Consider the following 115343-nt stretch of genomic DNA (forward strand, 5'->3'; position numbering starts at 1 on the left):
ATAAGATAACTGCTACTCATGATTTGCTCCTGCCTTATACCGTTCTACCCACAAACCTCGTAGCAATATCATTAGCATGCAGATGGTAATCGCGACTAATAGTAACCAGTCGCTGGTAAATAAAGAGGCGACGATTAAGCCAATGATAGCGATGCCAATTGGGAAATAGCGTTTGATACTTTGAAACTGCTCATAAGCCAATATTGCAAACAAACAGACCAAAGCAAAATCTAAATTTGGTACTAAGTCACTGAGCGTACTACCGATGATTACGCCAACCGTGCTCGCAATGACCCACCAGCTTTGGTTAAACAAGCTGATAGGGAGTATCAGTGCTCGTCGTGACTCGTTAGGCAAGCTGGTCATGACTGAAAAAGTCTCATCAGTCAGGGCAAACAGACAATACGTTTTGGCCAGTTTGTTTTTTGGTAAGTATTGCAACAGCGGCATACCATAAAATACGTGACGCAAATTAATCGCGGCAATATTGGTTGCGATATTGCCAATTGGTAAGCCCGCACTCAGCATCGGCAGACAAGCATATTGCGCCGCGCCAGCATATAACACGATACTGAGCATAATCGTGGCCCATATAGGGATGCCAGCGACTTGAGCCAGTACACCAAAGGCAATACCAGCAGGTAAATAGCCCATCGCTACGGGTAGGCTTCTTTTAAAGCCCTCAGCCCAGCGATAGCTAAATGCTGGCTCAGTGGCTATTTCATTTGAATGAATTGTCACAGGACATCCTATGTTTTTGCGATATTTTATAAAGATATGGGTTTAATGAGGAAACGCTCTAATAATGATAAAAAATGATGCTTTTGGTTATAGTCTTTGATAGCTACCTGATTGATGACCGCGATATAAAAAACCGCCCAAAATGATGAGCCTTAATAGCAATAGACACCAGACACTGAGCCAAATACCCGTCATATCCCATTGCTGATACAGCAGCCAGCTCAGCGGGAAGAATATAGCGGCCAGTATCAGCGCCGCATTTCGAATCACGCTGCCAGCCGTCAGACCAAAAAACACACCATCTAGCCAATACGCGCCAACGCCGACAATAGGTAACAGCACTGCATAAAGATGATACTCATAAGCGAGGGTAAAGACCGGTTCGATATTGGTCATAAATGCTAGGTAAGTTGGCATTGCAAGCCACCAGATGAGGCTCAACATGATGGCAAGGCCGTAACTGACGACGCCAGTACGCCTTACAATCGTACGAAAGCGCGGCCAATCACGTCGTCCTGCTGCCTGACCACTTAAGGTTTCAGCAGACACAGCAACACCATCAAGGGCAAAGGCAGAGATGCTTAATACTTGCAGTAAAATCGCATTGGCGGCCAATATGACATCGCCACTTTGTGCCGCAAGTCGAGTGATCCAAGCAAAGCTCACGGTCAGTATAAGCGTACGAACAAAGATATCTTTATTTAAAGAGAATAGCCTAAGCATCTTATCTTTCGTAAAATACTGTCGATCGGCTTTGAACAATGCTGTCCAAGATATTCCTAAATGCTGACGGCTTAGCCATAGTGCCAGTAGTACACCTGCCCAAAAGGCAAGGGTTGTACCCAGTGCTACGCCTGCCAAATCCATTTGCAGACCAAAGACAAAAAATAGGGTCAAGACGATATTGAGTACAGCGATAAAGCCCTGTTGATAGAGCATATAACGCGTCTTGCCTTGTCCGGCAAACCAGCCAATAAACGCAAAGTTCATTAGCTCAGCGATCACACCCCAGAAGCGCACATCTAGATAGGTCTTTGCCGCAGTACCACTGTCGGGATTGGCTGACAATGCTTGCAGGCCAATGTCAATTAGCCAAGGCTTTGCTAGTAGTAGCACTGTCCCAATGGTAAATGCCAATAATAAGGCGCGTTGTAAAATAGACAGTAAAGGCGTGGGCGCTGATGTACCGTCAGTATTACCAGCTAGCTGTCCTAGTGCCTGTGCGGCCAGTCCAGATGAGGCATACTGCAAGAAGTTAAAGCTAACCAGTAATAATGACAGCAATTGTATGGCCAAACCCATGCCAGCCAGTTTGGCCGTCTCATTCATATTGCCCACAATCGCTGTATCAATGACGCTTTGTAATGGCATGGCCAAATTGGCCAATAATACAGGCAGCGCAATCGCAACAATACGCTTATAGCTTGTATTAATCGGCGGCATTGCATTAGACGTTGACGTGTTAGCTGACATTGGGGGCTCGTTGATACGTAGGCGATAAAGAGGATAGTCTGTTTTTTGAGTGTAGGTAAAGCCGAGCTGCAACCCATCGAACATATGAGACAAAATAGCTATAAAGACAAAAGCACCTAGACTCACTATGCATGAGTCAGGTGCCTTTATTCAAACATCATTACTATAGTCAATCTGCTATAAAAGAGTTACCGCGTTAACCTCATTTGAAGTATCACATATACATCTGCGTTCGGTTGCCTCGTACCTCTTTTAAACTGAATCAATTATACTTGCTAAATAAATATTCTAAGCATCGTAATGCGCTATATCAGTGCATTATCTAACCCGTTAGATGTTATCTTGCTCAAACATTTTTGGGTCATTAAAGGTAACGATTTCTTCTTCGAACTCTGGTTTTACTTTGACAATAAAGTCATCGCGCGACAGACCCATACGTAATGGAATCGAGCTTGCGATATAAGTCGATGAGTAAGTACCTGCGAGTAAACCGATAAATAGTGCCACTGAGAACCAGTACAGTCCATCACCGCCTAAGAATAGCATGGCCAACACAACCAATAATACGGTTGAGATAGTCATAATGGTACGGCGTAGGGTTTCGGTCAACGACAAATCAATCGTCTGTTCTGGTGTAATACCACGAACACGGCGAAAGTTTTCGCGGATACGGTCATAAACAACAATGGTATCATTGATAGAATAACCAACCAGTGCCAAAATAGCGGCCAAGACGGTTAAGTCGAAAGGGAAGCCAAATAAGGCAAAGATACCAATGGTCACGATAGCATCATGAAAGAGCGACAATACGGCGCCAAGGGACAATTTGAACTGGAAACGCAGGGCAACATAGCCAAGCATACAGACCAATGCCAATACCAGCGACATGACAGAGTTTAGATAAACTTCGTTACCAACCTGACTACCAATGATGTTGACGTTACTGATCGCAGCAGTGTTACTTGGTAAGGCAAGTGCCTGAGTCAGGCTAGTGCTGAGGCCATCGACATTGTCTGACTGCGGTGGCAGACGTACCAACAGCTCTTCTCGTGTTCCTAAATACTGTACTACTGCATCATCGAATCCATTGTCAGCAAGTGCTTGTACCACAGCCACTTGTTCGACAGGCTGCTCATAGCGCACATCTGCAGACACACCACCCATAAAATCAAGACCTAAGTTCAAGCCGTTTACGGCGATCGCAATGATACTAGCAACGACCATAAAGAGAGATAGCAAAGCCATCGGCTTCTCTATCTTCATAAACGGAATAATACGCTTATCGCCAAGGGCTTTGATACCGCCCTCAGCAATGGCTGCAGCATCATCGGTAGCATCACTTGACACTATCTCAGGATTCACCGCAGTCGATAATGCTTGGCTGTCTTTGTTAGCTTGGTCTTTACCACCGCGACGACTGCTGCTTTTAGCAGAGCTTGCGGTCGTTGGGTTGTTGGTCTTGGTATTGCTACCTTTACCATCACGGCGTGGTTTATTGCGGCGACGTGTGCTTGTACTTGCCGTGTCACTGTTTGAGCCACCTGAGCCATTTCGATCTGGGGTGTTTTGCTGTTCTAAAGGCTTATTTTTATCGATTGCCATAGTGTTCTCCTAACCGATGCTCAGACGTTTGATGGATTTACGCTTACCATAAGCAATTTGTATCAGTGCACGTGTTACCAAAATAGCGGTAAACAATGAGCTGACAATACCAATAGCTAGCGTGATCGCAAAGCCTTTAATCGGACCTGTACCAATCGCAAATAAGATAAATGCGACCAATAGGGTTGTAATGTTGGCATCGAAAATACTACTAAATGCTCGATCAAAACCTGCCACGATGGCGGACTTTGGCCGTACACCATTTGCAATCTCTTCCCGTATTCGCTCAAAGATTAGAACGTTGGCATCAACTGCCATACCGATGGTCAATACAATACCAGCAATACCTGGCAAAGTAAGTGATGAACCCAAAATCGACATAATAGAGATGATGATGATCACGTTAACCGCTAGGGCGATATTGGCAATGACACCAAACAGGCGATAGAAGATAATCATAAACGCAAAGACTAAAAGATACCCAACCTGTGTAGAGAATAGGCCTTTATCGATATTTTCTTGGCCTAGTGATGGGCCAATGGTACGCTCTTCTACAAAGTACATCGGTGCAGCAAGGGCGCCTGAACGCAGTAGTAGCGCAAGCTCAGCGGCTTCAGCACTGCTATCAAGACCCGTAATACGGAATGATGATCCCAGTACCGCTTGGATATTAGCTCGGTTGATCACTTTTGTCTCAGCATAGGGCGTACGTACTTCGGTCGTCTCGCCAGTTGCTGCATCTTCTTCATAAGTGATTCTTTGCTTGTTTTCGATGAACAGTACAGCCATCTGTTTGCCAACCGCAGTACGAGTGGCGTTTTGCATGAGCTTACCACCAGCACTGTCTAGCGTAATGCTGACCTCTGGCATGCCGCTCTCATCAACGCCGGTCTGTGCATTGGTGACTTTATCACCTGTGACGATTGCTTGGCGCTCTAGTAAGACTGGTGCACCATCAAGCGTTTCAAATGGGAATGCTTCAGTACCTGCAGGAGGTATGCCGCCTGTATAGCTATCGGCGTCTTCTGCCACCATACGAAACTCAAGGTTTGCAGTACGGCCAAGGACTCGTTTGGCTTCAGCAGTATCTTGTACACCAGGCAGCTCGACCACAATACGGCTAGCGCCTTGCGACTGTACGAGCGCTTCAGTGACACCCAGCTCTGCGATACGATTGCGTAGGGTAGTCAAGTTTTGATTGACCGCGTAGCTGTTGATTTCATCAATGGTTGCATCGTTGTACGCTAAAACCAGAGCAGGACCTTGATCATCAATAGATGATTGCAAATTAAAGGTAGCACTCATCGTACCTTGCAAAATATTTTGTGCACGGTTACGAGTATCAGTATCCGCAAAATGCAATACCACACCTTGATTTTCGGTCTTGATACCTTTGATTGCTACTCGTTCGGCGCGTAGCTCACGTCGCATATCACGACTGGCACTGGTCAAACGTTGTTCGAGCGCCTTGTCCATATCGACTTCGAGTACAAAACGGACACCGCCGCGCAAATCGAGACCCAGTTTCATCGGTCTTGCACCGATATCACGTAGCCATTGCGGGGTGGTCTGTGCTAAGTTGAGTGCGACCACATAGTCCTCACCCAAATTTTTACGTAGCACTTCTTGCGCTTTTAGCTGATCGACTGGATTGTCAAGACGTACTAGAGCACTGTTGCCCTCAAATGTCCCATCATGATTGTCTAGACCTGCCTCTTTGAGCAGATCCTGAGATTGGGTCAGGATGCTTTCAGACAACTGCGTACCTGCTGCAGCACTGGTAATCTGTACGGCAGGTTCGTCAGGATAGAGGTTAGGGGCAGCATATAGACCGGCAATGATGAGCACGGCGGCAATCAGTAAGTATTTCCAAGCGGGATATTGCATAATCACTTCTTTAAGTTGATAAACGACTGGCGAATAGGCCACAAGTTAGCAGATGGGAAGTTAGCGATAGCAACGGTCGAGTGCCAGTTTAGCAGTCGTTATCATGCACCATTGCGATCATCCGCGATGATAGTAGGTAGAGCAGTAAAGCAAATAATACAGATGTCTCTTTATAGAGTCACCAAAAATATTATCAACACACCTAACAAAAATAGCATATTCAATAGTGTGGTAGCTCGACGTCATTGCTTTAATAGCGAAAAATGACCGTAAGCAATATACGGTCATTTTTTAATCGTGACACTCTTTAGTGATACGACCATCAAATCATTACCTATCAAAAACCAGTAATAATTATACGCTTTCGATTGTGCCAGCAGGCAATACTGAGATAACAGACGCACGTTGTACTTTTACATCAGTATTGTTGTTTAGGCTCACAACCGCATAGTCGCCTTCGATGTCTTTAATACGACCCATCAAGCCACCAGCAAAAATAATCTCGCTGCCAACTTTCAAAGCATTAACCATCGCACGATGCTCTTTGGTACGCTTAGATTGCGGGCGAATAACCAAAAAGTAAAAAATCGCAAAAAAGGCAACAGGCAGTAAAATCTGACCGAATAATGAGGCTGCACCAGCAGTTTCGGCAGCATGAGCTGCTTGAATGAATAAGAACATAATATCTCTCAGTAAGTCATGGATAATAATAAAATTAGACGCATAGTAACAAAAAATCCCAGACTTGGTAACTGTTAATCATAGGCCGAGCGTGTTTTTCTTGATGGAGTGATGCACTATTGGGCAAGACTATCTATCAGCTAACGGTCGTCATCATCCTATTTTAAGGATACATCATTCTTATAAAATGGATGGTAGAGTGAAAAAATACGTGCTGTCAGTCTCAGATTACGTTATACGAATACCCTATCAGCGCCATAACCAACTGTCATATACATTTTAATACGGCGGAACGGGTTTATAAAAATAAGGCACACTAAAAGATAAAGACTTAAAAACAGTGACTTATTGTGAAAAGGCATCATCAATGCTACTATCAAATGGCAATAATTGCCTATACTTAGTAAGCAGTCTGCAAAGGCTTGGTATCGCTTTGCGGTACTACTAAATTGGCTTTGAATAACTATTAATGACAGCGAGTAAATACTGTATATGGTATTGCTATCATTAGGGTTTGATTATTATACTATTTCCCTCTTATCTTTTTAGGTTACCTAACTTGTCCACCTCTTTTATGTTTGTACCTCGTTTACGTCGTCCACGCGCTCATAGTAACGACGCGTCTGCTAAACCTCCTCCGACACCGCGCTATTTAGAGCGTCTTAATTATGCTAAGCCAATGGCTGGATTATCAGCGCTGATAGTGATGCTGCTATTGCCATATCCAGCATTGGCCGCTGAAGCATTGGCTGATCCAAGTGCAAGTAGCATTTTACTGCTTATCTTTTTTGTATTGATAGCCATTGGTATCTCATTTATTTGTTCGTTGGCAGAAGCTGCATTACTTAGCATGACACCGTCTTATATTGCTGATATCCAAGAAACCAATCCCAAAAAAGCCAGTATGCTTAAACGATTGAAGGTCGATAATATCGATCAGTCGTTAGCCGCGATTTTAACGTTGAATACGGTGGCGCATACACTAGGATCTATCGGTGCTGGTGCACAGGCGACAATTGTATTTGGTAGTGCATGGTTTGGACTTTTTTCTGCGATTATGACGCTGGCTATTTTGTTTTTATCAGAAATCATGCCAAAAACGCTCGGAACCATATACTGGCGCCAACTAGGTGGCATGGTCGCCTATTTTGTGCGAGGTATTATTTTACTGCTATATCCATTGATTTGGGTATCAGAAAAGTTAACTAAGTTGTTAGTACGCGGCAAAGAGCCACAGGCCTTTAGTCGTCGCGAGTTTGCAGCATTGGCGAGTATCGGTGAAGAGTCAGGGCAAATCGATCCATTAGAGTCACGTATCATTCGTAATTTATTGGCATTTGGCGCCATAAAAGTCGAAGACATCATGACACCGCGTTCAGTGATATTGGCGTTCGAAGAAAACAAAACCGTTGCTGAGTTATTGGTTGATCGTCCAAAACTGACGTTTTCTCGATTGCCAATTTATGATGGCGATTTGGACAATATTACAGGATTTGTTTTAAAGACAGATATGCTACTGGCCAAAGTCAACCATGCCATGCACAAGCCTTTGACACAGTTCAAACGGGACATTACCTTTGTATTCTCTAAGATGAAGCTGTTTGACTTGTTGGAGCTTATGCTAAAAAACCGCATTCATATTGCAGTGACTGTAGGGGAGTATGGCGAAGTCAAAGGCTTAGTCACTTTAGAAGATGTGTTCGAGACGTTATTAGGTCTAGAGATTGTCGATGAGATAGATCGCGTCGAAGACATGCAGGCACTGGCAAGGCAAATGATGGACAGAAGAGTTGAGCGTTTGGGTATGAAGCTCAGTGATGATGAGCTGCCCGAAGATGCTGACACTAAGACAGAACGATTCAAGTAAGGCGATAAAAGCTAAAGTGGCATCAAACTTATCGATGGTTAATACTGACTGTAGTGAACATATGCTACTGTTTAATTAATGATATAGTGATTAATCGAGCATAAAATGGATTGGATTCTGTCGTGTTGATGTTCGCAATAATCACACAGGGTGTCACATGGCTGTGAGAATTGGATGATAGGCTCAGCCTATTATATGAATACCTTTATTTTGATAAACAATTAGGGTGTGCTCTGATTTTTATTCTTATTATTAAATCAGGACAGGCTCTAAACTTAACGCGACAAGTCACACAATGATATAAAGTCGTTCACTGTTTATATATGACAGTGACGAAAATAGCATCGCTAAGGATCATTATGAAACGATTATGGGAAAATAGACTATTAGCTCTATTGATAAAAGGCGCCAGCATCACTGCCATAATAGCAGTGGCCAGCACCGTTAGTATCAGTGCACAAGCGGCCGACATGACCGAAGCTTTGGTGAAAAATTATGCAGCTGCGATGAAGTCATCAGCGAATAGCCAAAATGTCAATCAAGTATCGCGCTTGGTGTCAGATGATGCGCTTATTTCGCTGTCTCGAAAGGGCAAGTCTACTAGCTTGGATAAAGACGCCTACTTAAAGTTGCTTCAAAACAGCTGGAATGATACGTCTAACTACCGCTATGATATTTCTGTGGACAATATTGTTATTACCGGTTCACAGGCAAAGGCCAGTGTCACGACAAATGAGAGCTGGGTCAAAAACGGTCAGCAAGTCTCATTTGTGACGACCTCTCGAGTAACACTCACCTTGTCTACGGGTAATGCGGTTCTGTTACGAGCTGTGTCACAAGTAGCTATAAATTAGCGATAGCTTATCATCAGTGAGTACATTGACACGATTTAATTATCTTAAGATGGCTAATACTGATGTTAGCGTGGCTCAATTTTGCAAATTGTAGTCAGAGGTTCTATCAGTATGTTGATATTGATATCCCTGTCTCTCTGATTTATTGGCATTATCTTTTAGGTTAGGCTAGTTTTTGTTTCACATTGCATACTATACTAGCTGTCAGTTTTATCTTATCAACTTTCGTCGTTAGGAAACTTTCCATATCATGTCTACTGTGCTATCACACTCTCGTTCATTTATTGCGTTGCCATTGACGCTTGCGGTCTCAACTTTGCTTATTAGTGCGTGTAGTAATACGTCAACGGTAAAAAATACTGGTGCGAAGACGAGCTCAGCTGTCGTTACCAAACCTTCCGCTGCGCCAGCCACTAGCACGGATTATTCTACTGCGTATTTGGATGCAGAAAGTTTGGACGAATTGGCAGATTTGCTAGAAGCCAGTGATATGGCAATGGTGGAGGGCAACCAGCTCGCCATCCAGCAGTACGGTGACTTATGGAATCGTTTACGTGCTGGCTATCGTATGAATGGCGGGCAGCCAGTCTATAATCAGCGTATTGAAGGTCAAAAGAGCTGGTTCACCAGTAGACAGGACTATTTGAATCGCCTGACTGCGCGTGCCAGTCGTTATATATACCATACGGTACGAGAGGCAGAGCGCCGTAATATTCCAACGGAGCTGGCGTTGTTGCCAGTGATTGAGAGCTCGTACGATCCAAGTGGCACGAGTAGTGCAGCCGCCGCAGGCTTGTGGCAGTTTATTCCAAGTACGGGACGTATCTATGGTCTGAACCAAAGCAGTACCTATGATGGTCGCCGTGATGTTATCGAGTCAACACGTGCCGCTTATGATTTTTTAACAGCATTACACAATCAGTTTGGAAGCTGGGAGCTGGCGCTAGCCGCTTATAATGCTGGTCCTGGACGTGTGCAAAAAGCCATCGATGCCAATGCAGCACGTGGCTTGCCGACAGATTATTGGTCATTGCAATTGCCTACTGAAACGATGAACTATGTGCCGCGTTTCTTGGCAGTGGCTGAGATCGTGGCCAAGCCAGAACAGTATGGTGTGTACTTGCCAGCCATCGCCAACCGTCAGCATTTCCGTAGTGTGCCGGTCAACTACGGCGTCAGCTTATCTGAAGTGTCTCAGCTCACAGGAGTGGAGTATGATGAGCTTCAAAGACTCAATACTGCTCTTACCTCAGGCCGTATCGACTCATCAGGCCCGCAGCGTGTCATCATTCCTAACGATGTCAGTGTCAATACCGATGCCAAACTGAGCTTACTAAGAGGCAATGGCACAGGTAATGTATTGGCAGCTAGTAATACAAGCACCCCAGCCACAACGACCCCAAGCTACAACAATAAGCCATATACCTCGTCGTCACTCCCGTCTAACAGTAGTGCATTGGCTGATTATGCGGCCAGTGCAAGCGTACCTCAGCAGACGACCAGCTATATCTCGCCGTCAGTCACATCAACCAGCAGTTCATCATATGGCAATACGACAACGCGTACTGAGCCACCATTAAGCGCTGCAGAGACCAAAAAGATCAATGCTGAGTTCAAGAGTAGTAACAGTCTGCCGACTACTTCCGCTCAGATTACTCAGAACAACACCATTGTTCAAGAGCCGCCACTGAGCAAAGAAGAGCGCGACTTTATTGCCAATCAAATTCGTACCAGTACGTCTGAGACCAATGTCATCAATGCAGATGGTAATATCAACTTGTCAGCCGTGCAGACACAGCAGTCAATCTTAGAAGCCAGTGGTGCTGAGAAAAAACTCAGCTTTGCAAAAACCTCAGTCAGTAAACCAAAACCACAGGGCGCGCGTACGACTTATACGGTCAATCGTGGTGACACGCTATCAAACATCGCCAGTCGTGCAGGTGTGAATTGGCGCGATATTGCAGAATGGAACCAAATAGATGCCAGTGCAAATCTGCTATCAGGCAGCACCCTGTATCTGTATAACGCCAAAAACATTGAGCCGTTAAGTACGGCTAGTAACACCGCGGCCACGCAGCCTGAGAGCTATGTGGTACAAGGTGGTGATACGCTTATCGGTACTGCCAATCGCTTTGGCTTATCGGTCACACAGCTTGCTACTTACAATAACCTAAGCAGTCGTGCTGACTTGCTGAGAGGTCAGAAGCTATGGCTAGTACCAGGTAAAGTGACTGCGCCAGCGACGACCCCTGCCGCACCTGCTACTAAGCCAAAAAAATCATCGACTGCCACTAAAAACTATAAAGTGAAAGCAGGGGATGGACTGATCGCGCTTGCCCGTCAGTTCGGCGTGTCGACGGATACGTTAGCCAGTCTTAATAACATGAGTACCACAGGCTCGTTATATGTGGGTCAAACCCTTAAAGTGCCTGCGACTGCAGACTTTTCTGCGCCAAGCAATAGCACAAGCAGCAGTTCTAGTAGTAGCTCAAGCTCAGTGGCAACCACCAATTATAAAGTCCAATCAGGTGATACCCTGATTGGTATTGCGAATAGTGTGGGTGTTAGCGCCGCCGAATTGGCTGCTGTAAACAGTAACTTTGATGCTAAAGCTCGCTTGCAACGTGGACAGACGATCAAAGTGCCTGCTTCTAAAGAACTGGTCGATCGTCAGTTGAATGATAAGGCAGTCAGCTATAAAGTCCAATCAGGCGATACGCTCACTGGTGTGGCCAAACGTTACAATATCGGATTAAGTGATTTGGCATCAGCAAATAACTTGAATACCAATTCCAATCTAATACTGGGCCGTACCATTACCATTCCTGCTAACGGTAGCGCTACAAGTGCCGCTAGTAATCAGAGCAATGGCTCTACTAGTAGTAAAACCAGCAGCACAGCCAGTAGTGGTACAGCGAGCAGTGGTACTAAGCTTGGCAACACTGAGAGTTATAAAGTCAAATCTGGCGATGGTTTGATTGCGCTGGCTCGTCAATTTGGGGTCTCTGTAGAGGACTTGGCTGCGACCAATGACTTAGCGACCAATGCGCAACTACAGCGTGGACAGACGCTTAAAGTACCAAAAGCAACGGTAAGTTATACAGTCGGTTCAGGTGATAGCTTGATTGGTCTCGCACGTAAATATGGCGTATCGACGCAAGAGTTGGCTGACATGAATGATATCGCTGCTAATACTATGCTGCAACGTGGTCAGCGTCTGACTGTCCCTAACCGCTAATAAGAAGTGAATTACTGGAATAATATCTAACTAGATATCGTTCTAATGTTTTAATACATGGTTTTAAACGTGTTTAATAAAATCGTACCACACAAAAAAGCTGCTCTTATTAAGAGCAGCTTTTTTGTGTTTAACACTTAAGTTCTCAAAAATCTAATAATAGCTGTAAATTAGACAGTCTGGGTTTTAATCGTCTCAAGATAGCTTCTGATATTACTCACATAATGCATCGCTTGTCCATAACGACTATTAGACGCTCTGTTATCAGCGAGATAGGCATAGATATTTGCCCAGCTTTTATCATCGATGCCTTGGGCGCGTAATTTGCGCTGGATGCTTTTGACCGCATTTGGGCCCATATTATAACCAGCAAGTGCAAACCAAATACGATCAGTTTTGGGTACATCAGCAAAATCTGCTTTCATCTGCTCTAGATAACGTGCACCGCCACCGATGCTTTGATACGGATCGACACGGTCTGAGACGCCCATGGCTTTGGCGGTATTGTTAGTCAACATCATGAGGCCACGTACACCAGTTGGAGACACAGCGTCTGCATCAAGATGAGATTCTTGGTAGCCCATAGCAACCAATAGCTCCCAATCATGATTATAATTTCGAGCTTGCTCTTCAAAGGATGACTGATAGTCTGGCAGTTTTTCTGTCAGTGTTTTTTGAAAGTGATCCTGACTGTAGGCATCTTTCAGCAAGTTTTGATTGTAGAACGCGGCCAGCTTTTGTGTGTTTTGCAATTTAATGCTATCACATAAGAAGTAACTGGCTTTTTTTGATAGTGGGTCACTTGACGAGCTAAACGTCCAGCTAACCTTTGGATGCAGGCCATTTTTGGTCAGGCTGGCATCATAGCCGCAGCTGACGTTGACAGAAGACAGGTTTAACTGGCTTTTTAGCTTGGTGCTGGCAGTGGTCAATGCCATGTCAGCATTGCCTGATCTCAGTGCTTTTAGCGCCGCTTCTTCACTGGCATAGGCTTTTAGATTGATATCGACACCGAGCTCGTCGGCATAAGTACGCACTAAATCAAAGCCAAACCCATGCTGGAAACCATCGGTCGCAAAGTAAGTGCTATCGCCAGGCACTGCAGCGATGGTCAAGGTATTCTCCAGCATGACGTTGTCATAGGCTGGTATTGAAGTATTTACAGTTGTCAGACTCTCGGCAGGTAAAGAGAGTAGGGCAATACTAGATATTTGTGCCAGCTTCTTGGTTCTGGCAAAACGAGCAGACGCAATAGGGGTAACGGATGAAACGATGTTACTTTTGGTGTTCAGTAGGCGTTTAGATGGACGCAGTAAATAAGAAATACGGCGTTTGGCCCCTTGCGCAGATACTTTTACACGATAAGTAATACGCTGCATGGATGTCTCCTGATTTTAGCCATCCTTCTTACCGCAAAACGCATACAAATATATGCCAATCATAGGACATATAGTGATATTGCATTTCAGATAAAACGACACTTCTTAATAGGATAAGTGCCATTTTATCTTGTTTAATAATAGGGCCACTAGGGTACTCTCTAAGGGTTAGCTCTAAGAGTTAGTGGTATGTTTAGTCTATTAGCCAATCATAAGTGAAGCATGCGAATGTCAAAAGCGATGGCTTAAAGCATCCTTTAGGACAGCGTCCTAAAAAATACACACACGACAACATGAAGGATATGGATCGGATGATTCCCTCATCGATGACTCAATATGGCAAGTAGAAAAACACCTATATATCAAACATAGGTAAGGTCATGAGTAAGTTATTGAGACAAAAACATAGCATAAAGCACTGGTATCAGATCCGCCATTCAGACAGATATAATCAAGTGCTGTCACTGTGCTAACATTGATAAAAAGCAATATTTTGTATCACTGATAATAAAAAACTCAGTATCAACATTCTTTGTCCAGCAATGAGGTCGAGTATCATAATCACAATTGGTAGATAACAAATTCGTTTATCAATTGAGCGATACGAGATCATCATTGCGCCTCTAAAATACACAGCGCTCTGTCTGCAATATATAGCGTACAGACATAGTATTAAGATAGCAGACGCTCAAAATTTATCGTTTATTTAGCAGGATAAAGGTTTAAGTATCTACCAACAGTATTTTAAAGACATAACCGGAAGCTATAATAATGGGAAGTTTCATGACAAAACATTCATTCTTACAACTATCAATATGAGGTTACCTTTTGTATTATTCAAGTATAGTTAAGAAAAAATCGATAAAACTTAACAATAGAGATACGAATAGTGAATTGTTTGACCGTTTCATACATGATAGTACAACATAGATTATAAGACTCTAAATAAGAGCCAAGTCAGATTTCACTCATTATAAATTTATGCCAATCGTTGCTACTGGCTTGTTCAGTCCTCCTACCGCAGTGTGCTTCCTTTAAAACCGATGCTGTAAAACCGAGACAGCTCGACTGTTTTACACCGGATTATGAATATCAATAAATGTCACAGGCAGCCCAAATTCACTGGCAACTATCTCTCCTAACGCTTGAATACCGCCACGCTCGGTTGCGTGATGGCCGCAGGCAAAATAATCAATACCAAGCTCACGTGCGATATGGGTAGTGCGCTCAGATATCTCCCCAGAGATAAACGCATCACAGCCCATGATGGCCGCCTGTTCAATCATATCTTGCGCGCCGCCCGTACAGATGCCAACACGTGTTATCAATCTATCGCTTGTTTTAGTACGATCATCCTCATGATACTCAGCTGAGATATGAAGTGGCGTGCGCCCTAGTGCTTGGCTAATTTTTGCTATCAGTGCATCGGCGCTTTGCGGTGTGCAAGTGGCAATATTGCCAACGGGATGTGACTCATTAGGATAGAGCGCACCAGTGACGGTCATATCTAGCATACTAGCGAGTGTTGCATTGTTGCCAACAACAGGATGCGCATCCAGCGGTAAGTGATAGCCAATCATTGAGATACCCTGTTGCATCAATTTGCGGATACGCTGACCTTTCATACCAGTCAGCGGGGCAGGCTCACCTTTCCAAAAATACCCATGATGTACCATAATTACATCGGCATTGTGAGCGATGGCGGCATCAATCAATGCCTCACAAGCTGTCACCCCTGTCACGATACGTTGGATAGGTCGTCCACCATCGACTTGTAGGCCATTTGGTGCATAGTCTTTAAAGGCACTGGCTGATAAGTAATCATCACAAAATTGCGTCAATGCTTGCGCGCTGATGCTTTTGTTCGAAGATGCAGATGTCGTAGGGTTCTCATTCATTAGATTTCCTTATTATTATGGGAGGTCAGCACAGTCACTTAAGAGAAAAAATAACCAATCGCTCTTTAAGGCATATTTTTATAGCAGTTATTTTAACATGCTGCTGTAAAAGAGTAGACAAGATGGATAACTGAAATGGTACACGATACGTTACTATTTCACGGCATTGCGGTTATAATTTATACATGTGAGTCTGCCTAGCGGGTCATTAATCGCTAACCAAGCAATAATATCTGAGAAATTGTAGGCATCTCACTCTGTTTTCCACTGTCCGCTTGCATTAAATTTATAGAGGTTTTATATGTCGTCATCCCAGAACACCAATAACAAGGCGTCTTTATTAAAATGGTTGCCATGGGTCTTACTGCTATTAGTATTGGCAGCGCTTATCTGGTTGTTCACGAGTATGAAGTCGACATCGGAGGCCACATGGGAGCCGCCGAGAACCTCAGCAGCTGATCAGCAAGCGTCAGAGCCGGTGGCAGATACGCCAGCACCCATCTCTTCTTATCATAATGCGGTGGCACGGGCATCGCAGTCTGTGGTCAATATCTATACCACTCAGACTATGGCAGAGCATCCCTACATGGATGATCCTGTACTGCGCCGGTTTTTTGAAAATCATAGCGGACCTGCACAAGATCAAGATTCAACCAACTTAGGCTCTGGTGTCATCGTCTCAGAAGATGGTTATATCGTGACCAATGCCCACGTGATCGAAAAAGCAGCTGAGATTACCGTCGCATTTAACGATGGCCGCAAAAGCCGCGCTAAAGTCATCGGTACTGACCTTGATAGCGATCTGGCCGTCATCAAGGTTGATATGACAGGACTGACGCCACTTGGCTTCCGCGAAAATCCGATTCGTGTTGGAGACTTGGCGCTAGCGATTGGTAACCCATTTGGTGTCGGTCAGACAGTGACCCAAGGTATTATCTCAGCGACAGGTCGTACGGGACTTGGTGTTAATAAATTTGAAGACTTTATTCAAACAGATGCTGCGATCAACCCCGGTAACTCAGGCGGCGCACTGGTGGATGCTCGTGGTGAATTGGTCGGTATCAATACCGTTATCTTCTCGCGCTCTGGTGGTTCGATGGGTATTGGCTTTGCCATTCCTACGGCTATCGTAGAGCAAGTCATGAACGCCTTGATCAAAGATGGCCGTGTCAGTCGAGGCTGGCTAGGTATCGAGATTCAGTCGCAGCTACGTGATCCTACTCAGCTTGAGACCTCAACAGGCGTAGAAGTGCTAAACGTTATCGATCAAAGCCCTGCGGCCAAAAGTGGTTTACGCGTTGGTGATATTATTTTGACCATCGATGATGTCGAGATGACAGATGCCAACACCTTGATTCAATATGTCGCTCGTAGGGCACCAGATACCACGCTTAATGCTCAAATACTGCGCAAAGGTAAGAATGCGCAAGTCAGCATTTTACTTGAGGAGCGTCCGGCCCAAGAGCCGATTGCGCAACCAGTGGTGTTGCAAGATGACAACATGGGTGGCATGGAAGATGGCGGTATGGAGCAGCCAAACATTCACGGTGCTGAAGAGACGCCCATGATGTCAAAGGCAGAGCGTGACCGTATGCGTGAGGAGCTGATGAAGCTGTTTGAACAAGAAACCGCAACGCAATAATCTGTATAACCCTGTGCTGGTTCATAACGTATTTATAAGACAGCACATTCAGTTAACTTATAGCATAAAAAAGCGCGCCCCTTTACATAAAGGGGCGCGCTTTTTATTGAGGCTGGTTTATCGGGCACTTAGAATTTTTTAATCATAAACCCGCTACTACTTAGCGATTGGCTCATGATTGATATAAACGACCCCTCGCACACGGCAACAGCAAGGCAAGATTTCATCTTCGTCAATCATCGCAAGTGGCTCAAACGGATAATCAATGGTGTGTGAGCTGGCAATGCGCTTGACTCGGCAACTGCCGCAGTAACCCTCGCGGCATTGATAATTGATCTCATGTCCGGTGCGCAGTAGTCCATCGAGCAGACTCTCATCGTCATGCAAGTAAAATTGCTGCTTACTGGTCATTACCCACGTCATAATTCATCCTATTTGGATTTGGCTATCCTGCTGCTATATCCTACCGCCATCGAAACGTAAAACACTATTAATGCCTAAAGTACTATTAAAACGTAAAACTATTACAACTCAAAGTCATCAAAGTCGCTGTCTGACAAATCAGAATCAATCTGACCGACCAAGTAAGAGCTGATTTCGGTCTCTTGTGGCGCGACTTGCACGTTATCAGATGACAACCACGTGTTGATCCACGGAATCGGGTTTGATTTTGATTTTGGGAATACTGATGGCAAGCCCACCGCTTCCATACGCAAGTTGGTGATAAATTCGATATATTGGCACAGAATGTCTTTATTTAGACCAATCATTGAACCATCTTTGAACAGATAACCTGCCCATTCTTTTTCTTGCTCGGCAGCCTTGCGGAAGATTTCAACGCTTTCATCGAAACACTCTGCGGCAATCTCGACCATCTCAGGATCGTCACGACCATTGCGCATGAGATTCAGCATATGCTGCGTACCCGTCAGATGTAATGCTTCGTCACGAGCGATTAGCTTGATGATTTTGGCATTACCTTCCATCAGCTTACGCTCGGCAAAGGCAAACGAGCAGGCAAACGAAACATAGAAACGAATGGCTTCTAAGACGTTGACCGCCATGATGCACAGATACATCTGCTTTTTGAGAGATTTTAGGTCAACAGTGACTTGTGTGCCATTGATGTTGTGCGTACCTGCACCGTACAAGCTATATAGCTGCGAGTTGCGATACAGCTCATCATAGTACTGGGCGATATCAGAGGCACGGCCTAAGATATGCTCGTTTTGCATAATGTCATCAAAGATAATATTTGGATCATTGACGATGTTACGAATGATATGGGTATAGCTGCGCGAGTGAATGGTCTCAGAGAACGACCATGTCTCAATCCACGTCTCTAACTCAGGGATAGACACAAGTGGCAGTAGTACCACGTTTGGGCTACGACCTTGGATAGAGTCGAGTAGGGTTTGGTACTTGAGATTGCTCAAAAATATGTGCTGCTCATGCGAGGACAGGTTGCTAAAGTCGATGCGGTCTTTTGACACGTCGACTTCTTCTGGACGCCAAAAGAACGACAGCTGCTTTTCTATCAATTGCTCAAAGATTGGGTGCTTTTGTTGGTCATAGCGCGCCACGTTGACGGGCTGACCAAAGAACATCGGCTCTGTTAGCGCATTGTTTGGCGTTTGAGAAAAAATCGAGTAGGTCATGAGACTGCCTTTATAATGGATATGGTTATTATTTAAATAGGGATAATATTGCTTTAACAGTGTTTGCAAAACGGTGTGATGGATTTTGCTATAAGTTCTCTAGTGATATCTGTGACGATGCTTGTCCATCGTTCATATAGGCTTTGAATATCTCACTCAGCTCACTATCGTCCAGCCCCTCTAGCTCATCGACGGCGCTCTGGCGCAGCGTGTCCAAATCCATGTCGAGTGCTTGCTTCGATGAGGGCTTAGGGGTTTGCTTAGCCGATAGCTTTTGTGTGTCTTTTTTTGGCTGTCTTTTCAGTGGTTTTTTGACTGATGTTACGGTGTCTGTCCTAGCATTGGCATTTGCGTCCAATTGCTCACGGACATCTGCCATGTCGACTTCCACTTGTACGATATGCGAGCCACCATCGTTTAGGTCTGAAAATACGTTTGGGATAAACAAACCACCGTCTTTGATGATTGCGGTATATTGCACATGACCTCCGTCTTTTTTATTGTTTGTGTGTTTCTATATTTCTTTGATAGCGCTGGACGCTTCCTATAATGACTGTCTCAATATCTTAGCTTCATCATGGCTGGCGCGTCGCTAGATTGTCATATACTTTGTTGTTTTCTCTTTTGCCGACTGCCAATACATAAACCACCACTACATCATCTTTTACGGTATACACCAGACGATACCCTACAGTGCGTAATTTAATTTTATAGGTATCTGTATGTCCCGATAGTTTTGACGCAGGCACATGAGGATTGGACAATCGCTGCTGTAATTTTTTCTTAAACTGCTGCTGAGTATTTGGTGCTATCTTTTTCCACTCTTTTAATGCCAAAGGATGAAACTCAAGATTATAAGTCATCCAAAGTTACCTTTATCGGTATCTGCCCATCATTCAACCGTGCGCTAACGGTTTGGCTCAATACCATATCATCCATGGCTTCCATCATGCGCTCAAAGACGTCTGTTGAAACTAAGTAAGCCACGGGTTTATTGTGGTTTAAAATAGCGATGGACTCACCGTCTGACTGTTTGATCAGTGCCGATGGGTTGGCTTTTAGTTCTGAGATACTGGCTGTCTGTGTGGCAAATATTGGTTGCATGACTCATTCTCCGCTAATATTACGCTCTAAATATAGGGCTAATTTTAGCACGAAAATTAGGTCTTGTTTGTTAATCTCTTCACATGTAATTTGTAGGGTGCGCCTCGCGCACCTTACAACTACAATTCTTTTATATAAGCAGACTCTTGACCAGTCCAGCCACACTTTACACAAACACCATCTGTAAAATGATGGCTACAATTTGAATAGCCATAAATTTTGTGAGCGCAATTTGGGCATAAACCCGCCATCTTTGAGCTATCTATAAAGTATGATGATTCGCACTCATCACAGGTGCTTTTTGCTTTATTCATAATTTGATTCAAAGCCTAATATTTTGACGTAGTAGGCGTAGGGTAAGCCTCGCGCACCTTTATACACAATTTCTATATCATCGGTACGCTGGGCGCACCTTACAACTAATATCTATCTAATCGTTAGGTGTTGCAGGCTCCATCCAACTTAAGCTTGTTAGCTCTTAAAGCAACAATTTAAAAACCTTTTTAATTTTCTATGCCTTTTACTACTTATCAAAGGCGTAAATTGTTTCATATTATCTGATTCAAATAACTTGAAACCTTCTAAAATAATACTATAAGCTTCACGAATACTATCTTGTAAACTTTCAATATCCTTGATCATTTTATTGAGATCTTTAAAGGTCGTATTACTTTCATCAAACTTATTTAAGCTTTCAAGAATTACATCGTTGCTTTGAAGAATAGCCTTAATTTTAACTCTATCAATAAGATAGCTTAGACCCTTCAAATTACCTAAACCCTCAGCAACATAAAAAGGACTTTGAACATTTTTTCCTGTTCTAACCTCTTCAAGTTCAATCTCAGTTTTTGTAGCTCTACGCTGTATTGCAATAATGGAACTCTTACTATGCTTCATTTGTCCTAACTTGTCATATAGCCCATCAAGACCTTCAGATTTTATAGTTCTATAAAGGCTTTCAATCTTTTTCCAATCAGCTTCTATTTCATTTAACTTTCTATAGTTTTCAGAAATATTCAATTTAGCTAATTTTATATTCTCGATTTTGTTTGAGTAATCAATCTCTTTACTAAGTTTGTTACTCAAGGACGTAAAGTTTTCTCCAAAATACTTCTTGCCACAGTCATTTCCTAAATTAGTCAACCTACCAGATTCAGTTTCAACAATACATCCGATATTATGAGGTGTGCGACAATTTGATAAACCGCATCTACCCTTGTTTGGAAGTTCATATTTATTAATAACTTGCTTTAATTTTTCCTTCTTAGGATCTAATGAGTCAGTATATCCACTCATTTTATAAATATCATCCCAAGTAGTAATTCTCAAAAAATGCTTTTTACTAACTGAAATATTCAAATTCTTATCCCTCTTAGCAACTTATACTTAATAGTGCCAAGGTGTCGAAACACCCTAACACTAAACCATGGAGGTCAGACTAAACACCTATGCTATTTTTCTAGCACTAGCGTGTTCAATGTTTAAGTTTATGTATCTGTTAAGTCCATCTCCCATCCTAGCTAGCTCTATCATTTTGTTAACATGATTAGAACCAGTTATAGAATAGTTATACAGATACATACCACCTTTCTTAAAACACACAATTATGAAATCGTCACCGACCTCATATGTGCTTATACCAGAGTTACCATCGATATCACGATATTTTTCCATGCTCATTACTCCTGAGCTGAAATATTTGTGACTATCACTTCACGGTTTCTTTGGACAAGGGGTAAGTTTTAAATTAGAATAGCAGCCTGTATGTGGAGTACTACTTTATTTTCTTACCACTTGTGGAAGTCAATAGTCTTAACTCCCTGATATTAAATACGCCAATATTTAATATCTCCAATGGCAAAGATGAGAAATCGTCTTTGCCATTTTTATTGCCTGATACTTGTAGTACCAAACAAATTTTAAAACCTTTCAACTATATATTAGTGGTAGATGACGAGCTTAACCCAAAAGCCAAACACGCTATCCACCAGAAATTCTATTTAAAGAATATCTCTTGTAAACCTAGATCTTACATGCACCGCCAGCACAATCATCTTCCATATCCGCTTGGGCGTCGTTCGCACCATCACGAGTGTTATGGTAGTACAACGTCTTCACACCCATTTTATAAGCGTTTAGCAAGTCTTTTAGCAATATCTTCATCGGTACACGGCCACCTGCATAACGAACTGGGTCGTAGTTGGTATTGGCAGAGATGCTTTGATCGACGAACTTCTGCATGACAGCGACCAGCTTTAGGTAACCGTCATTGTTTGGCATTTGCCATAGTAGCTCGTACTGATCTTTTAGCGTCGTAATCTCAGGCACGACTTGCTTTAAGATACCGTCCTTTGACGCTTTGATAGAGACCAGACCGCGTGGTGGCTCGATACCGTTGGTCGCGTTGGCGATCTGACTAGAGGTCTCAGACGGCATTAAGGCGGTTAGGGTAGAGTTGCGTAGACCGTGCTCAGTGATCTCGCCACGTAGCGTTTCCCAATCGAGATGTAGCGGCTCTTGGCAGATTTTATCCAAGTCAGCTTTGTACGTATCAATCGGCAAGATACCTTGTGAATATGTAGTCTCGTTGAACGCAGGGCAAGCGCCTTGCTCTTTTGCCAATTTGTTTGACGCTTTCAAGAGATAGAATTGCAATGCTTCAAACGTTTGATGCGTGAGACCCAATGCTGAGTCATCTGAATAGCGTACGCCATTCTTGGCAAGGTAATAAGCATAGTTAATCACGCCCACACCGAGCGTACGACGACGCATGCTGCCGTTTTGAGCCGCTTTGACTGGATAGTCTTGATAGTCGAGTAGGGCATCAAGCGCACGGACGATTAGCTCAGCTGGCTCTTCGATATCGCTGACGTTTTCAACTTTACCCAAGTTGACCGCTGATAGCGTACAAAGGGCGATTTCGCCTTCTTCGTCATTGATGTTATCAAGTGGCTTGGTCGGTAGGGCGATTTCCATACATAGGTTTGACTGGCGAATCGGCGCAACCGTTGCATCAAATGGGCTATGCGTGTTGCAATGATCGACGTTTTGGATATAGATACGACCCGTACTGGCGCGCTCTTGCATCATTAGGCTGAACAAGTCTGCTGCTGGAATTTGGCGGCTACGAATAGCAGGATCATTTTCGTATTTGGTATATAGCTCTTCGAATTTGTCTTGATCTTCAAAGAACGCATCATAGAGGCCTGGCGTGTCACCTGGTGAGAATAGCGAGATGTCTTGGCCTTTGATGAGGCGCGTGTACATCGTTTTGTTTAACTGTACGCCGTAATCCATATGACGAACACGGTTGTCTTCGACGCCGCGATTGTTTTTGAGTACCAGTAATGACTCAACTTCTAAATGCCATAGTGGGTAAAATAGAGTCGCAGCACCGCCACGGACGCCACCTTGTGAGCAGCATTTAACAGCCGTTTGGAATAATTTATAGAATGGGATACAGCCAGTGTGCTGTGCTTCACCGCCACGGATAGGGCTACCAAGGGCACGGATACGACCTGCGTTGATGCCGATACCAGCGCGCTGTGACACATAGCGTACGATGGCGCTGGTGGTCGCGTTGATAGAGTCTAGGCTATCACCACATTCGATCAATACGCACGAGCTAAACTGACGCGATGGCGTACGTACACCAGACATGATAGGCGTTGGTAGTGAGATTTTGAACTGTGAGGTCGCATCATAGAAGCGCTTCACATAGTTCATACGCTCTGACTTTTCGTAACGGCTGAACAAGCACATACCAACCAGCATGTATAAGAACTGCGGGCTTTCAAATACAGTCTTGCTCACACGATCTTGGACGAGGTATTTGCCTGCCATTTGCTCAACAGCGGCATAGGCAAGATTCATATCGCGCCAGTGATCAAGGTATTCTTCTAACTCATCAAATTCAGCACGGCTATAGTCAGCTAGGATATGCTCATCATATTTGCCAGCATCAGTCAGGGTTTTGACATGATCATACAGATGCGGCGGTGTGAATTTGTTATAAGCAATCTTACGTAAATGGAAGATAGCCAAGCGCGCGGCTAGATATTGATAATCAGGCGTGGTCTCAGAGATAAGGTCAGCAGCAGACTTGATGATGGTCTCGTGGATATCGCGAGTTTTGATACCTTCATAGAACTGGATGTGCGATTTTAGCTCAACTTGTGACACAGACACATTGTCCAAGCCGTGAGCGGCCCATTCGATTACCTTATGAATTTTATCTAAATCAATAAGTTCTAATCGTCCGTCACGTTTGGTCACTTTGATTTTGTCGATATGTGTCATGCTGGCCTCTATTTTTGGTTGCTTATATTATTCGTAGAGCAGTAAAGCCCGCTCAACGTTTTTTATCGTACTGCTTATCTAAACACGCTATCCAAACATGGTAACTACTGGCATTAGCTGCTCTTTTTTTAGGCAAAAAATACCCGATACTCGTAGTGACGGTTAAAATCACTGAGTACTACATATAGCGTGTTTATTAATTGGTAGGCACAATATAGCGGGAAAATTTTGAAAATACTATATTGATTTTAGAATAAAACTATGTTGCTACAAGGTTGTAGACGGTCCAAATTTTGGCAAAGGACGATGGGATAAGGGTTAGACGCAAATGCGCTCATTATAAATTTTTTGTAAAAATATCGTGACGGTTTAATTTTTATTTAATCGGTTATTGTCGACTGATAATAGTGATCGTACTGGCAATAATGCGGGCGCAGATTGTACACCAAACCACAAAAAATCGCCACCCATATGAGTGACGATTTAGACGGAAAAGGGGTTGTTTTTTTCTAAACACCCATTACCGGTTTATACAACCATGCGAACGGTTTTGGCATTGTCCAGTGACGCATAAAGTGTATTCACTTGATCGGCGTCTGTGAGGTATAAATTGACGCGTGCTGAATGGAAGCGACCCGTTTTAGACGGTTTGACTTCTATAGACGCCAAATCAAAATCAGGGAACTGACTACCGAGGATTAGCTTCACTTCATTAAGTAAGCCCTCGTGCTCGCCTTCATGACCAATGATGCTCAATGGATAGTTCATTGGAAAATCCCAAAGATCTGGATTTTGGATGTCCGTTCTTTTACCTTTTAAGACGCCTTCATTGGGTGTCATGTCCGTCATTTCGATTTCTTTTCTGGACGTTTGGGTGCTGTTTTGATTATTGCTGTCTTTTGGATCATCACTCATGATGTGTTCCTCGCTTTTATAGATAAATAAAAAAATTAATAAATAAGCAATCGTTGGTTAGATATTCAATCAGTAAAACATGCACTTGAATAATGCCAAAATCATAACGCAAAAATCTGAGACAGGCTCAGTATGGTCGTAAGTGGCATTTAAATCAGTCAAGCCATAGTCGATTCAATTTAAAAGTAGTACAAGGTAACCGAGTATAAATGTAACTGTGAAACTTCAAGCGAGGTTAACGCTGTCATACTTTTAGAGTGGAATGGCTATATTAAGTAGAGAATATATGCACTGTTTATAGTGGTCTATGGGTGATTATTCAAGTTAAGTCTGTATTTAGTCCGTCCTGTCGCACTACTGTATCTTGATTACATCATGGCTGCATGTCCAAAAGCCACATAAACCATTACGGTAAATAGCCATTAAGAGGTGCGATATCAGGTGGAATATCTGTCTCTCCTAGCGCCTCTCGTAGATTGATCTCGATAGTGCGTGACAGTGCGGTCAGTGGCAACTGATTCGCCGCCAAGCCAAAAGGCTCTTCTAGCTCTTCGCTAAGCGCATCCAATCCAAAAAAGGTATAAGCAATCACGGCACAAATCAGTGGAGTCGCCCAACCGAGCGATGCCACCAAGCCAAAAGGTAGCATAATGCAATACAGATATGTCGTGCGATGTACCAGTAGCATATAAGCAAATGGCAGTGGTGTGTTATGAATACGCTCGCAGGCTGCCAATACGATCGTCATAGAGGTCAAGCGCTCGTCCATATTTTGTATGACTTGTTCTGATAGCAGTCCTTGCCGCCGAATGTCGCCGAGATGCTTGCCCATAAGGCGCATGATATAGTCAGGTACGTTTTTCGCTTGGTGCATACGGTCATGGTGTATGGGTGCGATAAAAGGCTCAATATCCTCCCAAGGTGACGTACCACGTAGCCTATGGCGCACAGCATGTGCAAAAGCAATGGTGAGATATACCATCGTTCGCTGAGTATCACGCCCAGTCGCAGTGTCATCCTCTACAAAAGACAGCACTTGGCGCGTTAGGCTACGAGAATCATAGACCAATTGACCCCAAATCCCTCGAGCCTCCCACCAGCGCTGATAGCTGGCGTTATTCCGAAATCCAAGAAACAACGATAAAGCAATCCCAAGCAAGGTAAAAGTCGCCATGCCATAATAAGGAAAAGAGTCAGGAACCCAGTGCTGAATAATCGTGATCAAGGTGCTCAGCAGGGTAATCATCAAAATTTGCGGATAGATTTTTGGAATGATTGAGCCGCGCAGGGTAAAAAATATTTTGAGCGGGTTTGGTGTTTGCCGGACAATCATGGGTTTTCCTAGCGCTAAAGTATAGTCAAAGAAGTCTAAAACAGCTACAAGGCAGCCGACCGCAGATTGTACATATAGTACCTCTAGGAAGGGTAACACCGTAGCGGTTTAGTAGTTCGCTGACTATATGTCAATACACAACGAGATGTAGGGTGTGATTCTAATATAAAATCGAGATATGTAAAGATTGTTTTTTCGCTAGCAAAAGCAGAGTCTATAATTAAGTACAAAAAAGGGGAGTTATGATAAAAAATATCTCAAGTAACGAAGTTATTGAATTGATAGCCAAGTATCGGATAGCGTCGACACCTGCGAATAAGCTGCTTGACGATTTAGAATATCAAACTGGGGCAATAGAAAAAGATGTTTTTGACATGATATATTACGAATTAATCGGATGCTCAAATGGCTTTTTATTAGAGCTTTATTTAACATTAACTGGGGAAAAAGTCGAAGTTATTGGATACGTTCAGCCGTTATACGCCTGTCCTTGTTGCGGTTTTAAGACGCTATCAGAAATTTATAATGTTGAAAGAGGAACTGGCTACGATATCTGTCGCTATTGTCAGTGGGAAGACGATGGTACTACTGAAGTTAGCAAACATAGCAGCGTCAATCGAGGTAGTATTAGTGACTATAGACGGCGTGTTTTAGAAAATCGAAATTTATTCCATAAAGATAAATGGTTAAGGTAGGCTATGAATTGGCTGTGTTAAAAACTAATATTTACGTAATAGTATAAGTCTAAATTAACCGAATACCAGATCATAGCTATTAACTTTTAAACTACCATCAAGGATCATTCCTAAATTTTCTTATACAATCTCTTCTTTACGTAGCGTCAACACTTCATAACCATCATTGGTCACCGCAATAGTGTGTTCCCATTGAGCAGAGAGTTTTTTGTCTGCAGTCACTACCGTCCAGCCGTCTCTTTTCGTTTTTACTTTGGCCTTACCTTGGTTAATCATTGGCTCGATGGTAAAGGTCATGCCTGCTTCTAACACCAAGCCTGCACCTGCGCGACCATAATGTAACACTTCAGGCTGCTCATGCATCTCACGGCCGATGCCATGCCCGCAGTACTCGCGAACGACAGAATAGCCCTGCTGCTCGGCGTGACTTTGAATAGCGTGTCCGACATCACCAAGCGTGGCGCCTGCCTTGACCGTGCGGATGCCTGCCCACATGGCCTCATAAGTGGTATCAACAAGTCGTTTCGCTAAAGGCATAACGTCGCCAATCATATACATTTTACTGGAGTCGGCAATAAAGCCGTCTTTTTCTAACGTGATGTCTACGTTGATGATATCGCCCGATTTTAGCATTTGCGTGGGTGAGGGCGCACCATGACACACCACTTGGTTTACCGATGTGTTGAGTACGTATTGGTAGCCGTATTGTCCTTTGCTAGCAGGTCGTGATTCGAGCACATCAATGATATAGCGCTCTGCCAAGTCATTGATAGTCATGGTGGAGATACCCGCGATAATACGTGTATCTAGGTAAGCGAAGACCGATGCCAAAAGTCTACCAGACTCGCGCATGATGGCTATTTCTTCAAGTGTTTTTAACGTGATATCAGCCATCAACGAGATTCCTTATATTGACATCGGCTTGTTTCAACTGTTCGCTAATGATATCGGTGTAAGATAGGTGTGGATTGGCTTCAGCCAACATACCTATCTTTATCCAGTATTCTGCTTGTGCGTTAATTGAGCGCACCATGACGGTACTGGCTTTACGAATTTCTTCATGTAGCGTGTCATCTATTTTTACGATACCCATTTTTATCCAGTATATGAAGTGTATACGAATCATATATGTTTTATAGTGTTGTTTCAAGTCTGATGAGCAGCATTATGCTCCAAGGCTCATCTGTGTCATCGACCGTACAAAATCACAGGCACAAAAAAGCCGAGATAAACTCGGCTTTTTTATTGGTACTTAACTTACTTTGATATTAGTCATTTTCAAGGAAAGAACGTAGATGCTCAGAGCGTGATGGATGACGCAATTTACGTAGGGCTTTTGCCTCAATCTGACGAATACGCTCACGGGTCACATCGAACTGCTTACCGACTTCTTCTAGCGTATGATCCGTCGGCATATCGATACCGAAACGCATTTTTAGGACACGTGCTTCACGCTCAGTCAGGTTGCCGAGTACATCACGAGTGGCTTCTTGTAGACCAGCAGCCGTCGCATCATCGACAGGGCTTGAGATCGTACCATCTTCGATGAAATCTCCTAGGTGTGAATCTTCATCATCACCGATAGGGGTTTCCATAGAGATAGGCTCTTTGGCAATCTTAAGCACTTTACGGACTTTGACTTCGTCCATCTCTAGGCGTTCGCCTAATTCCTCAGGCGTTGGCTCGCGGCCCATCTCTTGTAGCAACTGACGTGAGACACGGTTGATCTTGTTGATCGTCTCAATCATATGTACAGGGATACGGATGGTACGTGCTTGGTCAGCGATAGAGCGGGTAATCGCCTGACGAATCCACCAAGTGGCATAGGTCGAGAATTTATAACCACGGCGATATTCAAACTTATCAACCGCTTTCATCAGACCAATGTTACCTTCTTGAATCAGATCCAAGAACTGTAGGCCACGGTTGGTGTATTTTTTCGCAATAGAGATAACCAGACGTAAGTTAGCCTCAACCATCTCTTTCTTAGCACGGCGAGCTTTTGCTTCACCGATGGCCATACGACGTGCCACGTCTTTCATGTCGTGGATTTTCATGTCGAGCTGCTGCTCATAATCACGGATGCGACGCTGAAGTAAAATAACGTCATCAGTAACTTTCTCTAACGTGCCAGCAAAAGCAGGCTTGCCTTTGATACGCTCAATCAACCAATCAACATTGGTTTCATTGCTAGGGAAGGTTTTACGGAACTCTTCGCGCGGCATACGGCCACGGCGAATGACCAAACGCATGATTTGGCGCTCTTGCTTACGCACGTCATCATAGACGTCATGCATGATGGCCATGACTTGGTCTGATAAGCGATTGTTTAGCTTTAGCATCATAAAACGTTCAGCGAGTAAGGCATAAGCAGTATCCGCTTGTACACTACCACGGCCATAGTCGATCAAAGCTTGTTTGGCTTTGATAAACAGGTTCTCAATCTCTTCTAGACGCAGACGCACTTCTTCTGGATCAAGACCGCTGGTTTCTTCTTCGGCCTCTTCATCATCGTTTTCGTCGTCTTCGTCATCATCATCCAATGCAGCAGCTTTGGCTTTTTGCTTGATGACAGGTGGGTTTTCTTTTTCTTCTTTAATGCGCTCACGCTCTTCTTTCGCTGCTTCTTTTGCTTCTTGGGCCGCGATTTTGTCCGCTTCGGTTTCAGGATCTAAGAAACCTGTGATGACATCAGACAGCTTTTTTTCGCCATCTTGTACTTTTTGGTATTCGTCCAAGACGAACTGTACTGTACCCGGCCAGTAAGACATGGCATGCTGTACGTCACGAATACCTTCTTCGATACGCTTGGCAATGGCAATCTCGCCCTCACGGGTCAGTAGATCAACCGTACCCATCTCACGCATATACATACGGACAGGGTCAGTGGTGCGGCCAGGCTCAGTCTCAACAGAGGCGAGTACTGCCGCTGCCTCGTCGGCTGCCATGTCATCATCACTTGAATCATCGTTCATCAAGATGTCATCGGCATCTGGCGCTGATTCAAAGATTTTGATACCGACATCGGTCAGCATTTGCACAATATCTTCGATCTGATCGCTTTCGGTAATAGAGTCGGGCAGCTGGTCATTCACCTCAGCATAGGTTAAATACCCTTGCTCTTTGCCCATTTGGATTAAGGTGGCCAGTTGAGATGTGGACTTAGAAACTGACTTATCGTTCATAAATACTCGCTTACTTGCATCGGACATTTTTATATCGTGACTCGCTATCGCTGGCTGGGTGCGTTGATCTTATCAATCGATTGATCAAAATATGGCGTAGAGGTCGTCAGTAATATCAAAAATGAGTGGATATGAATAAAGGCTCAAAACACTACAATTACAATGCTGAAAAACAGCTAAAAATTAAAAAAACCATAAAAATAATACGTCAAATTTGTGCTTAACGATGCATGCTCACAATCATTCACCAAGCAGTGCTGTCAATATACAGCGACACAGTTTAACACAGACCACAGTCGTCAAGCACGAGGCAGTCCTATCTACCGACCATTTTTTACTGATTATTTTCTATCAGTGGAATGTTTGACATTCTTGTTAGTACGATAGGCTTTGATAATGCTCGTGCTACTGGGCATAATCACTAGTAGTGGGGGCAATCGCCATACTTTTAAAGGGTCACTACTTTATTGTTACTTATAACACCAAAAACTAAGACTGAACAGTGACCATCTGCGATGAGCGTTCGGCATGTTGTGCGCGTAGCCAGTTACTTAAATGTTGCGCTTGCATACGCACGATTGCCTGTTTGATATGGTCAGGGTTTTTTATCAACTCTTGCATCTTCTTTTTTACATTACGTTCGAGTAGAGAGCTGACCAATTCTTCTATTAAATCATCAAGGCTTAAGACATTTCTTGCCGTCAATGCTCTATAGAATCCACCCCAACTATTACTTAAGGTCGCTTGGCTCGTTGGATTAAGGTTTGATAATACAAAATGTGCGGCTGCATTGGCATCTGTTGGCAGATGTTTTATGCACCGTTTAATAGTAGTGACTACGTCCAATAGTGCAACATCATGCAAATCTTCCCATGCAACGGCTCGCAATGCATCGCTTGCGGCTTTTTTCTGGATATGAGCAGGCAGTTTTAAGCTGGTAAGCCCTGATTGTCGCCAAATATATTCAATGGGGTCTTCAAGTAGTGCGCGTGGTTGAAACAAAAAGCATAGCTGTAACTGCTGGCTGATGGTCATGTCACCATCAAAATCTAGCAACGCGTCTTTGGCTTCGACGTTTTGGCTGCGTTTGCCGCCAAGCTTTTGATACACATCATTGTTCAGCAAATAGCGAAAGCTACTGCCTTTGGGTAGAGCAGCGGTCAATGAGCGTACTTGCGACATGAGCTTGGCTTTACCCTCAGCCAAACTCAGGTCATAACGCTCACTTAAGTATGCAAAAATATACTGTGACAATGGCATGGCATTGGTGATTTGCTCACGCATGGCATCGCTGCCCTGACTCTTAATAAAAGTGTCAGGGTCATGGTTATTAGGCAAGGTCAAAAACCGCAGCTCTTTGTCATCGGCCAGCACGGGTAGCGCCACTTCTAGCGTACGCCAAGCGGCTTTTTGTCCGGCGCTATCACCATCGAAACTCAACGTGAGCGTCGGATTCAGTGTCAATAGTCGCGAGATTTGGCTCTCATTGATGGCGGTGCCCATCGAGGCAATGGCCCCATAGATGCCCGCTTGATAAAGCGCGATGACATCCATATAGCCTTCGACCACTAGCCAGTCGTTGGCACGCTGCTGGCGGGATTCATAGTAGCCATAGAGCACATGCTGCTTATGAAAAACGGGCGAGTCGGACGAGTTGATATATTTGGGCTTTACCTCGTCATCAAGCACGCGACCACCAAAACCAATCGTACGGCCTTGATTGTCTCGAATCGGAAAAATAACCCGATCTCGTAATAGGTCATAATCGCGTCCAGACTCTGACTGCCGCACCAGACCTAATGCCTTTAGGCCTTCGATATCTTGAGGAAACTGGTGCTCAAGATGCTGCCACCCGAATGGCGCATAGCCAAGGCCAAAGGTATCAAAGATGTCTTCTGTGATACCACGCGATAAAAAGTACTGCATGGCATGAGGATGGGTCGTCAAACTGTGCTGATAAAACTGCTGAATTTGCTCTAGCAGCTCGTATAGGTTGCCATCTGTATCTGCGCTGCTGTCCATGCCTTGTAGACTGGTGCTCTCATTGCCATCCGTTATCCACGTTGGAGGGTAACTCGTATCGCTTTGATACTCTGCATCATAACCATCAGTGGGATAAGAGGCGGAGTCGTAAGCATCTAGTGGTGGATAGTCGTCATAGCTATTGCTGCTGTCATCATAGTGTGGTTGACTGTCGTAGTTATCAGTATAGCCATTAATACTCTGATCGGTGCTTTGATCGGAGCTGTGATCAGTGTTGTGATGAGGAACTTGACTATCTGATGCTGTGCCAGCGCTCGGCTCTCGACGGTTTTGGGTAGGCGGTTTAACACTGATAGCGGGTTTGGCTGTTGGTGGCGGTGCAATAGGTTTAGGCGCACTGCGCTGATAGCTGACGTTTTGACGTTCTTCTTTTGGCACCTCAATGCCAGTTTGGTTCGATAGCTCATTGACCGCTTCTATAAAAGTCAGACTTTCATAATCACGCAGAAAACTGATGGCATTGCCGCCCACACTGCAGCCGAAGCAGTGGTAGATGTTTTTTTGTGGATTGACATAAAAAGAGGGCGATTTTTCACCATGAAAAGGACAGCAGCCCTTAAACTCGCTCCCTGCTCTTTTGAGCGTCGTATGTTTGCCAATGATGCTGACAAGATCAGCTTGGCTATTGAGTTGTTCAAGGATATGGTTAGGAATGCTCATACAAAAAACAGTTTACCATAGGTCGATTATAGTGTGGCAGCATTAACGCGTACCGCTAGAAAAATAAGGCCAACGTAGCGTTGGCCTTATTTTTGATATCTATAGACGGTATTAGCGGACATGCAGTCGCTTAAATGGATCAGTTGTTATCGATATCAATAGCGTTTTCGATAGGCAATGTGGTACGGCGCGTTGGATTGGTATTTTGTGGATCGACGTTGGCTTCTCGTGCAGTAGAACCAGTACTTGACTGACTATCGATACGTTCAGCGGATGCTTCAGGCAACCCTAGACCGACATTGAGACCTGTGTTATTACGTGCAGGCGATGTATTGGCTACTGATGCGTTGGCAGTAGCGCTAGGCAATCTCAATTGATTGGCATTACGAATCAGCTGTGTCTTGGTCGCGCCATTATACTCACCTGTCGCAACAGATGTGTCTTCCATACCTGAGCGACCAAGCTTACCAAAGGTCAGTTTGTTGAGCCAAGTGCGATCACGTTTGGTGCTAAGCTTCACGCTGCCATTGCTGGTTAGCATTTTTGGATAGTTGATTTGCAACAAGGTCTTATATTCATTCGCCAAATCTGTCAGGCCAAGTTTTTCGTTGCTATAGGCTAGGACAGCGATGGCATCTGGAATAGACTCACTCAGTGGGTAATACTGAAACACCCATTTGGCACGGTTCACAGCAGCGACATACGCTTCACGCTCGATGTACCAGTTGGCGGCACTCATCTCGCTCTCAGCGAACTGATTATAGATAAAGGTCATGCGCTGAGCCGCATCTGGTGTATAAGGGCTGTTTGGATATTTGTTTACCAGCTCTTGGAAATTGGCAAAGGCAATACGCAAGTAAGCAGTATCACGCTCTGCTTGGTTTAATTTAAATATTTTTAGGCCCTCAGATGAACCTTCCATATTGGCCACACCGCGCACATAGTAGGCGTAGCTGACTTGTGGGTTAGATGGGTACAGACGAATAAACTGTTCAGCACTTGCTGCTGCAGCTTCGTACTTGTCGATCTGATACTGTGCATACATCATATCAAGCAATGCTTGCTCAGCGTATTGTCCAGTCGGATAAAAGGTACGCAGATTGGTCAACTCTTCCACACTTTGGATATAGCGACCTTTGTCAATCTGAGTAATCGCATCTGTATAGTAAGCCTGCTCTGACTTTTCTGCAGTTTCTACTGCCTCAACGTCTTTAGCGCCTGTCAGGTTTTTAAAAGTCTGACAACCCACCAGATTGACACTAAGCGCCAGTAACGTGATTGAGGACAGTTTGATAAACGTATTGCCAACAGCTTGCATACTTCTTCTCCGACACAAGAGGCATAATAGCAGCAGCGCTATCATGCTATATAAAAGGTTAATGGTAAAAATGATATCATGACACCAGCCATGAGCGTGTTATTAAGCATGCTAATAAAGCGATCTTTTAATCAATACAGCTTTTATTGAATGCAGTTCTTGTTATAACGCATGTGACGGACACCTCTGTGTCTGATACATGAGTGTTATATAAATTATATAAATAGAGCTTATATAAAAGCTTGCAACACATCGTATGCAATCGTCATCAAAGGGTTTAGATGATTTATATTGTCGATAAATAACAACAATAGTAAAATATAACGCCGCGATGCTGCAATATAAATATAGTGCCATAGCATACAGCAAAACATGGCTATACTTTATAGAATAACAGTGACGCCGTCTATTTTTTCACCATCTATTCTCTATCTACGTTGTTTCGATGGCTAGATTCATTTGATAGGTGTTGATTGTGTAGGCAGTTTAACATGAGCATTTCGCGTGAGCGATATAGAATGTCATCAGCATGGACAAATATACAGTAAATTACAGCAATGTCATGTTCTAGAGAGTTAACCTGCACCGCTTAGCAAGGTAGGCGATAGCCTAAATCTGGTAGATAGCGAACAGCTTCTATAGGGCTTGGACGCGGGGCATGGTACACTATAGCGGCAAGGCCTCTGCCTTTTTGCTTTTCATTGCCTATCGCTACTGGCAATCTCTCAAAAAATAGCCAGCCGATTTTATACTGTTATCTCTACCGTCATTTCACCAACCGTGTCGTGACTTTATAAGATATAGTCTATAAGACATAGATTTGCCATAGATACATTTGTTATAAATAATAATGCCATGACTATTAACTTATCACTGAATCAATCGCGAGATACTGATTCATCAGCACAAGAGCCACCAATGCCAAATAACGTTTTAAATGATAATGAATTACCTGATAACCAGACAATGACTGATGAGCAACTGCACGATGATGTGCAGGATAATGATGACATGCTCGATGAAGACAGTCATGGTATTGACGATGGCGACATTGATGATGACAATATTGACGGTGATGACGATGAACCCTCGGTAGCTGGTCAAGCCGTGCCGGTGATTGTGGATATGACGCACATTGTCACAGAAGATCAGTCTGGTCTGCGCATTGATAAGGTTGCTTCACTGGCGTTTGCAGATTTTTCCCGAGTACAGCTACAAGGCTGGATCACGGACGGTAGCTTGCTCTATAACGGCAGTGTGCAAAAGCCCAAAGTCCGTGTGAAAGCAGAGGATGTATTACAGCTATCGACGACCTTGCAGCAGCATAGCGAAGATCAACCAGAGAATATAGACATCGATGTGGTCTATGAAGATGATGAAGTACTGGTCATCAACAAGCCTGTTGGTATGGTTGTGCACCCTGGCGCTGGTAATCAGACAGGTACTTTGGTCAATGCCTTGCTTTACCATTATCCGCAGCAGCATCATTTGCCGCGTGCAGGTTTGGTACACCGTATTGACAAAGACACCTCTGGATTACTACTTATTGGTAAAACCAAACCTGCACAAATGGCATTGATGGAGCAGCTAAAAGACAAATCTGTTTACCGTCATTATAAATGTGTGGTGGCAGGTGACAAAGCAAGCCTAATGCGCCATCGCCGCATCGATGCACCGATCGGCCGACATCGTACTCAGCGTACCAAAATGACAGTCATGACAGCAGGGCGCGAGGCGGTCACGCATCTATTGAATGTCACCCCGCTCAATGGCAACTACTGTCTACTCGATGTAGGGTTAGAGACGGGTCGTACACATCAGATTCGTGTGCATCTGAGTCATATTACTTATCCATTGGTGGGTGACCGTGTCTATGGTGGTCGTCGTCAATTGCGTGCAGGACTGACAGAGGCGCAGCGTCAAGCGATTAATAATTTTCCGCGTCAGGCATTGCATGCTTATACCTTGGGTTTTGTGCATCCAATGACCGGAGAAGATGTCGAGGTGACCACGCCGCTACCTGAAGACATGGAGCAGTTGATAGCCGTGCTCAGTGACGGCTATGATGACGAATAAATAAATACTGCTGATAAAGTCGTACTGTTTTGAGGGTAAACATGTGCTAAGTAAAAATATGTTAAGCGACAGTGCGCTAAGTGATAATGTGCTACGTGACAGTATATGAGCGACAGTGCGCTAAAAGGGTAAATCAGCCATGACAAACATGACAAATCGCGTTCCTATGAACATGCTGGCACAATTTGATGAGGTGGCGATTTTTCAAACGGCTGCCTTTGCCCATAATGATGTCGACGAACCTGCTGCCCAAAACCAACGTATAGGGCAGAAAGGTCAAGCAAACTACGGTGAGCTAAATCTGGGCCTCCATGTCCATGATAATGCCACAAAAGTGCTAGACAATCGTATGCGTCTGTTGACGGCTATCAATGAGCAGCTGGCAGATGATCTCACTGATCAGCGTCACGGCATCAATAGCTTGCACTGGGTCAGTCAAGTGCATGGTAAAGAGATTTATAATGCCGATGCGACAGCGCTGAATATGGCACCCATGGCAGCGGATGCGATAGTCAGTCAACAAAGTGGTCGCGGACTAGCGATAATGACGGCAGACTGCGTGCCGATCGTCTTATATCAGCCAACCAGTGGCAAAATCGCAGCGATTCATGCAGGCTGGCAAGGGCTGGCTTGCGGGGTCATTCAAGAGACCATCAAGCGATTCACTGAGTCAGGAGCGATACAGGCTTGGATTGGCGTTTGTATTAGTCAGGAAAATTATGAAGTGAATACAGACGTTCGCGATAAGTTGTTGGCTGGGTGTATAACGAACCAAACGTTGTCAGACAAACATATTGATGATTTTGTGGCGCTATTTTCTACACCATCTTACAATGACAAAATCAAGTTAGATTTACCGAAGCTTGCGGCCATGCAATTAGAAGCTGCTAGTGCTATGGTTATGAAGGATTTGCCTGTTGCCTGTAGCTATGCAGATACTCACTATTACTCGTATCGCCGCCAGACTCATATGCAGCAACCTGCAACGGGTCGGATGGCGCTGGTTATCGTACGTCGCTGAAAAATTTCTCATGACTATTAATAAAAAACCTTTCACAATAAAAAAACAGCAGAATAATCTGCTGTTTTTTTATTTGAGTGCTAAATCTGCATTAACATGAGGTCTGTATTAACAAATCGAGTCGCTAGATTTTGGTACTGATAAGCCAAATAAAGGACGTAAATACAGTGCCAAGAAAGTTCCTGCCATTGCTAGTATGCCCCAGATATAGCCATGTAAGCTAAAAGAAGCTATGCCACCAAAGTAAGCGCCGATATTACAGCCGAACGCTAGACGGGCGCCATATCCCATCATCAATCCACCGATAACCGATGCTGCAAAGTTACCTGCAGTAATCTTAGTGAATTTGAACAAGCCACCAGCAGCAGAGGCGATAAATGCGCCAATGATGATACCGATATTCAATACAGTGGTCGAATCTGCAAATATAGAAGCCTCAAGCGCTGCTGCATTAGTCCCTTGCCAGTAGCCCCAGCTGGCCACATCCATGCCAAAGCCGCTCGCAATTTTAGAGCCCCATAATGTAAATGCCGACGTAATGCCCCATGGTTGACCACGTGTGAGCAATGTCAGACCGTTGAGTAAAGCTAAGACGATTGCGGCAGCAAATAGCGGCCAAGAACCACGAAAGATTCGTTTCCAACCAGACTCAGAAGGGACTGGCGCCATCTTAGGTGCGTTTCTCTTTTTTTCAATAACCAATGTTACCCATGCGATAATACCAAATATCGCAAGCGACAGTAGCCATGCACCTGTATAACCAAGACCTGTAGAAGTTGCTAAAGAGAAAGGCGCATAAGCGGGCATCTCTTCTGTCCAGAATGGCAAGTGATAGGCACCAATCGTAGCGCCTACTATGAAGAAGATAAAGGTGATGAACATGACAGAGCGTCCACCGCCTATCGCATAGAGCGTACCAGAGGCGCAGCCGCCACCAAGTTGCATGCCGATGCCAAATACAAACGCGCCGACGACCAAACTGACCCCTAGTGGTGCGACATAACCTGCAACAGGACCACCAAACAGCGTCGTGCCATAAGCAAGGATTGGCGCAAATAACGTGACAGCAACTGCCAACATCAACATGTGCGAGCGCATCGCCTGACCGTTACCCACTGCCATCATACGTCTAAAAGCAGACGTAAAGCCAAAGCGGGCATGGAAAAGGGTATAGCCTAATAATAGACCAATGCCAAGCAAGAGTGATTGAGAGATATGCTGAGTGGCTAGTAGGTATGCAAGCACTATTAATCCTACGATGCCACCACCCATAATCAAAGGTTTCTGAGGCGCATTTAAAACGAGATCATCTCTAATGATAGGATTTTTTGTATCGTTTACAGGTTGGACGAGAGTAGTCAAGGTAATAGCTTCCTTATCCGACGATGTTATCAGATATCATTTTTATAAGAATTTATGTTGGTATGTTTGCGCAGGTTTGCAGAATTGAAAACGGTGTTTTGGTTAATTCTATTCATTTGGTTGAAGAGTAAGAAGGGTGATATCTTAATCCTATTGCCATTAATGTAAACCTACAAATATTAGAAAAATTAGAATTAGTATATGAAAATATGGAATAAAAGAGCTGCTATTCATATTATCGATATTGATAACTACTTATATAATTGATAGTTATAGATATATAGGTCATTAGAGTCTTGTTTACACTGCTTTATCAGCTAGTATGGCCTGCTTTTTTATGCAATATGGATTAAGAGTCTCTGGAATCTCATTAGCCAGACTTTAACAAATAGCTTAAAAAGAAACGGACGTCTGATACAATAGGCTTGAATTTAATAAAGTTCATCGCATATAAACCAACGCGTATGTTTATTCGTTTGTATGCTGTGGCCCCTCGTGAGTCATCAAACCTGTTATAGATTTATTATCCAACCAATTATCCATTATTAGAGTATGTATGAATACACCTGCTAAATCACCAGACACATCCACCTTTACTGATAACGTGCCTAATGTATCAATTGCGGTCATTTTTCATAGCAATTATGGTCATACAAAACGTGTCGCTGAAGCGATCGTACAAGGCGCGCATCAGCAATTGCCAGAGGCGCAAGCTAAGGCAGTCGATGTTTATGATGTTGATTGGGACTATTTGGATCAGGCGGATTTGCTGGTATTTGGTAGTGCGGTATATATGGGTAGCGTGACTGCTGAATTTAAGACCTTTATGGATGAAACATCTAAGCGCTGGTACCATCGTAAATGGGAAGGCAAGTGGGCAGCTGCGTTTGCTAACTCAGGGGGATTGAGTGGTGATAAGCTTGCCGTACTACAACAGATTTCTCTCTATGCCATGCAACACGGTATGAACTGGATAGGTCTGCCGCTCATGCCAACAGGTCATGAACCCCATGATTTGAACCGCTTATCAAGCTTTTTGGGATTGATGACCCAATCACTCGATGGCCCGCCTGAAGAGACGCCAGGGGTAGGAGATATCGATACTGCCATTTGGTTCGGTGATCATCTGGCGAAGACGATTATCAAGCATCAGCCAGCGGACACTAAACGCTAAAAACAGCTAAAGCTCACAGGTTAATAAAACAGGAAAGCAGACATCGTCGATGTCTGCTTTTTTTGTGCCGCTTTTATTGAGCGACAAGTTTTGCAGGAGCGGAGGTGACTGGTATAGGATTGTCAACGAACTGAAAGGATTGGCAACCTGCCAGCATCATCATCGTTGCTAGTAGATAGCCAAAGGCTAATGACTTCATAGTAGTCTCTCAAAAGCGATTTTAAAAACATTATATATGTGCTCGTGCTAGTAGACGATAGGCCTTTGCTATTATATATAAATTTTTCATTGATAAACTATATATGAGAGTGGATATGCGATTGGGTTTTCAAAAAGTTGCATATACCTTTTTACTATTGATAAATTTGATTCAAATTTATTGAACGTATATGTCATGATAAAAGATGAGAGATATTCATCATGTCTGTGTCTTTACTATCACTATCGAGGTTTGTTGAATTTTCTACTATTAGCGAGGTTTTGACCAAGTGTCCATTATTTATTGATATCGGCATGCACTTTAGTGGGTTGTATTGTAAATGAGAATAGTGATAATATGTTGAAAGCTGACCAAATAGTCAAGTATTATCTGGTAGTGGTTTTCTAACAAAAACATCTGACGATTATTGCTATTGGTAACCCATTTATCTTATATAAAGAAGTGCGCTGCTTTATGTTCTCTTGCATACTGAGAGTGTGGGAGAGAATAAAACCACAAACACTTTAGAGCGTGAAAAATACGTGAACGGTTACAGCATGATGTCAATCACATACTTATATCCAGTCTCTAAGCCGTCAAAGTCCTTAAGCGTAATGCTTATCTTCATTATTTTATTTTAGCCGAGTCTTGCTATGATTAGTTTTTACTTAAATGGGAAACGCCACGAGCTAACCCAGCTTAACCCTAATACGACGGTGCTTGAGTATCTACGATTGCATGAAGGCCAAACGGATACCAAGGAAGGCTGCGGCAGTGGTGATTGCGGAGCCTGTACTGTGATGGTTCAGCGATTGCCTAATGCTAGCCAGCAAGTGCTTAATGATGGAAATGGCGACGAAAAAAATGTGACGCCACCGTTCTATACGATTAACTCTTGCATTACGTTAGTGTCGCTCATGGATGGTCATCATCTTATGACGGCCTCTTACTTGGCTGACAATCCAGAACATCATCCAGAACGTGCTTTGTTGCATCCAGCACAGCAAGCGATGGTTGAATGTCACGGATCACAGTGCGGTTTTTGTACGCCTGGGTTTGTGATGTCGCTTGCTTGCGTTTACGAAAACAATCGTACGCAGACAAGTCAAGAAGCAGCAAGTCAAAGCGATGCCAAGCAGCTGAGCTATGATGAAGTGGTTGCATCAATATCTGGCAACCTATGCCGCTGTACAGGGTACAGGCCAATTATCGAAGCTGGTCTACTGATGAGCGATATCGGTCAGCAGAGAGATGAAGATCAGTCAGCGGTGAAAGATCTGACGATCAGTCTAGCTACAGATGCGATGGGTAGTATAAAGGGATCAGCAGTCTCTAAACATGTGCCAGCTGAATTAAAGAATGAAGATCTGAAAGCGATTGCACCTGCACTTAATGATGCTGGGCGACAGTTATATATGCCCAAGTCACTAGATGAGCTTAATCAAGTATTAGCGGCTAATCCAAAAGCAACCATTTGGGCAGGCGGTACGGACTTGGGATTGAGTGTAACCCAGCATTTGGTTGATCACGAGGTCATTATCCAGCTTTCAGGTGTTGAGGCACTAAAGTCATGGTCACTACTTGACGCAAAGCCTGACTCAAGCAATAAAGACTTGAATAACGAGCAAGCTCCTAGCCAATCACTAGTACTAGGTGCTGGCATGAGCTATCAGCAGATGTTGCCTGTATTAGAGCAGTATTTCCCAAGTTTCGCACAAGTATTTGAGCGTATTGCCTCTCCGCAAATCCGTAATATGGGCACCATCGGCGGCAATATAGCCAACGCGTCGCCGATTGGTGACTTGCCACCGATTTTATTGGCATTAGATGCGTCTATTCATCTGCGTCATTGCGCGTCTCATTTTGAAAAGTCAGGTAATGATTCAGATAATAGCGACGCTATTTATACGGATGAGATCATACCTCTATCAGAATTTTTCTTAGATTATAAAAAGACCAAACTGCAAGCAGGCAGTTACGTAGTCGCTATCCATATTCCTCTGATGCATGATAATCAGCGCTTATTTATTCACAAAATTAGCAAACGCTACGAAGATGATATTTCAGCGTGTCTATTAGCGGCGCGAATCGATGTATCAGCAGATGGCATGACGATAGAGAATGCAAAGCTTGGACTTGGCGGCATGGCTGCCATACCATTGTTAGCCACAACCTGTCAGCAAGCGCTCATTGGGCAAGCGGCTGAAGTTGCGAGTTTTGAGCAGGCAGCACAAGTCTTGTCTGCAGACGTTACACCTATGACTGATGTCAGAGCCAGCCGTGAATATCGCTCACATGTGGTACAGCGTCTACTGGTGAAATGCGGTAAGCAATTGGTAGCAGGTAGACAGACCGAGACCGCTTAATTAGCAGAGTTGTAGACTGCTAATACGGCCTAATGGCTACATTTGCCAAAAATAAAAAGAGCATTAATCAAAGCGTACTAATAAAAGAGATCCGCCATGAGCCATCATTCGTCCTTATTTGACAGTTATAGTATCCGCCGCGTGCGTCCGCCAAAAAGTAAAATTGGTACCTCGGCTAAGCATGATAGTGCGATCAGCCATGTCATGGGGACGGCGACTTATGTGGATGATATTGCAAAACCACAAGGTACATTGCATTTGGCTGTCGGCAAAAGCAGCTACGCTCACGCACGTGTATTAAGTATGGATTTGAGTGCTGTCAGAGAGGCGGATGGGGTGGTAGATGTTTTAAGTTTTAAAGATTTACCAGCGCAGACAGATATCGGTGCGGTGTTCGATGGTGAGCCACTGATGGTGGACGACATCACAGAGTATGTGGGTCAGACGCTATTTGTGGTGGTGGCGACCAGTCATCGCGCTGCCAAAAAAGCGGCTACCAAGGCAGTGGTTGAATATGAGCCATTGCCAGCGGTGCTTAGTATTGATAAGGCGTTAGAGCAAGAGTTCTTTGTACGTCCGAGTCATTTTATGAAGCGTGGTGACGCTGCGACTGCGCTTGAAAACTCACCAATTCGCATTGAAGGTCATATTCATATGCGCGGGCAAGAGCACTTTTATCTCGAAGGCCAAGTGTCTTATGTGGTGCCTTGTGATGATGGCGGGTTAGAGGTGTACACGTCGTCGCAGCATCCAAGTGAGGTGCAGCAGCTCGTCGCCGAAGTGACAGACTTGCCATTTCATGCGGTAAACACAGTCGTGCGCCGTATGGGTGGGGGCTTTGGGGGTAAAGAAACGCAAGCTGCTGCATGGGCATGTCTGTGCGGTATCATCGCCAAACGCCATAATGTCCCTGTCAGTATGCGTCTAGATCGTCAGGATGACATGGTAGTAACTGGTAAGCGCCATGAGTTTGCCAATCGTTACGAAGTCGGTTTAGACGAGTCTGGTCGTATATTGGGCGTAGACATGCAATTGGCTGGTTTGTGTGGTTATGCGCCAGACTTGTCTGATGCCATCGTTGATAGAGCGATGTTCCATTGTGATAATGCCTATTATTATCCAGCTGCTCATGTGGCAGGTCATCGCTGCAAAACGCATACTGTATCCAATACTGCCTATCGAGGGTTTGGTGGTCCGCAAGGCCTGATGACTGCTGAATATATGATGGATCATATTGCGTATACCTTGGGGCAAGACCCGCTAAAAGTGCGCTTGGCAAACTTGTATCAAGATGGTCAAAGCACTCATTACGGTCAGACCATTGAGCATTTCGATTTGGCGACAATCATGACCAAGTTGGCAGATGATTGCGATTATGACAACCGCCGTCAACAAATCCTAGAAGCCAATCAAAAAGCTACCGCTGAAGGCAGTGATAAACGTTTGGGTCTTGCTTTAACGCCAGTAAAATTCGGTATTTCATTTACAGTGCAGACGCTCAATCAGGCGGGTGCATTGGTACATATTTACACTGATGGCAGTATCCACCTCAATCACGGCGGTACGGAAATGGGGCAGGGTTTATATATTAAAATTGCCCAAATTGTTGCCAATGAATTTGATGTTGATTTAGATACGGTCAAAGTATCAGCGACACGTACGGATAAAGTGCCTAACACTTCACCAACCGCTGCGTCATCAGGGACAGATATCAATGGTAAGGCAGCACAAAATGCTTGCTTGAGTATCAAAGCGCGCATACTTGAGTTCGCTGCTGAGCATTTCGACGTAGCACAAGAAGACATACGCTTTGAAAAAAATCATGTCTATATCAGTGATAAAGAAACGCTGACTTTTGCTGAGATGATTCAACTGTCGTACCAGAATCGTATCAGCTTGTCGTCTACTGGCTACTATAAAACGCCTAAGATATTTTATGATCGCTCTAAAGCATGGGGACGTCCGTTCTTTTACTTTGCATTAGGTGCTGCCTGTGCTGAGGTGGAGATTGATACGTTGACAGGTGAGTACAAAGTACTGCGCTGTGATGTATTACATGACGCGGGACAATCGATCAACCCTGCAATTGATATTGGCCAGATTGAAGGTGGTTTTATGCAAGGTATGGGTTGGCTCACGGCAGAAGAGCTGATCTGGAATGATAAAGGAAAGCTCGCATCTGATAGTCCTGCCAATTATAAAATCCCAACTGCGCATGACTTGCCTAAGCAGTGGAATGTCAAATTGTACGATCGCAAAAATGAAGAACAGACTATTTATAACTCTAAAGCAGTGGGCGAGCCGCCGTTTATGCTGGCAGCCAGTGTTTGGTGCGCCCTCAATAATGCGGTCGCGAGCCTAGGTGAGTATAAAAAGAATCCAGAGTTGACCATGCCTGCGACGCCAGAAGCGGTATTAAAAGCAGTCATGCGTATGCAAGGTACGCCGTGGGATCTAACAACTAAAGCAGATACAGATACGGTTGATAGTTTAGTCAAAGGCGCAGAAAAGAACAGCGACCTTTACAACGAAAAAGCAATGCCGCAAGACGTACGTCATGCCAAAGACATCGATCCATTGGAGGTGGCAGGTAAAAAAACCGATGATCAGCCTAATGCGATAGAGCATCCAAATGTAGCAGGGGCAAGAGGTCCTGCGCACAGTGAATGAGTCGTTAGCACCGCCAGTCGTTTGGTATGAAGGTCTAGCGCGATATCAGCAGCGCGGCATCGCTCACGTGTTGGCGACGGTCGTAGCCGTGAATGGATCTGCGCCTCGAGCGCTACAGGCAAAGATGATCGTCACGCAAGACAGTATCGTGGATACGCTGGGCGGCGGCGGTCTAGAGCACGACGTTATCAATACGGCAAGGGAGCTATTGAATGGTGAAATAGCAACCACAGTATCAAAAGAAGGCAAACCAAAAGTTTCTGAAACTGACAGTGAAAGCACGTCAGAATACTCATCCTCTAAAGCAGTGCTCCGTGATGCTGTCTATACCAAGCATTATCCATTGGGTGCAAAGTTGGCGCAGTGTTGCGGCGGTAGCGTCACTGTTATGTTCGAATGCTTTAACGTAACGCCGCCGATGTCAGTATTAGTGTTTGGTGCAGGGCATGTAGCATCAGCATTAATGACGATCCTTGCAGAGCTACCTTGTCAAGTAGATTGGGTAGACAGTCGCCCAGAGATGTTTGAGCGTTATTTAGTTGATAAATCTAATACTAATCAATCCAAACTTTATAACTTACCAGCGCATATCCGTCCGCATATCGATGATGAGCCTGTAGATTTTGTGCGCCCATTTATCGAGCAGGGCGGTCAGCGTTTTATCCTGATTATGACTCATGATCATAGTGTTGATTTTGAGTTGGTACGAGCAGCATTAGATACTATTTCTGACATTAGCTCATCTGACAATGAATGCTCAGATATCTCAGCACCTTACATAGGCTGCATTAGCTCAGCAACTAAGGCTAAGCGTTTTAGAGATCGTTTGATTCAGCGTGGCTACAGTGAGCAATTAGTAAATCAACTGGTTATGCCAATTGGATTGCACTTTGGTGGGAAAGAGCCAATGGCGGTGGCGGTCTCTATCGTGGCACAACTGTTGCAGCAGTATCATCAGGCCATTTCTTGAATGGCTCACTCCATGTAACTTTGTCACTTTTCATTAAATCATCAAATCGCTCAGTACTATCAAGCCATGTGAGACCCTCAAATGACCCTACATATTTATCAAGCTCATTTATTACATTATATTAGCGAAGATGACCTTGCTAAGCGTACGGCTTCTGAATCATCCGATACTAGAGCCCCTGACTTTCTAGTAAACTTGACCGTTGATAAAGATACAACGTTGCTACCAGTGATTGAAGATGTACAGGTTTATCCTGAATATATTGCCGACGGCGCACTTGTTATTGACGATGAGACTGGACTGGTTATCAATTATGGCAGTCGAGAGGCTATGTTAGCAGATTATCTGCTGACCACTATTGATGAGAGTCGAGAACCCGTACAGATTCATGACCATCGACACAAACTCATCATGCCAGGTTTTATTGACACCCACGTGCACTATCCGCAGATAGATATGATAGCCGCTTATGGTGAGCAATTGCTCGACTGGCTTAACAATTATACTTTCGTCACTGAGGCCAACTTCAGCGATCCAAAAGTAGCACATGACACTGCGCAGTTCTTTTTAAATCAGCTGCTGGCCAATGGTACGACGAGCGCCATGGTTTTCTCTACCAGCCATCCATTATCTGCAGAAGCATTCTTTACGGAAAGTCACCAGCTGAATACTCGCATGATCACAGGTAATGTGCTGATGGATCAAAATGCGCCCGATAATTTGTGTGTGCCTACTGAGCAGGGCATCCGTGATACGCAAAATATCATTGATAACTGGCATGAGCGCGGCCGCCAACATGTGGCTATTACGCCAAGATTTGCGATTACTTCAACACCCAAGCAGTTGCGCATGGCGGGCGAGCTGTATGCCAGTTACGAGAGTGTTTATCTGCAGACGCATCTTGCAGAGAATCATGATGAGATTGCATTTGTAAAACAACTGTATCCCAATCATAAAGGCTATCTCGATGTCTATGACGATATGGGTCTACTCGGTCGACGCACCACCTTGGCACATGGTATTCATCTTGAAACATCGGAATATGAGCGTCTGCGCGCGACTGGTACGCAAATATCACACTGTCCGACGTCCAATTTATTTTTGGGTAGTGGATTGTTCGATTTACCCAAGACGCTAAGTTATACCGGTGTCAGTATCGCCACTGACGTTGGGGCAGGGACGAGTCTATCTATGCTGACAACTCTGTCAGAAGCATATAAAATCCAACAACTACAAAGCAATCAGCTATCTGCTCACCAAGGGCTATACCAAATTACGTTGGGTAATGCCCAGTCGCTATTATTGGACAATAAAATCGGTAACTTTATGCCAAATAAAGAAGCGGATTTTGTGGTCATTGATATGAATGCAACGGCATTGCTTGAGCGGCGTATGGCACAGACCAAAACACTTGAAGAGCAGCTGTTTGTGCTGATGATGCTGGGTGATGATAGAGTGATTGAGGAGACCGTAATCGCAGGCGTGAGTCGATATCGCAGCCGCAGCGTTGCTTCATAGGATTGAGATACAAGCATATCAGTGCTGTACCTCAATCAATAACGCGTTAGATTTCTTTCAGATATAAAAAATAAACCCTTATTCCTACGATATAGGAACAAGGGTTTTTTACTGCCAATAGAGTTTCTATTGGATATTAAAAATGGAATTTTACCAATGCACTAGGGGCGCTTTGATTTACGCCATCAACACCGTATTTATTTTTCCAATAGCTATACTCCATACCGACCTCTAAGCGATTATCAATACCGAGTACGTCTTGTATATTGTACTTAATTTGAGGGTTGATATGGATATTGTCTTCAATGTCATCGTTATTGAATGAATAATCGATAAAGCCATCCACGACAAAATTATTGCGCTCCCAACCATAGGTTAAGGTGATTTGTTGATCATCGTCCGTATTGTCATTAAAGGCATGATATAGCGTCGCGGAAGCAAACGTCGTTCCTGGAATAGGGACATTTAAATCTGCACCAATACCAACCAGATAGTTATCTTGGTCAAAGCCAGTACTGTTTGAACCAAATTCATAGGTGGCGGCTAAATTAACCTGCTTGATAAAACTGTCATCGAAAGTGGCTATCTTGAATGTGGGAGACAGCTCGCCATAAGTTTCTCTAAATCTATTATTTTCAATATCGTCGGCACCTTGATTTCGATCGACAAAGAAAAACACGCCACCCCAGTCGTGTGCAGAGACATGTTCTAATGTAACAGTCGTCAGCTCTCCATCTTCTACGAGGTCATAATCACCGCCGTAAAGTACGGAGACACTGGTATCGGTAAAAAAGGTCTTCGCCTGAATGCTAGACATACTTCCTAAAGCCGCGATAGCAACGGCCGCCATAGACAGTGGTCTCATAAAAGACGGTTTTTGGTTGGATGGGTTAGTATGACTAGGGAGGCTTGTGAGTAAATTAGAATGCAAAATATGACTCCTTCATATAAAATTGATTGTTGGTTATCCTAAAACTGCATCATCGATCATTTATAGCAATGGGATTTTATCTTTTACCAAAAATCAGGATTGCTGGTTGGTAAACATACTCTTAATGCGTGTTTTTCTGAATAATGGTTGGTTAATAGTATTTGAGTGCCCACTACTAAAGAGTATTCAAGAACCATGCCACAAACCAGTTATGCTGCTATCAACGTCAAAGCTTATTGGGTTTTAGGGATGATTTCTTGGATTTTAGGGCAGTTATCTATTGATTTTGGTACAAAGTAAGCAAAATAGCCTTTGATACTTCTCAAATGCGAAAGCCAACTTTCGTATATGTAAATGGATATAGAGAACAACGCTTTTTCAAGCGTCAGAGGTTCTATAGAGGCACCAAAATAGGTATCTGTATGCCCCAAATTGGGTCGTCTGACTGGTTTTGATCAATTGATAGGCATATTATTTAGAAACCAAATGGATATAAAAAAGCCAGCTAATAGAGGTTAGCTGGCTTTAAGTTCGTACATATTTGATGTCACTATTTTCTAACTGGTTAGCTTTGTTCGCTTTCTAACTCGATACGCACATGCCAGTCAGTGATATCGATCTCATGGCAGTTATTACCCTCGCCATTGATACGATCAATAACTAAGAAATCACTGTCACGCCCAAGAGCGAGTAGAGGGTGATGCCAGACATTGGCATCGTACTGTACGCCTTGGTGAGACTTAGCATAAAACACGGCCAGATCGTCAGCAGACTGCGGCGGTACACCAGCTTTGGCCACGACAACAATATAATCTTGCCCCTCCATAGATACAAATGCCTGTGTTCCAAGCGGATGGTATTCCATGACCGAGAGTGCAATCGGATTCTCACGTTTCTTGGCCCGAAAGATACTCATACCAACTGAGCCACCGTCAAGCTTGCTTTCGGCGAGTGCATGATGGCGAACCGCATAGCCATTATTGATCTCATAAGTATTGTCAGCGGTTTGCTGATCAATACTATAGCGCTCGATGACCGAGCCATAGGGGGCAAAGTTTGCCTTGGTCAAAGGCTTGGCTGTTAGAGCAACTCCCATTACTTTGCCTCTTTACTATCAATATCAGTACCAGTGTCAACCTCAGCAATTTTGCCATATACACGCACGCGGCTGATGCCGCCGTCTGGGAAGATATTGACCCGAATATGAGTGATGGGTTGGTCAATTTGGAGCTGTTCTTTACCAAAATGATGAATGTCATCAGCATTGGTTTTTTGCGGCTCAAGCAGAGTTTCCCAGAACATACTTTGAGTCACTAAAGTTTGCTCTGGCGTATTTGGTGAGTAGACGGCTTGAATCGAGACTTTATCAGGATAATTACCCTTAAAGTGAGCAGTATCTATCTCGATGGAATCAACGATACCTGATTGACCTAGCGCGATAATGCACCAGTCATTGCCTGGCTCACGGCGACGACGAGTCTCCCAACCATCGCCCATGTTAGGCGCTTTAGTCGGTAGCAGTAAATTACTAGCAGCACCAAAGTGTGCGTCGTTACTGGCAATGGCGCGACCACCGTTTAACGCGCCCGCCAAGTCAAGCGTTTCACCTTGGGTATTAAGGCTGGCATCAAGTTGAATATTACCATAGACACGTAGTCGGGCAACGCCACCATCTGGATAAATATTCAAACGAATATGGGTCACGGTTTGCCCATGATCAATCTCGACAAGCTCATGATTGTGACCTTGCAATGGGGTCATACCTACTAGCGCCTGCCAGTTTTTACCGTCCCAGTCTTCTTTGCTTAGACTGGTAAGTTCAGTTTCATCTTGCTGCATTAGCTCTGGCGCGTACAAGGCATCGACACTAGCGGAAGAGGGGAAGTTACCCGTGAAGTGACTGGTATCAATATCGAGACCAGCTATTTTGGTTGGGCGGGCGAGTTGAATCACTAAATAATCGTAACCCAAATGGCGTTTACGACGTGTTTCCCAACCGTCCATCCACTTACCGTGGTCATCGAACTTACCAACTACAAAGATAGGTGCATCAGGATTTAGAATACGGCTTTTATCCGCAAAAAAATCATCGGTGGCGAATAGCGATTTTGCGCCCAAACGACTGTCGGCGACGTTTGATTTTTTGGTAAATGCTGGCAGGGTATCAGGTAGATTGTTTGCGGAGATAATTTGTCCAACTTCTGAAGTATTTTGACTCACAATGATTCCTTTTTTAATAATGGTGTGTGTTGATAGTGTGGGTACTATCTTATTTATTAATCTATGCCAATTCGTACGCGCTTAGCTAAGTAGAACGAGTGCTATGACGATAGCCTAAGCTTACATCCAGTTAGCAGTGTTGTCTGACGTAGCAGGATGGTTTTCGTACCAGTGTTTAGCGATATCATCACGGCGGCATATCCATACGTCGGGCTTATTGGTGATATATTGCAAAAACTGCTTTAGCGCTTTGATACGTCCTGCACGCCCAATAATGCGGCAATGCAAGCCAATGGTCAGCATTTTAGGGGTATGTGCGCCTTCTTCGTATAAGGTGTCAAAGCTGTCTTTAAGATACTGATAAAATGGTTCAGCATGGGTGAATCCCGGGCTAGAAGAAAAACGCATATCGTTGGTCTCTAGGCTATAAGGTATGACCAAATGCGGCTTGCGCGTGATCAGATTGCCGTCTTGGACTTTTACATTGAGCCAATATGGTAACTCATCACCGTACGAGTCAGAGTCATAGGTATAACCGCCTTGTTCAGCGACCAGTTCACGAGTATTTGGACTATCGCGTCCTGTATACCAGCCGAGAGGCTGTCCGCCTAGCATACGTTTAAATATCTGGGTGGCACAGCGAATGTGCTCACGTTCCGTCTCACGGTACATATCCTGATAAGTGATCCAGCGTAGACCATGACTGGCAATCTCATGACCATCTCTTAATACACGCTCGATAATATGTGGTGTTTTTTCGGCGGCGGCAGCACAGGTAAACGTGGTGATTGGCACGCCATACTCTTTAAAGACATCCAGCACACGCCACACGCCGACACGGCTCCCGTATTCAAATGCAGACTCGATCGACTGATGCCGGTTGTTAAATGAGGGGGTGCCTAAGATATCTGATAAAAAGCGCTCTGATTGTCCATCGCCATGCATGACGCTGTTTTCTGCCCCTTCTTCGATATTTAGCACAAACTGTACTGCGATTTTTGCGCCACCTGGCCAGTTTGCTTTTGGTGGATTATCACCGTAGCCTTTTAGGTCACGAGGATAGGTGCTCATATCAAAGTCGCTGGTAATTTTTCGAGTCATCATTCATGTTCCTATAAAGTAGTGCTGTCGGCTGATCAGTTAAAGCGACGATGCGTATGCCACGAGCTGCTGACGCTCTGCATCCGTCAATTGAGTAATATTACCAAGCGGCATATAGCCAGTTTGTACCGCAGTGACGATTTTCGCTTTATGTATTTTTAGGTCTTCTGGTGTCTGCAAAATGATACCAGCTGGCGGTGCGACAAAGCCTTGTTGCGTTGGCTGCACCGCATGACAGGTGCTACAGCGCGTATGTACGACATCCATCATCGTGTCATCTGCTGACGCGCTCACTGGTACGGCTTCAGCAGTGGCAGTATCATTACTCACACTGTTATTAGAATTGGTATTAGCATTAGTCACGGTATCAGAGGTGCTTGTATCAGTAGTCGCATTTGTAGTTGGCGGCGTGCTATCAGTCGTTGTAGGCACTACTGCGGCAGTAGCAGGCATTGCAGTTGCTGGCTCAATCGGCTCAGGTCGCATCCAGATAATCAACAATACGGTTAATATGGCTGGGATGACCAAGTAGCGTGGTTTTTTATGACCCAAATGCTTTTGGTTAAAGTAATGACGGGCAGTTGCGGTGATGATACCGACGAAGACCAATACCAACCAGCCTTGCTCATGAGCATACATCATTGGGTAGTGGTTGCTGATCATGGTAAAGATGAGTGGTAGGGTAAAATAGTTATTCATCAGTGAGCGGTTCTTAGCTTGTAATGCCAATTCAGCCACTTCTTTACCGGGCTTTTCGCCGCGCCGCACACAGTCAACGAGTGCGCGCTGAGCCGGCATAATACCGAAGAATACGTTACCTACCATCACCGTGCCCAAGATAGCACCGATATGAATAAACGAGGCGCGATCACTAAACAGCTGATAAGAACCCCAGCTCGCGATGACCAGTAAGATAAAGATCAGCGTACTAAAGATAAACGCGTTTTTACCCAAATGACTGCGCACGATAACTTCATAAATGAAGTAACTACCAAACAAGAAAAGCAAGCTGGTGGCGATGGCACCGATACTAGTAAAAGGTACTTTGCTTGGGTCGATCAGGTAGGCAGTTGCATTGGCATAATAGACGATAGACATCATCGCCGCACCCGTCAGCCAAGTAGTATAAGCTTCCCACTTAAACCAATGTAGCGTCTTTGGCATCTCTTCTGGTTCGAGTTTGTATTTGGCAATCTCATAAAACCCGCCGCCATGGACGGCCCAAAGATCACCTGAGATACCTTTGTCTGTTTTCCACTGGGGCGGTTTGCGTAGGCTCAGATCTAGCCACACAAAATAAAACGATGCACCAATCCATGCGACTCCAGCGATAACATGGAACCAGCGGAAAAACAAACTTAACCATTCAAGAAGATAGGCGCCCATGCGGTAAATGTCCTTTAATATACGATGTCTTAATAGAATCTCTTGGTAATGTCTTTTAATGAGGTGTACTGATAAGCTGTGCTGATAACAGGCAACGATTTTTGCTGAGTGTCATTCAAGTACTCGATATACTCATGACGTCAGCACACTTATATTTGTATTTTCATGATAAAAATGCGCACCAAAAATACAGCCTGTTACGAGCCTATGAGCCGCGATAAGTACTATAACCATGCGCACTAAGCAGGAGTGGTACGTGATAATGACTGGCATCGTTTACCACAAAGTCGATGACCACTTGCGGATAAAACGCTGTCAGCTGCTGAGCATCAAAATAAGACTGAGTATCAAAGGTCACGGTATAGCGCCCGATATCTAGCTGACGTTCAATGCTATCGATGGCTATATCAAATTGCCAAGCATCTGGTGTGACACGGCCATCACCATTGGTTGTACCGCGCGCCAATAGTATGGTGACACCATTGTCTTGTACACGGTGCAAGGTAACGGCGATATCTGAGGCAGGCTTACCAAGATGAGTGTCTAAGATATGTGACGATAAGGTGGCAGACATGAGGCTTCCTTTGTATTCGTGAAAAATATAAATAGGGTGAAAATGTTAGTCTAACTCTGCGACTACTATTTGGTTGTCGAAGCATTACCTAGCAATTTATTTAAACGTAAACGCGTAATTTTATTCTGTTCGGCCGCTGCATTGGCAAGCTCTGTAGCACGATCATCAGGCAGGCGTGCTAGCAGTAGATCAAGCATTTGCTGCGCGCTTTTGCCTGTCGCAAAGACAATAAAAATAAAACCAAATTTATCAAGATAGTCTTGATTGCCTTTGGCAAGTGCTTCGAGTACGTCGTCTGCTGCATCGTTAGCGCCAGATTGCTCATGTGCGGCGCTACTTTGCGTATTGCGATACTTCTCTTTTAGAGATGCCACGTTACCGATTTGTGGATGCCCATCAAATGCTTCTAGTAAATTGGCGTCATCAGTTTGCACTTCCTGCCAGATAGCATCGCTACTTGCTAGGAGTGCATCAACGTCTATAAAGGGGCGAGCGTCAGCCAGTTTGTCAGCCCAAGCGCTACTGGTACAACAGCCTAAGAGTTGTGTGACAGCGACTTCTTGAGATAAATCGTTAAATTGCGCTAAGGTTAAGCTCACGATGACCTCCTTTTTTAATATGACAACCCATTATGTGTATTGGGAAATAAATCGTTAGTAGTGGTTTATACCTTGCGGTTATTCGCATAAACTTGACAGTATCATCACAGGTGTTAATAGCTGCATAGGGTTTCCGTCTTTTGTCTTGTATGTTTTGGTCAAATGAACATATCAGCGGTACTCGACTTCGACTGGTAAGCTTTCTGCTGATAATGACCTGACAATACAAAACAGACTGGCTGAGGAAACACTGATATTTTAGCGGCAAAACTGACAGGCCAATCTCGTTTGAATGGTAATGTGATTGCTTTATAGCTACCATTCTGCTAAAACCTGACTAATTGGTCAACTGTTTTATCAGAAATATTTTTATTGGGTATAATGTGCTGCGAAAACCTGTGCACTCAACCATGAATAGACCAAAGAAGACAGCGACTATGTTGGTCGACCCTGCTACTCGGAGTGAGATACCACTACTATGACTCAAGACAATCAAAAAGAAGACATCCTTACTACTGACGCGCCCTTGCATCGCAGTCAACAAGACACGCGTGCGCACAATCAAGCATTGATACTGGCCGCGGCCGAAGAAGAGTTTGTACTCCAAAGCTATCGCGGCGCGACGATGCAAGGAATTGCCGATAGGGCAGGATTGCCCAAAGCCAATGTTCACTATTATTTTAAAAACAAAAAAAATCTCTATATGGCGGTGTTACGCTCGATCATTCAGGAATGGAATGAAGGCTTGGTGACCATGACAGTGGATAGTGATCCAAAAACAGTCATTGAAAAATTTGTCCGTACCAAGCTCCATCAAGCCTTTGTCAATCCGAGTCGTCATAAGCTGTTTGCTATTGAGGTCATCGGCGGGGCGCCGCACTTGCATGAGTTCATGTCTACAACGATGAAAGAGTGGGTAAACGATAAAGCGCGAGTCATGAAAGAGTGGCATAAGCAAGGCAAAATTGGCATCACCGATCCTCTGCAGCTATTGATTTTGATATGGGCGACGACCCAGCGTTATGCAGAGTTTGAGAGTGAGATTGTGGGCTTGATGGATAAGACGGCTTATGATGCAGAGGATGAAGCACGCGCAGCAGATTTTTTAGTGCCCTTTATTTTACGAGGCTGCGGACTTGAGTGATGACAGAATCTCTATGCTATAGTTGATTCAGTTTCAAAGAGAGTGAAAGCAATCGAGCGCAGATGTAACTGTGATACTTCAAGTAAGGTTAACGCTGTCATTCTTTTATAGCGGATTGATTATAATAAGCGAGGTGCATAGATTGACGCTATTGCACCTCGCTTGCTTTTAAATACTGATAACTGCTGCTAGATATTCGGTTTTAAGCGACTTCACTAGCGGGCGTTAAGTCATCTGTAGCCTGCTGTTCTGCAGTATCAAATTCAGCACCGTAGTTCTTGGGTAAAATCATATCAAGCGTGATGGCCACAATCCCTGACATCGTTACTGCTGAACCAAAGATGTTTTGGAAAAATTGCGGCGTTTGTGAGAGTACATCAGGAACGAAAGCAATACCTGTCGCCAGACCCAATGAGGTGGCAATGATCAAGACATTACGATGGGTGAAATCGACGGTAGATAGGATACGAATACCGGCAGTTGCTACAGTCGCAAACATCAATAGCGTGACGCCGCCAACGACAGGTTTGGGTAACTGCGTAAAAATAGCACCAAGGACAGGAAACAACCCCATCAGGCACAGGATGCCGCCAACATAAAAACCCACATAGCGACTGGCGATACCCGTCATTTGAATCACGCCATTATTTTGGCTAAAGGTCGTCACAGGAAAAGTATTGAATACGGCTGCAATCAGAGAATTGACACCATCGCCCAACACGCCGCCTTTGATGCGTTTTTCATAGAGAGGGCCTTTGATAGGTTCCCCCGAAATCATGGAAGTGGCCGTCAAATCACCTGAGGTTTCAATACTGGTAATGATGTACATAAAAGCAATGGGGATAAAAGCCTGCCAATCAAAACCAAAACCGTATTTAAACGGAATTGGCACCGTAAAAAAAGCCGCTTCAGAAACCAGTGAAAAATCAATACGACCCATAAATACCGCAGCGATGAGTCCGAGCATCAAACCGATAAAGATGGCGCTTGAGCGAATGACCTTATTATTAATAATACTGATAAGCACCACGCTCACTAGTACGCCACCGCCCAACAGTAAGTTTGGAATACTACCAAAATCTTCCGCACCAAACCCGCCTGCCAAGTCAGTGAGACCGACCTTTGTTAAGGACAAACCAATCGTGACAATCACGCAGCCTGTCACGATAGGGCTCATAAATGATTTGAGTTTGGTGATAAATTGACTCAAAAATATCTCAACAAATGCGCCGAGAAATGAGACCCCAAAGATAACCGATAAAATCTCTTCAGGACCGCCGCCACGGTTTTTTACCACAAAACCCGCCGCCAGTACTGCCGCCAAAAACCCGAAACTGGTCCCTTGTAGTGCCATAAGGCCAGAGCCGACAGGCCCTATTTTGCGAGTTTGGATAAAGGTCGCAACGCCAGATACAATCAATGACATGCTGAGAAGGTAAGGGATGTGTTCTCCCAGACCTAGGGTGCCGCCTATGATTAATGAAGGGGTAATAATGCCAACGAAAGCTGCCAATACGTGCTGTATGGCACCTAAAAATGCTTTGATAGGGGTGGGGCGGTCATGCAGTCTATACAATAAATCGGTATTTGCTGAAACGTTTTCACTCATGGTGGTCTCCTCCTAAGCTAACTGCTTAGCACCCGCTCAACTGTCACGATCAGACAACGTCGTAAATCATGCGATAGGGGGTAAAACCCAATTCTTGATTTGTTTTTTATCGATGTAAACAACAGAGGGTGCGCATCTGACTGGATACTAGCTAATAACAATAATCCATCTTTGTTGGCTAAAAATCCAATAACCTGACCAATTAGTCAGCTCTATTTAGGGTATAGGTAAAATGCAAGTCATTGCAATGTTTTTTTTGGTACTACTAAGTTTACGGGTTTGTTACGCAATAAAAAGAATGAGGGAGCACAAGTAAATGACATCTAAGAGGGTAAATATCGTTTGTCAAAAGCAGGCGTCATTGCTTCTACTGCGACGATCGACCAACCAAAAAATCCCCAACCATACTCACTATGGTTGGGGATTTTTGATGTGCCAATGATTTAAGTAATCAAGAATAAACTGACCATTGTAGCCAAAGATAGATAAGGTACTTTAGCGACACTCAAGGCATTATTTTGGGCTTGATGACCAGACAGGTGAGCGAATGATACCTTGTCCTGATTTACCGAATGCCTCGCCACCATTGAGCGATTTGATGGTCAGTATGCCTTTACCGCCTTGGGTTGACGCATAGACCACGCGCTTACCATTAGGCGAGAAGCTTGGTGCTTCATCAATACCAGTATTGCCAAGGTTGGTCGTCACAGCGCCGTTACTGTTCATAATAGCGGCTGAGCGTCCACTCAAAAAGGCGATTTGTGTGCCGTCACTACTGAACTGCGGACTGGTCGCATAGCCACCGTTTGATACTTTGGTGGTGCGTCCTGAGCCAAACTCATAGCGATAGACTTGTGGTTTGTTAAATCCCGTTCTATCACTGACGTACACAAACGACTTACCATCTGGTGCATAGCTTGGCTGCACTTCACTGCTTGGTAAATTGGTGAGTCTTCTAGGTGTACCGCCGCTCGCACTCATCTCATAGATATCGGCACTGCCTTCATAGCTACTGGAGAATAGTATTTTGCTACCATCAGGAGAGAAGGAAGGACTTAAGTTACTGCCCGCAAAAGGGGTCAATACGGTTGCACCGCCACCACTGACGTTTTGAACATAGATGATAGGATAAGATTGTTCACGTTGTACCGAATAGGCGATACGGTTGCCGTCTGGTGACCATGCTGGTGAGAAGATAGAGCCTGCCACTTCAGTGATGGTTTTTGCGTTTTCGCCATCAGCATCCATGACTTTTAGACGAGATACTTTTTGTTTGCCAGTGCCCGTTTCCTCAATATAAGCAATACGCCCTGAGAAATCACCTGGAATCCCAGTAACCAGCTCATAGACTTTGTCAGCGATGACGTGACCAGCATAGCGCATGCTCTCGCGGTTGTTATCCGCAGTTAGGCTTTGTTTGCCCTGTATCACGCGACCAGATTTTACGTCGATGACTTCATAATCGGTGACTATTTTGCCACGATTGGTACGCGTACTGCCGACCACCAAATAAGGAATACCCATGCTTTGCCACACTGGTAATGTGCCTGCCAGCTCACTACTGCTGTGTGGCTGCTGCGGCAAGTCTGTATTGGTCACTGTTAACTCTGTTTTGCTCAAATCATTTAATATCACAGGCGACAACACAGTATCACCAGCAAACGCGACAAACGCGACTTGGTTTTTTTGGACTGGAATATCGTAGTCCAGCTCTAAAACGACAGGGGCCGCGAGCAAATTTGGAGATACGAGTAATGCAGCGGTGCTAGCAAGTAGAGAGACCAGGAGTTTCTTATGAGTGCGCATGAGTAAATGGAGCTCCTAAAATTAGTATATATGCATGTTAGTATTTGATCGTTTTTATAGTCGATGAGGCTAGCATGTAAAGGAAAAAACCGATGCGATACAAGCCGCTTAACGTCACGTTATCAATAATACAAGGCGCTAGCAACTGATTAATTACTGCCCTTAAACTGTATGGTAAAAGTAGGGTATTTAGGGTCATCAGCATCAATGGGCAGGCTGCCTGTGTTCAATACCGCTTGTCTTGCCGCTTCATTGACGGCGCTGTCAGATCCAGAGGCCGTCACATTCACCACATCACCATTGGCATTGACTGTGATCGTCAATGTCGTGCGCTGGGTCGAGCCTTTCGCTGCGGTCGGCGGTGTATAATTACGTTTGACCAAGCTGATGATTTCATTGTTGCTGGCACCGCGGCTACCACTTGATGCCGAACGGCTACTGCCTTTGGCTGTGCTAGAAGTTGAGGTATCACCAGAGAGGGTTGACTGTCCATCTGAGAGGCTAAAGGTTTTGCCTGCATTGCCCGCACCACTGGTATCAATCTCTATATTGCGATCGTTGGCTGTGGGGCGTTTTATTTTAGGTGGGTTATTTTGTTTTTGGCGAAAGTCACCGAGCTTTTTTTGTTCTTCTATGAGTTGCTCTCTTTTACTTTGATCGACTTGATCCAGCTCATCCATGGCAGACTCGTCTAACTGTGCTGCCCATTCAGCCATTTTATTCTCATATTCTTGGTTTTGCTCTTGTAGCCGCTGATGATGATCTTTGCTCATGAGTACAGGCTCACTGGCCGCCTCATCAGATCGCGTAAACACAGGGACACGCTGAGAGTTGGGCTGAGTTGAGCTTTCGCCGCTGCTACTGCTAGAGGTCTCTGATGGCATGGTACTAGACGATGCACTGCTGCTGTCTGCTTGCATGGCACTAGCGGCTGCCTGATTTGCCAGTATCTGCCCTTGCATGTCAGCGAGCTGTTCGGGGGATACCATGACCGTCTCGATGCTACCAGCAGTCTCAACTTCAGTGGTTTGGTAGTTATAAACCAGTAGCCCAATTATTAGACCGTGTGCCAGCAGACTGAGTAGCGTAGGCCATGTCAGCCCGTTACCTTCAGGTTCGGTGGGTATATAGACGGCAGGCGCATTATGCATGGTATGGACACTCATGAACGTGATTTATCGAACTGACTGGTTCGTTGGTTTGGCTGATTTGTCGTATTGAACAATAGGGTATGGCCTGCTTGCTAAGCGTATGACTATGGACGTGATGGCGTAGGCAGCGGCGCACCCGTTAATAATCCTACTTTTTCAATACCTGCTTGCTGCAAGGTTGCCATCAGGGTCATGATGGCACCGTATTGATTGTTTTGATCCGCATTGATCATCACTTGTACGGGTTCTGAGCCTGTACTATTGCTTTGAGACTGTAGATTAGACAACGTGTTAATCAGTTCAGGCTCAGTAACCGGCACGTCGACATTGTCTTCATAACTGATAAAAGTCTCCCCTTTGTCTGTCAAAGAGACAATAACCGGCAGCTGATTTTGATTCATGGTGTTGGTTTGCTCTTTTGGTAAGTCCACATCGACACCTGTAATCAGCATTGGCGCGGTTACCATAAATATCACCAATAGCACCAGCATAACGTCAATGTAAGGGACGACATTCATCTCGGCATTTAGTGATTTTTTCTCACGGCGATAGGGGTTTGGTTTCATAGCCCATTCACCTGATTGATATTAGGTTGAGGGCTAACTGGTGCTTGCACACTGGTTTCACGCTGTAGCATGCCTGTCATCTCATCACAAAACAGTGCACGTGAATCATAGAGGCGACTTGATTTTGCGGTGAAATGGTTATACGCCAATACAGCAGGAATGGCAGCAAACAGACCCATGGCAGTGGCAATCAGCGCCTCAGCAATACCAGGTGCGACCGAGGCGAGGGTGGCTTGCTCAGTTTGTGACAGTCCCAAAAACGCATTCATAATGCCCCAGACTGTACCAAACAATCCGACATAAGGCGCGACCGAACCAATACTCGCCAGCGTCGTCAGTCCTGACTCTAATAATTGCTGCTGACGACCTAGGCCGACGCGCAGCTTACGCTCGACACCATCGATGATGTCATCTTTTGGTTGACGCTTCTTATGCATTCTAAGGTATTCTGAAAAACCCACATAAAATATCTGCTCCAGCCCCTGACGATCAGGTGAGCCTTGAATGCCTTGGTATAGTTTGGCCAAATCTTCACCTGACCAAAACCACGTCTCAAATTGCTGATCAAAGTTTTTGGCCGTACCGAGACGCGCACTCATACGGAAGATAATCACCCAACTGAGTAAGGAAGCCAGTAGCAATAGTGCCATGACGATTTGTACCAATAGGCTGGCTTGGGTAATAAGATCGACAATATTTAATGATTCAGGCATGTAATAGACTCACGGATAATTGACAACAGCTGGATGACACCATGACATCCAAATCAGACGAACCTCAAAAAACTCACTCGCTACCAGTATCAATGCACACTAGAGGCGCTTTATCAAAAACTCAAAGCCTTGTTTTATAATCAAAGCCTTGTTTTATAAAAGGTCATTTGATAACAAAGACGCTCAGTGAATCATCGACATAATAACCCCCTAGTTTACTTCTAAATGAAGCAAAGGTCATTATTAATGTGACAAACCAATAGAAAGTATGACCGTCTAAATATTAACGGCCTAATGTAATGACAGCAAGCATGCGTTATATCAGTGCTGCCCATGAGTGCATTTATCCAGAATAAGGCGAGTAAAGGTGTATTTGTATAGACCTTTACTGGTCGTGCCAGTGTCATCTTGAATTGTAATTTTGTATGAATGAGGCATTATCAGCGATTGAGTTTGTAAGATAACTGGTCTAATATGTTACGCTTTGTTACTACATTATTCTTGTTTTAACAGGGCTTTTTTCTTGTTGAAATGATAGTTGATTTTAAGTAGTGGCGACTTTTTATTAGCCGTCGGGGGCGACACTTATGAATGCAATTGAACGCTATTTTGGGATTAATGGTGAAAACACCACGATCAAAACAGAAATAATCGCTGGTATAACCACGTTCTTGACGATGGCTTATATTATCTTTGTTAACCCTAACGTCTTAGCAGACGCAGGTATGGACAAAGGTGCTGTGTTTGTTGCAACTTGTCTTGCGGCCGCGGTAGGGTGTTTTATTATGGGTATTTATGCCCGACTACCAGTGGCGTTAGCACCAGGAATGGGGCTCAACGCCTTTTTTACCTATGGCGTCGTTTTGGGTATGGGCTACGCTTGGCAGACCGCGCTCGGTGCGGTGTTTTTGTCTGGTTGTATCTTTGTATTATTGAGCCTGTTCAAGATTCGTGAAGCCATCATCAATGCCATTCCAACCTCTCTCAAACATGGCGTGGTCGCTGGTATTGGTGCGTTTTTGGCGTTTATCGCGCTACAAAGCGCCGGTATTATCGTCAATCATGATGCTACATTGGTCGGTCTGGGTGACATGACCTCGTTTGGTCCTGCCATGGCTTCATTGGGGTTTGTGGTCATTATCGGTTTGTCTTACAAAAGAGTCCCAGGTGCCGTCACCATTGGTATTTTGCTTGTCGCTTTGATTAGCTTGCTTATGGGCTATACACAGTTCACTGGTATCGTATCGGCACCGCCTTCTATTGCACCGACGCTGATGCAGCTTGATATTGCGGGTGCATTCGATGTGGGTATGATTAGTGTGATCTTTGCGTTCTTGTTTGTGGATTTATTCGATACTGCGGGTACATTGATTGCCACTACTAGCCAAGCCAAATTGATCGACAAAGATGGCAACATTCCTAACATGGGCAAGGCGCTATTGGCAGATTCTACTGCGACAGTCGCAGGTTCATTGCTCGGTACGTCATCGACAACCAGTTATATTGAAAGTATCTCTGGAATCGCCTCAGGCGGCCGTACAGGCCTCATGGCAGTGACGGTTGGGGTGCTATTCTTACTCAGTATTTTCTTCTCTCCATTGGCAGGTATGATTCCAGCTTATGCGACAGCAGGCGCGATTTTTTATGTGGCCGTACTGATGATGGGCACGCTAAAAGACATCGAATGGAGCGATCTAACAGAAGCAGCACCCGTAGTCGTCGTATTACTATTCACGCCGCTCACATACTCTATTGCCGATGGCATTGCATTGGGTTTTATCACCTTCACTGCAGTAAAAGTCGTTGCGGGCAAGTTTGCTGATATCAGCATTGCTGTGTGGCTTTTGACGATTATCTTATTGGTTAAGATTATCTTCTTATAGCATACTGACAACGGTCTCGATTTACTCAGCCGTGCCTGAATACTGATGTATCAAAGAAAACCCCCTTTATCATTGATTGATAAAGGGGGTTTTTCTTTGATAGTGCATCGTTTGTTAAAAATGATGCACTATAGATAAAGTACTTGTCAGACAGCAGGACGCTAACCCCATCTACAAAGTGACAGGGTACCAGCCCTACGTAATGTTCTTAGACCCGCGTCAAATAGCCCTGTGTCCCCTCTGACTGACATCAATTGCAGGTGTTTGACATCAGTTATGTAGACTAATATTTTGGCCTTAGAGCTGCGTAGTGGCATTACAATCAATCGGCAATAGTAAACAAAAAAACGTAACCAAAGCGTCATGCTCATTAATTACAGCATAAGCTATTGTTATTTAAAGAATTATTTATTGATAAAAATGAGAAAAATCGTTAGTTTGAAATTTTTTTTCATGATATTATAGCCACGTTAAGCGCATCACCTCAATCAACGCCGTAGAGGTTTTTCTTACAGTGAATTAGCGTCACCTAAGATGATAGATTTGTGCTTATTAAAGCGACCGTATGTCGTTTCGATAAACTGGTATCTGACCATCAAACTCCTTTCACTACTGACAAGAAGAAGGCACTAATGCCGCTTAGCTTTATGTTGTTGCCTTTGTATTGTTAACGTAGCCCGTTTAACAGTCGAACGACCTACTTAACCGTCTCCAGCCTCTGCTGGATTTTTAGTTTTGTGATGGCGCCGTTTGGTCTTTTGATTATTGCTGTGAATATCCGTTAATAACCCCTATTATCGAATAGCGGTTATGAGCAGTTATACAGGACGATCAAACTTCCTAAAGCACCATTTATTATGGTTTTTAAACGATAGTTATGGAGTTATTATGAACCCAGTAGATCAGTTTACCCCGCAAGAGCCTATCTTGTTTTCCGCTGTTGATTTGCTGAAGCCGGCATATCTTACTCAGTCATTAGAAGCGCTACATACCCGTATTTCACCGCTATATAGTGTGGATGAAGTGCGTTGGTTGTCTGAGCTGTTACCACTTGCCAAACCTAGCGATGAAGAGCGCGATGCTGCTGCTGAGCAAACCCGTAAGTTGGTCGAGCATGTGCGTAATGATGGCAAAGCCGTCAAAATGGTCGATTCATTGTTGCTTGAGTATAGCCTTGATACCCAAGAAGGTATCTTGCTCATGAGTTTGGCAGAAGCGTTGATTCGTGTGCCAGACAACTATACGGCCGATGCTTTGATTCATGACAAAATGAGTGTGGCTGATTGGAAAAAGCATATCAAAAATGACAATGGTTTTATGGTCAATGCTTCTACTTGGGGCATGATGATGACGGGCCGCGTCGTGAGTATTGATAGCAGCACGACAGCGTCAGGTTTCTTAGACCGTATGACTAAAAAGATGGGCGAGCCTGTCATTCGTAGTGCGATGCAAAAAGCCATGCGTATTATGGGTCATCAGTTCGTATTGGGCGAAACCATTGAAGACGCCAATAAGAACAGCCAGCCGTATCGCAACAGAGGTTACACCTACTCATTTGATATGCTAGGTGAAGCGGCCATCACGCACAGAGATGCTGAAAAGTACTTCAACGACTATCTGCATGCCATCAAAGCCACTGCGAGCATCAAAGTTAAAGACGGCATGCCGAAGCCATCAGTGTCTATCAAGCTATCAGCACTGCATCCTCGCTACGAAGCCACGCAAGAAACGCAAGTCATGGGACTGCTGCGTCAACGCTGCATGTTGCTCATTGAAGCGGCACGTGAGGTCAATGTTGATCTCAGTATCGATGCTGAAGAAGCGGATCGTCTTGAGATTTCTCTAAAACTGTTTGAGTCTTTGTACCGTGATAACTTAACGGCTGGCTGGGATGGCTTGGGTATCGTTGTACAGGGTTACTCTAAGCGCGCTATCGCAGTGCTTGCTTGGTTGGCTCGTTTATCAAGTGAAGTAGGCGATCGCATCCCAGTACGCTTGGTAAAAGGCGCTTATTGGGATACAGAGATTAAACTGGCGCAGCAAAAAGGCTTGTCAGGCTATCCTGTATGGACTCGCAAAGAAGGCACGGATACCGCTTATCTTGCTTGCGCGCGTTTCTTATTATCAGATCATTTGCGCGGGCTAATCTGGCCACAGTTTGCCACGCATAATGCCCATACGCTAGCGTCAATCATTACGATGAGCGCGCATAGAGACTTTGAGTTCCAGCGTTTGCATGGTATGGGTGATGCACTCTATGATCATATTTTAGATGCTTATCAGATTCCAGTACGTATCTATGCACCAGTAGGCGCGCACAAAGACTTACTACCGTATTTGGTACGTCGCTTGCTTGAGAACGGCGCAAACAGCTCGTTTGTCCATCAGTTACTGGACAAGTCTTATCCTATCGATAAGCTGACTGTACATCCATATGACAAGCTGCTGGCCAATGCCACATTGAACAACCCAGATATCCCATTACCATCGGAAATCTATGGTGAACGTCGTGCCAGCTTTGGTCCTAATATCTTTATTGATTCGCAGTGGGCTCCGTTTACAGCGGCTATCGATAGCCACTTAGATAAGGCTTGGACAGCGACACCTATCATCAATGGCAAAGCCGTTAATGATTACGAAGTAGAGGGCACAACGCATCAGCTGGATGCTCAGACAGTACGTGCACCTTGGAACCATGAAGTTAGCGCTGGTGAAGTCAAATATGCTAACGCTCAATTGGCTCGCCAAGCCATCGATGCTGCTGTTGCCGGTCAAAATGAGTGGCAAAATGTAACAGCTGCGAGACGTGCTGAGATATTGCGCAAGATTGCAGATTTATACGAAGAGAACTATGCTGAATTGATGGCATTGTGCCAAGTCGAAGCGGGCAAGACTCTGCAAGATGGTATTGATGAGATCAAAGAAGCGGTTGATTTCTGTCGTTTTTATGCAGACGAAGCCGAGCGCTTAGAAGCGACTGCGTATGAGTTTACCGATTTGTCTGGTAAACAAGCCCGTCAAGTCTACAAAGCACGTGGTACTTTTGTCTGTATCAGTCCATGGAACTTCCCATTGGCAATCTACACCGGTCAAATCGTGGCGGCACTAGCTGCAGGTAATACGGTAGTGGCCAAACCTGCTGAACAAACCAGTTTGATTGCGCACTTTGCTGCACAGCTTATGTATCAAGCGGGTATTCCAGCAGGGGCCTTGCAATTGGTCACTGGTGCAGGTGATGTAGGCGGCGCATTGACGGCGGCTGACAACATCGCAGGTGTGATCTTTACAGGTTCTACTCAAACCGCGCAGCGTATCAATCAAAGTCTGAACGACCATGCACAAGCCAGCGGTGAGCTGCCAGTATTTATCGCAGAAACTGGTGGTCAGAATGCGATGATCGTTGATTCAACGGCACTGCCAGAGCAGGTCGTTAGAGACGCGGTATTATCAGCGTTTGGTTCAGCGGGTCAGCGTTGTTCAGCTTGTCGTATCTTGTGTGTACAAGAAGAAATGGCAGATGATTTGATTGAGCTACTACAAGGCAACATGGCAGAACTGTCTGTTGGTAATCCACTTTATGCTGCCACCGATGTGGGCCCAGTGATTGATGCGGATGCCAAGCAAGGCCTAGAGGCGCATATCGCGCGTATGGAAGCTGAGCCAACCGCGACGATTTTGGCACAGACACCAATGAGCTCAACCTCGGTCGTGAGCCAAGATCAGTCTACGTTTGTATTGCCAACGGCGATTGAAGTCAAAAGCATCGATGTCATCGGCGGTGAGCACTTTGGCCCGATTTTGCATGTACTGCGTTACCAAGCTCGTGATTTGAACAAGCTGATTGATGCGATTAATGCAACAGGTTTTGGTTTGACTTTGGGTATCCACAGTCGCATCGAAACCACTACTGAGAACATCGAGCGCCGCGCGTTTGTCGGTAATACCTATATTAACCGTAATCAGATTGGTGCTGTGGTCAACGTCCAGCCATTTGGTGGCTGTGGTCTGTCTGGTACTGGCCCAAAAGCGGGTGGTCCACACTATGTATCACGCCTCATGCAGCTAGTCTCAGAACCAGCGACTGATATCGAGGCTAGCAATAGCCAAGCCCAAACCACCACTCAAACAGAACTTGCATAAGGAGTAGCATCATGGCGACTGAATTCAAAAAAAATCATGCACAGGTCTGTGAGTCTTGGAGATTACTGGGCGCAGTAAACCGTGCAACCTATCTACAGGCAGCCATTCCAAAGCTGGCGCTGCTAACTGGTGATGCCAACAAAGCCAAGCGCTTATTCAATCATCTATTGAGTGCAGCACCTAGCTTGGATGAGATGCATCGTATGGTTGGTGCCACTGGTGAGTCAAACGACTTGTACGTCACTGGCCGCGGTAAGACAATGGTTGTGGGCGGTGAATCTGCCCGTGCAATGGCCGTACTAGGGCAGCTGGTTGCAGCACTATTGACAGGCAATGAAGTCATATTGCATTGCCCAAGCCAAGATGAGATGTGTGTTGAAGCAGCAAAAGTGCTTTATGAAACTGGTATCAGCGAAGATGTATTGAGCGTTGCTAACGACTCACAGACCATCACCTTGTTGCATATCGATCGTCTTGCACAAGTGGCAGTGTCTGGTAGCAGAGCTGATGCACAGACCATCAGCCAAGAGCTGGCTAATACTGATGGTATTTTGACTCAAGTCATTAGCGTAACTGATATGGAAGGCTTGTCAGAGATGTTAACGCCTGATTATCTGCATCGTTTTGTCACTGAGCGTGTTAAAACAATCAATACCACCGCTATCGGTGGTAATGCGAGCTTACTTGAGCTTGGTACTTAAGCTTAGTACTTAAGATTAGCATCTTGAATCGACTGTCGTTTGGTACCCCTATAAGTGCCAAACGAGATATTTTATAAGATACTTAAGAAAAACCGCTATCTGATGACAAGTCAGATAGCGGTTTTTTTATGTTTTTCAATTGAGATTTGATGGCGGAGGATTATTCAGAAATATCCACCCATACCCAGCCATTCTCTACCCATTCGCTTAAATTGTCTGCATCGATATCTGTGACATCACTGTGTTGTAATTGCTCGCCATTGGCCAAGCGTACCAATACCGCTATCGACGCGTCATCTAGCCCATCGATACGTTGGCCATTGGCATATAGCACGATGCTATCACTGGTCTGTCTATAGAGTAAGCGATTGCTATAGTCAGCCTGTAATGTGGCACCTTCTGACAAAGCTTGCATTAACTCATCTGTATCCAAAGTCTCTTCTGGCATCAGCGCGTCATATTGGCGTTTGCTCACGACTTCTGAGACTGCTTGGCGAATCATGTCATCACCGCGATCAGATTGTAGCATTTGTAGTAGCTGAGCTTTAATCGCTTGGATACTGTCAGTTTTTAACTCACCCGAGTTCTGTAACGCTTGTGGTAGTAGCATCGGGATAAACAAACGGCTGTCATTGGTTGCGATATCAGCCACACTATCAATGATTTGCATCAAGTTGGGACGACGACAGCCAAATGAGAACGTCAGACAATCATCCTGTGCGACACCGAAATGCGATAATTTTGGTGGTACGTATAGCACATCGCCCGCTTCTAATATCTCATCAAATATAATCTCGCCCATATCGTCAAACAAGCGCAGAGGCTCATCAGCGACGAATTCCGTTTGGTCATCACAGATCTTGCCTAACTGCCAGCGTCTAGCGCCATAGCCTTGTGCCAAAAACACATCATAATCGTCATAATGCTTGCCGACTGAACCGCCTTTTGGTGCATAAGAGACCATGATATCATCGCGCTGCCACTGAGGAATAAAGTCAAACGCTTGCCATAATTGCCCCAGCTCTGGTGACCATTGCTCAAGGTTTTGTACCAGTACCGTCCATTGTTCGGGCACACTATCAAAATCAGCTTCAGTCAACGGGCTTTTTTTGAGTTGCCACTGTGCTTGGCCTTCGGTCTTGGTTGCTGCTTGAGTCAGCAGACGCGCGCTAGCATCTTCTTCAAGCGCAAGACCAATCATATCATCTGGCTCAAACATATCGATTAGCTGTGGCAAACCTTGTTTGATAAGGAGTGGTTTTTTTTGCCAGTATTCAGTCAAGAACTGCTCAGGCGTGATAGAGTCGGGTAAACAAAGAGGGATAGAAGTCATTGATAAATCCATGTTTTAAATAGGTACGAGATTAATAAAAGGGATGCTTTAAAGGAAGGGTTTAATAGTTTATGATAATCACCTATCTGATGACTGCCATTTGTGCGATGACGTTTATACAATCATGGCTATCAAAATAATAGTGGTTATCAGAGCATTCACTCAATCGTAGGAACGTTATGAAAAAGCTGCATTTTATTGTCATCATTGCTAGCGTGTTTTTGCTACAAGCCTGTGTTCATAAACTCGTCACAGTACCCGCCAAAATCGCTTACAAAACCACTAAAGGCGTGGTTAAAGGCACGGTTGCTGTGGGTAAAGCCATCATACCAGGCGACAGTGATGATGATAAAGACGATAAAAAATAAAACCTTACTTCTCGACTATGGATTTTGAATTAAAATCAATCATAGTGCTCAAAGTAAGGTTGTTTATTTAGCAAGACAACAATTTTATAAGATAAAACACTAGCAAGGTAGGAGCGCGTAAGTAATTTTATGCGCTCCTACCTTTTTAATTTGACCTTATCAGCGATTAAAGCTTGGCAATCCAATCTTTAATCGTAAGGGCTTGCTCAGTAGCATTACCAATATAAGTCGCTGGTGTCATGTCACGTAGGCGTGCTTTATCAGCGTCGCTCACGGCAGACAACTCATCACTTTCGACAAACGTTAGCATGGCTTCGCGTGTCATAGCGTTACCACGGGTCAATGCTTTAAGCTTTTCATATGGGTTCTCCACACGGTAGCGACGCATCACGGTTTGAATCGGCTCAGCCAATACTTCTTGTGCATTGTTCAAATCATCATTCAAACGCTGCGCATTTAATTCAAGTTTACCAACGCCTTTTAAACAAGCGTCAAAAGCAATCATGCTTTGTGCCAGACCAACACCGATATTACGCAATACGGTAGAATCTGATAAGTCACGCTGCATACGTGAGATAGGCAGTTTTTCGCCCAAATGTGCAAGCATCGCATTCGCAACGCCCAAGTTGCCTTCTGAGTTTTCAAAGTCAATCGGGTTGACTTTATGCGGCATGGTAGAAGAACCTACTTCGCCGTCTTTTAGACGCTGTTTGAAATAGCCTAAGCTGATATATTGCCAAATATCACGGTTAAAATCGATCAAGATAGTATTGAAGCGTTTGACGGCATCAAATAGCTCAGCGATATAATCATGTGGCTCAATCTGAGTGGTGTAAGGGTTAAACGTTAGCTCAAGACGCTCACCGATGAAGGTTTCGGCGTGTGTCTGCCAGTCTACATCAGGATAGGCTGAAAAATGAGCGTTATAGTTACCAACCGCGCCATTGATTTTACCCAATAGCTCAACTTGACCAATTTGTTTGATTTGGCGGGCTAGGCGATAGGCCACGTTTGCCATTTCTTTACCAAGGGTCGTTGGGCTAGCGGTCTGGCCATGTGTACGCGACAACATAGGCTGCTCGGCGTGAGTGATGGCCAAATCAACGATGCTATCGGTCACTTGCTGCATTTTAGCAACCACAATCTCACGGCTGTCTTTGAGCATCAAGGCATATGATAGGTTGTTGATATCTTCACTAGTACAGGCAAAGTGAATGAACTCAAGAGAGTCAACCAAAGCATCCTGACCACGGAATTTGTCTTTGATGAAGTACTCAACTGCTTTTACATCATGATTGGTCGTGGCTTCGATGTCTTTGATGGCTTGCGCATCTGCTTCGCTAAAGTCATCAACAATTGCATTCAAGAAAGCATTGGTCTGGTCATCAAATGCTGCTAATTCACCAATTGCGCTGTTGTCAGCTAGAGATTGTAACCAGCGGATTTCGACTGTCACGCGGGCTTTGATTAGACCGAATTCAGACAAATAAGGACGTAAACTGTCAGCCTTTGATGCGTAACGACCATCAATTGGAGAGAGAGCGGTAAGTGGGGTCATGGTATCGCCTTTGAATTAACAGGAAGTGAATGAATACTACAGCAGGAAAATTTTGGTCGCGTAATTATAGCAAAAGTTGACATAAAAAAGGGCGTGTTAGCATACTGTAGACGGATTATTAGTGATTTAAAAAGCCGTTATAGGAAAAAAATGAGTCATTTGTTAGCTGGTTGAACGGGTAAGAACGGAATGATAAATGATTGAGTATTATTGATAACTATTAAGTAGTTCTGTGACTATTAAACCTATAACTAAAAAAGCAAACTAAAGTTTGAATTATATTGTTTTTTAGATATAGAAATGATTTAATAAGCTTTTTTTGGCAGTCAATAGTTTACTAAATGAGAATCAGGGTATGAATAAATTTCTTAGCGTTTTAGTGTTAGGCTCAGCATTGGCGCTTAGCGCTTGCGGTGGTGACAGTGATAGCAGTGGTAGTGATAACAATACGCCAGCCAAGCCAACCACCCCTACAGCTCCAGCTACTCCTACAAAGCCAACATCAGCTACCTGTATTTCTACAGGTACAAGCCCAGCGACTGTTAATGTGACTGTTCCTAATAATGGAAGCTGTACTTATTCAGCATCAGTCGTTAATAGTGGTGCTAAAGTGACGTACAGTTGTAGTAATGGCACCCTTAATTCAGGTGGTGTAACCTCTGGAGGCGGTATCAATATAAATAACTATCAATTCCGTTGTGCTAAATAAGATTAATCATTTAAAGTCGAAAAGGTATCTACTTGAATAGTGGATACCTTTTTTGTATTAAATTAATAAGTTTATAAATTATTAACTAAAGAATACTAATTCGCTTATGAAAGACAAAACCCTATACTTAGCATCCATAATTATTGCCTTTATTTTCGGTAGTTTAGGCACTTATTTGCTTATGACCAAGCAGCAGATGGATCAGGTTATGCAAGGGAGGCATCAGGACAACTCATCAATGCAGGATAATGCTGCGCCTAGTCTGGATCAAAAAGATACCAGTCTACCCGTAAAGCTACAAGCGCTTGAGCATCAGAATGGTAACAACATGCCAGCGGCAGGGTCGCAGAAGGTAGGCTCTATGCATGATTACTCGCAAGAGCAAGCTTTAGATATCGTCAATAAAATGCCTGACTATATGCTAGGACAGTACATTGATCGGTTTATGTCACAAGGGGCAGGTGAAGCGCTCTCTGACAAACGTCAATTTGCGCAGCGTGCGGTTGAAGAGTTGTATAAAGAAAATGACAATCAGCCACTGGTCGGTGAGGTTAAGTTATCACTCACGTCTTCAATGCCATCATCATCCATGGATACCTCAAACATCGACAAAAATGCTACTGTGTTTGCGCATCTTGACACAGGGGGGAAAGTACCTCCCAGCCCATTCGTATTTGTCAAATGGGTAAATAATCAGACAGGACAAGTATTACTGTTTGAGAAAAAAGACATTGTGACCAACAGTAATCAAAATTGGGTCAGTTTTAAGCCTGATGATGGCTGGCTGCAAGGCAGCTATGACATTCGCTTTTATCAATTTACCTCAGAGCTACAGCCAATCGCACAATTGACCTATCAGATATATAACGTCGAAGATAGTAAGCTAAGTACAAACAATAGCGGGGCAGTAACAGCGACCGCCCAAAACTAAGTTATATTATATTTAGAATCCACAAGGCGCATCAATCGTGGCAATCACGCCGCCACCTAGACATACTTCATTGATATAAAAAACGGCTGACTGACCTGGAGTGACGGCACGTTGAGGCTCGTCAAACACCACGCGGACATCGTTTCCGTCAGCACTTGTTGCAAATACATGACACGCTTGGTCTGGCTGACGATAGCGAGACTTTGCCATACAGAGTAGACCTTCTGTCGTAAACACTTCTGCAGGTGGCAGGCCGTCGACCCAATCCATTTTATAAGCCGTCAGCTCATTGCTAAGCATCATTGGATGTTCATGCCCTTGACCGACGATCAAACGGTTTTTGCCCAAATCTTTTGCCAATACAAACCAAGGTGCCTCTACGCGGTCTTTGACACCGCCAATACCGATACCGCCGCGCTGCCCCAAGGTGTAATACATCAAGCCATCATGAGTGCCGATAGTATGCCCATCGTCAGTCACGATATCGCCTTTTTGGGCAGGCAAGTACTGCTGTAAAAAGTCTTTGAAACGGCGCTCACCAATAAAGCAGATACCCGTAGAGTCTTTCTTTTTGGCCGTCGCTAAGTCATGCTCTTCTGCAATCTGACGTACGACAGGTTTTTCGAGCTCACCGACTGGGAATAATGTCTTGGCAATTTTGTCGCCACCGACAGCATGTAAAAAGTAGCTTTGATCTTTATTGTTATCTAGACCACGTAAGAGCTGAGCAACTTCATCACCATTGGCGTTGGTGTAATTCATACTGCGCCGAGTATAGTGACCAGTAGCGATGTAGTCAGCACCAAGGGTCAAGGCATAGTCTAAGAATGCTTTAAATTTAATTTCTTTATTACACAAGATATCAGGGTTTGGGGTGCGTCCCGCTTTATATTCCGCCAAAAAATGCTCAAAAACACGATCCCAATATTCCATGGCAAAATTGGCCGTGTGCAGCTTCATACCGATTTTGTCACAGACGGCTTGCGCGTCTGCCAAATCATCCATCGCCGTACAGTATTCGGTGCCATCATCTTCTTCCCAGTTCTTCATAAACAGGCCTTCGACCTTAAAGCCTGCCTGCTGAAGTAGAACGGCTGATACAGACGAATCCACGCCACCTGACATCCCAACAATCACATGTTTGCTGCTAGGATTTTCGACATCGGTAAGTGTTAAGGGGCGATGAGTATTGAAAGACTCAGAAATGATTGTGCTTGAGGTATCTTGTATGGCTGACATAAAACGGCTCAACTATTTATACGTTATCCAAAGCAAACAGTGACGCCAAAAATTATGCGTTTACTACAATACGTAGTCTTAACACAACAACGTCAGCTTGTCTTTTGGATCTGGTATTATGATAAAATAAACGACATATTATACCAGTTAATTGAAACGGGTGGCGACCGATGGCGTCTTGCTGATGGTAAAACCCCTTTGAAAATACATATAGTGGTTTTGAATTATTTTAATCATGTTTAACTCATCTTGGAACAACAATGATAAAAATTGGTCAAGGTATCGACGTTCATGCTTTTCATAATAATGGTCAGCAGCAGCAATACGTCATACTAGCAGGCGTGCCTATTGAGCATAGCCATAGTTTGCTGGCACACTCTGATGGGGATGTGGTGTTGCATGCACTCGCTGACGCGCTGCTTGGTGCCTTAGCACTTGGCGATATTGGTCAGCATTTCCCTGATACCGATGCGGCACATGCGGGCTTGGATTCACGAGTCTTGCTACGTTATGTCTATGGTAAAGTACAAGAGGCAGGGTACCGGTTAGGCAATGCGGATATCACCGTCATGTGCGAACGTCCGAAGCTTGCACCGCACAGCCAAGCCATGCGCGATAATATCGCCAGTGATTTGCAAACGGACATTAGCAATATCAGTGTGAAAGCCACCACAACTGAAAAATTGGGATTTACTGGTCGTCAAGAGGGCATCATGGCCAATGCCGTGGTATTATTAGTCCCTAATGCTGTCGAACCTATATAGGTCGAAATTCGTGCTTGCAATACAGGGGCAACCGCCCCATGTATCAGCCACGTATTTACACAATTATTTTTATATAAATAATCATTTCAATGAACCGCTTTATCAATAGGAGCTTTTATGACTGAGCAAACCCCAAACACTGCTGCAAACGACGTTGAACAATTGATCCGTGATCAAATCCGTGACAATAAAGTTATTCTTTATATGAAAGGCACACCGCAGTTTCCACAATGTGGCTTTTCTGCTAAATCGATTGAAGTTCTTACTCAGATCGGTCGCCCATTTGCGTTTGTCAATATTTTAGAAAACCCAGAAATCCGTGCAACGTTGCCAAAAATTGCTAATTGGCCAACGTTCCCGCAATTATGGGTTGATGGCGAGTTGATGGGTGGATCAGACATCATCTTGCAGATGTATCAATCAGGTGAGCTAAAGCCATTGGTTGAAGCAAACAGCCCAGCGGCTTAATGCTAGAAACACTTATCTAAGCTTTTTTATTATAGCCATTCCACTATAAAAGTATGACAGCGTTAACCTCGCTTGAAGTATCACCTATACATCTACACTTGGTTGCCTTGTACTACTTTTAAATTGAATCGACTATATCAAGCGGATAAGTTTTAACGATAAAAGCTCGAGTCAGTCCTTAATTGGTCGCTCGGGCTTTTGTTGTTTTTGTCAATGTTGACCCCATATATGGCTCAACAGTAAGCATTATAAAAATACAAATGATAAGAGAGCATTATGAGCAATCAACCAATAGAACAACAAACGCCCGAACCAGTATCTGCTGAGCAAGCGGCAATTGAGAAACGCCGCGAGCATTTAAAAAACGAATCGACGCGCATCATCGAGATTGCCAATAGTGAGTCCAACTCAGCTCTGAAATGTATTCATCAGCTTAGTGTGGCAGGCGGCGCGACAGAAGCGACGTATATTGCTATTGAACAGCGCATAGTCGCCGATCAAGATACGGCAGGTGCTTATCACTTGGCATTACTGGCACAAAACACACCAGATCTACCAATTGACGCGCGCCAGTTGATTGAGCTTGTGGCCAATAAAGGGGACAACCAACAGCGCTTGGCATTGCTCAAAAACTTACTGTTACCGCCTGTTGAGTTAATCAAAGCGCAGATTTTAGCGAGCGATGACGGTGATGCGATTGGTCAGATGAATGCATATCTACAGATCAATCCAGAAGGCTATGGTAGCCATCATATACTGTCTAGTGGTCAATTCGATCAAATCGTACCGCTAAGTCCTGGTAACTAGAGGTTAGTGACTAAATTGTTAGTTGCTAGGTGACCAATCGCTAAGCTTATAGTTATTAATTTCAATAATGCTTAATTTTAATAGTTTTTGTCGTAACGTTTTTTAAGCGTCAAAAAATTGTTATAATGATAGGTTATCTACCCAATTACCAACGACTTATCTGAGTCGTTGTCTTTTTTATAAATTCGACTGACGTTTATTTGCCGATTGCCATACTGTTTTATAATCACACGGTTTGATAATAGAATAGGGCCGTCGGCAGCGTTATGAGTCAAGTGAGGCACACATGCAATACCCAAAACATTACGACGTGATAGTGATCGGTGGTGGTCATGCTGGCACAGAAGCTGCTTTGGCAGCCGCACGTATGGGCGCGCAGACCTTATTGTTGACGCATAATATTGAGACGCTCGGGCAAATGAGTTGTAACCCTGCGATTGGTGGTATCGGTAAGTCGCACTTGGTGCGTGAGATTGATGCATTGGGCGGTGCGATGGCGCTAGCTACAGACAAAGCAGGTATCCAGTTTCGCGTGCTAAACAGCCGTAAAGGTGCTGCTGTTCGTGCCACACGCGCGCAAGCGGATCGTATTCTTTATAAGGCCTCTATTCGCCATACATTAGAGAACCAGCCAAACCTAGACTTATTCCAGCAAGCTGCTGATGATATCTTGGTCGAAAATGGCCGCGCGACAGCAGTGGTAACCTCGACAGGCATTATCTTTAAGACTGAAACAGTGGTACTGACCTCAGGGACTTTCTTGGGCGGTGTGATCCATATCGGTTTAGAGAACTCAAATGGTGGACGCGCAGGGGATCAGCCTTCTATCAAGTTGGCAGATCGTTTGCGTGAGCTTAAATTGCCAGTCGGTCGTCTAAAAACAGGTACACCAGCGCGTATCGATGCTCGTAGCGTTGACTTTAGTGTGATGACCGTACAGCCGGGTGATACACCGCTACCAGTCATGAGTTACATGGGTGATGTGTCTATGCATCCAGAGCAGGTCAATTGCTATATCACGCACACCAATGCGCGTACTCATGACATCATCCGTGAGAATTTAGACCGTTCTCCGATGTTCTCTGGAAAAATCGAAGGCGTGGGTCCACGTTATTGCCCATCTATCGAAGACAAGATTCACCGCTTTGCGGATAAAGACAGCCATCAGATATTTATTGAGCCAGAAGGTCTGACCACGCATGAGCTATATCCAAACGGTATCTCAACCAGTTTGCCATTTGATGTGCAGTTAGAGTTTATTCATAGTATGAAAGGGTTAGAAAATGCCCATATTACCCGTCCAGGTTATGCGATTGAGTATGATTACTTTGATCCGCAAAACCTAAAGCCAACGCTAGAGACTAAGTCTATCGATCGTCTTTACTTCGCAGGTCAGATTAACGGTACAACTGGCTATGAAGAAGCAGGCGTGCAGGGGTTGCTAGCAGGTACTAATGCGGCACTCGTGACCACTAATAACAGTGAGTTTGATGTGTGGACACCGCGCCGCGATGAAGCGTATCTTGGCGTGCTCGTCGATGATTTGATTACGCACGGTACTACTGAACCGTATCGTATGTTTACGAGCCGTGCAGAATATCGTCTATTGCTACGTGAAGACAATGCCGATCAGCGCTTGACTGAAACAGGTCGCAAGCTTGGTCTAGTTGACGATGTGCGCTGGCAAGCCTATCAAGAAAAAATGGAAGCCATCGCCACAGAAACCTCACGCCTAAAAGACATGTGGGCAACCCCTGCTAACGCACTGGGTAAGCAAGTCGCTGAGCAAACGGGCGAGGTGCTCTCCAAAGAGTCGACTGTCTTTGATTTGCTAAAGCGTCCGCAGATTCATTTTGCGGATATCGCTGCCATTACTGACTCAACAGTGGATACACAAGTTGGGGAGCAGATAGAGATTTCTGTCAAATATGCAGGTTACATCGATCGTCAGCAAGAAGAGATCGATCAGATGAAACGTCTAGAGAACACCGCATTACCGCTAGATTTTGATTATAGTATCGTCTCTGGTCTCTCAAACGAGATAGTGCAGAAGCTCACACATATTCGTCCGGCTACGCTAGCGCAAGCGGGTCGTGTGAGCGGTGTCACACCTGCTGCGATACAGCTATTAGCGATGACGATTAAAAAGCACAAAAAAGTAAAAGCTGCTTTGAACTCATGATAGCAATACAGTAAAGCCTTTACAACAAAGTACTCATAGTATAAAAAGCCCGTAACGAGATATCATTACGGGCTTTTGTTTGTCAAAAATACAGTCTTCCTTGAAAGAAAGGAGCAGGTGACCTTGTCTTATTGTCTACTTTGTCTCTATACTAGGTCAAAAAACCTTACTACTATCTATTAACTTATCTCGTTGATGCTCATCTCATGATGGGCAGGTCATCGAATTGAGCCCATTTATGATTGATGCTATTGTCTTTGCGATTACTATTGTCCTACCCAACCTTGCCTTGATGTGGTTGGGTTTTTTTATGCAAAGGCGTGGTGAGGCAAGCCAGACATTTATCGATCAGTCATCAAGTTTTGTCTTTAACTATTGCCTGCCATGTTTGCTGTTCTTTAGTGTGGTCGATAGTGACGTCGATTATGCCAAGCAAATCACGCTAATTTTAGTGGGTATCTTAGTGACGTTTATATTGTTTATTGGGGCAGAGATCTACGCCAAACGCTTCGTCAAGCGTCCTGAAGACCAAGGTGTGTTTGTACAAGGGGTATTCCGTAGCAATATGGCCATCATTGGCCTTGCAACCGTGGCTAACGCTTATGGCACGCAAGGTCTAAGTATCGGCGCTGTCTATATGGGTGTGGTGACAATACTGTTTAATATTTTAGCGGTCATTACCCTAAGCCGCGTATCCAAAAGCATAGATGATACATGGGTCAGCCGTAGCACTATGATTGTCAAAAAGCTATTTACCAATCCACTGATTTTGGCATTGGTTGGCGCATTTGTATATAAAGCACTGCCATTACCGCCACTCACAGGGGTGATTCATACCACAGGTGATTTGTTAGCCGCCGTTGCATTACCACTAGCACTCATTTGCGCTGGTGCTAGTATCAATTTGAAATCTATGTTGCATCCCTCAGGCTTATCCATGCAGGCCAGCATTGGTCGAATCGTCATTGCGCCATTAATCGCTATCGCCGTTGGCTTGGCATTTGGCCTATCTAGCGTACACATGGGCGTGCTGTTTTTGATGGTGGCATCGCCAACTGCTGCAGCCAGCTATGTTATGGCAAAAGCAATGGGTGGCAATGACATACTCGCAGCCAATATTTTAGCGTTTACCACAGTCGTCGGTATGTTTGGCATGGCAATTGGCGCGGCAACTTTACGTGGATTGGGTATGATGTAAGCTCTATTTTGGCGATCTAAGAGAAGACAAGAGTTAAATAATAAATTTATAAGTAGGAGCATTAATCTTGCAATTGTTAAATAAAGCAGTCGTGACGGAACACCTTAATATGCAGGCAGCCATTGATGCGATTGAGACATTGTTACATCAGCAAGCAGCACATCCTAATTGGATTAAATCCCCTGAGCGTTTGGTGATAAGCACCTTTACTGATTCTGATAGTCATCGTTCAGGATCACATCTATCTATGCCAGCCACGATGTATGATGGCGATAATGAATACACGGTCGTAAAATTAGTGACTATTTGCCCTGATAATCCCAGTCGTGATATGCCAACGACCACGGCTATTGTTACCGTATCAAATAACGATACTGGCGCTATACTAGCAGTTATGGACGGCATCTATATTACGCAGGTACGTACCGCCGCATTGTCAGGTATCGCGACCAAGTATATGGCAAAAGCCAATTGCCAGAGTGTCGCAGTGGTTGGTTGTGGCGGCATGGCTTATGAGCAATTGCATGCGGTGCTAACGGTACATCCAGAGATTGAGACGGTGTATTTATGGAATAGAAATCATGAAGGCGCACAGCAATTTAAAACGCGTTTTGCCCGTGATTATGCCCAATGGAATGTAGATATTCAGGTCTGCAAAGCGTTAGACGACGCCGTCCGTGACGCAGATATTATTAATGTAGCAACTCGTGCCACTGAAGGTTTATTTAGCATTGATCAAATCAAATCTGAAGTACATATCAATGCAGTCGGGCCCTATCAGCCTTCAATGAAAGAGATCAGTAATGATGTGATTGCCAAGAGTAAGATGGTCATCGTGGATGATTTGGCTGGCAGCCATCACGAAGCGGGTGACTTAATTCAGGCGCATGATAGCGATGATTGTACGTGGGTATGGGATGATCTGAGCGGGGATTTGCAAGCGTTGGTTACCGGCACATTAAAAGAAGGCATTGCTAAGAGCGATAAAGGTATTACGCTATTTAAATCGGTCGGTGCGGCCAGTTTCGATGCAGCAGTTGCATTATATGTGGCAAAACAAGCCCAACAACAGAGTCTAGGTTCTTCAATAGATTGGTAAAACTGCTTATCATTGAAAATAATAAATTATTCTGTGACGGATAGTAAAATTAAATAAGCCCCCTTTTCAAATAAGAAAAGAGGGCTTTTAGTTTGATTTAGCGTTCGCTGTTACGCTTGTCTTCGCGGCGCTGCTTCTGCTTTGGACTAGTACGATAGGTCAGATAACCACCGACAGCCATCACCGCAAGAAAGGCCATAATATATATAAATATTGATGAGCCAATGAGTAATGAGGCACCGATAATGGGAGTTGCTTCCATGTCAAAAATCCAGTTAAGGTTCAACAATAATTATGCAAGTGTCTCATTTCATTGTAAAGTAAATAAGTTTAGCGCCGGTGTAAGTTCAAGTGAACGGATACGGGCGGCTTGGTCATAGATATTAGCCGTCACAATCAGCTCATCTGGCTGATAAGTTGCCAAAAATGCTTCGAGTCTTGGTTTGACGGTTTCGACAGAGCCAATAAATGATACTGACAGAGCATTATCTACCATCATTTTTTCTGCTTGACTCCAGATACTGTCCATATCGTGAGTAGGCTTGGGCATTTGACCTGTCTCACCACGGCGCAAACGTACAAAGCTCTGCTGCGCTGAGGTAAAGTGATACTTAGCCGTCGCATCATCATCAGCCAGTAACAAGTTTGCAGCCAGCATTACATAAGGCTTATCTAGGTAGACAGATGGTTTAAACTGCTCACGATAGGCATTGATTGCTTGTCCAAGCATTTGCGGTGCAAAGTGAGAGGCAAATACATAGGGTAGTCCTAAATGTGCAGCTAAGGTCGCGCCAAACAGAGAAGAGCCTAATATCCAAATAGGTATGCCTGATTTTGCACCAGGAAATGCCTGTACAGGGCTGCCATCTGTATCATTGCCTAAAAAGTACATGAGCTCTTGTACATCTTGTGGAAAGCGTTCTGCATCTTTCATTTGACGACGTAGTGCCTGAAACGTTGCACCATCAGTACCAGGTGCACGGCCTAAACCTAAGTCTACACGGTCGCCATAAAGCGCCTGCAAGGTGCCAAACTGCTCGGCAATGACTAGAGGGGCATGGTTGGGTAGCATGACGCCGCCAGCACCGATACGTATGCGCTTGGTTTGGCTACCGATATGCGATAGTAGTACTGACGTGGCTGCACTGGCGATACCCGGCATATTGTGATGTTCTGCCATCCAATAACGGTTTAAGCCTGATTTTTCTGCTTGCTGCGCGGTTTCGACTGTTTGCGCGATGCCTTCAGCGATGGTTTTGCCTTGAGGGACAGGTGCGAGATCTAGGAAAGACAAAGGGATTTTATTACTCATAAATGTTCCAGTAGTGTATTAATTATTTTCTACTGATATGCTTATGGTCGGTGACAGTTTCAAGTACCTCTAGCCACTGTTAATCAATCATAACAAAGTAGACTAACTCTGTATTTAAGCTCACTTAACAATTATTAATATGTATTTATAAAAGTTGTCGTTTGTCAAAATAAGCTATAAATAAACCATAAGTAAGGTCATAAGAGGCCTTAACGGCATTATGTTTTGGCATTAAAAAAAGCAGGCAACCTAAGTTACCTGCTTTTTTGATTGGCTAGTGATAAAGCAACAATGAATCAAATCATTAGCGCTTTATCAATATCATGTTATTCAACTTAGGTGCTATCTAATATAGTGCTATTTAGATTGATCACCAAGCTTATAAGCCAAGACGTAATCCCCAATTGTTGTACCAACTGAACCATGTCCACCAGCAACCAAGAGCACCATTTGCTCACCTTTCGAGTTCAAATAAGTCATTGGTGTGGCTTGACCGCCTGCTGGAATACGAACATTCCATAGCACATCGCCATTTTTCAGATCATAAGCTCGGAAGTTATTTTCCGTCGCCGCTGATAAGAACGCTACGCCGCCCTTAGTGATGATAGGACCACCGATACCAGGGACACCCAATTCCAGTTTGATTGGAATAGGAGACAAGTCTTGTACGGTACCGTTTTTACGCTGATAAGCAATCTCACCTGTGGCCAGATCAGCACCTGCTATCGTGCCCCATGGTGGCTGCTGACAAGGGACACCAAGCGGTGATAAGAAAGGCCCAAGCTCGACTGCATAATCGGCGCCTTCATTAGCATTGACTCCTTGCTCACCTTTGTTGGTTTCCGCATCACCCAACGTCTCTCTAGGAATGAGTTTTGAGGTAAATGCCAAATAGGTCGGCATACCGAACATCACGCCATTTTCAGGATCGACAGCGATGCCGCCCCAGTTAAAGGTGCCGAAGTTACCAGGATAGACCAAGCTACCATTAGTTGATGGTGGCGTATAACGGCCATCATAATTGAGCTGATTGAACTCAATACGGCACATCATTTGATCAATGAGGCTAGCACCCCACATGTCTTTTTCAGTCAGTGGTGCAGGCTCAAAGCTCAAGCCAGAGTAAGGCTGAGTAGGTGCCGCATGTTCTCCTGCTACCAGATATCCTTGCGGCGCATCGCGCTCTTTGATCGGTACAATAGGCTCACCTGTTGCGCGGTTCAAGACATATACATCACCTTGTTTAGTCGGTACGACCAACGCAGGCTGGACACCATCAGCAGTATCTAGGTCAAGCAATGTTGGCTGAGCAGGGGTATCCATATCCCAAAGGTCATGATGGACAAACTGCTGAACCCAGCGCGCTTCACCCGTCTTGATATCTAACGCGACCACAGACGTTGCATATTTTTCTTCAGCGGCATTTCGATAACTGCCTAGCTGATCAGGCGTACGATTGCCCATTGGGAAGTAGGCCAATCCAAGCTCTTCATCGGCACTGGCGATCGCCCATGAATTTGGCGAGCTGGTTTTGTAAGTTTGGGTTGGATCATTGACATCGAAAGGCGCTGTGTTTTCAGGATCGCCTGAGTCCCAGTTCCAAAGTAGCTCACCAGTATTGACATTATAAGCACGGATCACACCAGAAGGTGAGTTGACATCATAGTTATCGTTGACAGCACCAGCTACGATGATGGTATCACCGGCGATTACTGGTGGTGACGTCGAATAATAATACCCTGCTTGATTAAATGGCATGTTATGCATCAAATCTAGTGCACCATCATCACCAAAATCTTGGCAGCGTTGTCCAGTATTTGGATCAAGTGCATATAGTTTAGCATCAGAGGTTGGAATAAATATCTTGGCATCGCACTGTTTAGAGGCGTTTTCAAAAGTATTACCAGCGATTTTTTCAACCATCACATTGCTGGTTGCAGCAGCTTTATTAGTAATGGCGCTGTTATTGCTTGTCTCTTCATTAGTAAGGGCAGGCGTCGTATTAGAGCCAGATTGACCAGCATAATAAGACACACCTCGGCAAGTTTGATGCTGACGTTGTAGGTTTTTCTCTACTTTTGGATCAAACGTCCATAGTGATTCACCAGAGTCAGCATCTAGTGCCATTACCCAGTTGTGAGGCGTACATAAGTACAGCGCATTACCAATTTTTAACGGCGTTGCTTGATAAGTGGTCTCGCCGACATCGTCAGGACCTTTGACATCACCTGTTTGGATTTGCCAAGCCAGCTCTAAATCTTTGACATTATCAGTGTTGATTTGAGTCAAAGGAGAGTAGCGTTGTCCATAGTCAGTACGACCATACGCGCTCCATTCACCATCTGGCGTTTGCTGACCGTTTGATAGAGGATCACCAAGATTTGCAGCAGTATCGGTTGATGTTGCGTTTTGCTCGCCATCATCTGTAGCAGATAAATCAAGTTCGCCTAATTTATCAGTGGCATTGTTTGCCAAACTCCCAAAGGAGAGCAGCGCGCCTACGCCGACACTGGCAAGCAGTCCCCAATAGTACAGAGGGCTTTTCTTAGTCGTGTCTGTGGTCGTTGGCGTGCTAGCAGCGCTCGTCGATATTGGCGTCTTGTGTCCACGCATCTTATTCGATACCCATGGCAATAGCATGAGCAAACCAAATATGAGCGGGAAACCAACTCGAGGTGCTAGCGCCCACCAATAGAAGCCAGATTCCCAAAGTGCCCAGACAATGGTCGCGACTATAAAGAGAGCGTATAGCCCGTAAGCACTCCAATGTTTTTTGAACAATAAAAATGCTGTCGTTAGCATGATAACGCCAGCAAAGAGATAGTAAGGACTACCGCCTAAAGAGAGCAGATAAGCGCCGCCGATAAGTAGAGGGGCGGCGAAAATTGCCATAATGATCGCTACGAATTTTTCCATGAGCGGTATCACCTGTTACATAGAAGCAAATGGACATGCAGTGGTCGACACCCAGTAGTCATCAAATGTTTAAGTCATTGAATGTTTAAGTCATTGAATGTTTAAGTCATTGAATGTCTAAGCGTCCAGCAATACATGCATAAAGAAAAAATAAATCAAACGCTGGATGACGTTCTAGACTCTATTTTATCATTTATGCATAAGTTCGGTAAAGGTAGGGTAAGCTAGGAGTAACGGTTTGGTAGGGTGGTTTTAGTTGTTAAATTGTTTCTGACATAGCTCCATAAAGGCGCGACCATACTGACGGATTTCTGCATCATCACGTACTGCCATCCAACTGGTAAAACGTCCGAAGTGATCCACTGGGATAGCAGTTAAGTTTTGATAATGGCTTGGCTCAAAGGCCATTTCTGCGATAATCCCAATGCCTAGGCCAAGTCCAACATAGGTACTAATCACGTCAGCATCGAGCGCTGCTAGTACGATATCCGGCTCTAGACCTGCGTCTTCAAAGGTCTTATCGATTGCGCCGCGTCCAGTAAAGCCGCCGTGATAGGTCACAATTGGATAGCTGGCAAGGGTAGGCAAATCGATAGACTCTAGGCTAGCAAGCTCATGATCGCTAGGTACGATGACGCGATGCGTCCAATCATAATAGCGATAACAGCGTAGATAGTTATTGTGTAGCAAGGACTCAGTAGCGATACCGATATCGGCCTGCCCACGAATGACCATCTGTGCGATGGTCTCAGGATCTGCCTGCTGCAAGATTAGATTTACTTTAGGGAAACGATCCTTGAACTCTTTGACCACTTGCGGCAATACATAACGTGCCTGCGTGTGAGTCGTGGCAATCGTTAATGTGCCGATATTTGGATTATTAAAATCTAAACTGAGGTTTTCAATGGTACGGATTTCAGCAAAGATAGACTCAATATGCGGCATGAGCGCTGTGCCCATGGTCGTAAGCCCTGTCAGTCGCTTACCTTGACGAACAAAAACCTCGGTCTTCAGTTGATTTTCGAGTGCGGCAATATGTTTTGATAAGCTCGATTGGCTGGTATGCAGTACGGTCGCTGCTTGACTTAAGTTATAGCCATTGATCACCGTATGCCATACTGTCTCCAACTGCTTGAGCTGAATTTGTAAATGCCGTTGGTTGACCACTACGTCGATTGCCATAACTGAATCCTATTGTATAACTATACAAACCTTATCTGTATTTGAAAGGTCTGTATATGAAAGTAAAAGCGTACAAACATACCGTAAGCGAGTAGTGTAGAACAAAGCTATTATTCTTGTATATAATAAATAGCTATCAATTTATGATAATTATGAATATAGAAACACTATTTGGCAATCCTAGCAATAGTAATTCGTATTAATAAAGCGAAGTAACACGATATATAAGTGTTCATGGTTTCTGTATGTAAAAGATTTGAACACAAAAAAACAGCTACCTTCTAAAAGATAGCTGTTTTTTATTTATATAGTATCGATAAACTCAATAAATAACGATTATTGAGCGACATCAAAGCGATCTGCATTCATAACCTTGCTCCAAGCATGAATGAAGTCACGAACGAATTTCTCTAAGTTGTCATCCTGTGCGTATAGTTCAGCATAAGCGCGCAAGATAGAGTTTGAGCCAAAGACCAGATCTACACGGCTGGCTTGCCATTTTACAGTGCCCGTACCGCGCTCACGCAGCTCATATAATGCAGGGGCATCATTGTTATCGGTCTTAACAGGATTCCATGTGTAGTTCATGTCAGTCAAGTTAACAAAGAAGTCATTACTTAGAGTGCCTGCACGCTCAGTAAAGACGCCTTGTGGGCTCTGACCATGGTTGGTATCGAGAACTCGCATACCACCAATCAATACCACCATTTCAGGAGCTGTTAAACCCATTAGCTGCGTACGGTCTAATAGCATCTCTTCAGGAGAGACCACGTAGCTGCCTCTGATCCAGTTGCGATAGCCATCATGTAACGGTTCAAGATCAGAGAAGCTTTCTGCTTCAGTCATCTCATCGCTAGCATCACCGCGACCGGCATTGAATGGTACGGCAATCTCAACACCTGCGTTAGCTGCGGCTTTCTCAATGGCAGTATTACCAGCCAATACGATTAGATCCGCTATGCTTACTTCTTTATCGAAGTTCGTTTGGATAGTCGTAAGCGCTGCAAGTACGCGATTTAATTGCTCAGGCTCATTACCCGCCCAGTCTTTTTGTGGGGCTAAACGGATACGAGCACCATTGGCACCGCCGCGATAGTCTGAAGCACGGAAGGTACGAGCGCTATCCCATGCGGTAATAATAAGCTCGCGATGATCAATACCACTGTCCAATATCTGTGCTTTTAGGCGATCGATATCATCAGCACTCAGATCAGCGTTACCTTCTGGAATTGGATCCTGCCATGTGAAGTCTTCTGATGGTACGTCTGCACCTAAATAGCGAGATTTTGGTCCCAAATCACGATGGGTTAGCTTAAACCAAGCTCTTGCAAACACCTCGTCAAAGTACTCTGGGTTGTTGTGGAAATTCTCCGAAATTTCACGATAAATAGGATCTTTAATCATCGCCATATCAGCATCAGTCATGATTGGGTTACGGCGTACACTTGGGTCATGCGCATCTAAAGGACGGTCTTCTTCTTTGATGTCGACAGGCTCCCATTGCCACGCACCTGCTGGGCTTTTCGTTAATGCCCACTCATGATTGAGCAGTAGGTCAAAGTACTCATAGTTCCATTCGGTTGGATTCGTGGTCCATGCGCCCTCGATACCACTTGAAACCGTATCACCTGCATTACCTGTGCCGTTAGGGTTGCGCCAGCCTAGGCCTTGCTCTTTGATGTCAGCGCCTTCTGGCTCATCTTCTAGTATCGTTGCATCACCATTACCGTGACATTTACCAACGGTGTGACCACCAGCTGTCAAAGCAACCGTCTCTTCATCATTCATCGACATACGACCAAACGTAGTACGGATATCTTGTGCCGTTTTGATTGGGTCAGGGTTACCATCGACACCTTCAGGGTTGACGTAGATCAAGCCCATTTGCACAGCGGCTAAAGGATTCTCTAATGATTCACGTTCTTCATCATTGTCGTAACGGTTTTTGGTAGCGGCAAGCCACTCACGCTCAGAACCCCAATAGATATCTTTTTCTGGATGCCAGATATCAGCGCGTCCACCAGCGAAACCTAAGGTCTTAAAGCCCATAGACTCATAAGCCATGTTACCCGCTAATATCATAAGGTCAGCCCAAGACAGTTTGTTGCCGTATTTTTTCTTGACTGGCCACAACAGACGACGTGCTTTGTCCAAGTTAACGTTGTCCGGCCAGCTGTTTAGAGGGGCAAAGCGTTGATTACCAGTGTTAGAACCACCACGGCCATCAGCACGGCGATACGTACCAGCCGAATGCCAAGCCATACGAATCATCAATCCACCATAGTGTCCCCAATCTGCTGGCCACCACTCTTGTGATTCTGTCATTAGGTTTTTCAGATCAGTTTTGACTGCTTCTAAGTCTAGTTGTTTAAATGCTTCAGCGTAATCAAAATCTTCACCCATTGGGTCAGTCTTTTTATCTTGCTGATGCAATATGTCTAAGTTTAGAGCATTTGGCCACCAATCTGTCGCAGCAGAAGCACTTGTGGTATGCGCTTGGTGCATGACAGGACAGCCGCCCATGCTAGGACGCTGCGGTGCATGCGTATGATCGACGTTTTCACTATGAATCGTTGGGCCTTTATCATCACCTTGGTTATAAGTTGTATTAGTGGGCGCATTGTTATCTCCGTGGTTTACGGGACAACCGGCAGTAGTCTGCGCTGTGTTTCTGTCAGCTGGGGTGTTGGTAGAGTCAGACATAATGGAGCTCCTAGGCTGTGATAATAAAAAGAAAAAATAGTTAATCGAGATAATCATTGTTTATACATAGAGCATAGCGAAGGTCTATGTATTTATAAAACTAATATATAAGAATTATAAGTTTTAAATTACCAATCATAAAAAGCTTGATGTTTTGTTTATCTAAACCTTTATTAATGCCTGAGTTCATCATCGCCAGTTAAGGTTAAATCAATAGAGTACGCTCAACTAATTAAGCTTGCGTCAATTTTATTGCTACCTTTATATTACCTATAAATACTGTGATTGTCAGACATCTTTCAAGAGAGCGTTTAGTAAGAAATAAGAGAGCTAAGGTAACCTTGTTGGGACAATGCAATTGTTTGCGTGACTATCAAGAAATATAAGCCATCGCATGACGCATGCTATCAATAAGTTAATGCAAAAATATCTAGTCAAGGTAGAGGTTCTCAAGTACCATAACTGGTTTTGTCGTGGTTCTTATATTTGTGCAACGTTGAGCAATTTTTATCGATCCCTTTATCGATAACCGATTCTAAAGATTGATAAAAATTGTGCGCAGTTGTGTTCTTTGTCTTAAGTATTGGTGAGTTATTATGTCTGCCGTCAAATCTGTGCCACCCCATCAAACCGTTGTCAAAAAATCATGGGGTGAAGCTGCAAAAGCTTATCTAGATCCTCGCGTTATCATTATGTTGTTCTTGGGTTTTTCGGCAGGTATTCCCATCTTACTTATCTTCTCAAGTCTGTCATTATGGCTTCGAGAAGCAGGCATAGACCGAAATGTGGTGACCATGTTTAGTTGGGCAGCATTAGGTTATTCGTTCAAGTTTATTTGGGCACCATTGATTGATGCGCTCCCTGTGCCGTTTTTGACCAAATGGCTTGGGCGTCGCCGCAGTTGGATGGTCGTGTCGCAGCTACTCATTGTGTTGGCGATCATTTTGATGGCAAAAGTGAACCCTGTCAGTGAGGATGTACTGGTATATATGGCAGGCGCTGCCGTGCTGCTTGGCTTCTCTTCTGCCACACAAGATATCGTGATTGACGCTTATCGTATCGAGCTGGCACCGCCCTCTATGCAGTCTATTTTGTCATCTATCTATGTGTCAGGCTACCGTATCGGCATGATTGTGGCTGGGGCGGGCGCTTTGTATTTGGCAGATTATTTCGGCTCAAATGAGACTTTTTATAGTTATGAGGCATGGCGTAATACTTACTACATCATGGCAGGCGTCATGACATTAGGGGTACTAACGACGTTTGCCAGCTATGAGCCAACTGCTGAGACGGTACAAACCCAAAAGCAAAAAAGCAATTTAAAAATATTCCTTGTGTACTCTGGTTTACTGCTCGTACCGGGTTTGCTGTTTGGTGTGATCTATCTAATTAATATTTTGATTAATACAGTATTTAATAGCACAATCGCCTTAATACCATTAATGGCGATGCCAGCCATCAAATTTTACTTTTTGGCATTGGTTGCGTGCGCACCGTTGCTCCTGTTCTACTTCATTATCAATCAGCCTAAAATCATTAATAAAGCGCCATTGGTCACCGAAACTCGTGAAGACTACGTCAGATTAGTAGCATTGTTTGTGTTTTCAGTGATTGCGTTTATTGCCGCTTATATAGTGATGGGACAAGTCCTGCCAGTGTTTGAAGGGGCGTTTGTCAGCTTCCTTGTAGAAACCTTGCATCTGCTCGTGAGCTTAGGTGCGGCAATGGTAGCAGGTTATGTGTTGGTACAAGTGGGTCTGGTCAAAAAAGAAGTGGCCATGGCAACTTGGGTTGAGCCAATTTTAGATTTCTTTCGCCGTTATGGCAAAAAAGCGCTATTACTATTATTATTGATTGGTCTATACCGCATCTCAGATATCGTAGCAGGGGTTATCTCAAACGTCTTTTATCAAGACATGGGCTTTAGCAAAACAGACATCGCCAATGCCGTAAAACTGGTCGGTGTGATCATGGCGATTGCAGGTGGTTTCTTAGGCGGGCTATTGGCTCAGCGTTTCCGTATGATGCATGCCATGATGATTGGCGCGATTTTAGCCTGTGCGACCAACTTACTGTTTGTGCTCCTGACATACAATCCAGGCAGTTTGCCCTTCATGTATTTGGCAGTGATTTTTGATAACTTGGCAGCGGGCCTTGCAAGCGCCGTCTTTATTGCCTTCTTATCCGCGTTGACCTCCATTCGTTTTACCGCCGTACAGTATGCGATTTTTTCCTCACTCATGACCCTGATACCCAAAGTGATGGGCGGCTATTCGGGTGCTATTGTCGATAATATGGGTTATCCATTTTTCTTTATCTTTACCTTTGCGATTGGTATCCCAATTTTGGTGCTGATTTATTTTGTCGATAAGCATATCGTCATTGGTGATAATGATGACATTTATGGCGATGACAATAATGATGGAAACAGTGGTAATGGCATAGGTGATAAGCTGAGCAAAACCAATCCAAACTCGACAGATACTAAAGAATCACCGCGCGCGTCAGAGTAGACTAAGCAGTATTTTTACATTCATTCATCGTTTTCTAAGAGTTATCTATGACCGCATCGACCATTCGTCACATCAAGCAGCACATACAGCAACTGACGAATGATGAGTCAAATAATCAGCTACCGTCGTTTTGGTTTACGGATTGGCTACTGTATGTCATTGATAAGCCTGCGATAGCGTTGATGATGGATGAAGATTATCAGCTAACTGATAGAGAGATGTCGCAGTTCAATGCTGGTGTGGTGAAAATGCAGCAAGGCATACCGCTCGCTTATCTGACTGGACAGCAGGAGTTTTGGTCGCTTAACTTTAGCGTGAATGAGCATACTTTGATTCCTAGGCCTGATACAGAAGTTTTGGTCGAGCAGGTGCTAGATTGGATAAACGCTCAGCCAATACATAACAGTCATAAGCGATTGCTAGATTTGGGGACAGGGTCAGGTTGTATTGCGATCAGTCTCGCTCATGAGTTAAAGCACGCTAATTGGCAAGTCGTGGCAGTTGATTTGTCGTCAGAGGCGCTTAAAGTGGCTCAGCATAATGCCGTGAGCAATAACGTTGCCAATGTTGAATTTATTCAAAGCAGTTGGTATCAGGCACTGCCTATTTGCGATGAGCCACAGTTTGATATAATCGTGTCAAACCCTCCTTATATTGATGAAGCAGACGCACATTTAGCCCATCTAACAGCTGAACCGATCAGCGCCTTGAGTGCACCCAATTATGGTCTGGCTGATATTGAGCATATTGTCTCCTATGCTACGACATACCTATGCGCAGGTGGATTATTGGCTATCGAGCATGGCCATGATCAAGGGGGTGCGGTTCGGCAGCTGTTTCTAGACAATGGGTTTGAGTCAGTACATACCGTAAAAGACTACGGTGGTAATGATCGCGTCACGCTAGGACAAGCTCAGTAGACAAACTTTTTAGTAAACTTATTTGATTATAGGCTTTGAATGATTATGGTAGAGGCGCTGGTACAGCTATCAGATGACGAGCTGCTGCGTTATGCACGGCAAATACTGCTAGACGGTTGGGATATGGATGCTCAGCTGCGACTAAAGTCAGCACGCGTGGTGATGATAGGGGCAGGCGGTCTAGGTTGTCCTGCGTCTGAGACATTGGTACGTGCTGGGGTTGGTTATGTCCATCTGATTGACGACGATGAGATTGAGGCAAGCAACTTACAACGCCAGACGCTGTTTTTACCTGACGATATCGGTAAGCCCAAAGCACTGACCGCAGCAGCCATGTTAGAGCGCATCAATCCTTTGATAAAGACTCGCGGCACAGTTGCGCGGTTAGATGAAGACAATGCCTATGAATTGCTCGATATGGCAACAGGTAAGCCTGACTTGCTACTGGACTGCACGGATAATTTTGCCACACGTGACATTATCAATCGTATCAGCGTGCGCTATCAGATTCCGCTGTTATCTGCCTCAGCGATTGCGATGCAAGGTCAGTTAGCACTGTTCGAACCTCAGCTCGATACTGGTTGCTATCACTGTGTATTTGGCTCAGTGGTGCTTGACGAAGCCGCTGACGAACGTACGTGTGCCAATTCAGGAGTGCTAGCCAGTACTACTGCCGTTGTGGGTAACCTACAAGCTAATGCCGCCTTACAATATTTAGGATTAACCAAAAATCCACTGACAAACAAGCTGCTTATATGGGATGGTAGCCAAATGCAGCAGCGGCTAATGGGCTATAGAAAAGACCCGCAGTGTCCTGTATGTAGCAGTCCTATAGTCAATCCTCTATAAATTGGATACGGTGTCAGGCTTGCTTAGTCTACGACTTATAGTACTTTCACTTGCCTTCCTTGTATCCAAATTATATTGAACCGACTATAACTGAGTAATCTGATTTTAACGTATTTCTATATTGTATTGCCTATCTTCAAACATCCTTCTTATTACCATAGTTGTTTTTTATGAAAATTCATCGTCCGCATTTATTAAAGCATACTTTCAATGTCGTCAATCGTGTTCGCCAAACAGCGAGCGTAGCAGGTCTGTCTGCGCTAAGAGTGGCAAAAGGTGAGAAACCTGACGCGATGCTACTCAAAGAAACCTTTGAGCAGTTAGGCACGACTTATATCAAAATCGGTCAGTTCATCGCCAGTACGCCGTCGCTGTTTCCACGTGATTATGTCAAGGCTTTTCAGAGCTGTTTGGATCAAACCACGCCATTGTCTTATGCTTATATCGAGCAGGTGCTGACAGAGGAGCTGGCGATTGATGGCATGACGCTTGCTGATAAGTTTGCCCATATTGACTCAGAGCCATTAGCATCAGCTTCTATCGCTCAGGTTCATGCAGCACGTTTGCATAATGGCGATGAGGTGGTGCTAAAGGTACAAAAGCCTGGCGTCGAGACTATTATGCAGACTGATTTGGGCGTCTTACATGGCGTGACCAAACTGCTTGAGATCCTGATGCCCTCAATGAAGTTTGCGAGTATTGCGCCAATTATCGATGAGATTCGTCTGCGCATGCTTGCCGAGACTGATTTTATCGCTGAAGCACAGAATATTCGCGATTTTCAGCAGTTTTTAGCCGTATCAGGCAATACTCGTGTCGTTGCACCAACTGTCTATGAAGAGCTGACCACCAAGCGTGTACTAACGATGAGCCGTCTATATGGCGTCTCTATGGTCGATGAGTCGCTCATGCGCCAATACTGCGCTGATCCTGCGCAAGTCATGGCAGACACTTTAAATACATGGTTTGCCAGCCTCATGCTGTGCAACAGTTTCCATGCTGATCTGCATGCGGGTAATTTGATGCTATTGACCGACGGCCGTATTGGCTTTTTAGATTTTGGTATTGTCGGTAAGCTCAAAGCTGAGAGCTGGCGTGCGTGCATGGGCATGATGCAAGCCATGCAAGACAGTGACTATAAGGCTATGGCTCGCCATATGATTGATATGGAGATGACGCATGGTGGCAATAAAGTCGATGTGGCTGCACTGGGGAATGACTTGCAACGAATGATGACAACCATCATGGCAGAAGATAAAACCTTTACCAGTGGTGTACCTTTCAATAGTAAAGAGCAAGCTGATGAGCTCAATAAAATGATGCTGGAGATTGTCGAAGTTGGCAAACGTCATGGTATTCATTTCCCACGCGACTTTGCTCTATTGACCAAACAGATGTTGTATTTCGATCGGTTTATGCGTACGCTAGCTCCAGATATGGATATGTTTAGCGATCAGCGTGTACAGATGCTAGGGCAGGATACAGTAGAGACACCAACGTTAGACGTATCATAGTTTTTGCTGATATTTCATCTCGACCTAACATATCTAATAACTGTTTATTCCTGCTTTTTTACTACTGCTTTTGACTGTCTAACACAAAGGATTGTGTGCTAATTGCCACAAAAATGGCGCTGTCATGATGACTGCTTTTAAAAGCCGTATGGTCCCGACGATTACCAACGAAGCTGCCATTGCCTGTATCGGTATGTACTGCATGGCAGTCGTTATGGGTTATGGCCGCTTCCTCTTTACCGCCACCTTACCTGATATTATGGTGCAATTGTCGCTATCAACGACGATTGCTGGCTGGCTGGCATCAATCAATTATATCGGCTACTTTATAGGTGCACTTATTGCTATGTTTGTGCCTCAGCGCTCAACATGGCAGACCATGACGCTGTGGGCGATTATAAGTGTTGCCACAACGATGCTACTCGTCATACCAAATATGTCGCTCATGCTATGGTATATCATTCGCTTAATCGCAGGTATTGCAAGTGGGGTAGCGATGATATTGAGTTCATCATTTGTCATTCAAAACCTTAGCCCTGAGCGCCGTTCTGTCCTATCAGCAGTCCACTATGCAGGCATCGGTGTCGGCATTAGCGCCTCTGCCATAGTGACGTGGTGGCTATTAAAGTTAGGTTATCACTTCGATGTAATTTGGCTGGTAGCAGGCGTCACCAGTTTACCGCTCGTATGGCTACTGTATGCAGTAAAACCAAGAACAATACAGAGTCTGGACTCGCAACAGATTGATGCAAAACAGCACGTGTCAGTGCATCAGGCCTATTTGAACTTTAAACGCGCCTTATATGAAGCCGTTTCTGGACACCATAAAGCGCTTGCTTTACTTTTTGTCAGCTATGTACTGGCAGGGTTTGGTTATATCAGTTCAGCAACCTTTCTGCCCGTTATGGCCGCGCAGCGCCTAACGACACAGACGTATGCTGGATTAATGATTTGGTTGGTCGTTGGTATTTTTGCAATGTTGTCAAACCCACTATGGGGCGCGCTTGCCAAGCGTATCAGTGAGATAAAAACTTTAATGGGGCTGACAGTATTGCAAGCATTTGGTATGTGCTTGCCGATATGGTTTGATGGTGCGCTTGGGTTATATGGTAATGCTGCAATTTTAGGATTGACCTTCGTCGGTATGGTAGCGATGACACTCACTTTATTTAAAAACATCAACCCTGCCTATTCTAATTTGCTGATTGCCTTGGCAACGCTGGCTTATGCATTAGGGCAGTTCTTGGGACCTTTGGTCACGGTAGCGCTGGCAGGGCAGGATGGTAATTTCAATGCAGGGTTACTTGTTGCTGCTGTTGGGTTGATGATTGGATTGGTGTTATTAATATTGTTTCGTCGACAGTCGCCAACGATCGCTTAGAGCGTCTAAACCACACTACGGCTAAATACTTCTCGTAATTCAAAACTGGTATGAACTTGCGCCACGCCTTCGATACGATTAAGCCGATGCAATAAAAACTCTTCATAGTGCGCCATATCACGTACCCTTACCTTAATAAGATAGTCTTCTGTACGCCCTGTGACAATACTACAGCTAATAACTTCCTCAAAGCTCTGAACTTTGCGTTCAAATTGCTCAAAACGCTCTGCTGTATGATGATCCATGCTAATAGCAATAAACACAGCTAGCGGATAGCCAAGCTTTTGTGCATCGGTCTTGGTCTGGTAGCCGGTGATAATATTCGTATCTTCTAAGCGTTTAATACGGCGTGCGCAAGGGGTAGCAGATAGGTTGACGCGCTCGGCAAGTTCAGTAATACTCATACGCGCTTGCGTTTGCAACAAGCGTAATAATTGTCTATCAATCTCATCTATATCTGCTGCTAATGTATTTTCAACTTGATTATCTGGCATCTTTATGACCTTGATAGTGAATTAACTCGATTATAATGGGTAATTTAGGTTTTTCCACTAAAATAATGACAAATAGAACGAAAGAAAGCAGGTTTCTCTCTGTTAAACTTTGCTATTATTATGGTATAAAAGTTAATCATCATCGTATGATAAACATTGATCTAATAAACAGCTAATCGCCTAGCTAAATATATAAATAACCAAGTCATCTAAGGATTGATTATGTCTGACCAAGCCACGCACACTGCAGCCACAGGGACTGCAAAGATCACACCAAAAAGTGCTGCTTTTGACTTCCGTAAATACCGTCCATTTGCATTTGCGCCATCGCTGCCAGATCGTACTTGGCCAAGCAAGACGATTGAGAAGTCACCGATATGGGCAAGTGTGGATCTGCGTGATGGTAACCAAGCACTGATTGATCCGATGACCATTGAACAAAAAATGCGCTTCTTTAAGACCTTAGTAGATGTTGGTTTTAAAGAGATTGAGATTGGTTTCCCGTCAGCGGCGCAGGTAGAGTTTGACTTTGCGCGTAAGCTTATTGAAGAAAACCACGTACCTGAAGATGTAACGCTACAAGTATTGGTACAAGCGCGCGAGCATTTAATTGCCCGTACTTTTGAATCATTAAAAGGTGCAAAACGTGCGGTTGTCCATGTTTATAACTCAACCAGCCGTGTACAACGCGAAAAAGTCTATGGCAAAGATAAAGCTGAAATCAAAGAGATTGCTATTGCAGGTGCCAAGCTATTACAAGAATATGCAGCAAAGTATCCTGAGACAGATTGGGTATTTCAGTACTCGCCAGAGAGCTTTAGCCAGACAGAAACTGAATATGCCGTAGAGGTTTGCGATGCAGTGTGTGACGTGTGGCAACCACAGCAGGGTCAGGAAGTTATTTTCAACTTGCCAGCGACTGTCGAAGCATCTATGCCCAATGTCTTTGCTGATCAAGTAGAGTACTTCTGCCGCAATCTAGCGCAGCGTGAGCATGTGATTGTGAGCTTGCATACTCATAATGACCGTGGCTGTGCGGTAGCGGCAGCTGAATTGGGTGTGCTTGCAGGTGCAGATCGTATCGAAGGTACATTGCTTGGTAATGGCGAGCGTACAGGTAACATGGATATCATGGTCATGGCCATGAACTTGTTTAGCCAAGGTATCGATCCTGAGCTTGATTTTAGCAATATGAGTGAAATCGTACAGGTGGTGAGCGAATGTAATAACTTACCATTGCACCCGCGTCATCCTTACGTAGGCGAGTTGGTCTTCACAGCATTTAGTGGCTCGCATCAAGATGCTATCAAAAAATCTCTCGACTACAATGAAAGCAATCAGAGCGAGACGGACAATGTCTGGGATGTGGCTTATCTACCCATTGATCCTGCGCACATTGGTCGTAGCTATCAAGACGTGGTACGTATCAATAGTCAATCAGGCAAAGGCGGCGTCGCGTACATCTTGCAGCGTAACTACGGCTTTAACTTGCCACGTTGGATGCAGATTGACTTTAGCCGTGTGGTACAAAAACAAGCTGAAGCGGCTGCTCGCGAGTTGCAAAATGACGAAATCCTACAGACCTTTGAAGACACGTATTTGCAGCAAGGCAAGTTTGAGTTACTAGATTATAGTGTCAGTAATAAAGGCGGCGAGGCTTATTTTAGCGGTCAAGTACAGATGAACAGTGATACGATTAATATCGATGGTACTGGTAATGGGCCGTTGTCATCGTTTATCGATGGATTGGCTCAGCATACGGGCAAATCACTACATATCATTAACTATGCAGAGCATGCGATTAACCCGCATCACAACAGCGGTAATGGTATCGATGATGATACCAATAGTGATAACAAAACCAATGCGAATGCGGCAGCCTACATTCAACTAAATGTCGATGGTGAGGTCTATTCTGGCATCGGTACTTGTAGTAGCACAGTATCAGCCATGCTAAAAGGGGCGTTATCAGCCTTTGCTCAAGCACTAAATACAGAAGCTGCTTAGTGGTTGGTTAAGTAGCAAATAATATTACGCAAAGTTCTGTATGCTAATAACGTCATCGCTTCTTGTCTCTAGCAAGTAAAGCGATGGCGTTTTTTTGCGGTAAAAGCCTATGACGTTCCGATTATGGATTTATGAGCAATAGCATAATGTTACTTGTGTTTTGGGTGTCTAAGACTTACGCTAATGTATATATTAAAATATTATAAATAAAAGGTTAATCATGGAACCTCTCTCATTTGCTTCCTTTTCTCTCGCATCTATCCTAGCATCATTGCCAGTAAATGGTGGGGTCACCACCCAGCCAACCATTACGACTCATATCAGTCCAGCCATTGTCGGACAATGGGAAATTGATTTAGATAGCAATATTACAATGACCAAAGAAGCGAAAGCTCGGCAAGCGGCATTAAGTGATGTGCAAACATCAAAGCTCATAGAGTCGAGTAATGAAGAGCCAGCGATAGAAGCAGGTACAGATGGTGGCATACTCACACAAAGCGAGGCGCGCGTCTTAAATATTCAGCCGACTACGAGCAAAAATCTGATTGCTTCAGTCAATAAGTCTAATCAGTGCCGCGAGTTGTATAATTTTGGCGCTGATAACGAGATGCGAGCTTCTAGTGGTAAAGAGTGGACCTATGGTCGTTACCTAGTCACGCATCGTGAAGAGGGGCTGCCTATTATCGCCATCAAGACGGTTTATGACAATAATGAAATCGATTGCTCAGGCAATCAGATTGACCAAACTGATGAAGCATTGATTGCATTCTTGTACCATGATGGCAATCAAATGCAGTGGTGTGCTGACCCTGATGGCAACGAGTGCTTTATGAGCTTTAATAGAGTTTTGCCATAACAGACAAGGTTTAGATAGTAGTGGGTTAACCTTGGAACCTGCTCTAAACGCCATAAAAAAACCGCTATATTGATAGCGGTTTTTTTATGGGTCTGATTATATGCTGAGCATCTTTATACTATAACGCTTTTTTGTCTTTGTTAGCGACCAACAGCTCTCTTTCGAGATAATGAATATTTTGGGCTTCACGAGTAAAGTCGTCATCTGCCAAAATTACATCACGATGCAATGGTATATTGGTTTTGATCCCTTCAATGATTAACTCATCAAGAGCGTGTACTGTCTTTGCAATGGCTTGCTGACGTGTCTGACCATGACAGATAAGCTTGCCAATCAATGAGTCATAATAGGTCGGTATCTCGTATCCAGGGTACAAATGCGAATCAAATCGAACGCCTGAGCCACTTGGCGCAAACAACTGATTGACCGTACCAGGGCAAGGCATAAAGGTCACTGGATCTTCAGCATTGATACGGCATTCAATCGCATGGCCTTGGATCTCAATCTCGCTTTGACGATAAGACAGACCATAACCGGCCGCGATTTTGAGCTGTTCGACGACGACATCGATACCAGTGATCATCTCAGTCACTGGATGCTCAACCTGTACACGAGTATTCATCTCAATAAAGAAAAATTCATTATTTTCAAATAGAAACTCAAACGTACCAGCACCTCGGTATTTAACAAGCTCACAGGCTTTTACGCAGGCTCTTAAGATGGGCTCACGTATATCATCTGGGATATCAGGGGCAGGGGCTTCTTCTAGTACTTTTTGATGGCGACGCTGCAATGAGCAGTCACGATCATAGAGATGGATAGCGTTACCGTTACCATCACCCAATACTTGTACTTCTACGTGGCGCGGGTTTTGTAAATAGCGTTCCATATAGACGGTATCGTCGCCAAACCACAGCTCAGCTTCTTGCTTGGCTGCTTGAACTTGACCGACAATTTCTTCAAAACGCTCAACGACACGCATACCGCGTCCGCCGCCGCCAGAAGCTGCTTTAATTATTAGCGGAAAACCGATATTGCGGGCTTGTTCTTCGGCATTATGTAGGGTGACAGCACCAACAGAACCAGGTACCGTTGGTACGCCTGCTTTTTTCATGGCATTGATAGCAGAGACTTTGTTGCCCATCAAGCGAATATGATCAGCGTTAGGACCCACAAAGGTCAAACCGGCTTCTTCTACGCGTTCTGCAAATTCTGCATTTTCAGACAAAAAACCATAACCCGGATGGATAGCATCCGCGCCAGTGATTTCAGCGGCTGTCAGGATAGTATTGATATCCAGATAGCTTTGGTTCGCATTGGGTTTGCCAATACAAATTGCCTCATCAACAAAGCGTAGGTGCATCAAGTTGGCATCAGCAGTAGAGTAGACCCCTACGGTTTCGATACCTAAGGCTTTGCAGGCTCGAACGATACGCAGGGCAATCTCACCTCTATTGGCAATGAGCAATTTTTTTATCATGGGTTCATCCTTGTCGAAACATCAGTCATTGACTGACTCTTGAAATATAGTGTTGTATTGGTTAAGCCCAGTACAATATGGCTATCAAAAATCAGTCGTAATGAAGTAAAGTATGGCAAATATCGTTACGCTTTATAGCGTATGACAGGTTGGCCGAACTGTACGACTTCAGAGTTGTCTACCAAGATTTCGTCAACAATACCACTTTGAGTCGCTTCAAGAGGATTCATGATTTTCATGGCTTCGATGATACCTAAGGTATCACCCGCTTGAACTTTTTGTCCGACCTTTACAAACGGTGGATCATTAGGGCTTGACGCTGAATAGAAGACACCAACCATTGGTGAGGACTCAACGTTACCCGCTTTTGCTGCAGGTGTTGCTTCAGCAGCGATAGGAGCCACACCAGCAGTAGGGGCTGCCATCATAGTAGGCGCAGGCGTATCATAGTGACGAGTCAAACTAATATGTTCGTCGTCAGAACTGATCTCTAAATTCACCAGTTCACTTTCTTCCATAAGGGCGATGAGGGTGCGTATTTTTTCAATATCCATAGTTTTTATCTGACCTTATACTAAATTCAAGAAATAGTGTAACTAAATATTGTCTAATTAATTGCTAATGATACCTAGATTCAAGGCAATGAGCAATCAATGTACAGTTGTTAACTGAGGATTTTTACATATTTTGACGTAAGCCATCTCTTTTAGTAAGAAATTCACTGTTATCAACCATCATGTGCGCGAACATTCTCTAATAGAGCAAGGCTACATCTACACGTGTACAGTCCAATCAATGTTAAGTAGCGATGATTGAGTAATGATGAGCGATAACAGTATAAAACAGGCTTAACCTGTTTAGCCCCATAATGCTGTTAAGCGTTTTTGCTGATAGAGCAGGCGCAATGTCAACAAAATCGATGATAAAAACAGACCTGTGATCAATGCCATCCAGAACCCTTGTGCGCCGATATCAGTGAAGCGTACCAAGTAAACACCTAATGGCAATGCTACTAGCCAATAACAAAAAAGCGTGACCCACATCGGGATGGTGGTGTCTTGCATACCGCGCAATATACCAGCGACATTGACCTGCCAACCATCAAACAATTGATAAGCTAGTGCAAATATCAGCAGATGCATAGATTGAGCCCTGACCTCTGGATTGTCAGTAAAGGCAGCTGCGAGCTCTGGCCTAAACAGCCAAATACCAAGCATACACACGATGGCGATAACCACCGTCCAAACAAGTCCAGTGGCTTGTACTTGACGCAACGCCATGAGGTTTTTTTGGCCAAAGCGATTTGAGACCATGATGGTGAGTGCCATGGCAACAGATATCGGTATCATAAACAGCTGTGAGGTGACCGCTAGTGCCACTTGATGCGAGGCGGTTGCGAGCTCACCCAATGGGCTAATCACCAGTGCACCCAAACTGAATAGACTGGCTTCAAAGAAGATAGAGATACCAATAGGAATGCCAAGTTTCAAAAGTTTTTTGATTTGCGCGCGATTGGGACTGGTAAAGCCATAAAAGAAGCGCGTGCTAGCAAACTCACGACGCTTGGTAAAGCTGGTATAAGCCGCCAGTAGTAAGACATTTATCCATAAGACCAGTGCGGTTGCCACACCGCAGCCCGCACCGCCCATCTCAGGCATACCAAACAAACCATGAATAAAAATGTAGTTTAGAGGGATATCTGCAAGCAAGCCAATGATACTAATGACGGTCACAGGCTCAGGACGACCTAGTGCTTCACAATAACTGCGCAATACGGCATAAATAGCCAAGGCCGGAAAACCGAATGAAACACCATGCAAGTACTGTGTGGCGATAGGTTGAATATTCTCAGGAACACCCATAACCCCTAGCACATTGGGTGCCAAGTTTACGATGATAAAACCAATAACCCCAATGACGCTTGCGGTCCACAAGGACTGCTGTGTGATATGTGGCACCTGATTGTGCTGGTCTTGACCGATGGCCTCACCAATAAGCGGGGTGGTGGCGATTAATATACCTGTGGCCAATAAAAAAAGCGGGAGCCAAATGCCAGAGCCAACAGCTACCGCTGCCAAATCAAGCGCAGAAACTTGACCGGCCATAATAGCATCGACCACACCGAGTGCGGCTTGGCAAAACTGAGTAATCAAGATAGGCAGTGCAAGTATGCCTAGGCGTAGGCTGTAGCTTTTGAAGTCTTTAAAAGATAATGGAAAAACCATGGTGAGCAACTTTTTATTCTATGCGGTAATTGTTATTAAAGTAGTGATTGTTAATAAGAAAACACGGCTATCAATCAATGAAGATTGAAGCAGGAAGGACAGGTTAGTGCCGACGATAATACGCCGATAAATAATATGAGCAAGCCTATATCGGCAAAGCGCTAAAATAAAAGCGCAGGCACTAAAACAGGCACTAAAATAAAAATAACCCGTCAATCCAAAAACTAGATTGACAGGTTATATATAGACTAGATGGTAAAGAAGCAAAGATACAATGTCAACGTTCAAGAGACCTTATACACCCTGCAAGCGCACTCTACTTGAAAATAGAGTAGCGCTTGTTCATCTACAATGATTCGGGCAAGTCTTGCACCACGGCTTGATAACCGATTAAGGTATTATTCTCATCAAATGCTTGTACGACAATCGCGTAATTGGTGGAATTGTCTGGAATGATTGGGGCAAACTGCGTTTCAAGATTACTCAATACTAGGTTCTGTACATAACCGTTAGCACCAGACTCGGCTTTATTGACATCGATTTGGCTGACCAGTAGATGTTTAGTATGGACAGGATTTTGCCATGTGACAGTTTTTTGACTGCCATTACCGATGATATCGAGATTCAAGTTGCCAACAGTATAATCAAGTGGATATGTTCTAAAATTAGAGCGATCACTGATGGTGTACGTCACGTTACAATTGTCTTCGCCACTTGACAGTCTCTTGCCGCCTAAACCATCTTGATATTCAAAGCTGCCTTTCCAAGGTGATCCCGCTTCCTTTTCCTCAAAGCTACCCGCAAACGTGGTCAATATATTCGGGGTCTCTAACCCTAAATCACTTACGTATTTAATATCTAAAAACTCTAGAGTATCGAGGCTACCGGTTACTTTACCAGCGATATAATTGTCTACTTTAATGGCTGAATTTATACCCAATACATTGTTTTCTTGACAGGCCTGCTGCTGATAACTAAAGCTACCATCGACACTGCCTGCGCCATCTTTACTGATGTCAAAATAGACAGCACCAATATCTATGTCATTACTGTCGCCATCATCAACCTCAACGAAATGACCAACATAAAGACCACCTCGGCCACCTTCTGGTGTTAATTTATCTAAGAATTTATCCAGTGATTCCTCTGGTAAAAATACGGATTCCAAAATCTCTGCCATAGATTTTTCATCATCGCTGAGCTTGTCTTCGACTTCTTTGTATTTTTCTTTGACTTTATCTTCTATGCGATCGTATTCATCTTTTACCTGATCTTCTATACGGTCGTACTCTTCCTTTACCTTGTCACCGTCACTACCGCAAGCGCTGAGGGTGACACTGAGAATGCTGATCGATAATACAGATAATAATAGCTTGGGTGCGCTCATATATGAGTCCTGATAATGGTTATAAAGAATTAATAAAAAAATAGAGGGGGATGGTTACCTATAGATCAGCACAGCTTTGGGCATTAATATAGTAAGTGTTAAGCAGTGAACGTATCAATAAGCAGCCCTTGATAGCACTGATATTATTCAATTATTACGGTAAAAACTGGGTTTGATCGCCCAATAGGTCAAGGGTCTCTGCCATATCCATAATCGTCCGCCAGTGTTTGGGTGCCAAAGGGATCACAGTCAATTGCTGACAGCCTTTTCTAACCAGTAGTGAATCCTCAAGTGCAGGCAAAAACTTTAGCTCTGACAATGGCAAAACGTCAGTGAATGCTTGCTCAAAAGTAAGGTCAACCATATACCAACGCGGCGTGTCTTCAGTCGCGATAGGGTCATAGTGACGATGCTCAGGGTGAAACTGGGTCGGATCAGGGTAGCCTGCTTTACTGACGCTCATAATACCAGCGACGCCAGAGGGTTTGGCGCTAGAATGATAAAAGAACACTTTATCACCCACTTTCATATCATCACGCATAAAATTACGGGCACGGTAGTTACGGACACCATCCCAGCTGTCTGTGTCTAACCGTTGTAAGTCATCTATACCAAAAAATTTGGGGTTGGATTTCATTAACCAATACGCCATATGTTGTATCCTTTACTTAATTTTTAATATTGCCATGGTCTACTTTTTATTAACCAACTCGCAAGTGTCCTTCTCATAAAGTTTCTATATACTGCCTATTATTTGATACGGTTAATAGAAGCTTTATACGTCATTTTGTTAATGATTTTATGCTATATCAGCTTTTCTTTCAGCCATCTAGCCGTTATCCTAGCGATATTTTCAATGACAATCGTCATTGAATATTACACCATGTTCATCACATAATAAGTTGATTTATGCCCCAAATGAAGGCTGACAGTATGCCAAGCGACCGTGCCACATTGAACCTCACTGAAAAAACCGTAAATGATGGTGTTATAAATGTGATGAATATTCCGTTATCACTTTATATACACATTCCGTGGTGTGTCAAAAAGTGCCCTTATTGTGATTTTAATTCGCATGAGCTGCCCGTAGACAGTCAGACCTCCATGTACGATGAGTATGTGGATACGCTGCTATTAGATGCAAGACTGCAGCAGTCATTGGCACAAGGGCGCACTATCGAATCGATATTTATCGGCGGTGGGACACCTTCACTATTGCCAATCGCGCAGTATCAACGACTATTTACGGCTCTGCGCAATATCTTTAGATTTGCAGATGATATCGAAGTCACGATGGAGGCCAATCCTGGGACGCTTGAGCATGCACCATTTGCGCAGTATCTAGAGGTTGGTATCAATCGATTGTCTATCGGGGTACAGAGTTTCGCCGCTGATAAGCTCACAGTACTCGGCCGTATCCATGACCCTGCTCAAGCATTATCAGCCCTTCAAGCGGCTAGTGCTGCAGGCTTTACACGGATCAATGTCGATCTGATGCATGGTTTACCGCAGCAAACCATGCATGAGGCGCTCGATGACATTCAGATGGCACATGATGCTGGCGCAACCCATATCTCTTGGTATCAGCTCACTATTGAACCCAATACGGTTTTTTATCGCAGTCAGCCCATTTTACCAGATGAAGATAATTTGGCTGATATTGAGCAAGCAGGACAAGCACTATTAGAGCAACTTGGCTATAGCAACTATGAAGTATCCGCATGGTCAGGGGCGTCAGACAAGCCTTGTCGTCATAACGTCAACTATTGGCAATTTGGTGATTACCTTGCGATAGGAGCTGGGGCACATGGCAAAGTCACTGTTGATCATAATGCAGGTAATCCTAGCGTATTAGAGCCAACAGAAAAAGCGTCACAGAATGACTTCCTAGCCGAAACTGGCATTTATCGTTTTAGTAAATCAAGATTGCCAAAAGACTATGTGGGAGAGCCTGATACGGCAAAGCCAATCGATGCATCACCAGTTATCAGTCAAAACGTCCCAAAAATGGTGGGTTGGCAAGCAATTGATAGTGATGAGCTGGTGAGCGAGTTTATGCTAAACGTATTACGCTTGCATGGCGGCGTGGCGTGGTCATTGTTTGAAGATAGAACGGGTCTGAAATATGATCATATCGCTGGACAAGTCGTTAAGCTAATAGAGCAAGGGTTATTGGTAGATAGTGATAAACAGCTACAACCGACAGTCTTAGGTCAGCGTTATCTCAATCAGATATTACGTGCGTTTTTATAAAGTCTTGCAACAGCACGTTTTTTGCTGTGACTTAGAACAAATAACCGAATACAAAAAAGGACTTATCAAATGATAAGTCCTTTTAATAATCTAAAAATACAAACTTAGATTTTGTTTTGTACTTCTTGAGCGCTACCAGAAACAGCATCGCCAGCGCTTGACACGTCTTGGCCAAAACCTTTAAAAGTGTTGCAACCAGTTAGAACAAACATAGCAGTCAAAGATGCGATGATTAATTTTTTCATAATAGTATCCTCAAAGATAAATGGGTGGTTATAAGTAACAACAGTGATACCAAGCAATATACTAAAGCCTCACTGAAGGGGTGCAGGATAAGACAATTAGGTGTAAATACCATCTTGTTACCCGTCACAGACATCATAGTGAAAGTTAAAAACCCTGCACAGTATCAAAATGTAATTATTGGCAGTAAACTGTAACTTTTAATTACCTATCGCTCATAAATTTCAATAATAGAGCGTTGAACGTTTCTGGAGTAAATAAACATGACCATTCATATCGTGCTGGTCGCCCCAAAAATGCCAAGTAATACGGGCAATATTATCCGCTTGTGTGCCAATACGGGGGCACAGTTGCATTTAGTCAGACCATTAGGGTTTGAGCTCGATGACAAAAAGCTTCGCCGTGCAGGCCTTGATTATCATGAGTATGCCAATTTGCAAGTACATGATGATTGGGTAGCAGCCCGCAAAGCGCTACAAGCAGCCGACTGTCACGTTGTCACTGCTTTGACCACCAAGCTAAGCAAGCCGTTCTATGACTACGATTTTGGTAGGCCGTCAGCCACTGAAAACACTGATGCTATTGGTAGCGAACAAGCATTCCATCAATCGCCTCATATCGCGCTAGTATTTGGCTCTGAAACAGCAGGTCTGGCTGATGATATACGTGAAGATATCGGTGCTGATAACTGGCTGAGGTTACCGATGCTAGCAGACTCACGCAGTTTGAATTTATCCAATAGTGTGGCGATATGTCTGTATGAGATATGGCGACAGCAAGGATTTTTAGGTGATGAAGGACGCAGTATTGGTTATGACACCTTGACGGTATATGACCCAAAATAAAATGATTGCTATCAAACATGGCGAGTCGAATATGAATAATTAAAACCAGTCATTATCAATCTTACGTTGTCTATAAGATGTACTCGTAGCAGCACCTTATAGACAGTTTGGCGGCTTTGGTAGGCCTGCGAGTCGGTTTACATGGCGCGCAACCAATCCTGTATTAAACAGCTGCTGTAGTTTCTGATTACTAATGTCTTGCTCCGGTAAGGTCTTTTGCAACCATTTAATCAAGGGGCGCGTCGCTGGCGCATGATTGAATTTCTCAAAAAATGCTCGTACTTGCTGCAAAATCTGTAAATGCTCGTCAGTTAAAACGACATCTAAGGTGTCTGCTAGTCGCTGCGCAACATCAGGTGTCCATATCTCATGGTCACACAAATGGCCGTCTTGATCTAAGGCGATATCAGTTGCTGCTATCGTAGTAGGCATGGTCATAAGGCAATCATCACCACTTTGTCAAATTGGCTGTCTTGAGTGAGAGTCACCCACTCTGCATCTGTCAATATACGGGTCAGCTTGGTCTCCAAACTGAGCTTGTCAGTGGCGCTTGTCGTAAGCTGTGCGACATCGTCGCCCAAGGTATATATACCCGCAATGTGTTCGATATCATGCTCATTTAGATACGCATTGAGCCAGTCGATAAAAGCAGCTGTGGTGCCGAGCAACATAATACTATCGCCTTTGCGCCAAGTGCGAGACATCTCCTCAGTGCTGCGTCTGAGGGTATCCATTGTGCTATGTAATTGATATAAAGTGGCCATAAAGGTATCCAATTGCGTGCTTTATTATTTTATAGGTGAGCTGATATGGGGGTTTCTACCAATAGTCTGGTGGCAGCGCTACCTAAAAAGTCAGAATCTGCTCAAAGTCTTGAGAGTTAATGATCTCTGGAACTAGGGTCAGCTGTGAGGCCAAGTCAGCTGGCAACATGCCAATCACCCAACCACTAAAGACATCATTGGGTAACCAAGCCGCTGGCAAGTCATAAAGCTCAAGTGACTGAATCATACCGTGCAAACGCGACTCAGACTGCATCAGTAGCCCAAAGACAGGAGCATCCAAATACAGCTGCACCTCATGGCCAAAAGTTGCTAGCGTTAGTGCCAGCGCACAGCCTTCATAGCTGGCCGATTCAGTGGGCGTATTCAGCTGAATTAATAATCTCATAATATATTCCTAAACGTATTGACCACTGACAAGCGCCATAACAAACAAGTGATAAATACTTTAATATGATTAAAACTGTATTAAATGACTGTCCTCTTGCATCATCATTGCAAGCTCACTGAGTCCTACCAATGTAAATCCTGTCGCAAGATTGTTCCCTTCAAGCTGATGGCGCGTGCTGTTATCGTCATCACTAATGCCGCGGCTAAGTGCAGTACTGACGCACACGGGCAGCGTTAACTGATACTGTTCAGCCAATGTCTGCCATTTTTTGGTCACATCGCTCTGATCTGCTGGTTGCCAACGCAGACAGTTAGCAGTATTTGCCGCATCACCATAAAAGAACACATTTAATTTTTTATTGTCTGTGTCCTCTCTATTTGAGAGGCTTTGGAGGTAAGCACGTGCATAACGTAACGCTAAGTGAGCTAAGGGATGACTGGGATCAGCAGTAATCAATAATAATTGGGTAGTGGTCGTCATAGGGCGCGGTATCACCTATTATAGATAAGAGTGTAGAGAGCGTAATCAAGTTGCTGCTAATATCAATATCAAGTTACTAGCATTAATAAAAAAAGCCAATGCTATCATTGCTGATACTATCACAAGGCGTATTTTGGATGCCTGTGAAAATAAGTTTGGTAGATGATACAAAATATAGTCGTTCATACTATTATTTTACAACAATATCGTGGTATAAAATTGTGCTTATAATACGTTCAATACACATAAAAACAATGACGCAGGATAAGCTTTTTTGTAGATTCTGTTTATCATTTTTATCAACCGTTTCTACCAAAAGTGTTTATGCTACCATAAAGCGGCTCAAACCAAACAGCGGCATATTCATCAAAATGGTCATCAAACACGATTTTTGAGTATTAATGGCGCTGTGACTGCCTCGTAAGAAAAAATAATAAACTTATGAGCTGGGTTCACGTAGTCTTACCATTCTATGCAAGGAATTTTTTTCACTATGTCATCTGTTATGCCCTCACGTATGAACAACGGTATAGATTATCAGCCTACAATAGAGCAGCTACAAGTCCTGCAAACAGCAAGTGAGTTTGCTTATCAGATTTGGGAGAGTCGGACGGTCTCATGCCAAACGTTTTTGCGTAGCTATCCTCTAAACAGTACGCTAACACGCCAGCAAATCGATGATTTGATCCAAGATTATACGCTAGATGAGGATTACCAACTCGCTGATGAAGTCAAAGTCATGAGCGGCTTACGTAATTTGCGTACGCTACTGATGATGCGCTGGATTTGGCAAGATGCACTACAGATGATCAGCCTTGAGCAGTTGACGGATGAGTTGTCTGAGTTTGCAGGCGGTTGTATCTCCTTTGCAAAAGAATATACCTATAAAAATCTGACGGCTCAATATGGCGAACCGACTTTTATCAATGCCCAAGGCAACGTGCAAATTGATGACATGGCTATTATGGCCATGGGCAAGCTTGGTGCTCATGAGCTGAATTTATCGAGTGATATTGACCTGATCTTTGTGCATCAAGCCCGCGGCGAAACCAATGGCAGTAAAGAAAAAGGCATGCGCAGTATAGACAACAAGCGCTTTATGACTCGATTGGGTCAAGGTATTATCAAACTGCTTGATAATAAGACAGCAGATGGGTTTGTCTTTCGGGTAGATATGCGCCTGCGACCCTGGGGTGATGGTAGCGACTTGGCCATTCACCTCTCAGCGTTGCAGAAGTATTTTGCTTTACATGGGAGAGCTTGGGAGCGCTTTGCTTGGCTAAAAGCGCGCGTGGTAGGTCAAATAGATCAGCCATTTTATGATGAGATACAAGCACTGATTAAACCCTTTGTCTTTCGCTATTACGTGGACTACAGTGCTTTTTCGGCATTGAGGGAGATGAAGTCGCTTATCCAAAACCAAGTGGCACAGCGTGAAGACTTGGATAATATTAAGCTGGGCGCGGGCGGCATCAGAGATATTGAATTCATTGTGCAGGCCTTTCAGTTGATCTATGGCGGCAGGCATCCACAGCTACAAATAAAACCTTGCCTACAAGCCATGCAAGTATTACGTGAGATTGGCTATCTAGAGCAATCAACCTATGAAGGGTTACAAGCCGCGTATCGGTTCTTGCGCCGCTTGGAACACGGTATTCAAGCGATCAATGATCAACAGACTCAGCGACTACCACATGACATTCAGTGGCAGCATAATCTAGCGATAACGTTAGGGTTTGCTGACTGGACTGCTTTACTCAGCCAGCTCAACCACCATCGAAATAACGTCAATGATCCGTTTGAGCGTATGGTGACTGAGCGTCAAGTACCAGATAATGAAGACACTGATCTGGAGCCGGAAGACTTAGATGAACAGATTGCCCGTTTGAATGAAGTGCTCACCGCAGACAACCGTGAGCTATTACAGAATTTTTGGCAATCAAAAATGGTGGCCAATTTAAGTGAGGAAGCTCGCGAGCGCTTGGATGATGCCTATCCTGTCATCGTACATGCGCTACTTGCCCATCAAGAACAGCAAAAACTGGCCAATACTGCCTTGCCACGACTGATTTCATTACTTGAGGCCATTTGTCGTCGTTCTATCTACTTGGTCATGATTGCAGAAAATCCTAATGCCACTATTGAGCTGATTCCGATGCTGTCTGCCAGTCCATGGATTGCAAAAGAGCTGGCACAATATCCTGTATTGTTAGATACCTTTTTGCAGCAGCGCTATCGCCATTTGCCAGACAAGCGTGAGCTACGTGATATTCTGCGTCAGCAGTTACTGCGCGTCGAGCCTGATGATGAAGAAGAGCTGCTAAGCGTCCTACGCCTATTTAAGAAAAACCAAGTGTTGGCCGTCGCTGCCAGTGACGTGTTGGCTGAGCGTCCGATCATGAAAGTATCAGACTCGCTCACGTATATTGCTGAAGTGGTACTAGAGGCTGCGCTGGAGCGTGCTTTTGCGGAGATTGTGAACCGATACGGCTATCCCATTGGCCAAGATGGCGATCCGGTCACTGAAGCAGATTGCGGTTTTGCCATTATCGGTTATGGCAAGCTTGGTGGTCTTGAGCTGTCCTACTCATCTGACCTAGACTTGGTGTTTTTGCATAAGATAAAAGAGCAAGGCATGACCACAGGTGAAAAATCCGTGAGTGGGATGAAGTTTGCCGCACGTCTGGTGCAAAAGCTGATGAACTATCTGAACACGCAAACGCGAGATGGCAGAGCATATGAGATCGACATGCGCCTGCGGCCGTCAGGTAATGCTGGCATGATGGTGGTGTCGTATCACGCCTTTGAAACCTATCAGATGGATAAAGCATGGTCATGGGAGCATCAAGCGCTGGTGCGTGCTCGAGCGATTTGCGGTGACAGGCGAGTGACGGCACGCTTTTGTGATATTCGCCGAGAGGTATTGGCACTGCCGCGCACGTTAGATCAGGTGCGTAGTGAAGTCACTAGCATGCGTATAAAAATGCAAAAGCATTTGGGCACCAATCAATGGCAGCAACAAGCCGGTAAGTTTCATCTTAAGCAAGATGCAGGCGGTATTGTCGATATTGAGTTCCTAGCGCAATTTGCAGTATTGGCTTATTCGCATGAATATCCAAGCTTGACTAAATGGAGTGACAACGTGCGTATTTTTGAGGAAGTTGCCTCACTTGGTATTTGGGAGGCGCAAGTCTGTCAAGATTTGACAGATGCCTACCTCAGGATACGTGCAGCCACTCACCAGCTTGCATTGTCAGAGCAGTCACTACTCGTTGATGAGTCTCTGTGGCAAGAGACACGCGCATTGGTACAATCGCAGTGGCAGCATCTCATGGGTGTAGCACCTACCGAAAAATAATATCCAAAATTTTTTACTGGAGTCTTGCCGACCGTCAAAGAGACGCTTACACTGTAATGCTTTATCATAATTAATAAGCCTATGATAACAAACCAAAAGAGTTCATTTGCCCATACGGCCAGTGATATAATCGGTTGCACATCGCCATTACACCGTCAGTCGTTGGTCATAATAACGCTGTATTTTAGGCAATAAAAAGTGGCGCTGCGGTGTTATCATACGATGTTGATCAATACTGTTAAATACAACCTATCTAAAAAAAGTTAGACGTCAGTGCTAACATAAGGAATATAAAATGAACATGGCAACACAAGATGGTAAGCTTTGGATGAATGGCACGATGATTGAACAGCCAGATGCTAAGGTACATGTGCTCACACATAGCCTGCATTATGGTATGGCGGTTTTTGAAGGGGTGCGCGCGTATCAGACGGCTGACAATCGCACCGCTATTTTTCGCCTAAAAGAACACACCGAGCGTCTACTTGGCTCAGCCAAAATCTTTCAAATGGATGTGCCTTTTGATGCAGCCACTTTAGAGCAAGCACATAAGGATGTGGTCAAGCAAAACAACTTGGCAGAAGCCTATATTCGTCCGCTTATCTGGGTCGGCGCAGAAAAGCTTGGTTTGTCATCACATGACAACAGTATCAACGCGATGGTTGCTGCTTGGCACTGGGGCGCTTATCTGGGTGAAGAGGGTATCAAAAATGGTATCCGTGTAAAAACCTCTTCATTTACCCATCATATGACCAATGTGACCATGTGTAAGGCTAAGGCGTCTAGTAACTATCCTGTGTCTATCATGGCCAACCAAGAAGTGACTCGCAACGGCTATGACGAAGCTATCTTGATGGATCCGCAAGGGTATGTATGCCAAGGGGCTGGTGAAAACTTGTTCTTAGTAAAAGATGGTGTACTACATACCCCAGACCTAGCAGGCGGAGCACTTGATGGTATTACGCGTCGTACTATCATTCAGTTTGCTGATGATTTAGGTATCAAAGTCGTTGAGCGCCGTATCACTCGTGATGAGTTTTACTTAGCAGATGAAATCTTTATGACGGGTACGGCTGCTGAAGTTACACCTATCCGTGAATACGATGATCGCACGGTCGGTAATGGCGGCCGCGGACCTTTGACTGAGAAACTGCAAACCTTGTACTTTGATGTGGTACATGGCCGCAATGAGCAGTATATGGCTTGGTTAAGCTTTATTGACTGATAAAGCGGTTACTTTGAAGGCCAAAAAGGCTGAACATAATTGTTCAGTCTTTTTTTTATGCTAATATAGCCATCATATTTATTCATAATATTAAAGTGAGCAGTCAATGCCAATAGATTCTAGTACAGCAGATACTCAAAATATCAAACAAATCATCTGTATTAAATGGGGCACAAAATATGGTGCTGATTATGCCAATAAACTATATGGCATGGTATCTCGCAACATTACACCACCATTTAGATTTGTCTGCTTTACTGATGATACAACAGATGTCCGTCCAGAAATTGAATGCCAAGCGCTACCACCATTAGATGTCACTATGCCAACCAATACACTCGGTAAGTGGCCAAAGTCTCGCTTGTGGGGTGAAAAGCTAGGTGATTTGACAGGGACAGTGCTGTTTGTAGATTTGGATGTGATTATCGTAGATAGTCTCGATCCTTTCTTTGAATACGGCAAGCCAGACGATGTTATTTTGTCTTATAATCCTAGTAATCCGCTAGAGCGCTTGGGACAGACATCTTGCTTTAGATTTCAGATAGGGGCGCTTGTCTCACTACAAGAAAAATTTAAAGCGGATCCACAAGGCATCGCTGATGAGTACCGTTTTGAGCAGCGTTTTGTCACTCGTAATGCACCAGGCGGTGTAAAACTGTTTCCAAGGGCGTGGGTTGCACATTTTAGACGCAAGTGTCGTCAGCCATTCCCATTTAACTATTTTAAAGAACCAAAGATTCCTAAAGGCGCTCGTCTGGTTATCTTCCCTGGTGATTTGTATCCAACGCATGCGATCGAAGGTAGATATAACAAGAATGCTGCTAATAATGCTAAAGATCATTTGAAGCGACTGGCTGAGCCTAAAAACATGAAGAGACCGCTGCGTCATCTTCGTCATTTTATCTTGCCAGTAGGATGGATTGAAAAGTACTGGAAGGAATAGGCTTAATTCTATATTTAAGTATTGCATAGTAGCAGTGAGTGTTGATGCTTTCTATGCTCATAAATATGAACGTAGA

General features: G+C 44.3%; 92 protein-coding genes (1 of these 92 cut by a window edge). 37 read left to right on the forward strand and 55 right to left on the reverse strand.

Going from position 1 to position 115343, the window contains the following annotated elements; all coding sequences use genetic code 11:
• The 6 genes from I6E86_RS04655 to yajC form a co-directional block, all read right to left on the reverse strand.
• Positions 1 to 20 carry the start of an AzlD domain-containing protein gene (locus tag I6E86_RS04655; protein ID WP_197175699.1) on the reverse strand. It extends 340 nt beyond the left edge of the window, so only the first 20 of its 360 coding nucleotides appear in the window; the start codon lies at positions 18 to 20; its stop codon lies beyond the left edge, outside the window.
• Positions 13 to 741 (reverse strand): AzlC family ABC transporter permease, encoded by a 729-nt coding sequence (locus tag I6E86_RS04660; RefSeq protein WP_413786983.1) that lies wholly within the window; start codon positions 739 to 741, stop codon positions 13 to 15. Before I6E86_RS04660 ends, I6E86_RS04655 begins: the two co-directional genes overlap by 8 nt.
• Before the next feature lie 87 nt (positions 742 to 828).
• Positions 829 to 2214, reverse strand: coding sequence for an MATE family efflux transporter (locus tag I6E86_RS04665; RefSeq protein WP_197175700.1), 1386 nt, complete (start codon positions 2212 to 2214; stop codon positions 829 to 831).
• A gap of 330 nt (positions 2215 to 2544) precedes the next feature.
• Positions 2545 to 3816, reverse strand: a complete 1272-nt coding sequence (gene secF, locus I6E86_RS04670) for a protein translocase subunit SecF (RefSeq protein ID WP_197175701.1) — start codon at positions 3814 to 3816, stop codon at positions 2545 to 2547.
• Between the two features lie 9 nt (positions 3817 to 3825).
• The gene (secD, locus tag I6E86_RS04675; protein WP_194363091.1) at positions 3826 to 5703 is read right to left on the reverse strand and encodes a protein translocase subunit SecD; all 1878 of its coding nucleotides are present in this window, start codon (positions 5701 to 5703) and stop codon (positions 3826 to 3828) included.
• A 354-nt stretch (positions 5704 to 6057) separates the two neighbouring features.
• Entirely contained in the window at positions 6058 to 6384 is a 327-nt protein-coding gene (gene yajC, locus I6E86_RS04680) for a preprotein translocase subunit YajC (protein WP_194363092.1), read from the reverse strand.
• A 574-nt stretch (positions 6385 to 6958) separates the two neighbouring features.
• Here yajC and I6E86_RS04685 point away from each other — a divergent pair.
• The 3 genes from I6E86_RS04685 (at position 6959) to I6E86_RS04695 (ending at position 12343) form a co-directional block, all read left to right on the forward strand.
• Positions 6959 to 8251 (forward strand): hemolysin family protein, encoded by a 1293-nt coding sequence (locus tag I6E86_RS04685; RefSeq protein WP_197175950.1) that lies wholly within the window; start codon positions 6959 to 6961, stop codon positions 8249 to 8251.
• Positions 8252 to 8610: 359 nt separating this feature from the next.
• A complete protein-coding gene (locus tag I6E86_RS04690) occupies positions 8611 to 9105 on the forward strand; it encodes a hypothetical protein (RefSeq protein ID WP_197175702.1) in 495 nt (164 codons plus the stop codon).
• 250 nt (positions 9106 to 9355) lie between these two features.
• The gene (locus tag I6E86_RS04695; RefSeq protein ID WP_197175703.1) at positions 9356 to 12343 is read left to right on the forward strand and encodes a LysM peptidoglycan-binding domain-containing protein; all 2988 of its coding nucleotides are present in this window, start codon (positions 9356 to 9358) and stop codon (positions 12341 to 12343) included.
• A gap of 170 nt (positions 12344 to 12513) precedes the next feature.
• Here the strand turns inward: I6E86_RS04695 and I6E86_RS04700 are convergent, their stop codons facing one another.
• Positions 12514 to 13722 carry a transglycosylase SLT domain-containing protein gene (locus tag I6E86_RS04700; RefSeq protein WP_197175705.1) on the reverse strand — a complete coding sequence of 403 codons (1209 nt, stop codon included), beginning with the start codon at positions 13720 to 13722 and terminating at the stop codon, positions 12514 to 12516.
• A 1073-nt stretch (positions 13723 to 14795) separates the two neighbouring features.
• Positions 14796 to 15620: a Nif3-like dinuclear metal center hexameric protein gene (locus I6E86_RS04705; RefSeq protein ID WP_197175707.1), complete on the reverse strand. Its 825-nt coding sequence runs from the start codon at positions 15618 to 15620 to the stop codon at positions 14796 to 14798.
• Between the two features lie 301 nt (positions 15621 to 15921).
• Between I6E86_RS04705 and I6E86_RS04710 the strand changes: the two genes are divergently transcribed.
• Entirely contained in the window at positions 15922 to 17262 is a 1341-nt protein-coding gene (locus I6E86_RS04710) for a S1C family serine protease (RefSeq protein WP_197175709.1), read from the forward strand.
• Between the two features lie 156 nt (positions 17263 to 17418).
• Here I6E86_RS04710 and yfaE read toward each other — a convergent pair whose 3' ends face one another.
• From yfaE to I6E86_RS04755, 9 genes are all read right to left on the reverse strand, one after another.
• Positions 17419 to 17685: a class I ribonucleotide reductase maintenance protein YfaE gene (gene yfaE / locus I6E86_RS04715; protein WP_197175711.1), complete on the reverse strand. Its 267-nt coding sequence runs from the start codon at positions 17683 to 17685 to the stop codon at positions 17419 to 17421.
• A 101-nt stretch (positions 17686 to 17786) separates the two neighbouring features.
• A complete protein-coding gene (nrdB, locus tag I6E86_RS04720; protein WP_197175718.1) occupies positions 17787 to 18920 on the reverse strand; it encodes a class Ia ribonucleoside-diphosphate reductase subunit beta in 1134 nt (377 codons plus the stop codon).
• A gap of 88 nt (positions 18921 to 19008) precedes the next feature.
• Positions 19009 to 19401, reverse strand: a complete 393-nt coding sequence (locus I6E86_RS04725) for a hypothetical protein (RefSeq protein WP_197175719.1) — start codon at positions 19399 to 19401, stop codon at positions 19009 to 19011.
• A gap of 94 nt (positions 19402 to 19495) precedes the next feature.
• Positions 19496 to 19783, reverse strand: a complete 288-nt coding sequence (locus I6E86_RS04730) for a type II toxin-antitoxin system RelE family toxin (RefSeq protein WP_197175720.1) — start codon at positions 19781 to 19783, stop codon at positions 19496 to 19498.
• Positions 19773 to 20024, reverse strand: a complete 252-nt coding sequence (locus I6E86_RS04735; RefSeq protein ID WP_197175721.1) for a type II toxin-antitoxin system Phd/YefM family antitoxin — start codon at positions 20022 to 20024, stop codon at positions 19773 to 19775. Before I6E86_RS04735 ends, I6E86_RS04730 begins: the two co-directional genes overlap by 11 nt.
• A 471-nt stretch (positions 20025 to 20495) precedes the next feature.
• Positions 20496 to 21383, reverse strand: coding sequence for a hypothetical protein (locus I6E86_RS04740; RefSeq protein WP_197175722.1), 888 nt, complete (start codon positions 21381 to 21383; stop codon positions 20496 to 20498).
• Between the two features lie 663 nt (positions 21384 to 22046).
• A complete protein-coding gene (gene nrdA, locus I6E86_RS04745; RefSeq protein WP_197175723.1) occupies positions 22047 to 24323 on the reverse strand; it encodes a class 1a ribonucleoside-diphosphate reductase subunit alpha in 2277 nt (758 codons plus the stop codon).
• Between the two features lie 528 nt (positions 24324 to 24851).
• Positions 24852 to 25172: a YbeD family protein gene (locus tag I6E86_RS04750; protein WP_194197613.1), complete on the reverse strand. Its 321-nt coding sequence runs from the start codon at positions 25170 to 25172 to the stop codon at positions 24852 to 24854.
• A gap of 472 nt (positions 25173 to 25644) precedes the next feature.
• On the reverse strand, positions 25645 to 26571 hold the full coding sequence (locus I6E86_RS04755) for a bestrophin family protein (RefSeq protein WP_197175726.1): 927 nt from the start codon (positions 26569 to 26571) through the stop codon (positions 25645 to 25647).
• 242 nt (positions 26572 to 26813) lie between these two features.
• Between I6E86_RS04755 and I6E86_RS04760 the strand changes: the two genes are divergently transcribed.
• On the forward strand, positions 26814 to 27266 hold the full coding sequence (locus I6E86_RS04760) for a CPCC family cysteine-rich protein (protein WP_197175727.1): 453 nt from the start codon (positions 26814 to 26816) through the stop codon (positions 27264 to 27266).
• 120 nt (positions 27267 to 27386) lie between these two features.
• Here the strand turns inward: I6E86_RS04760 and map are convergent, their stop codons facing one another.
• The 5 genes from map to I6E86_RS04785 all read right to left on the reverse strand — a co-directional run bounded on the left by map (position 27387) and on the right by I6E86_RS04785 (position 34472).
• A complete protein-coding gene (gene map, locus I6E86_RS04765; RefSeq protein WP_197175728.1) occupies positions 27387 to 28160 on the reverse strand; it encodes a type I methionyl aminopeptidase in 774 nt (257 codons plus the stop codon).
• Entirely contained in the window at positions 28153 to 28359 is a 207-nt protein-coding gene (locus tag I6E86_RS04770; protein WP_194363108.1) for a ParD-like family protein, read from the reverse strand. The genes map and I6E86_RS04770 overlap by 8 nt, the downstream gene beginning before the upstream one ends.
• Positions 28360 to 28534: 175 nt before the next feature.
• Positions 28535 to 30451 carry an RNA polymerase sigma factor RpoD gene (gene rpoD, locus I6E86_RS04775; RefSeq protein ID WP_194363109.1) on the reverse strand — a complete coding sequence of 639 codons (1917 nt, stop codon included), beginning with the start codon at positions 30449 to 30451 and terminating at the stop codon, positions 28535 to 28537.
• Positions 30452 to 30940: 489 nt separating this feature from the next.
• The gene (locus I6E86_RS04780; protein ID WP_197175729.1) at positions 30941 to 33154 is read right to left on the reverse strand and encodes a DNA primase; all 2214 of its coding nucleotides are present in this window, start codon (positions 33152 to 33154) and stop codon (positions 30941 to 30943) included.
• Between the two features lie 139 nt (positions 33155 to 33293).
• Entirely contained in the window at positions 33294 to 34472 is a 1179-nt protein-coding gene (locus I6E86_RS04785) for an outer membrane protein assembly factor BamD (RefSeq protein WP_197175730.1), read from the reverse strand.
• An 855-nt stretch (positions 34473 to 35327) separates the two neighbouring features.
• Between I6E86_RS04785 and I6E86_RS04790 the strand changes: the two genes are divergently transcribed.
• Positions 35328 to 36548 carry an RluA family pseudouridine synthase gene (locus tag I6E86_RS04790; RefSeq protein ID WP_194363112.1) on the forward strand — a complete coding sequence of 407 codons (1221 nt, stop codon included), beginning with the start codon at positions 35328 to 35330 and terminating at the stop codon, positions 36546 to 36548.
• 139 nt (positions 36549 to 36687) lie between these two features.
• Positions 36688 to 37569: a polyphenol oxidase family protein gene (locus I6E86_RS04795; protein ID WP_227680535.1), complete on the forward strand. Its 882-nt coding sequence runs from the start codon at positions 36688 to 36690 to the stop codon at positions 37567 to 37569.
• Positions 37570 to 37677: 108 nt separating this feature from the next.
• On the opposite strand, the gene I6E86_RS04800 is transcribed toward I6E86_RS04795, so the two are convergent.
• Positions 37678 to 38931 carry a YeeE/YedE family protein gene (locus tag I6E86_RS04800; protein WP_197175731.1) on the reverse strand — a complete coding sequence of 418 codons (1254 nt, stop codon included), beginning with the start codon at positions 38929 to 38931 and terminating at the stop codon, positions 37678 to 37680.
• A 556-nt stretch (positions 38932 to 39487) separates the two neighbouring features.
• On the opposite strand from I6E86_RS04800, the gene I6E86_RS04805 reads away from it, so the two are divergent.
• Positions 39488 to 40105, forward strand: a complete 618-nt coding sequence (locus I6E86_RS04805) for a flavodoxin family protein (protein ID WP_197175732.1) — start codon at positions 39488 to 39490, stop codon at positions 40103 to 40105.
• Between the two features lie 73 nt (positions 40106 to 40178).
• Here the strand turns inward: I6E86_RS04805 and I6E86_RS13760 are convergent, their stop codons facing one another.
• Positions 40179 to 40304 carry a hypothetical protein gene (locus tag I6E86_RS13760; protein WP_265090673.1) on the reverse strand — a complete coding sequence of 42 codons (126 nt, stop codon included), beginning with the start codon at positions 40302 to 40304 and terminating at the stop codon, positions 40179 to 40181.
• Between the two features lie 653 nt (positions 40305 to 40957).
• On the opposite strand from I6E86_RS13760, the gene I6E86_RS04810 reads away from it, so the two are divergent.
• The 4 genes from I6E86_RS04810 (at position 40958) to guaD (ending at position 47828) form a co-directional block, all read left to right on the forward strand.
• Positions 40958 to 42670 (forward strand): xanthine dehydrogenase small subunit, encoded by a 1713-nt coding sequence (locus tag I6E86_RS04810; RefSeq protein WP_197175733.1) that lies wholly within the window; start codon positions 40958 to 40960, stop codon positions 42668 to 42670.
• Between the two features lie 96 nt (positions 42671 to 42766).
• Positions 42767 to 45340, forward strand: coding sequence for a xanthine dehydrogenase molybdopterin binding subunit (xdhB, locus tag I6E86_RS04815; protein WP_197175735.1), 2574 nt, complete (start codon positions 42767 to 42769; stop codon positions 45338 to 45340).
• Positions 45333 to 46310, forward strand: coding sequence for an XdhC family protein (locus tag I6E86_RS04820; RefSeq protein ID WP_197175737.1), 978 nt, complete (start codon positions 45333 to 45335; stop codon positions 46308 to 46310). Before xdhB ends, I6E86_RS04820 begins: the two co-directional genes overlap by 8 nt.
• An 81-nt stretch (positions 46311 to 46391) precedes the next feature.
• Positions 46392 to 47828: a guanine deaminase gene (gene guaD, locus I6E86_RS04825; protein ID WP_197175739.1), complete on the forward strand. Its 1437-nt coding sequence runs from the start codon at positions 46392 to 46394 to the stop codon at positions 47826 to 47828.
• Between the two features lie 136 nt (positions 47829 to 47964).
• Here guaD and I6E86_RS04830 read toward each other — a convergent pair whose 3' ends face one another.
• From I6E86_RS04830 to uraD, 7 genes are all read right to left on the reverse strand, one after another.
• Entirely contained in the window at positions 47965 to 48693 is a 729-nt protein-coding gene (locus tag I6E86_RS04830) for a DUF5020 family protein (RefSeq protein ID WP_197175741.1), read from the reverse strand.
• Between the two features lie 631 nt (positions 48694 to 49324).
• Positions 49325 to 49855: an ureidoglycolate lyase gene (locus I6E86_RS04835; protein ID WP_197175743.1), complete on the reverse strand. Its 531-nt coding sequence runs from the start codon at positions 49853 to 49855 to the stop codon at positions 49325 to 49327.
• Positions 49855 to 50979, reverse strand: coding sequence for an allantoicase (gene alc, locus I6E86_RS04840; RefSeq protein ID WP_197175745.1), 1125 nt, complete (start codon positions 50977 to 50979; stop codon positions 49855 to 49857). Before alc ends, I6E86_RS04835 begins: the two co-directional genes overlap by 1 nt.
• A gap of 120 nt (positions 50980 to 51099) precedes the next feature.
• Complete coding sequence (gene puuE, locus I6E86_RS04845) at positions 51100 to 52080, reverse strand: allantoinase PuuE (protein WP_197175961.1); 981 nt, start codon at positions 52078 to 52080, stop codon at positions 51100 to 51102.
• Between the two features lie 39 nt (positions 52081 to 52119).
• The gene (locus tag I6E86_RS04850) at positions 52120 to 53466 is read right to left on the reverse strand and encodes a urate hydroxylase PuuD (protein WP_194363121.1); all 1347 of its coding nucleotides are present in this window, start codon (positions 53464 to 53466) and stop codon (positions 52120 to 52122) included.
• 205 nt (positions 53467 to 53671) lie between these two features.
• Entirely contained in the window at positions 53672 to 54040 is a 369-nt protein-coding gene (uraH, locus tag I6E86_RS04855; RefSeq protein WP_194363122.1) for a hydroxyisourate hydrolase, read from the reverse strand.
• 65 nt (positions 54041 to 54105) lie between these two features.
• On the reverse strand, positions 54106 to 54639 hold the full coding sequence (uraD, locus tag I6E86_RS04860; RefSeq protein WP_197175747.1) for a 2-oxo-4-hydroxy-4-carboxy-5-ureidoimidazoline decarboxylase: 534 nt from the start codon (positions 54637 to 54639) through the stop codon (positions 54106 to 54108).
• A gap of 478 nt (positions 54640 to 55117) precedes the next feature.
• On the opposite strand from uraD, the gene I6E86_RS04865 reads away from it, so the two are divergent.
• Positions 55118 to 55783, forward strand: coding sequence for a TetR/AcrR family transcriptional regulator (locus tag I6E86_RS04865; protein WP_197175749.1), 666 nt, complete (start codon positions 55118 to 55120; stop codon positions 55781 to 55783).
• Between the two features lie 202 nt (positions 55784 to 55985).
• On the opposite strand, the gene I6E86_RS04870 is transcribed toward I6E86_RS04865, so the two are convergent.
• The 5 genes from I6E86_RS04870 to tolQ form a co-directional block, all read right to left on the reverse strand.
• The gene (locus I6E86_RS04870; protein WP_197175751.1) at positions 55986 to 57392 is read right to left on the reverse strand and encodes a nucleobase:cation symporter-2 family protein; all 1407 of its coding nucleotides are present in this window, start codon (positions 57390 to 57392) and stop codon (positions 55986 to 55988) included.
• 513 nt (positions 57393 to 57905) lie between these two features.
• Positions 57906 to 59198 carry a PD40 domain-containing protein gene (locus I6E86_RS04875; RefSeq protein WP_197175753.1) on the reverse strand — a complete coding sequence of 431 codons (1293 nt, stop codon included), beginning with the start codon at positions 59196 to 59198 and terminating at the stop codon, positions 57906 to 57908.
• A gap of 149 nt (positions 59199 to 59347) precedes the next feature.
• A complete protein-coding gene (locus I6E86_RS04880) occupies positions 59348 to 60364 on the reverse strand; it encodes a cell envelope integrity protein TolA (protein WP_227680536.1) in 1017 nt (338 codons plus the stop codon).
• Positions 60365 to 60453: 89 nt separating this feature from the next.
• On the reverse strand, positions 60454 to 60915 hold the full coding sequence (tolR, locus tag I6E86_RS04885) for a protein TolR (protein WP_197175755.1): 462 nt from the start codon (positions 60913 to 60915) through the stop codon (positions 60454 to 60456).
• Positions 60912 to 61628 (reverse strand): protein TolQ, encoded by a 717-nt coding sequence (gene tolQ / locus I6E86_RS04890; protein ID WP_194363128.1) that lies wholly within the window; start codon positions 61626 to 61628, stop codon positions 60912 to 60914. Before tolQ ends, tolR begins: the two co-directional genes overlap by 4 nt.
• A 587-nt stretch (positions 61629 to 62215) precedes the next feature.
• Here tolQ and I6E86_RS04895 point away from each other — a divergent pair.
• The 3 genes from I6E86_RS04895 to I6E86_RS04905 all read left to right on the forward strand — a co-directional run bounded on the left by I6E86_RS04895 (position 62216) and on the right by I6E86_RS04905 (position 68352).
• A complete protein-coding gene (locus I6E86_RS04895) occupies positions 62216 to 63511 on the forward strand; it encodes an NCS2 family permease (RefSeq protein ID WP_197175757.1) in 1296 nt (431 codons plus the stop codon).
• Positions 63512 to 64399: 888 nt separating this feature from the next.
• Positions 64400 to 67651 (forward strand): bifunctional proline dehydrogenase/L-glutamate gamma-semialdehyde dehydrogenase PutA, encoded by a 3252-nt coding sequence (putA, locus tag I6E86_RS04900; protein WP_197175759.1) that lies wholly within the window; start codon positions 64400 to 64402, stop codon positions 67649 to 67651.
• Positions 67652 to 67662: 11 nt separating this feature from the next.
• Positions 67663 to 68352, forward strand: coding sequence for a 1-pyrroline-5-carboxylate dehydrogenase (locus I6E86_RS04905; protein WP_197133488.1), 690 nt, complete (start codon positions 67663 to 67665; stop codon positions 68350 to 68352).
• Between the two features lie 160 nt (positions 68353 to 68512).
• Here I6E86_RS04905 and I6E86_RS04910 read toward each other — a convergent pair whose 3' ends face one another.
• On the reverse strand, positions 68513 to 69685 hold the full coding sequence (locus I6E86_RS04910) for a cupin domain-containing protein (RefSeq protein ID WP_197175761.1): 1173 nt from the start codon (positions 69683 to 69685) through the stop codon (positions 68513 to 68515).
• A gap of 179 nt (positions 69686 to 69864) precedes the next feature.
• Between I6E86_RS04910 and I6E86_RS04915 the strand changes: the two genes are divergently transcribed.
• On the forward strand, positions 69865 to 70053 hold the full coding sequence (locus I6E86_RS04915; RefSeq protein ID WP_194363133.1) for an NF038104 family lipoprotein: 189 nt from the start codon (positions 69865 to 69867) through the stop codon (positions 70051 to 70053).
• Between the two features lie 166 nt (positions 70054 to 70219).
• On the opposite strand, the gene purB is transcribed toward I6E86_RS04915, so the two are convergent.
• The gene (gene purB / locus I6E86_RS04920) at positions 70220 to 71611 is read right to left on the reverse strand and encodes an adenylosuccinate lyase (protein WP_197175763.1); all 1392 of its coding nucleotides are present in this window, start codon (positions 71609 to 71611) and stop codon (positions 70220 to 70222) included.
• Between the two features lie 355 nt (positions 71612 to 71966).
• Between purB and I6E86_RS04925 the strand changes: the two genes are divergently transcribed.
• Positions 71967 to 72320 (forward strand): hypothetical protein, encoded by a 354-nt coding sequence (locus I6E86_RS04925; protein ID WP_197175765.1) that lies wholly within the window; start codon positions 71967 to 71969, stop codon positions 72318 to 72320.
• 106 nt (positions 72321 to 72426) lie between these two features.
• Entirely contained in the window at positions 72427 to 73251 is an 825-nt protein-coding gene (locus I6E86_RS04930; RefSeq protein WP_197175767.1) for a hypothetical protein, read from the forward strand.
• Between the two features lie 12 nt (positions 73252 to 73263).
• On the opposite strand, the gene mnmA is transcribed toward I6E86_RS04930, so the two are convergent.
• The gene (mnmA, locus tag I6E86_RS04935) at positions 73264 to 74490 is read right to left on the reverse strand and encodes a tRNA 2-thiouridine(34) synthase MnmA (protein WP_197175768.1); all 1227 of its coding nucleotides are present in this window, start codon (positions 74488 to 74490) and stop codon (positions 73264 to 73266) included.
• Positions 74491 to 74750: 260 nt separating this feature from the next.
• Between mnmA and ispF the strand changes: the two genes are divergently transcribed.
• The 6 genes from ispF to I6E86_RS04965 all read left to right on the forward strand — a co-directional run bounded on the left by ispF (position 74751) and on the right by I6E86_RS04965 (position 81008).
• The gene (ispF, locus tag I6E86_RS04940; protein ID WP_194363138.1) at positions 74751 to 75254 is read left to right on the forward strand and encodes a 2-C-methyl-D-erythritol 2,4-cyclodiphosphate synthase; all 504 of its coding nucleotides are present in this window, start codon (positions 74751 to 74753) and stop codon (positions 75252 to 75254) included.
• 117 nt (positions 75255 to 75371) lie between these two features.
• Positions 75372 to 75722 carry a Grx4 family monothiol glutaredoxin gene (gene grxD, locus I6E86_RS04945; RefSeq protein ID WP_197175769.1) on the forward strand — a complete coding sequence of 117 codons (351 nt, stop codon included), beginning with the start codon at positions 75372 to 75374 and terminating at the stop codon, positions 75720 to 75722.
• 276 nt (positions 75723 to 75998) lie between these two features.
• Positions 75999 to 76529, forward strand: coding sequence for a hypothetical protein (locus tag I6E86_RS04950; RefSeq protein WP_197175770.1), 531 nt, complete (start codon positions 75999 to 76001; stop codon positions 76527 to 76529).
• 286 nt (positions 76530 to 76815) lie between these two features.
• On the forward strand, positions 76816 to 78711 hold the full coding sequence (gene mnmG / locus I6E86_RS04955) for a tRNA uridine-5-carboxymethylaminomethyl(34) synthesis enzyme MnmG (protein ID WP_197175771.1): 1896 nt from the start codon (positions 76816 to 76818) through the stop codon (positions 78709 to 78711).
• Between the two features lie 238 nt (positions 78712 to 78949).
• Positions 78950 to 79909: an AEC family transporter gene (locus I6E86_RS04960; protein ID WP_197175772.1), complete on the forward strand. Its 960-nt coding sequence runs from the start codon at positions 78950 to 78952 to the stop codon at positions 79907 to 79909.
• Positions 79910 to 79976: 67 nt separating this feature from the next.
• Positions 79977 to 81008: an ornithine cyclodeaminase family protein gene (locus I6E86_RS04965; RefSeq protein WP_197175773.1), complete on the forward strand. Its 1032-nt coding sequence runs from the start codon at positions 79977 to 79979 to the stop codon at positions 81006 to 81008.
• A 97-nt stretch (positions 81009 to 81105) separates the two neighbouring features.
• Here I6E86_RS04965 and I6E86_RS04970 read toward each other — a convergent pair whose 3' ends face one another.
• The 5 genes from I6E86_RS04970 to katG all read right to left on the reverse strand — a co-directional run bounded on the left by I6E86_RS04970 (position 81106) and on the right by katG (position 88941).
• The gene (locus I6E86_RS04970; protein WP_197175774.1) at positions 81106 to 81270 is read right to left on the reverse strand and encodes a hypothetical protein; all 165 of its coding nucleotides are present in this window, start codon (positions 81268 to 81270) and stop codon (positions 81106 to 81108) included.
• 48 nt (positions 81271 to 81318) lie between these two features.
• Positions 81319 to 82320, reverse strand: coding sequence for an LLM class flavin-dependent oxidoreductase (locus I6E86_RS04975; RefSeq protein WP_197175775.1), 1002 nt, complete (start codon positions 82318 to 82320; stop codon positions 81319 to 81321).
• Between the two features lie 357 nt (positions 82321 to 82677).
• Positions 82678 to 85236: a membrane-bound PQQ-dependent dehydrogenase, glucose/quinate/shikimate family gene (locus tag I6E86_RS04980; protein WP_197175777.1), complete on the reverse strand. Its 2559-nt coding sequence runs from the start codon at positions 85234 to 85236 to the stop codon at positions 82678 to 82680.
• A 252-nt stretch (positions 85237 to 85488) separates the two neighbouring features.
• The gene (locus I6E86_RS04985; RefSeq protein WP_194363147.1) at positions 85489 to 86418 is read right to left on the reverse strand and encodes a LysR substrate-binding domain-containing protein; all 930 of its coding nucleotides are present in this window, start codon (positions 86416 to 86418) and stop codon (positions 85489 to 85491) included.
• Between the two features lie 336 nt (positions 86419 to 86754).
• The gene (gene katG, locus I6E86_RS04990) at positions 86755 to 88941 is read right to left on the reverse strand and encodes a catalase/peroxidase HPI (protein ID WP_197175965.1); all 2187 of its coding nucleotides are present in this window, start codon (positions 88939 to 88941) and stop codon (positions 86755 to 86757) included.
• 776 nt (positions 88942 to 89717) lie between these two features.
• Between katG and I6E86_RS04995 the strand changes: the two genes are divergently transcribed.
• The 5 genes from I6E86_RS04995 (at position 89718) to I6E86_RS05015 (ending at position 96298) form a co-directional block, all read left to right on the forward strand.
• Positions 89718 to 91634, forward strand: a complete 1917-nt coding sequence (locus tag I6E86_RS04995) for an AmpG family muropeptide MFS transporter (protein ID WP_197175779.1) — start codon at positions 89718 to 89720, stop codon at positions 91632 to 91634.
• A 47-nt stretch (positions 91635 to 91681) separates the two neighbouring features.
• Complete coding sequence (gene prmC / locus I6E86_RS05000) at positions 91682 to 92554, forward strand: peptide chain release factor N(5)-glutamine methyltransferase (RefSeq protein WP_197175781.1); 873 nt, start codon at positions 91682 to 91684, stop codon at positions 92552 to 92554.
• Between the two features lie 45 nt (positions 92555 to 92599).
• Positions 92600 to 93403 (forward strand): HesA/MoeB/ThiF family protein, encoded by an 804-nt coding sequence (locus I6E86_RS05005; protein WP_197175966.1) that lies wholly within the window; start codon positions 92600 to 92602, stop codon positions 93401 to 93403.
• 170 nt (positions 93404 to 93573) lie between these two features.
• Positions 93574 to 94917 (forward strand): ABC1 kinase family protein, encoded by a 1344-nt coding sequence (locus I6E86_RS05010; protein WP_197175782.1) that lies wholly within the window; start codon positions 93574 to 93576, stop codon positions 94915 to 94917.
• Positions 94918 to 95041: 124 nt separating this feature from the next.
• Entirely contained in the window at positions 95042 to 96298 is a 1257-nt protein-coding gene (locus I6E86_RS05015; protein WP_197175783.1) for a YbfB/YjiJ family MFS transporter, read from the forward strand.
• Positions 96299 to 96303: 5 nt separating this feature from the next.
• Here the strand turns inward: I6E86_RS05015 and I6E86_RS05020 are convergent, their stop codons facing one another.
• Entirely contained in the window at positions 96304 to 96792 is a 489-nt protein-coding gene (locus I6E86_RS05020; RefSeq protein ID WP_197175784.1) for an Lrp/AsnC family transcriptional regulator, read from the reverse strand.
• Between the two features lie 222 nt (positions 96793 to 97014).
• On the opposite strand from I6E86_RS05020, the gene leuA reads away from it, so the two are divergent.
• On the forward strand, positions 97015 to 98799 hold the full coding sequence (gene leuA / locus I6E86_RS05025) for a 2-isopropylmalate synthase (RefSeq protein ID WP_197175785.1): 1785 nt from the start codon (positions 97015 to 97017) through the stop codon (positions 98797 to 98799).
• A gap of 220 nt (positions 98800 to 99019) precedes the next feature.
• Positions 99020 to 99655 (forward strand): hypothetical protein, encoded by a 636-nt coding sequence (locus I6E86_RS05030; protein WP_197175786.1) that lies wholly within the window; start codon positions 99020 to 99022, stop codon positions 99653 to 99655.
• A gap of 118 nt (positions 99656 to 99773) precedes the next feature.
• On the opposite strand, the gene accC is transcribed toward I6E86_RS05030, so the two are convergent.
• The 5 genes from accC to I6E86_RS05055 all read right to left on the reverse strand — a co-directional run bounded on the left by accC (position 99774) and on the right by I6E86_RS05055 (position 105399).
• A complete protein-coding gene (gene accC / locus I6E86_RS05035; protein ID WP_194363155.1) occupies positions 99774 to 101135 on the reverse strand; it encodes an acetyl-CoA carboxylase biotin carboxylase subunit in 1362 nt (453 codons plus the stop codon).
• Between the two features lie 125 nt (positions 101136 to 101260).
• On the reverse strand, positions 101261 to 101689 hold the full coding sequence (gene accB, locus I6E86_RS05040; RefSeq protein WP_197175787.1) for an acetyl-CoA carboxylase biotin carboxyl carrier protein: 429 nt from the start codon (positions 101687 to 101689) through the stop codon (positions 101261 to 101263).
• Positions 101690 to 101992: 303 nt separating this feature from the next.
• A complete protein-coding gene (locus tag I6E86_RS05045; RefSeq protein WP_194363157.1) occupies positions 101993 to 103360 on the reverse strand; it encodes an MATE family efflux transporter in 1368 nt (455 codons plus the stop codon).
• A 346-nt stretch (positions 103361 to 103706) separates the two neighbouring features.
• Entirely contained in the window at positions 103707 to 104747 is a 1041-nt protein-coding gene (locus I6E86_RS05050) for a hypothetical protein (RefSeq protein WP_197175788.1), read from the reverse strand.
• A gap of 154 nt (positions 104748 to 104901) precedes the next feature.
• Positions 104902 to 105399 (reverse strand): EVE domain-containing protein, encoded by a 498-nt coding sequence (locus tag I6E86_RS05055; protein ID WP_197175789.1) that lies wholly within the window; start codon positions 105397 to 105399, stop codon positions 104902 to 104904.
• Between the two features lie 347 nt (positions 105400 to 105746).
• Between I6E86_RS05055 and hemW the strand changes: the two genes are divergently transcribed.
• Positions 105747 to 107000: a radical SAM family heme chaperone HemW gene (gene hemW / locus I6E86_RS05060; protein WP_227680549.1), complete on the forward strand. Its 1254-nt coding sequence runs from the start codon at positions 105747 to 105749 to the stop codon at positions 106998 to 107000.
• A gap of 104 nt (positions 107001 to 107104) precedes the next feature.
• Here hemW and I6E86_RS05065 read toward each other — a convergent pair whose 3' ends face one another.
• Positions 107105 to 107245, reverse strand: coding sequence for an entericidin A/B family lipoprotein (locus I6E86_RS05065; RefSeq protein WP_194363160.1), 141 nt, complete (start codon positions 107243 to 107245; stop codon positions 107105 to 107107).
• 261 nt (positions 107246 to 107506) lie between these two features.
• On the opposite strand from I6E86_RS05065, the gene I6E86_RS05070 reads away from it, so the two are divergent.
• Positions 107507 to 108088, forward strand: coding sequence for a tRNA (cytidine(34)-2'-O)-methyltransferase (locus tag I6E86_RS05070; RefSeq protein WP_197175790.1), 582 nt, complete (start codon positions 107507 to 107509; stop codon positions 108086 to 108088).
• A 96-nt stretch (positions 108089 to 108184) separates the two neighbouring features.
• Here the strand turns inward: I6E86_RS05070 and I6E86_RS05075 are convergent, their stop codons facing one another.
• From I6E86_RS05075 to tusD, 4 genes are all read right to left on the reverse strand, one after another.
• Entirely contained in the window at positions 108185 to 108520 is a 336-nt protein-coding gene (locus tag I6E86_RS05075; RefSeq protein WP_413786987.1) for a TusE/DsrC/DsvC family sulfur relay protein, read from the reverse strand.
• A gap of 2 nt (positions 108521 to 108522) precedes the next feature.
• Positions 108523 to 108852, reverse strand: coding sequence for a hypothetical protein (locus I6E86_RS05080; protein WP_197175793.1), 330 nt, complete (start codon positions 108850 to 108852; stop codon positions 108523 to 108525).
• An 82-nt stretch (positions 108853 to 108934) separates the two neighbouring features.
• Positions 108935 to 109258: a hypothetical protein gene (locus tag I6E86_RS05085; RefSeq protein WP_197175794.1), complete on the reverse strand. Its 324-nt coding sequence runs from the start codon at positions 109256 to 109258 to the stop codon at positions 108935 to 108937.
• Between the two features lie 69 nt (positions 109259 to 109327).
• A complete protein-coding gene (gene tusD / locus I6E86_RS05090; protein WP_197175795.1) occupies positions 109328 to 109741 on the reverse strand; it encodes a sulfurtransferase complex subunit TusD in 414 nt (137 codons plus the stop codon).
• Between the two features lie 493 nt (positions 109742 to 110234).
• Here tusD and glnE point away from each other — a divergent pair, with 493 nt between their 5' ends.
• The 3 genes from glnE (at position 110235) to I6E86_RS05105 (ending at position 115267) form a co-directional block, all read left to right on the forward strand.
• The gene (gene glnE / locus I6E86_RS05095) at positions 110235 to 113099 is read left to right on the forward strand and encodes a bifunctional [glutamate--ammonia ligase]-adenylyl-L-tyrosine phosphorylase/[glutamate--ammonia-ligase] adenylyltransferase (protein WP_197175796.1); all 2865 of its coding nucleotides are present in this window, start codon (positions 110235 to 110237) and stop codon (positions 113097 to 113099) included.
• Positions 113100 to 113394: 295 nt separating this feature from the next.
• Positions 113395 to 114324, forward strand: a complete 930-nt coding sequence (locus I6E86_RS05100; RefSeq protein ID WP_197175797.1) for a branched-chain amino acid transaminase — start codon at positions 113395 to 113397, stop codon at positions 114322 to 114324.
• 106 nt (positions 114325 to 114430) lie between these two features.
• Positions 114431 to 115267 carry a glycosyl transferase gene (locus I6E86_RS05105; protein ID WP_197175798.1) on the forward strand — a complete coding sequence of 279 codons (837 nt, stop codon included), beginning with the start codon at positions 114431 to 114433 and terminating at the stop codon, positions 115265 to 115267.
• Positions 115268 to 115343: the final 76 nt, after the last annotated feature.

Source organism: Psychrobacter sp. SWN149 (assembly GCF_015864565.1).
GTDB lineage: Bacteria > Pseudomonadota > Gammaproteobacteria > Pseudomonadales > Moraxellaceae > Psychrobacter.

Coding starts and splice junctions, on each gene's coding strand:
- I6E86_RS04830 (WP_197175741.1), bottom strand. CDS start 48,693: ATGAGACCACTGTCTATGGCGGCCGTTGCTATCGCGGCTTTAGGAAGT.
- I6E86_RS04905 (WP_197133488.1), top strand. CDS start 67,663: ATGGCGACTGAATTCAAAAAAAATCATGCACAGGTCTGTGAGTCTTGG.
- I6E86_RS05080 (WP_197175793.1), bottom strand. CDS start 108,852: ATGGCCACTTTATATCAATTACATAGCACAATGGATACCCTCAGACGC.
- putA (WP_197175759.1), top strand. CDS start 64,400: ATGAACCCAGTAGATCAGTTTACCCCGCAAGAGCCTATCTTGTTTTCC.
- I6E86_RS05055 (WP_197175789.1), bottom strand. CDS start 105,399: ATGGCGTATTGGTTAATGAAATCCAACCCCAAATTTTTTGGTATAGAT.
- I6E86_RS05105 (WP_197175798.1), top strand. CDS start 114,431: ATGCCAATAGATTCTAGTACAGCAGATACTCAAAATATCAAACAAATC.
- I6E86_RS04805 (WP_197175732.1), top strand. CDS start 39,488: ATGAATACACCTGCTAAATCACCAGACACATCCACCTTTACTGATAAC.
- map (WP_197175728.1), bottom strand. CDS start 28,160: ATGGCTGATATCACGTTAAAAACACTTGAAGAAATAGCCATCATGCGC.
- I6E86_RS04730 (WP_197175720.1), bottom strand. CDS start 19,783: ATGACTTATAATCTTGAGTTTCATCCTTTGGCATTAAAAGAGTGGAAA.
- I6E86_RS04895 (WP_197175757.1), top strand. CDS start 62,216: ATGAATGCAATTGAACGCTATTTTGGGATTAATGGTGAAAACACCACG.
- tolQ (WP_194363128.1), bottom strand. CDS start 61,628: ATGCCTGAATCATTAAATATTGTCGATCTTATTACCCAAGCCAGCCTA.
- yfaE (WP_197175711.1), bottom strand. CDS start 17,685: ATGACGTGGGTAATGACCAGTAAGCAGCAATTTTACTTGCATGACGAT.
- I6E86_RS04850 (WP_194363121.1), bottom strand. CDS start 53,466: ATGGGCGCCTATCTTCTTGAATGGTTAAGTTTGTTTTTCCGCTGGTTC.
- I6E86_RS04780 (WP_197175729.1), bottom strand. CDS start 33,154: ATGAGCATTCCTAACCATATCCTTGAACAACTCAATAGCCAAGCTGAT.
- secF (WP_197175701.1), bottom strand. CDS start 3,816: ATGGCAATCGATAAAAATAAGCCTTTAGAACAGCAAAACACCCCAGAT.
- I6E86_RS04795 (WP_227680535.1), top strand. CDS start 36,688: ATGACAAACATGACAAATCGCGTTCCTATGAACATGCTGGCACAATTT.
- katG (WP_197175965.1), bottom strand. CDS start 88,941: ATGGGCGGCTGTCCTGTCATGCACCAAGCGCATACCACAAGTGCTTCT.
- uraH (WP_194363122.1), bottom strand. CDS start 54,040: ATGTCTGCCACCTTATCGTCACATATCTTAGACACTCATCTTGGTAAG.
- ispF (WP_194363138.1), top strand. CDS start 74,751: ATGATAAAAATTGGTCAAGGTATCGACGTTCATGCTTTTCATAATAAT.
- I6E86_RS05045 (WP_194363157.1), bottom strand. CDS start 103,360: ATGGTTTTTCCATTATCTTTTAAAGACTTCAAAAGCTACAGCCTACGC.
- I6E86_RS05010 (WP_197175782.1), top strand. CDS start 93,574: ATGAAAATTCATCGTCCGCATTTATTAAAGCATACTTTCAATGTCGTC.
- I6E86_RS04700 (WP_197175705.1), bottom strand. CDS start 13,722: ATGCAGCGTATTACTTATCGTGTAAAAGTATCTGCGCAAGGGGCCAAA.
- guaD (WP_197175739.1), top strand. CDS start 46,392: ATGACCCTACATATTTATCAAGCTCATTTATTACATTATATTAGCGAA.
- I6E86_RS04960 (WP_197175772.1), top strand. CDS start 78,950: ATGATTGATGCTATTGTCTTTGCGATTACTATTGTCCTACCCAACCTT.
- purB (WP_197175763.1), bottom strand. CDS start 71,611: ATGACCCCACTTACCGCTCTCTCTCCAATTGATGGTCGTTACGCATCA.
- I6E86_RS04915 (WP_194363133.1), top strand. CDS start 69,865: ATGAAAAAGCTGCATTTTATTGTCATCATTGCTAGCGTGTTTTTGCTA.
- I6E86_RS05075 (WP_413786987.1), bottom strand. CDS start 108,520: ATGCCTACTACGATAGCAGCAACTGATATCGCCTTAGATCAAGACGGC.
- mnmG (WP_197175771.1), top strand. CDS start 76,816: ATGCAATACCCAAAACATTACGACGTGATAGTGATCGGTGGTGGTCAT.
- grxD (WP_197175769.1), top strand. CDS start 75,372: ATGACTGAGCAAACCCCAAACACTGCTGCAAACGACGTTGAACAATTG.
- puuE (WP_197175961.1), bottom strand. CDS start 52,080: ATGACTCGAAAAATTACCAGCGACTTTGATATGAGCACCTATCCTCGT.
- glnE (WP_197175796.1), top strand. CDS start 110,235: ATGTCATCTGTTATGCCCTCACGTATGAACAACGGTATAGATTATCAG.
- tolR (WP_197175755.1), bottom strand. CDS start 60,915: ATGAAACCAAACCCCTATCGCCGTGAGAAAAAATCACTAAATGCCGAG.
- I6E86_RS04975 (WP_197175775.1), bottom strand. CDS start 82,320: ATGAGTAATAAAATCCCTTTGTCTTTCCTAGATCTCGCACCTGTCCCT.
- I6E86_RS05005 (WP_197175966.1), top strand. CDS start 92,600: ATGGTAGAGGCGCTGGTACAGCTATCAGATGACGAGCTGCTGCGTTAT.
- I6E86_RS04710 (WP_197175709.1), top strand. CDS start 15,922: ATGTCGTCATCCCAGAACACCAATAACAAGGCGTCTTTATTAAAATGG.
- leuA (WP_197175785.1), top strand. CDS start 97,015: ATGTCTGACCAAGCCACGCACACTGCAGCCACAGGGACTGCAAAGATC.
- accB (WP_197175787.1), bottom strand. CDS start 101,689: ATGGATATTGAAAAAATACGCACCCTCATCGCCCTTATGGAAGAAAGT.
- I6E86_RS04875 (WP_197175753.1), bottom strand. CDS start 59,198: ATGCGCACTCATAAGAAACTCCTGGTCTCTCTACTTGCTAGCACCGCT.
- yajC (WP_194363092.1), bottom strand. CDS start 6,384: ATGTTCTTATTCATTCAAGCAGCTCATGCTGCCGAAACTGCTGGTGCA.
- I6E86_RS13760 (WP_265090673.1), bottom strand. CDS start 40,304: ATGAAGTCATTAGCCTTTGGCTATCTACTAGCAACGATGATGATGCTG.
- I6E86_RS04950 (WP_197175770.1), top strand. CDS start 75,999: ATGAGCAATCAACCAATAGAACAACAAACGCCCGAACCAGTATCTGCT.
- I6E86_RS04985 (WP_194363147.1), bottom strand. CDS start 86,418: ATGGCAATCGACGTAGTGGTCAACCAACGGCATTTACAAATTCAGCTC.
- I6E86_RS04790 (WP_194363112.1), top strand. CDS start 35,328: ATGACTATTAACTTATCACTGAATCAATCGCGAGATACTGATTCATCA.
- I6E86_RS04880 (WP_227680536.1), bottom strand. CDS start 60,364: ATGAGTGTCCATACCATGCATAATGCGCCTGCCGTCTATATACCCACC.
- I6E86_RS04980 (WP_197175777.1), bottom strand. CDS start 85,236: ATGGAAAAATTCGTAGCGATCATTATGGCAATTTTCGCCGCCCCTCTA.
- I6E86_RS05085 (WP_197175794.1), bottom strand. CDS start 109,258: ATGAGATTATTAATTCAGCTGAATACGCCCACTGAATCGGCCAGCTAT.
- I6E86_RS05100 (WP_197175797.1), top strand. CDS start 113,395: ATGAACATGGCAACACAAGATGGTAAGCTTTGGATGAATGGCACGATG.
- tusD (WP_197175795.1), bottom strand. CDS start 109,741: ATGACGACCACTACCCAATTATTATTGATTACTGCTGATCCCAGTCAT.
- nrdB (WP_197175718.1), bottom strand. CDS start 18,920: ATGACCTACTCGATTTTTTCTCAAACGCCAAACAATGCGCTAACAGAG.
- I6E86_RS05015 (WP_197175783.1), top strand. CDS start 95,042: ATGATGACTGCTTTTAAAAGCCGTATGGTCCCGACGATTACCAACGAA.
- I6E86_RS04735 (WP_197175721.1), bottom strand. CDS start 20,024: ATGCAACCAATATTTGCCACACAGACAGCCAGTATCTCAGAACTAAAA.
- xdhB (WP_197175735.1), top strand. CDS start 42,767: ATGAGCCATCATTCGTCCTTATTTGACAGTTATAGTATCCGCCGCGTG.
- rpoD (WP_194363109.1), bottom strand. CDS start 30,451: ATGAACGATAAGTCAGTTTCTAAGTCCACATCTCAACTGGCCACCTTA.
- I6E86_RS04705 (WP_197175707.1), bottom strand. CDS start 15,620: ATGAATGAGAACCCTACGACATCTGCATCTTCGAACAAAAGCATCAGC.
- secD (WP_194363091.1), bottom strand. CDS start 5,703: ATGCAATATCCCGCTTGGAAATACTTACTGATTGCCGCCGTGCTCATC.
- I6E86_RS04870 (WP_197175751.1), bottom strand. CDS start 57,392: ATGAGTGAAAACGTTTCAGCAAATACCGATTTATTGTATAGACTGCAT.
- accC (WP_194363155.1), bottom strand. CDS start 101,135: ATGATAAAAAAATTGCTCATTGCCAATAGAGGTGAGATTGCCCTGCGT.
- I6E86_RS04755 (WP_197175726.1), bottom strand. CDS start 26,571: ATGATTGTCCGGCAAACACCAAACCCGCTCAAAATATTTTTTACCCTG.
- I6E86_RS04760 (WP_197175727.1), top strand. CDS start 26,814: ATGATAAAAAATATCTCAAGTAACGAAGTTATTGAATTGATAGCCAAG.
- I6E86_RS04970 (WP_197175774.1), bottom strand. CDS start 81,270: ATGGAAGCAACTCCCATTATCGGTGCCTCATTACTCATTGGCTCATCA.
- I6E86_RS04835 (WP_197175743.1), bottom strand. CDS start 49,855: ATGGGAGTTGCTCTAACAGCCAAGCCTTTGACCAAGGCAAACTTTGCC.
- I6E86_RS04865 (WP_197175749.1), top strand. CDS start 55,118: ATGACTCAAGACAATCAAAAAGAAGACATCCTTACTACTGACGCGCCC.
- I6E86_RS05070 (WP_197175790.1), top strand. CDS start 107,507: ATGACCATTCATATCGTGCTGGTCGCCCCAAAAATGCCAAGTAATACG.
- I6E86_RS04810 (WP_197175733.1), top strand. CDS start 40,958: ATGATTAGTTTTTACTTAAATGGGAAACGCCACGAGCTAACCCAGCTT.
- I6E86_RS04910 (WP_197175761.1), bottom strand. CDS start 69,685: ATGACTTCTATCCCTCTTTGTTTACCCGACTCTATCACGCCTGAGCAG.
- I6E86_RS04995 (WP_197175779.1), top strand. CDS start 89,718: ATGTCTGCCGTCAAATCTGTGCCACCCCATCAAACCGTTGTCAAAAAA.
- I6E86_RS05065 (WP_194363160.1), bottom strand. CDS start 107,245: ATGAAAAAATTAATCATCGCATCTTTGACTGCTATGTTTGTTCTAACT.
- I6E86_RS05030 (WP_197175786.1), top strand. CDS start 99,020: ATGGAACCTCTCTCATTTGCTTCCTTTTCTCTCGCATCTATCCTAGCA.
- I6E86_RS04770 (WP_194363108.1), bottom strand. CDS start 28,359: ATGGGTATCGTAAAAATAGATGACACGCTACATGAAGAAATTCGTAAA.
- I6E86_RS05020 (WP_197175784.1), bottom strand. CDS start 96,792: ATGCCAGATAATCAAGTTGAAAATACATTAGCAGCAGATATAGATGAG.
- I6E86_RS04750 (WP_194197613.1), bottom strand. CDS start 25,172: ATGACGGACATGACACCCAATGAAGGCGTCTTAAAAGGTAAAAGAACG.
- I6E86_RS04690 (WP_197175702.1), top strand. CDS start 8,611: ATGAAACGATTATGGGAAAATAGACTATTAGCTCTATTGATAAAAGGC.
- I6E86_RS04685 (WP_197175950.1), top strand. CDS start 6,959: ATGTTTGTACCTCGTTTACGTCGTCCACGCGCTCATAGTAACGACGCG.
- I6E86_RS04925 (WP_197175765.1), top strand. CDS start 71,967: ATGAATAAATTTCTTAGCGTTTTAGTGTTAGGCTCAGCATTGGCGCTT.
- hemW (WP_227680549.1), top strand. CDS start 105,747: ATGAATATTCCGTTATCACTTTATATACACATTCCGTGGTGTGTCAAA.
- prmC (WP_197175781.1), top strand. CDS start 91,682: ATGACCGCATCGACCATTCGTCACATCAAGCAGCACATACAGCAACTG.
- I6E86_RS04930 (WP_197175767.1), top strand. CDS start 72,427: ATGAAAGACAAAACCCTATACTTAGCATCCATAATTATTGCCTTTATT.
- I6E86_RS04695 (WP_197175703.1), top strand. CDS start 9,356: ATGTCTACTGTGCTATCACACTCTCGTTCATTTATTGCGTTGCCATTG.
- I6E86_RS04785 (WP_197175730.1), bottom strand. CDS start 34,472: ATGCAAGCTGTTGGCAATACGTTTATCAAACTGTCCTCAATCACGTTA.
- nrdA (WP_197175723.1), bottom strand. CDS start 24,323: ATGACACATATCGACAAAATCAAAGTGACCAAACGTGACGGACGATTA.
- mnmA (WP_197175768.1), bottom strand. CDS start 74,490: ATGTCAGCCATACAAGATACCTCAAGCACAATCATTTCTGAGTCTTTC.
- I6E86_RS04665 (WP_197175700.1), bottom strand. CDS start 2,214: ATGTCAGCTAACACGTCAACGTCTAATGCAATGCCGCCGATTAATACA.
- I6E86_RS05050 (WP_197175788.1), bottom strand. CDS start 104,747: ATGAGCGCACCCAAGCTATTATTATCTGTATTATCGATCAGCATTCTC.